This is a genomic window from Micromonospora sp. WMMD736, assembly GCF_049179015.1.
In the GTDB taxonomy this organism is placed as follows: domain Bacteria; phylum Actinomycetota; class Actinomycetes; order Mycobacteriales; family Micromonosporaceae; genus Micromonospora.
In genome coordinates this window covers 1,889,435-2,004,777 of record NZ_JBMHMI010000001.1, presented here as the reverse complement: position 1 = coordinate 2,004,777, position 115,343 = coordinate 1,889,435, and the positions used below count along the sequence as shown (strand labels likewise).

88 protein-coding genes and 2 pseudogenes are annotated in these 115,343 nt (G+C 70.5%); 33 read left to right on the top strand and 57 right to left on the bottom strand.

The window, feature by feature from the left end; genetic code table 11:
- Positions 1-272: 272 nt before the first annotated feature.
- Entirely contained in the window at positions 273-791 is a 519-nt protein-coding gene (locus ACN269_RS08505; RefSeq protein WP_421471916.1) for a hypothetical protein, read from the bottom strand.
- Between the two features lie 15 nt (positions 792-806).
- Positions 807-1,817, bottom strand: a complete 1,011-nt coding sequence (locus tag ACN269_RS08500) for a hypothetical protein (RefSeq protein WP_421471915.1) — start codon at positions 1,815-1,817, stop codon at positions 807-809.
- A 122-nt stretch (positions 1,818-1,939) separates the two neighbouring features.
- Between ACN269_RS08500 and ACN269_RS08495 the strand changes: the two genes are divergently transcribed.
- Both ACN269_RS08495 and ACN269_RS08490 read left to right on the top strand, forming a co-directional pair.
- Positions 1,940-2,596 carry a hypothetical protein gene (locus tag ACN269_RS08495; RefSeq protein WP_421471914.1) on the top strand — a complete coding sequence of 219 codons (657 nt, stop codon included), beginning with the start codon at positions 1,940-1,942 and terminating at the stop codon, positions 2,594-2,596.
- Positions 2,597-2,928: 332 nt separating this feature from the next.
- The gene (locus ACN269_RS08490) at positions 2,929-4,803 is read left to right on the top strand and encodes a S8 family peptidase (protein ID WP_421471913.1); all 1,875 of its coding nucleotides are present in this window, start codon (positions 2,929-2,931) and stop codon (positions 4,801-4,803) included.
- Between the two features lie 59 nt (positions 4,804-4,862).
- On the opposite strand, the gene ACN269_RS08485 is transcribed toward ACN269_RS08490, so the two are convergent.
- The 12 genes from ACN269_RS08485 to ACN269_RS08430 all read right to left on the bottom strand — a co-directional run bounded on the left by ACN269_RS08485 (position 4,863) and on the right by ACN269_RS08430 (position 27,298).
- A complete protein-coding gene (locus ACN269_RS08485; protein ID WP_421471912.1) occupies positions 4,863-6,170 on the bottom strand; it encodes a sulfate adenylyltransferase subunit 1 in 1,308 nt (435 codons plus the stop codon).
- Positions 6,170-7,096, bottom strand: coding sequence for a sulfate adenylyltransferase subunit CysD (cysD, locus tag ACN269_RS08480; RefSeq protein ID WP_421471911.1), 927 nt, complete (start codon positions 7,094-7,096; stop codon positions 6,170-6,172). Before cysD ends, ACN269_RS08485 begins: the two co-directional genes overlap by 1 nt.
- A gap of 7 nt (positions 7,097-7,103) precedes the next feature.
- Entirely contained in the window at positions 7,104-7,967 is an 864-nt protein-coding gene (locus ACN269_RS08475) for a 3'(2'),5'-bisphosphate nucleotidase CysQ (RefSeq protein ID WP_421471910.1), read from the bottom strand.
- A gap of 37 nt (positions 7,968-8,004) precedes the next feature.
- Positions 8,005-8,835, bottom strand: a complete 831-nt coding sequence (locus ACN269_RS08470; RefSeq protein WP_421471909.1) for an ABC transporter permease — start codon at positions 8,833-8,835, stop codon at positions 8,005-8,007.
- Positions 8,832-9,971 carry an ABC transporter ATP-binding protein gene (locus ACN269_RS08465; protein WP_421471908.1) on the bottom strand — a complete coding sequence of 380 codons (1,140 nt, stop codon included), beginning with the start codon at positions 9,969-9,971 and terminating at the stop codon, positions 8,832-8,834. The genes ACN269_RS08470 and ACN269_RS08465 overlap by 4 nt, the downstream gene beginning before the upstream one ends.
- 48 nt (positions 9,972-10,019) lie before the next feature.
- Positions 10,020-10,976 (bottom strand): alpha/beta hydrolase family esterase, encoded by a 957-nt coding sequence (locus ACN269_RS08460; protein WP_421471907.1) that lies wholly within the window; start codon positions 10,974-10,976, stop codon positions 10,020-10,022.
- A 180-nt stretch (positions 10,977-11,156) separates the two neighbouring features.
- Entirely contained in the window at positions 11,157-12,977 is a 1,821-nt protein-coding gene (locus ACN269_RS08455) for a hypothetical protein (RefSeq protein WP_421471906.1), read from the bottom strand.
- 55 nt (positions 12,978-13,032) lie between these two features.
- The gene (locus ACN269_RS08450) at positions 13,033-13,995 is read right to left on the bottom strand and encodes a hypothetical protein (RefSeq protein WP_421471905.1); all 963 of its coding nucleotides are present in this window, start codon (positions 13,993-13,995) and stop codon (positions 13,033-13,035) included.
- A 26-nt stretch (positions 13,996-14,021) separates the two neighbouring features.
- Positions 14,022-14,861 carry an alpha/beta fold hydrolase gene (locus tag ACN269_RS08445; protein WP_421476229.1) on the bottom strand — a complete coding sequence of 280 codons (840 nt, stop codon included), beginning with the start codon at positions 14,859-14,861 and terminating at the stop codon, positions 14,022-14,024.
- A 2-nt stretch (positions 14,862-14,863) separates the two neighbouring features.
- The gene (locus tag ACN269_RS08440; protein ID WP_421471904.1) at positions 14,864-15,175 is read right to left on the bottom strand and encodes an acyl carrier protein; all 312 of its coding nucleotides are present in this window, start codon (positions 15,173-15,175) and stop codon (positions 14,864-14,866) included.
- Positions 15,176-15,213: 38 nt separating this feature from the next.
- The gene (locus ACN269_RS08435) at positions 15,214-20,004 is read right to left on the bottom strand and encodes a beta-ketoacyl synthase N-terminal-like domain-containing protein (RefSeq protein WP_421471903.1); all 4,791 of its coding nucleotides are present in this window, start codon (positions 20,002-20,004) and stop codon (positions 15,214-15,216) included.
- A gap of 55 nt (positions 20,005-20,059) precedes the next feature.
- The gene (locus tag ACN269_RS08430) at positions 20,060-27,298 is read right to left on the bottom strand and encodes an SDR family oxidoreductase (protein WP_421471902.1); all 7,239 of its coding nucleotides are present in this window, start codon (positions 27,296-27,298) and stop codon (positions 20,060-20,062) included.
- Between the two features lie 690 nt (positions 27,299-27,988).
- Between ACN269_RS08430 and ACN269_RS08425 the strand changes: the two genes are divergently transcribed.
- Positions 27,989-28,882 carry a sulfite exporter TauE/SafE family protein gene (locus ACN269_RS08425; RefSeq protein WP_421471901.1) on the top strand — a complete coding sequence of 298 codons (894 nt, stop codon included), beginning with the start codon at positions 27,989-27,991 and terminating at the stop codon, positions 28,880-28,882.
- Positions 28,883-28,976: 94 nt separating this feature from the next.
- Entirely contained in the window at positions 28,977-30,506 is a 1,530-nt protein-coding gene (locus ACN269_RS08420) for a hypothetical protein (protein ID WP_421471900.1), read from the top strand.
- Positions 30,507-30,520: 14 nt separating this feature from the next.
- Here ACN269_RS08420 and ACN269_RS08415 read toward each other — a convergent pair whose 3' ends face one another.
- Positions 30,521-33,331: a BTAD domain-containing putative transcriptional regulator gene (locus tag ACN269_RS08415; RefSeq protein ID WP_421471899.1), complete on the bottom strand. Its 2,811-nt coding sequence runs from the start codon at positions 33,329-33,331 to the stop codon at positions 30,521-30,523.
- A gap of 293 nt (positions 33,332-33,624) precedes the next feature.
- Here ACN269_RS08415 and ACN269_RS08410 point away from each other — a divergent pair, with 293 nt between their 5' ends.
- Both ACN269_RS08410 and ACN269_RS08405 read left to right on the top strand, forming a co-directional pair.
- The gene (locus ACN269_RS08410) at positions 33,625-34,746 is read left to right on the top strand and encodes a HesA/MoeB/ThiF family protein (RefSeq protein ID WP_421471898.1); all 1,122 of its coding nucleotides are present in this window, start codon (positions 33,625-33,627) and stop codon (positions 34,744-34,746) included.
- Entirely contained in the window at positions 34,743-35,918 is a 1,176-nt protein-coding gene (locus ACN269_RS08405) for a hypothetical protein (protein ID WP_421471897.1), read from the top strand. Before ACN269_RS08410 ends, ACN269_RS08405 begins: the two co-directional genes overlap by 4 nt.
- Before the next feature lie 40 nt (positions 35,919-35,958).
- On the opposite strand, the gene ACN269_RS08400 is transcribed toward ACN269_RS08405, so the two are convergent.
- Complete coding sequence (locus ACN269_RS08400) at positions 35,959-38,397, bottom strand: tetratricopeptide repeat protein (protein WP_421471896.1); 2,439 nt, start codon at positions 38,395-38,397, stop codon at positions 35,959-35,961.
- A gap of 240 nt (positions 38,398-38,637) precedes the next feature.
- Here ACN269_RS08400 and ACN269_RS08395 point away from each other — a divergent pair, with 240 nt between their 5' ends.
- Both ACN269_RS08395 and ACN269_RS08390 read left to right on the top strand, forming a co-directional pair.
- Entirely contained in the window at positions 38,638-39,210 is a 573-nt protein-coding gene (locus tag ACN269_RS08395; protein ID WP_421471895.1) for an RNA polymerase sigma factor, read from the top strand.
- Complete coding sequence (locus ACN269_RS08390; RefSeq protein WP_421471894.1) at positions 39,207-40,352, top strand: hypothetical protein; 1,146 nt, start codon at positions 39,207-39,209, stop codon at positions 40,350-40,352. The genes ACN269_RS08395 and ACN269_RS08390 overlap by 4 nt, the downstream gene beginning before the upstream one ends.
- 132 nt (positions 40,353-40,484) lie before the next feature.
- On the opposite strand, the gene ACN269_RS08385 is transcribed toward ACN269_RS08390, so the two are convergent.
- Positions 40,485-41,324 carry an NAD(P)H-binding protein gene (locus tag ACN269_RS08385; RefSeq protein ID WP_421471893.1) on the bottom strand — a complete coding sequence of 280 codons (840 nt, stop codon included), beginning with the start codon at positions 41,322-41,324 and terminating at the stop codon, positions 40,485-40,487.
- A gap of 109 nt (positions 41,325-41,433) precedes the next feature.
- On the opposite strand from ACN269_RS08385, the gene ACN269_RS08380 reads away from it, so the two are divergent.
- Positions 41,434-41,796, top strand: a complete 363-nt coding sequence (locus ACN269_RS08380; protein ID WP_421471892.1) for a winged helix-turn-helix transcriptional regulator — start codon at positions 41,434-41,436, stop codon at positions 41,794-41,796.
- Between the two features lie 34 nt (positions 41,797-41,830).
- Positions 41,831-42,313 (top strand): HalD/BesD family halogenase, encoded by a 483-nt coding sequence (locus tag ACN269_RS08375; protein ID WP_421476228.1) that lies wholly within the window; start codon positions 41,831-41,833, stop codon positions 42,311-42,313.
- Between the two features lie 62 nt (positions 42,314-42,375).
- On the opposite strand, the gene ACN269_RS08370 is transcribed toward ACN269_RS08375, so the two are convergent.
- The gene (locus tag ACN269_RS08370) at positions 42,376-42,984 is read right to left on the bottom strand and encodes a TetR/AcrR family transcriptional regulator (protein WP_421471891.1); all 609 of its coding nucleotides are present in this window, start codon (positions 42,982-42,984) and stop codon (positions 42,376-42,378) included.
- A 113-nt stretch (positions 42,985-43,097) separates the two neighbouring features.
- Between ACN269_RS08370 and ACN269_RS08365 the strand changes: the two genes are divergently transcribed.
- Positions 43,098-43,658: a hypothetical protein gene (locus tag ACN269_RS08365; RefSeq protein ID WP_421471890.1), complete on the top strand. Its 561-nt coding sequence runs from the start codon at positions 43,098-43,100 to the stop codon at positions 43,656-43,658.
- Position 43,659: 1 nt separating this feature from the next.
- Positions 43,660-45,081 (top strand): dihydrolipoyl dehydrogenase family protein, encoded by a 1,422-nt coding sequence (locus ACN269_RS08360; RefSeq protein ID WP_421471889.1) that lies wholly within the window; start codon positions 43,660-43,662, stop codon positions 45,079-45,081.
- Between the two features lie 192 nt (positions 45,082-45,273).
- Here the strand turns inward: ACN269_RS08360 and ACN269_RS08355 are convergent, their stop codons facing one another.
- From ACN269_RS08355 to ACN269_RS08345, 3 genes are all read right to left on the bottom strand, one after another.
- Positions 45,274-46,938, bottom strand: coding sequence for an FAD-binding dehydrogenase (locus ACN269_RS08355; protein WP_421471888.1), 1,665 nt, complete (start codon positions 46,936-46,938; stop codon positions 45,274-45,276).
- Complete coding sequence (locus ACN269_RS08350; RefSeq protein ID WP_421471887.1) at positions 46,935-47,081, bottom strand: hypothetical protein; 147 nt, start codon at positions 47,079-47,081, stop codon at positions 46,935-46,937. The genes ACN269_RS08355 and ACN269_RS08350 overlap by 4 nt, the downstream gene beginning before the upstream one ends.
- A gap of 159 nt (positions 47,082-47,240) precedes the next feature.
- Positions 47,241-47,387: a hypothetical protein gene (locus tag ACN269_RS08345; protein WP_421471886.1), complete on the bottom strand. Its 147-nt coding sequence runs from the start codon at positions 47,385-47,387 to the stop codon at positions 47,241-47,243.
- A 142-nt stretch (positions 47,388-47,529) separates the two neighbouring features.
- Between ACN269_RS08345 and ACN269_RS08340 the strand changes: the two genes are divergently transcribed.
- Complete coding sequence (locus ACN269_RS08340; RefSeq protein WP_421471885.1) at positions 47,530-49,101, top strand: nucleotidyl transferase AbiEii/AbiGii toxin family protein; 1,572 nt, start codon at positions 47,530-47,532, stop codon at positions 49,099-49,101.
- 214 nt (positions 49,102-49,315) lie between these two features.
- Here the strand turns inward: ACN269_RS08340 and zwf are convergent, their stop codons facing one another.
- Complete coding sequence (gene zwf, locus ACN269_RS08335; RefSeq protein WP_421471884.1) at positions 49,316-50,809, bottom strand: glucose-6-phosphate dehydrogenase; 1,494 nt, start codon at positions 50,807-50,809, stop codon at positions 49,316-49,318.
- A 464-nt stretch (positions 50,810-51,273) separates the two neighbouring features.
- On the opposite strand from zwf, the gene ACN269_RS08330 reads away from it, so the two are divergent.
- The gene (locus ACN269_RS08330) at positions 51,274-51,807 is read left to right on the top strand and encodes a flavin reductase family protein (RefSeq protein ID WP_421471883.1); all 534 of its coding nucleotides are present in this window, start codon (positions 51,274-51,276) and stop codon (positions 51,805-51,807) included.
- Between the two features lie 104 nt (positions 51,808-51,911).
- Here the strand turns inward: ACN269_RS08330 and ACN269_RS08325 are convergent, their stop codons facing one another.
- On the bottom strand, positions 51,912-52,868 hold the full coding sequence (locus tag ACN269_RS08325; protein ID WP_421471882.1) for an aldo/keto reductase: 957 nt from the start codon (positions 52,866-52,868) through the stop codon (positions 51,912-51,914).
- 158 nt (positions 52,869-53,026) lie between these two features.
- Between ACN269_RS08325 and ACN269_RS08320 the strand changes: the two genes are divergently transcribed.
- Positions 53,027-53,731, top strand: coding sequence for an HAD family hydrolase (locus ACN269_RS08320; RefSeq protein WP_421471881.1), 705 nt, complete (start codon positions 53,027-53,029; stop codon positions 53,729-53,731).
- A 67-nt stretch (positions 53,732-53,798) separates the two neighbouring features.
- Here ACN269_RS08320 and ACN269_RS08315 read toward each other — a convergent pair whose 3' ends face one another.
- The 9 genes and pseudogenes from ACN269_RS08315 to ACN269_RS08275 all read right to left on the bottom strand — a co-directional run bounded on the left by ACN269_RS08315 (position 53,799) and on the right by ACN269_RS08275 (position 63,551).
- Positions 53,799-55,244 (bottom strand): trehalose-6-phosphate synthase, encoded by a 1,446-nt coding sequence (locus ACN269_RS08315; protein WP_421471880.1) that lies wholly within the window; start codon positions 55,242-55,244, stop codon positions 53,799-53,801.
- A gap of 60 nt (positions 55,245-55,304) precedes the next feature.
- The gene (locus tag ACN269_RS08310; RefSeq protein ID WP_421471879.1) at positions 55,305-56,531 is read right to left on the bottom strand and encodes an MFS transporter; all 1,227 of its coding nucleotides are present in this window, start codon (positions 56,529-56,531) and stop codon (positions 55,305-55,307) included.
- Between the two features lie 101 nt (positions 56,532-56,632).
- Positions 56,633-58,099: a GMC family oxidoreductase gene (locus ACN269_RS08305; RefSeq protein WP_421471878.1), complete on the bottom strand. Its 1,467-nt coding sequence runs from the start codon at positions 58,097-58,099 to the stop codon at positions 56,633-56,635.
- Between the two features lie 73 nt (positions 58,100-58,172).
- The gene (locus ACN269_RS08300; protein ID WP_421471877.1) at positions 58,173-59,282 is read right to left on the bottom strand and encodes a VOC family protein; all 1,110 of its coding nucleotides are present in this window, start codon (positions 59,280-59,282) and stop codon (positions 58,173-58,175) included.
- Positions 59,279-60,193: an SDR family oxidoreductase gene (locus ACN269_RS08295; protein ID WP_421471876.1), complete on the bottom strand. Its 915-nt coding sequence runs from the start codon at positions 60,191-60,193 to the stop codon at positions 59,279-59,281. The genes ACN269_RS08300 and ACN269_RS08295 overlap by 4 nt, the downstream gene beginning before the upstream one ends.
- 8 nt (positions 60,194-60,201) lie before the next feature.
- Positions 60,202-61,254, bottom strand: a complete 1,053-nt coding sequence (locus tag ACN269_RS08290) for an ROK family protein (RefSeq protein ID WP_421471875.1) — start codon at positions 61,252-61,254, stop codon at positions 60,202-60,204.
- On the bottom strand, positions 61,254-62,396 hold the full coding sequence (locus ACN269_RS08285) for a sugar phosphate nucleotidyltransferase (protein ID WP_421471874.1): 1,143 nt from the start codon (positions 62,394-62,396) through the stop codon (positions 61,254-61,256). Before ACN269_RS08285 ends, ACN269_RS08290 begins: the two co-directional genes overlap by 1 nt.
- Positions 62,397-62,405: 9 nt before the next feature.
- Positions 62,406-62,783 (bottom strand): annotated as a pseudogene (locus tag ACN269_RS08280) (3-dehydroquinate synthase family protein); the annotation flags it as partial.
- 12 nt (positions 62,784-62,795) lie between these two features.
- Positions 62,796-63,551 (bottom strand): iron-containing alcohol dehydrogenase, encoded by a 756-nt coding sequence (locus ACN269_RS08275; protein WP_421471873.1) that lies wholly within the window; start codon positions 63,549-63,551, stop codon positions 62,796-62,798.
- A gap of 520 nt (positions 63,552-64,071) precedes the next feature.
- Here ACN269_RS08275 and ACN269_RS08270 point away from each other — a divergent pair.
- The 9 genes from ACN269_RS08270 to ACN269_RS08230 all read left to right on the top strand — a co-directional run bounded on the left by ACN269_RS08270 (position 64,072) and on the right by ACN269_RS08230 (position 71,853).
- Positions 64,072-65,121 (top strand): sensor histidine kinase, encoded by a 1,050-nt coding sequence (locus tag ACN269_RS08270; protein WP_421471872.1) that lies wholly within the window; start codon positions 64,072-64,074, stop codon positions 65,119-65,121.
- Positions 65,122-65,205: 84 nt separating this feature from the next.
- Positions 65,206-65,910: a response regulator gene (locus ACN269_RS08265; RefSeq protein ID WP_421471871.1), complete on the top strand. Its 705-nt coding sequence runs from the start codon at positions 65,206-65,208 to the stop codon at positions 65,908-65,910.
- Positions 65,911-65,945: 35 nt separating this feature from the next.
- Positions 65,946-66,482: an NUDIX domain-containing protein gene (locus ACN269_RS08260; protein WP_421471870.1), complete on the top strand. Its 537-nt coding sequence runs from the start codon at positions 65,946-65,948 to the stop codon at positions 66,480-66,482.
- A 111-nt stretch (positions 66,483-66,593) separates the two neighbouring features.
- Positions 66,594-67,433 (top strand): ABC transporter ATP-binding protein, encoded by an 840-nt coding sequence (locus ACN269_RS08255; protein ID WP_421471869.1) that lies wholly within the window; start codon positions 66,594-66,596, stop codon positions 67,431-67,433.
- Positions 67,430-68,251 (top strand): ABC transporter permease, encoded by an 822-nt coding sequence (locus ACN269_RS08250; RefSeq protein WP_421471868.1) that lies wholly within the window; start codon positions 67,430-67,432, stop codon positions 68,249-68,251. The genes ACN269_RS08255 and ACN269_RS08250 overlap by 4 nt, the downstream gene beginning before the upstream one ends.
- Positions 68,230-69,390: a sensor histidine kinase gene (locus ACN269_RS08245; RefSeq protein WP_421471867.1), complete on the top strand. Its 1,161-nt coding sequence runs from the start codon at positions 68,230-68,232 to the stop codon at positions 69,388-69,390. Before ACN269_RS08250 ends, ACN269_RS08245 begins: the two co-directional genes overlap by 22 nt.
- Complete coding sequence (locus ACN269_RS08240; protein WP_421471866.1) at positions 69,387-70,004, top strand: response regulator; 618 nt, start codon at positions 69,387-69,389, stop codon at positions 70,002-70,004. The genes ACN269_RS08245 and ACN269_RS08240 overlap by 4 nt, the downstream gene beginning before the upstream one ends.
- 61 nt (positions 70,005-70,065) lie before the next feature.
- Positions 70,066-70,266, top strand: a complete 201-nt coding sequence (locus ACN269_RS08235; protein ID WP_421471865.1) for a hypothetical protein — start codon at positions 70,066-70,068, stop codon at positions 70,264-70,266.
- A gap of 195 nt (positions 70,267-70,461) precedes the next feature.
- Positions 70,462-71,853, top strand: coding sequence for a hypothetical protein (locus tag ACN269_RS08230; protein WP_421471864.1), 1,392 nt, complete (start codon positions 70,462-70,464; stop codon positions 71,851-71,853).
- 60 nt (positions 71,854-71,913) lie between these two features.
- On the opposite strand, the gene ACN269_RS08225 is transcribed toward ACN269_RS08230, so the two are convergent.
- From ACN269_RS08225 to ACN269_RS08215, 3 genes are all read right to left on the bottom strand, one after another.
- Positions 71,914-72,285 carry an OsmC family protein gene (locus ACN269_RS08225; RefSeq protein WP_421471863.1) on the bottom strand — a complete coding sequence of 124 codons (372 nt, stop codon included), beginning with the start codon at positions 72,283-72,285 and terminating at the stop codon, positions 71,914-71,916.
- A gap of 54 nt (positions 72,286-72,339) precedes the next feature.
- On the bottom strand, positions 72,340-74,073 hold the full coding sequence (locus ACN269_RS08220) for a HEAT repeat domain-containing protein (RefSeq protein ID WP_421471862.1): 1,734 nt from the start codon (positions 74,071-74,073) through the stop codon (positions 72,340-72,342).
- Positions 74,074-74,231: 158 nt separating this feature from the next.
- Positions 74,232-74,798, bottom strand: coding sequence for a DM13 domain-containing protein (locus tag ACN269_RS08215; protein ID WP_421471861.1), 567 nt, complete (start codon positions 74,796-74,798; stop codon positions 74,232-74,234).
- 174 nt (positions 74,799-74,972) lie between these two features.
- Here ACN269_RS08215 and ACN269_RS08210 point away from each other — a divergent pair, with 174 nt between their 5' ends.
- Positions 74,973-75,641, top strand: a complete 669-nt coding sequence (locus tag ACN269_RS08210; protein WP_421471860.1) for a hypothetical protein — start codon at positions 74,973-74,975, stop codon at positions 75,639-75,641.
- 105 nt (positions 75,642-75,746) lie between these two features.
- Here the strand turns inward: ACN269_RS08210 and ACN269_RS08205 are convergent, their stop codons facing one another.
- The 5 genes from ACN269_RS08205 to ACN269_RS08185 form a co-directional block, all read right to left on the bottom strand.
- Positions 75,747-76,985, bottom strand: coding sequence for an MFS transporter (locus tag ACN269_RS08205; RefSeq protein WP_421471859.1), 1,239 nt, complete (start codon positions 76,983-76,985; stop codon positions 75,747-75,749).
- A 178-nt stretch (positions 76,986-77,163) separates the two neighbouring features.
- Positions 77,164-77,676, bottom strand: coding sequence for a hypothetical protein (locus ACN269_RS08200; protein WP_421471858.1), 513 nt, complete (start codon positions 77,674-77,676; stop codon positions 77,164-77,166).
- 114 nt (positions 77,677-77,790) lie between these two features.
- Positions 77,791-78,303, bottom strand: coding sequence for a hypothetical protein (locus tag ACN269_RS08195; RefSeq protein WP_421471857.1), 513 nt, complete (start codon positions 78,301-78,303; stop codon positions 77,791-77,793).
- Entirely contained in the window at positions 78,293-80,092 is a 1,800-nt protein-coding gene (locus ACN269_RS08190; RefSeq protein ID WP_421471856.1) for a RyR domain-containing protein, read from the bottom strand. The genes ACN269_RS08195 and ACN269_RS08190 overlap by 11 nt, the downstream gene beginning before the upstream one ends.
- Before the next feature lie 78 nt (positions 80,093-80,170).
- Positions 80,171-84,385 carry a HEAT repeat domain-containing protein gene (locus tag ACN269_RS08185; protein WP_421471855.1) on the bottom strand — a complete coding sequence of 1,405 codons (4,215 nt, stop codon included), beginning with the start codon at positions 84,383-84,385 and terminating at the stop codon, positions 80,171-80,173.
- 275 nt (positions 84,386-84,660) lie between these two features.
- Between ACN269_RS08185 and ACN269_RS08180 the strand changes: the two genes are divergently transcribed.
- Positions 84,661-85,617, top strand: coding sequence for an SCO2521 family protein (locus tag ACN269_RS08180; RefSeq protein ID WP_421471854.1), 957 nt, complete (start codon positions 84,661-84,663; stop codon positions 85,615-85,617).
- 7 nt (positions 85,618-85,624) lie between these two features.
- Here ACN269_RS08180 and ACN269_RS08175 read toward each other — a convergent pair whose 3' ends face one another.
- The 5 genes and pseudogenes from ACN269_RS08175 to ACN269_RS08155 all read right to left on the bottom strand — a co-directional run bounded on the left by ACN269_RS08175 (position 85,625) and on the right by ACN269_RS08155 (position 90,838).
- Complete coding sequence (locus tag ACN269_RS08175) at positions 85,625-86,581, bottom strand: SCO2522 family protein (RefSeq protein WP_421476226.1); 957 nt, start codon at positions 86,579-86,581, stop codon at positions 85,625-85,627.
- A 5-nt stretch (positions 86,582-86,586) separates the two neighbouring features.
- On the bottom strand, positions 86,587-87,516 hold the full coding sequence (locus tag ACN269_RS08170) for an SCO2523 family variant P-loop protein (RefSeq protein WP_355047832.1): 930 nt from the start codon (positions 87,514-87,516) through the stop codon (positions 86,587-86,589).
- Positions 87,517-89,358 (bottom strand): SCO2524 family protein, encoded by a 1,842-nt coding sequence (locus ACN269_RS08165; RefSeq protein ID WP_421471853.1) that lies wholly within the window; start codon positions 89,356-89,358, stop codon positions 87,517-87,519.
- 229 nt (positions 89,359-89,587) lie between these two features.
- Entirely contained in the window at positions 89,588-90,379 is a 792-nt protein-coding gene (locus tag ACN269_RS08160) for an SCO2525 family SAM-dependent methyltransferase (RefSeq protein ID WP_421471852.1), read from the bottom strand.
- Between the two features lie 192 nt (positions 90,380-90,571).
- Positions 90,572-90,838, bottom strand: a pseudogene (locus ACN269_RS08155) (aspartyl/asparaginyl beta-hydroxylase domain-containing protein).
- Between the two features lie 158 nt (positions 90,839-90,996).
- Here ACN269_RS08155 and ACN269_RS08150 point away from each other — a divergent pair.
- A complete protein-coding gene (locus ACN269_RS08150; protein WP_421471851.1) occupies positions 90,997-92,028 on the top strand; it encodes a hypothetical protein in 1,032 nt (343 codons plus the stop codon).
- 268 nt (positions 92,029-92,296) lie between these two features.
- Entirely contained in the window at positions 92,297-93,319 is a 1,023-nt protein-coding gene (locus ACN269_RS08145) for a hypothetical protein (protein ID WP_421471850.1), read from the top strand.
- A 45-nt stretch (positions 93,320-93,364) separates the two neighbouring features.
- Here ACN269_RS08145 and ACN269_RS08140 read toward each other — a convergent pair whose 3' ends face one another.
- The 3 genes from ACN269_RS08140 to ACN269_RS08130 all read right to left on the bottom strand — a co-directional run bounded on the left by ACN269_RS08140 (position 93,365) and on the right by ACN269_RS08130 (position 98,429).
- Positions 93,365-94,288, bottom strand: a complete 924-nt coding sequence (locus tag ACN269_RS08140; RefSeq protein ID WP_421471849.1) for an AEC family transporter — start codon at positions 94,286-94,288, stop codon at positions 93,365-93,367.
- Positions 94,289-94,295: 7 nt separating this feature from the next.
- Positions 94,296-97,367: a hypothetical protein gene (locus ACN269_RS08135; RefSeq protein ID WP_421471848.1), complete on the bottom strand. Its 3,072-nt coding sequence runs from the start codon at positions 97,365-97,367 to the stop codon at positions 94,296-94,298.
- A 78-nt stretch (positions 97,368-97,445) separates the two neighbouring features.
- Positions 97,446-98,429, bottom strand: coding sequence for a hypothetical protein (locus tag ACN269_RS08130; protein WP_421471847.1), 984 nt, complete (start codon positions 98,427-98,429; stop codon positions 97,446-97,448).
- Between the two features lie 190 nt (positions 98,430-98,619).
- On the opposite strand from ACN269_RS08130, the gene ACN269_RS08125 reads away from it, so the two are divergent.
- On the top strand, positions 98,620-100,947 hold the full coding sequence (locus ACN269_RS08125) for a CHAT domain-containing protein (protein ID WP_421471846.1): 2,328 nt from the start codon (positions 98,620-98,622) through the stop codon (positions 100,945-100,947).
- Here ACN269_RS08125 and ACN269_RS08120 read toward each other — a convergent pair.
- Positions 100,935-102,449 carry a CATRA conflict system CASPASE/TPR repeat-associated protein gene (locus ACN269_RS08120; RefSeq protein ID WP_421471845.1) on the bottom strand — a complete coding sequence of 505 codons (1,515 nt, stop codon included), beginning with the start codon at positions 102,447-102,449 and terminating at the stop codon, positions 100,935-100,937. The genes ACN269_RS08125 and ACN269_RS08120 overlap by 13 nt on opposite strands.
- Positions 102,446-102,838, bottom strand: coding sequence for a hypothetical protein (locus ACN269_RS08115; protein WP_421471844.1), 393 nt, complete (start codon positions 102,836-102,838; stop codon positions 102,446-102,448). The genes ACN269_RS08120 and ACN269_RS08115 overlap by 4 nt, the downstream gene beginning before the upstream one ends.
- Before the next feature lie 303 nt (positions 102,839-103,141).
- Here ACN269_RS08115 and ACN269_RS08110 point away from each other — a divergent pair, with 303 nt between their 5' ends.
- A complete protein-coding gene (locus ACN269_RS08110; RefSeq protein WP_421471843.1) occupies positions 103,142-104,425 on the top strand; it encodes a hypothetical protein in 1,284 nt (427 codons plus the stop codon).
- Positions 104,426-104,522: 97 nt separating this feature from the next.
- Here ACN269_RS08110 and ACN269_RS08105 read toward each other — a convergent pair whose 3' ends face one another.
- The 7 genes from ACN269_RS08105 to ACN269_RS08075 form a co-directional block, all read right to left on the bottom strand.
- The gene (locus tag ACN269_RS08105; protein ID WP_421471842.1) at positions 104,523-105,740 is read right to left on the bottom strand and encodes an iron-containing alcohol dehydrogenase; all 1,218 of its coding nucleotides are present in this window, start codon (positions 105,738-105,740) and stop codon (positions 104,523-104,525) included.
- A gap of 63 nt (positions 105,741-105,803) precedes the next feature.
- Positions 105,804-107,264, bottom strand: a complete 1,461-nt coding sequence (locus tag ACN269_RS08100) for an NAD-dependent succinate-semialdehyde dehydrogenase (RefSeq protein ID WP_421471841.1) — start codon at positions 107,262-107,264, stop codon at positions 105,804-105,806.
- A 127-nt stretch (positions 107,265-107,391) separates the two neighbouring features.
- On the bottom strand, positions 107,392-108,468 hold the full coding sequence (locus ACN269_RS08095; RefSeq protein WP_421471840.1) for an ABC transporter ATP-binding protein: 1,077 nt from the start codon (positions 108,466-108,468) through the stop codon (positions 107,392-107,394).
- Entirely contained in the window at positions 108,468-109,535 is a 1,068-nt protein-coding gene (locus tag ACN269_RS08090) for an ABC transporter ATP-binding protein (protein WP_421471839.1), read from the bottom strand. The genes ACN269_RS08095 and ACN269_RS08090 overlap by 1 nt, the downstream gene beginning before the upstream one ends.
- Entirely contained in the window at positions 109,535-110,446 is a 912-nt protein-coding gene (locus ACN269_RS08085) for a carbohydrate ABC transporter permease (RefSeq protein ID WP_421471838.1), read from the bottom strand. The genes ACN269_RS08090 and ACN269_RS08085 overlap by 1 nt, the downstream gene beginning before the upstream one ends.
- Positions 110,446-111,393, bottom strand: coding sequence for a carbohydrate ABC transporter permease (locus ACN269_RS08080; protein ID WP_421471837.1), 948 nt, complete (start codon positions 111,391-111,393; stop codon positions 110,446-110,448). Before ACN269_RS08080 ends, ACN269_RS08085 begins: the two co-directional genes overlap by 1 nt.
- Positions 111,390-112,757 carry an extracellular solute-binding protein gene (locus tag ACN269_RS08075; RefSeq protein ID WP_421476224.1) on the bottom strand — a complete coding sequence of 456 codons (1,368 nt, stop codon included), beginning with the start codon at positions 112,755-112,757 and terminating at the stop codon, positions 111,390-111,392. Before ACN269_RS08075 ends, ACN269_RS08080 begins: the two co-directional genes overlap by 4 nt.
- A 109-nt stretch (positions 112,758-112,866) precedes the next feature.
- Here ACN269_RS08075 and ACN269_RS08070 point away from each other — a divergent pair, with 109 nt between their 5' ends.
- The 3 genes from ACN269_RS08070 (at position 112,867) to ACN269_RS08060 (ending at position 115,301) form a co-directional block, all read left to right on the top strand.
- Positions 112,867-113,811: a GntR family transcriptional regulator gene (locus ACN269_RS08070; protein ID WP_421471836.1), complete on the top strand. Its 945-nt coding sequence runs from the start codon at positions 112,867-112,869 to the stop codon at positions 113,809-113,811.
- A gap of 88 nt (positions 113,812-113,899) precedes the next feature.
- Positions 113,900-114,469 (top strand): DJ-1/PfpI family protein, encoded by a 570-nt coding sequence (locus ACN269_RS08065; protein WP_355047859.1) that lies wholly within the window; start codon positions 113,900-113,902, stop codon positions 114,467-114,469.
- Positions 114,470-114,488: 19 nt separating this feature from the next.
- On the top strand, positions 114,489-115,301 hold the full coding sequence (locus ACN269_RS08060; protein ID WP_421471835.1) for an alpha/beta fold hydrolase: 813 nt from the start codon (positions 114,489-114,491) through the stop codon (positions 115,299-115,301).
- Positions 115,302-115,343: the final 42 nt, after the last annotated feature.

Genomic DNA, 115,343 nt, shown 5'->3' with positions numbered 1-115,343 from the left:
GGTCCGGGAAGGAATGGGTGCAATCGGCCGGCTTTGTTCTGCTGATTTTCTTCGCGTTCTTCGCCGCTCCGCACCGGACGAAGTAGTTCAGCACGTTCTCTGACTCATCTGGAGAATGGCAACGCGCGAGTGCCGGCGGTCTCGACCGCCGGCACTCGTCGTCCGGGATGGCTCGTCCGAGGTCGGCTTACCTCGCCTGGCGGTGGGGCCAGGGTCGGGCAATCAACGGGCGGCCCGGCGCATCTCACGGCGGTAAGGAGACCGCACCGGGCTCATCCCACGGGATGTCGGCGGTACTCCGAAGGGAGGTCGCCGAACCCGAGCCCGTTCTCGTCCAGGGCGTTGTAAACGGTCAGCCAGCCGTCCGCGAATCTCAGTCCCACCGTCACGGTGCCGGCCGCCAGGTCGTCGCCGGCCCACTCGAGAAGCGTCACCGCCTCGAGTCGCTGGCCGCGCAGGGCCGCCAACACGTCGTGGACGTCATCGCGCCACCGCAGCTGGAAGCCGTCCGATGTCGGCCATTCCGGCCCTCGGGTCACGTCGATCGAATTCCACGTGATCGACAGGTCGTTGAACTTCTGGTGGTTGACTTCCAGACGTTCTCCGGTGAAGTCGAGCACCACCGGGCAATCAGGGAACCACTCGTCGGGGTCGTCATTCCACACCAGCCAGCTAGATGTCAGTCGGCGACCGACGAGGCTCCGCAGCCGGTGACCGTGACGGGCGGCGATCTCGTCGACCCCGTTGAGCCAAACCGGCTGGTAGCCAGCGATACCGAAGTCGAACAGCACCCGAGGATGATGAGTCTAGAAGGTGTCGATGACAAGTGTGATCCACTGCTCCGGCGGCTCGCCTCTGCGCTCGACGTGCAGTGCGGAGAGCCGGAAGATCAACGTCACGTCCGGCTGGCCCCCTAGGTAGGTGATGAGCAGCTGGCCCGGGGGCGTCGCCTGGAAGGCGGGGTCGCGGAACTTGTCCCTGACGAACCCCAGGTCGAGGCCACGGCTGAGCCCGGCGGCCGCAGTGGTGTCCGCCTGTGGGGACAGCGTGGCCAGGAAGTGGCGGGCGATGTCGAGCCCCAGGGGATTCACACCGTAGGGCTCGCTCAGAGCCCAGCTCTCGCGCAGCGCCAGCGTGGCCCGGACGATCTGGCCCCTGTCGTCGAGGTGGAAGCTGAGCGCGACCGAGTCAGCGAAGTTGCCGGGCTCAACCTCGATCCGGGTCTGGCCGGCGTCATCCTTACCGCGATGCCGCTCCTGCAGGCCAAAGAACGTCCAGAAGTCGGTGGCTGTCAGCTCGGCGTATCGGACCGGGCCGGGTCGGCCGTTGACCCGCTCCCAAGTGCTCGGCAGAACTAGTAGGCCAACCAGCACCGAGGCCAATTCCGTGCTCGTGACGGACCAGAGCTTTCCGGCGGGTTGGGCGTCCACCCCGGCCGCGTTCTGATGCAGGCACAGCAGGGAGTCTCCCGGCCACGGGTCATGGTACTGGTACCTGTCGACGGCCGGGTCGTACCCGACAAGAGTGACCGCGTGCCCGGACCTTCCATCATGGACGAAAGCTAGGCTGCCGAAGCCGTCCAAGGCGACCATCTCGCTCAGCCGCCCCATCATCTCCTGGCGGCTCAGTGTCACCACCGTCGGTATGGTGTCCGCACCGGCCGGCGGGCGCCCATCTACCAGCAGACACACCATTGGTATCGCGAACAGGGTGTAGACGTAGTTCCAGGACTGGCCGATGGTGGCCCCGGCCTCGGAGCCATAGCGCTCGGGGCTCTCCTGTTGAAGCTGCGCTGCTACCTGCTCCAGGGCGACCACCCATCCGGCGCGCTGATCGTTGCCGGACGGTCGCGGGACGGTGACTCGACGCCGACGGCTGATGGCCGGGTCATGTGTCGAGGGGTCCATGCTCTGTACGGTAGCGAGTAGCATCCCGATCGATGAACCAGTCGCCGTACCGCTTGCAGGGCCACGAGATCAGTGTCTGCCCGCACTGCCAGCAGCGGCATCGGTACGCGTTGCAGATCGCGGTGCAAGAAGGCGTGCTGCTGTTTGCCGGTACGCGGACGATCACCGTTCAGCTCAGCTGTCCTCGCACCAATGAACCCTTCGCAGCTGAGGTCATCGTCGGTACCAACGAGGAGTTCGTGCGGATCGCGGACCCCTTCGCCGCGCAGGGCACTCCTGTCGAGCAGCGGCTGCCTGACGGGACAGCGGCCCACGACGCCATGCCGGATCCTGAGTTCGCCGAGTGGGCACGGTCTTCCCGGCAGACCGCGGTGGAGTACTGCCGGGGAATGATGACCGCCGCGTCCGCCGCGATCCCGGTCCACTTCGCGGTCCTGCAATACCTCGGCATCGACCACTCGACGCACCTGCTTCTCCGGCTCGCCGCGATACCGGCCGCGGTGTTCCTGCTCTCGGCGGCCGCTTTCGCGGTTGCCCATCGACCGCGCCTGGTGAGTGTTGCCGCCGGTGAATTCGGGCCGGTCCGGGCGCGGTCGCTGCGCCGTCTCGACCGGCTCATGACCGCCGGCTCGGCGTTGTTCCTGACGGCGACCACTGGGTCGCTCGCTGTCTTTGCCGCGCTGCTCTGACCGTCGGCCCTCGTCGATCATGGAGGTGTTCGCGTGCGGTGATCGCCGCGGCCCGCCAAGCGTGGATCTCCGGTCGGGGCCGGCCAGGCTCCGATCTCCTCTGAAGAATGGCGGAGGTGGCGGCGACGATTCGACAGCACGTCTCGAAATGACCACCAAGCCCGTGATCTGGAATGAATTGCCATATCTTGGCCTCCATCTTGTGAGCGGTATGGAAGACCCGGGATCTGTCTTCTGCCGCCATCATTGAGTAATCTCTTTTCAATCGGCCATCATCGATTCCTCGTCGTGGGCGAGCGGACGAACGAGTGCCGAATCGGAGGGAGGGGAGAATGAGTCTCCCGAGAAGATCAATTGTGGTGGGCGCCGTCGCTCTGCTGGCACTCACCGCCGCCACGCCGGCCACAGCGGCCGAACCGGAAGGCACCATCCGTAGTGCCGGCGGCGCCACGGCCGTCACCGACAGCTACATCGTGGTGTTCAAGGACAGCACGGTGGGTCGGGCACAGGTCGGCGCCACGGCCAGCAGGCTGGCCGGTCAGCACGGCGGAGCGGTCGCTCGGACCTACTCCACGGCCCTGCGCGGCTTCGAGATCACCGCCAGCGCCAAGGCGGCGGCCAGGATCGCCGCGCACCCCGATGTCGCCTACGTCGAGCAGAACCACAGCGTGTCCATCTCCGGAACCCAGCCGAACCCCCCGTCCTGGGGGCTGGACCGCGTCGACCAGCGCAACCTACCGCTCGACAGCTCCTACACGTACCCGAACACCGCGACCAACGTGCACGCGTACATCATCGACACCGGCATGAACTTCGCCCACAACGACTTCGGTGGCCGGGCCACCTCCGGCTACGACGCTGTGGACGGCGGGTCGGCGGACGACTGCAACGGGCACGGCACGCACGTCGCCGGCACCGTCGGCGGCTCGACGTACGGGGTCGCGAAGGGCGTGCAGTTGGTCGGCGTACGGGTGCTGAACTGCTCGGGCAGCGGCACCAACGCCGGTGTGATCGGTGGCATCGACTGGGTCACCGCGAACGCGATCAAGCCGGCGGTGGCGAACATGAGCCTCGGTGGTAGCGCCAACAGCTCGCTCGACACGGCCATCAGCAACTCGATCAACTCCGGCGTGACGTACGCGGTCGCGGCCGGCAACGGCAACGCCCTCGGCGTCCGGCAGAACGCCTGTAACTACTCCCCGGCGCGGGTGGCCTCCGCGATCACCGTGGGTGCGACGCAGAACAACGACGCGGCCGCGAGCTTCTCCAACTTCGGCACCTGCGTCGACATCCTGGCGCCGGGCGTCAACATCACCTCGGCCTGGTACAACGGCAACACCGCGACCAACACGATCAGCGGCACCTCGATGGCCTCACCGCACGTCGCCGGCGCGGCGGCACTGGCGCTGTCGGCGAACCCGTCCTGGAGCCCGCAGCAGGTCCGTGACTACCTGGTCGGCAACTCCACCCCGAACGTGGTGACGAACGTCGGCACCGGCACCCCGAACCAGTTGCTCTACGTGGGCGGCGGTGGCACTCCGCCGGCCGACGACTTCTCCGTCGGAGTGTCGCCGACGGCCGGTTCGACCGCGCCGGGCGGCTCGGTCAGCGCCACCGTGAGCACCGCGACCACCAGCGGCTCGGCGCAGTCGGTGAGCCTATCGGCGAGCGGGCTGCCGAGTGGCGCCACCGCCTCGTTCAGCCCGGCCACGGTGACCTCGGGCGGCTCGTCCACGCTCACCATCGCCACCTCGGCGAGCACGCCTGCTGGCACCTACGCCGTCAGTGTCACCGGTGCCGGCGCTGCGGGTACGCGTAGCGTCACGTACTCGTTGACGGTGACCGGCGCCGGTGGCGGCGGCTGCTCGGGCACCAACGGCACCGATGTGGCGATACCCGACACCAACACGGCGGTGACCAGCGGCATCGTCATCACCGGCTGTAACCGTAATGCCTCCTCGGCGTCCACCGTGGCGGTCGACATCGTGCACACCTTCCGTGGCGACCTGATCATCGATCTGGTGGCACCGGACGGTACGGCCTACCGGTTGAAGAACCAGAGCTTCCTCGACGGTGCCGACAACGTCAACGCCACCTATACCGTCAATCTCTCCACCGAGCCGGCGAACGGCACCTGGCTGCTCCGGGTGCGGGACGTCTTCTCCGGCGACACCGGCTATATCAACGCCTGGACCCTTACCCTCTGACGTGACGAAGGGCCCTTTCCGCTCCGATTTCCGGTTGCGGGAAGGGCCCTTGCCGTCGGTCAATCGGTGTCGACGATCATCCCAGCGGCGATGGTGCGGTTGGTAGTTTCGTCGATCAGGATGAAACCACCGGTGGTGCGGTTACGTCGGTATTCGTCGGCGAGGAGCGGAACGGTCGTACGCATGCGGACGCGGCCGATTTCGTTGAGTCCGAGTTCGGTGGCGGCCTCGTCACGATGCAGCGAGTTCACCTCGAGTCGGTAGTGCAGCTCGCGGATCACGGCCCGCGCGGTACGGGTGGTGTGCTTGACGGCGTACGTCGCACCGGGACGCAGCGGGGTGGCCTCGTCCATCCAGCAGACCATCGCCTCGATGTCCTGCGCGACCGCGGGGCCGTTGTTCGGCCGGCAGATCAGGTCGCCCCGGGAGATGTCGATCTCGTCGGTCAACCGGACCGTGACCGACATCGGCGGATACGCCTCGGCGACCGGTCCGTCCGCGGTCTCGATCCCCGCGATCCGGGAGGTGAGCCCGCAGGGGAGAACCAGAACCTCGTCTCCCGGCTTCAGCACGCCCGAAGCGACCTGGCCGGCGTAACCCCGGTAGTCGGGCACCGTAGCCGACTGCGGACGGATCACGTATTGCACCGGAAACCGGACGTCGACCAGGTTGCGGTCACTGGCGATGTGCACCCGCTCCAGGTGGTGCAGCAGTGACGGGCCCTCGTACCACGGGGTGTGCGCCGAGCGGGTCACGATGTTGTCGCCGTGCAACGCGGAGATCGGGACGACGGCGAGGTCTGGCACGTCCAACTTCGCCGCGAACGCGGTGAACTCCTCCGAGATCCGCTCGAACGCACTCTGCGACCAGTCCACCAGGTCCATCTTGTTCACACACAGCACCAGGTGCGGCACCCGCAGCAGCGAGCAGAGGAACGCGTGCCGCCGGGACTGCTCCACCAGGCCCTTACGGGCGTCGACCAGGATCAACGCCAGGTCGGCGGTGGAGGCACCGGTGACCATGTTCCGGGTGTACTGGATGTGCCCCGGTGTGTCGGCGACGATGAACTTGCGCCGGGGCGTGGCGAAGTACCGGTACGCCACGTCGATCGTGATGCCCTGCTCCCGCTCCGCCCGCAGGCCGTCGGTCAGCAACGCCAGGTTCGTGTACTCGTCGCCCTTGGCGGCGCTGACCGCCTCCACGGCTGCCAACTGGTCCGTGAACAACGACTTGGTGTCGTACAGCAACCGACCGATCAGCGTCGACTTGCCGTCGTCGACGCTGCCCGCCGTCGAGAACCGCAACAGGTCCATCGTCCGGCCCTCGGGCGCTGCACCCTCGACCACCGCGACCCCGGTCGTGCCCATCAGAAGTAGCCTTCCCGCTTGCGGTCTTCCATCGAGGTCTCACTCACCCGGTCGTCACCCCGGGTCGCCCCCCGCTCGGTGATCCGGGTCGCCGCGACCTCCTCGATCACCAGGTCCACCGTGTCCGCCTCGGACCGCACTGCTGCCGTGCAGGAGGCGTCGCCGACGGTTCGGTACCGGACCCGCGCCTTGAACGGCTCCTCCGTGCCGCGGGGCGCGATGAACTCGTTCACCGCGTAGAGCATTCCGTCGCGTTCGATCACCGTACGTTCGTGGGCGTAGTAGATCGACGGCAGCGCCAGCCGTTCCTGGGCGATGTAGTGCCAGACGTCCAGCTCGGTCCAGTTCGACAACGGGAACACCCGGATCGACTCGCCCGGGTGATGCCGACCGTTGTACAACGACCACAGCTCCGGCCGCTGGTTCTTCGGATCCCACTGACCGAAGTCGTCCCGGAAGCTGAACACCCGCTCCTTGGCCCGGGCCTTCTCCTCGTCCCGCCGCGCGCCACCGAACAACGCGTCGAACCGGTACTTCTCCACCGCCGCCAACAACACCGGGGTCTGGATCCGGTTGCGCGTCCCGTCGGCGGGTTCGCGGACCAGACCTGCCTCCAACGCCTCGGGTACGCTCGCCACCACCAGTTGCAGGCCGAGTTCGGCGACCCGCTGGTCCCGGTAGTCCAACACCTCGTCGAAGTTGTGCCCGGTGTCGACGTGCAGCACCGGGAACGGGATCCGGGCTGGCGCGAACGCCTTCTGGGCCAACCGCAGCATCACGATCGAATCCTTGCCGCCGGAGAAGAGCAGGACCGGACGCTCCAGCTCGGCCACCACCTCGCGCATGACGAAGATGCTCTCCGCCTCGATCGCGTCCAGGTGCGACACCCGGTACGCCGCCGCGGGCGTCGTGTCGATTGTCGTCATCGCGGTATCAACCGGCTGCCGTGGCCGGTGCCGGCACGAGGGTCAGGTGGTGCCGCAGCGCGGCGAGGAGTGGGGCGGCCAGCTCCGGCCGGCAGACCACCAGGTCGGGCAGCCGGGGATCGGCCTCGTTGTAGGTCAACGCGGAACCGTCGATGCGGGAAGCGTGCAATCCCGTGGCCGTCGCCACCGCCACCGGCGCCGCCGAGTCCCACTCGTACTGACCACCCGCGTGCACGTACGCGTCGACCTCACCGGTGATCACCGCCGCGATCTTCGCGCCGGCCGACCCCATCGGCACCAACTCGGCGCCGACCTCGTCCGCCAAGGCCGCCAAGAATGCCGGCGGCCGACTCCGACTCGCCGCCAATCGGATGGTCCGACCGCCGACCGTCGGCGGAGGGGCCGGGGGTGTCTCGGTGCCGAGGGTACGGAGCTGGGCCGGCAGGGCGATGGCGCCCGCCACGAGCCGGTGCTCCGTCGGCGCGGTCCGTTGCCAGAGTGCGACGTGCACCGCCCAGTCCGTCCGGCCCGGCTCGGAGAACTCGCGGGTCCCATCCAACGGGTCGACGATCCACACCCGGTCGGCGCCCAGCCGCTCCGGCAGGGGGGTGACCGTACCCGTTGCCCAGGCCTGCCGGGCGTCGTCGTCCTCCTCCGAGAGCACGGCGTCGGCGCCTCTGTGCCGTGCCAGTTCATCGCGCAGCAGTTGGTGCGATGCCCGATCACCCGCGCGCTTCAGCGCTTCCGGGTCGTGGTGACCGTGCGTCGCGCGGACGTGCAACAGCAGTCGGCCGGCCCGATCGGCCAACCAAGCGGCGAACGAGCCGTCCGACGCGGGGGCTGCTGACCTGGGGGGTTCCAGCACGTTCATCGACGAGCACCTCCGATAGACGCGGTGATCGTGCCGTTCACTGGACGGCACGCCGACTGAAACTTCGGACGCTGGTGACCGTGACCATCGCGGCCACTCCGGTCAGGACCAGCAGGCAGACCCAGGCCGGCAGGTGCGCGACGCCGGGCAACATGGCCCCGCGCACGCCCTCGGAGACGTAGGTCATCGGATTGAGGGCGGTGACCGTCTGGAACCACGGCATCGAGGAGAGCCGCGGCCACGGGTAGTGGATGCATCCGGTCCAGATGATCGGGGTCACGACCAGCGAGAACGTGATGTTGATCCGTTGAATGGGCAGGATCATCGCCAACGTCATGCCGATGCCGCCGCCGATCCATCCGCCGAGCAGGATCGTCAACAGGACCATCGGTAGCCGTGCGGGCTGCCACGGTGCCGAGCCGACCATCAGCGCGCCCAGTGGGTAGATGAGGGCTGCGGCGACGAGCCCGCGCAGCATCGCGACCACGAGCTTGCCGACCGCCACCAGGTTCGTCGACAGCGGTGCGAGTAGCCGGTCCTCGATCTCCCGGGTGAAGCCGAACTCCTTGACCAGTGGCAGCGCGACGCTCTGCAGCGCGGTGGTGAGCGCGGCGAGCGCGACGATGCCGGGCAGGAACAGGTCGGCGAAGTTCCGGGCGACGACGCCCTGCCCGCCGAGCACCTTGACGAAGACGAAGAGCATGAACAGCGGGGTGAGGCCGACCTGGACCAGGATGACCCAGAGCTCCTTGGCGGTGACCAGCAGGTCCCGGCGCAGAATGGCCAGGAAGGCCCGGTGGGCGCTGGGCCGCGCGGGTGCCGCCACGGGGCTCGTCGCGGCAACCGGCGGGGTGTCGAGGTCGGTCACCGTGGGTCCCTTCCGGTCAGTCCGATGAAGACGTCTTCGAGATTCGGCTCGGCGATGTGCACATCGGTGAGGGTGGCCGACCGTGTGCTCAGGACGGTCAGTGCCGGCCCGAGCACGGTGGCGGGGTCGGTGGCGAGGTGCAGCCGGATCCGGACGCGCTGACGCCCGCCCGGGTCGGGGGCGAGCGTGGCGACGGCCCGTTCCCGGGCCAGCGCGGTCAACGCGGCGGGCCTGTCCGCGCCGAACCCCGAGCCTCCACCGCCGCCGAGGCCGAGGCCGGAACGGAGTGCGGCGGCCCCGGCGCCGGGCGGCGGCGGGGCGGCGAGCCGTTCACCCTTGCGTACGCCGGAGACCTCGGACAGCGCACTCAGCAGCTCGTCCGGTTCGTCGAGCGCGGCCGGGGTGACCGTCAGGTCGAGGATCGATCGTCCGGCGAGCCCTCTGACCAGGTTGCCCGGCGTGTCCGCGGTGAGCAGCCGACCGTGGTCGACGATGCCGACCCGGTCGACCAGGGCGGCGGCCGCGTTCATCTGGTGGGTGGTCAGTACGACGGTCACACCGCGCCCGCGCATCTCGCGGATCCGGCTCCAGATCAGCCGGCGGGACTGGGGGTCCAGACCGTTCGTGGGCTCGTCGAGGAAGAGCACCGCTGGTTCGTGGATCAGCGCGCGGGCGATCATCAGCCGTTGCACCATGCCGCCCGAGTACGCCTCGATCCGCTTGTCGGCCCGATCCGTCAGGCCGAAACGGTCCAGGAGGGCATCGGCCCGCGCGTTTCGTACGGCGCGGGCGACGCCGTGGTACGCGGCGTGGTACAGCAGGTTCTGTCGTGGCGTCAGCGACCGGTCCAGATTGTTGTGCTGAGGTACGACGGCCAACTGGGCACGGGCCGCAACCGGGTCGCCGACCACGTCGACCCCGTTGACGAGCGCCCGACCCCCGGACGCCCGCAGCCGGGTGGTGAGGATGCCGATGGTGGTCGACTTGCCGGCGCCGTTGGGTCCCAGCAGTCCGAAGATCTCACCGGGGGCCACCGTGAAGGACAGCCCGTCCACGGCTGCGGCCGTGCTCCCGGGATAGCGTTTGACGAGATCGGCGACCTCGACCGCAGCCGGCCTGCCACCACTGTTGGGCATCTGCTGCTCCCTCTCGTGAGCTGCCGGATGACTGGCCGCCGGTGCGGGTCAGCCGCCGGTTCGGGGGTGTGCGTCGAAGAAGTGCCAGATGGTCTCGGTCGCGTTTACCGCGGTCGCGGGTGGATCCAGGCCGAGCAGGCGTTGCGCCTGCGGTCCGGGGCCGGCGGCACCGGGCCACTGGTGGCCGGCGTTGTCGACGGTGACCAACTCGACCGCCCGTCCTCCGGGACAGGTGGCGGCCGAGGTCCTGACCAGGCCCGAGGCGGTCGTCGTCGGCGCCGGGCATCCGTCGGTGGTCCGCCATTGACCGAGCAGGTCGGGGATGGGCGGTCCGTCGATCTTGACCGGGTTCCGTCCGGTCCCGTCGTTGTCCCGTTTGCCCGGACCGCCGCTCAACGGCACTGTCTGGTCCGACGTTCCGTGCACGTGGATCACGGAGATCGGCGCGGGGGACGCGCACGGGCCGAGTTGGGTCGCCGCCACCGGCCCGATCGCGGCGAACAGCGTCGTGTCGCACGCCAGGCGGTATGCGAGCATCCCGCCGTTGGAGATCCCGGTGGCGTAGATCCGGGTGCGGTCCACCGGAAACTGGTCGGCCACGGTGGCCACCAGTTGCTGGATGAAGGCCACGTCGTCCACGCCGTCGCGGGCCGGGGGACCGCAGCAGTCCGGGCTGACCGCCCAGGAGCGGCTCAAGCCGTCCGGGTACGCGACGACGAAGTCCTCCCGGTCGGCTTGGGCGTTCCAGCCGTAGGAGGTCTCCGCCTGGCTGCCGGTGCCGAGCGCGCCGTGCAGCATGAGCACGAGCGGCGCCGGGGTCGACCCGGCGAGGTTGGCCGGCCGGTAGAGGCGGAAGCTGCGCTCCTGCCCGTCGACCACGACGGTGTGCGTCGAGGAGCCGGTGGGCACGGTGGACACCGGCCCGACCTCGTGCTGCTCTGGGTCGTCCCGGAACAGCCCACAGCCGGTCGGCAGGGTGAGCGCTGCGACGAGCGACAGGACCATGAGCAGGTGTCGGCGCCGACTGGACGGCCCTACACGACGTGTCCAACATCTACCAATCTTCATCATAATCGCACCATGGCATATGAATGTTCAGGCTTTGTAAGCATCTGCACTGGTTCGTGTTCGCTGTCGATGGCTCCGCCCGTGCCCGCGACGTGCCGCCCGGGCGGAGCCCACCGGCTAACAGCGCCGCACACTGAGCCGGATCAGTTCCCAGCCGCCCTCGGGAACGTCGTCGTCGGGGTCGGTACGCAGGTTCATCGGATTGGCCATGCCCAGGTAGAGGGTCGACCCGTCGGCGATCATGTTGCGGATCCCGTAGTTCAGGTAGTTGCCGAGCCCACTGTTGTCCACCACCGTGGCCGGTTTGCTGGTCGAGTCGAAGACGAACAGGTCCCCGCCGTAGACCGGTGCCGGCGGCGGGTCGTCGGCCAACACCGAGGCGTCGCCGAACTCGACCGCGGCCGCGCCGGTGACACCCAACAGCCGCGCGGTGTCCTGGCCCAGGTCCTTCGAGATGTAGCTCCAGTCCATGGTGCCCACGTAGAGCTTCCCGTCCGCCACCGCCATCTTCCAGGTGTAGTTGTTGTAGGGGTTGCCCATGCCCGACGGGCCGTACAGCGGGGTGTATCCGGTCGAGGCGGCGGCCCAGAGGCCCGTTCCGTCGTTGCCCTGCGGGTCGTAGGCGGGCAGCTGGGACGCGCCGTACAGCAGATCCACCCGCTGGTGGCGCTCGCCGAAACTCTTACCTCGGAAGATGCTGATCGCCCGCTGTGTGCTGCGTACCGTGGCCCGCAACGCGGCCTCGTTCGCCGGTGGGTAGGTCGCGATGTGCACCGTGGTCGCCTTCATCGGCACGTGCATCGTGCCCCAGTAGAGGTAGCCGTTGTAGGAGGCGAGCCCACCCAGGGCGTAGGTGCGGGCGACGACCGGATCGGGCTCGTACCCGTCGACCGACCAGACCTGGGTCCAGTTGTCGGCGTCGGCCGGCGTGAGGCCGCGTTCCCCCTGCGCCAGCTTCGGGCTCATCCACACCCCGGCGACCCCGGACAGCGGCTCGTCCGTGGTGCCGGGCACGGCCGCTGCCACGGCGTCGTCACCAGAACCCGTCCAGGTCGTCACGAAGATCCGCCCGTCGTGCACGGTGAGATCCGCCGCCTGGGCCGGCAGGTTGGCGACCTCGACGAAACTGAACGGATTGCTCCGGGAACCGGTCCAGCGCAGCACGTGCCCCCGGTTGCCGCCGTTCGCGCCCACCCCGACGCCCGCGTAGAGCGCGCCGTCGGCCACCACGAAGTGGCGGATGTTGCCGTACGCCGGCAGGTTGACCGAGCCGAGGAAGGCGCCGGTGGCGGTGTCGAAGGCGAACAGGTTGATGCTCTCGCCCAGGGCGGGTCCACCCAGGAACGCCACCCCCTGATGGGTGCCCGCGGCCCGGATCCCGGCGGTCGTACTCAGCCGGTTGGCGTCGGTGGTGGAGGCGGCCTTGACCGCCTCGGTCTTCTCCGTCAACCGCCCCGAACGTTTGTCGTACGTGTACAAGCGGGGCGGGCGATGGTCGCCCAGGGTGGCGGGCAGCGTCGGGTTGCGCTTCGCGATCTGGCTCTCACCGTACTCGCACACCCAGTCGTCGTTCAGGTTCGGTGTCGTGTTGCGCAGGTTGCGCCCGCTGGTCAAGCAGTTGACGTTCGCTCCGGTGCCGAACCACAGGCTCTGCGCGGTCTGGGTCATGCCCCACAGGTAGGACTGGTTCACCTTGGGCTGACCGCTGGCGCAGGGCGGACCGGGTGGATAGGCCACACCGACACCCGCGAAGCACTCGTCCGGGGTGCCCTTCCCGATCAGCTTCCGCTCGTACGTCGGCTGATGTCCGGCCGTACCCGGCGCGTCCGTTCCGATCGGGGCAGCGGCGGCTGACACCGGCGCCGCGAGTGCGTACAACAGTCCCAGTACGGCGGCCGCGGCGAGCGGTCGCCGGCCCGACATCCGGAGTGGTTTCACCAATGGTTCCTCTCGTTCGACGGAGTCCTGACGGTCGGTGGGGCACGCTTGCGGGTCAGGCCGCGGCGACCTCGCGGGACCGGGCGGGGTCGACCACCCGCCCGGCGACCCGCCCGGCCCAGTCCTCCCCGTCCTCGAACTCCAGGAACCGGGCCAGCAGACCGAGCTGCCCGATCGGGTCGGCGACCAGGTCCTCGTAGCTCATCCGGTGCAGGTGTCGCGGAGGCAGGTCGGCGAGCGCCTGTTCGGCCTGGCTGGTCAGGAACGCGCTCAGACCGAGGTAGCGGCGCAGGTCCTGGCCCCGATCCCGGAGCAGGTCGGCGGTGAGCCGGTCCGGCAGGTAACGCTCCAGGTCCGCGGGCACCGACTGGCCGGGCTCGATCCGGAACGGATCCAGCCCGCACCGGCCGAGGAACTCGACCCGCAGTTGGATCAGCTGGAACGACGAGTGGCGGCTCATCGAGCGGGCGGTCGCCTCCCGGTCGCGGGTCAGGTACACCACCTTCGCCTCGGGAAATGCCCGCAACAGGTACGGAGCGACGTGGCTGGACCCGCCGGAACGCTCGACCCAGCGCCGCTTGCCGGTCATGACGGTCAGTAGGTCGAGGAACATCCGGTGGTGGTCGCCGACCGACTGCGTCGGGAAGTCCGGCACCCGCTCGGCGAGTTGGTCGAAGAGGCGGTCCGGGTCGGGGGTCAGCTTCGACAGGGTGATGGCGAGGATCCGCGGCAGCTCGGTCATCCGGTCGGCCCACCTCCCGGTCCCGGGATAGCGCACCTCCTTCGGCGGCAACCCGATCCGGAAAAGAGTGGCGAGTTCCGCCTTGGGGCTGCTCAGCACCGCCCAGTACGCGGCCCCGGTCAGGACCTCGGAGCTGCGCGCCCAGGGCGCGACGGACATGAAGAACTCCTGCGCCGAGAGAGTCCCGGGCTCCTCCGCGATCAGGTCCGAGAGCAGCGTCGAGCCGCACCGGCCATTGCTGATGATGATCGACCTGCCGGTGACCGGGGTGTCCATCCGACGACCTCCTGCACGTTGGGTTGTCACGGGGCGGTGGCCACCTCGGCCACCTCGACGGAGCACTCCTCGCGGAGCCAGGCCAGGACGAGCCGACGGACCGCCTCCGGCCGGTCGACCAGGACTGTGTGTTTCTCGCCGGGTAGGACCACGGTCCGCGTCTGCGGTAGCAGCCGGACCACAGCCGGTGCCAGCTCGACGACCGCCGAGTTCGCGCCGTAGAGGCAGAGCACCGGTACGCCGATCGCGCTGATCTGCGCGGAACTGGGCAGGGCACTCGCCGGTAGGTCCCGGGCCAGCGTGGTCGTCACGAGCATCTCGCCGGTGTCCCGGGCCCGCCGGGCCACCCGTGCCCCCCGGCCGGCGACGATCTGCGCCAGTGCCTCCGGCCGGGGCAGGAGGTCGGCGGCGCGGCCCAGCCGGCGCGCGACCCGGGCCATCCACGCCGCGGTCGGCGGCGAGGATTCGATCGCCGCGACGGAGGCGACCCGGTCCGGGTGGCGGGCCGCGTAGGCGAACGCGATCGTGCCACCGAACGAGTTGCCGAGCAGATGCACCGGACCGGTGACGTCGAGTGTGGTCAGCATCGCCGACAGGTCGTCGACGAAGTCGTCGAGGGTGTAGCCGGTGGGCGGGCGTTCGCTGTGGCCGTGCCCCCGCAGGTCGTACATGAGCACCCGTAGCCCGGCGTCGGCGAAGGGCTTGGCCAGGGTGAAATACCAGCTCGCGAGGCTGTCGGAGGCCATGCCGTGGACCATCACGAGGGTGGCGGGCGCCGCACTCCGGCCTGCGCCGACCCCGCCCGACCCGCCGGCCGGTGGTTCGAGGTGTTCGACGTGCACGTCGATCCCGTTGGCCCGGATCATCGTCACGAGTGGACCGCCTCGACGACGGTGGGACTCGGGTCGAGGGAGCGTGCGATGTGCTCGACCAGCTGCCCGACCCGCAGCTCGCCGACGGTCTCCAGGTCGAGGCTGGCGACGAAGTGCGCGAAGTTGACGGTGTTGCCGTACCGGGCCTGCAGCCGGCCGGCGAGGGAGACGACGTCGATGCTCTCCATGCCGAGGTCGTCGCGGAAGGTGGTGTCCATGGTGATCGGTTCGTCGGCGGTGAAGTCGCCGAGGACCGCATCGATGATCCCGGTGAGCTCGGCGAGGATGTCGGCGTGCGAGGCGGCCATGGGAGGTACTCCTTCGAATGGTCGGGAGTGGATGCCGGTCACGGCTGATCGGTCCCGGTCCGCGGACCCCAGGTCCAGGCGACCACGTACCGTCGGTGCGGTAGGTCTTCGGGATTGCCGACCTCGCGGTGCTGAACCGGGTAGCTCCGGTCGTCGACGTGGACGGTCAGCACCGTGTCCGTGGCGCTCGTCACGACGAACCGGCGCGGACGCCCGTCGAGTCCGGTCCCCTCCGCCTTGCCGACGGCCTCCTTGGCGGCCCAGAACCGGGTGAACCATCGCCGCCGGTCCTCGGCGTCGCCGCCGAGCGAGTCCAACAGGGTGGCCTCCCCGTCGGTCAGGGCGAAGCGCAGGGTGCTCTCGGGATGATCGGTGATCTCGGCGACGTCGATGCCGACGCCGGGCGCGTCGGGTGGCGACGCCGACCCGCGGGGTTTCGCGATCGCGACGCCGATCTCCGCGCAGTGCGCCAGCGAGACATCGCACTCGCGCAGGTCACGGCCCGGCCGGCCGTGCACCCGGGGCCGCCCGTCCGGATCGTTGCCGACCGTCAACTCGATGGGGTAGATGTCGCGGTGCCCGTCCTCCCACAACCGGAACCGGACGGCGTCCTTCACCGCGATCCGGCCCAACAGCCACTGCTTGCGGGATCTGGCGGGCTGCCGCTCGTAGTCCTCGTACGCGGCCGAGCCCAGGATGCCGCGGGCGGCCATGCCCTGGGTGACCAGGTCGGTCCAGCAGTCGAAGGCCATCGTCCAGCCCTCGGGTTGGATCAGCGACATCGGATGCCGCTCGGGGAACCGTTCCGCCGGCCGAGCCTGCGGATGGCTGTCGAAGCGCCGGTCCACCGCGCCCTCGATCTGTGCCCACACCCGGTCGTCGACCACCAGTTGGGTGTCCGCGACGAGTTGGGCGTCGTCGATCGAGCGCACCCGGGCGACACACTCGAAGGCCGTGCCGGGTGCCGGCGGGGGACCGAAGTAGCGGATGTGGCGCAGGCCGACGGGCAACGCAACGGTACGGAACGGCTGGGTGGTGATGAGCCAGTTGCCGATCAGCTGTAGCGCGTTGTCCAGCAGGGCGCCCGGCGGCACGGGTGCCGTGACCACCCCTCGCACGTGCATGTCACCGAGGGCGTGTACGGCGGTGATGCCCTGGAACTGGGGGCCGTGGAACATCAGCCGCTCGGCGTACATCTCCTCGGCGCTGATCCGTGGCGGCCGCTCGGTCGCGGGATCGTGTCGCCACACCTCGGGCGGATCCGCCGGATAGTCCGCGGCCAGCTCCACGGTCGACCGGGCGTACGGGCCGAAGGTGACCGACACCAGGCCGTCACCGGTCGGCTTCACCACGATCTCGACGTCCTGACCCGGCTCGGCTATCAGCCAACGGTTGAACCGGGCGTCGCGTACGGCCACCGCCCGCATGCCCGGCATGGCCTGCTCCGCCGCGTCGACCATGTGCTGGACCAGGGTGGTGGCCGGCACCACCGGCCACCGGTCCTCCATCGTCGGCCAGTCCGGTGGCTGGACGAAGAAGCAGTGGTCCCGCAGGTACGGCATGCTGTCGACGGAGACCCGCAACGTGATCCGCCGAACCGTGCCCGGGTCGCCGTTGCCCGCACTGCCGTTGACCGTCGTGCCGGTGCCGACCCCGTTGGCCGGACCGACGCCGTTGCCCCCGTTGCCGGTGCCCCGGCCCCCGGGGGCGGCGGTTCGGGAGGATCCGGTGGACGGGGCGACCAGGGGTCGTCCGACACCCGGGTGTGGCGCTACCGGCGAAGCCGGTCGGGCGGCGGCGTCCAGAACGTTCACCGCGTCCCGGGCCGTGTCCTGCAGCAGCGCGGCGAGTTCCGCGGCGGCGCTGGACCGTCCGGTCAACCTGTGCAGGGCGGCAAGTGCCGCCGCCGGGTTGGTGCCGATACCCGCCGGCTCCGGCTGGCGCCCCGCCCCGACCGCCGACGAGGCGCCGATCGGAACGGCCGCGCCGTGCTGCGGCGGACCTGCCGACAGGTGGCTCGGCGGGGTGCCGCCCGCTGACACGCCGAGCAGACCGGCGGCGTCCGCCCCGAGCCGGACCAGTGGGCCACCGAGATCCAGCGGAATCGACGGACCACGGCGTACGGGTTGCGCGGGTGCCTTCGGCATCGGCGGATCGAGCGCGGTCAGGTTCGGGCTGCCGCCCTCCACCCAGATCGCGGTGGCGACCCGGCGGAGCTGGTTCAGCCCGCTGCGGTGCTTCACGTTGACCGGCATCGCGAGATGCTCACGCCCGCGCAGGTTGTCGCTGATCAGCGAGGCCAGCTGTCCCGCACCGACCTGGAGGAAGACCCGTGTCCCGGCGTCGTACATGGCCGCCACGGTCTGCCGGAACCAGACCGGCTCCATCATGTGTCTGACGAAAAGGGCATTGACCTGCGCCTCGTCGGCGGGGAACGGTGCCGCCAGGGTCGCCGACCAGACCGGTATCCGGGTCGGGTGTACCTCCCACCGGCGCAGCGCCGCGCCGATCGACTGGAGGCCGTCGGCGAACACGGGAGTGTGGAAGGCCGACCGGAACGGCAGCTTCTGACAGAGCACGTTCTCCGTACGCAGGGCCTCCACGAGCCGGTCCACCTGGGGTTCGGGGCCGTTCACCACCGACTGCGCCGGGGCGTTGTCGTGCGAGAGCAGAACCCCCGGAAAGTCACCGAGCATCGGGGTGACCCGATCCGCGCCAGCGCCCACGGCGGCGAAGACGTATCCGGACACCTCGACCGAGTCGGCGTGGAACAGTTCCAGGAACTCGTCCATCGCCGCCGTGCTGATCTGCCCACTGGTCGCCGCGGCGGTCCACTCGCCGATGCTGTGCCCGGCGACCGCGTCCGGTAGCACGCCGATGTGGCGCAGCGCCTTGTCGAGGAGTTTGCCGACCTCGATCAGCCCGGCGCCGTGCCGGCCCAGGTCCGCGGCGGACCACTGCCGGTCCGGCAGTCCGAGGTGCGCGGCGATGTCCGCGGTACGGGGCGCGAACTCCGCCTCCAGGCCGGGGAAGACGAAGGCGAGGCGCCCGGTGCCGGTAGCCAGCAGCGGTGCCGGGCTGAACCAGATGTCCCGGCCGCCCCGCCATGCCTCACCACGGGCCACCGTCCTGCGGGCGACGGCCAGCAGCTTGTCGGTCGGGTCGACGATGCCGAGTCGGCACGCTTCGGCCCCGTTGGCGGGCCGGTTGCTCCGGGCCCGTTCGACGCCGAGGGCCCGCACCTCGTGGTCGTCGCGGGCCAGCAGACCAGCCAACCGGACGGGGTCCGGCGCGGCGAGCCAGAGCACCTGGTCCGGCTCGGTCACCGCAACCGTCGGGCTGGCCGCGCCTCCTCCGATGCTCGCTGCACCTACCGCCGACGGAGCCCCGCCGGTCGGCCGCTTCCGTCCGCCGTTGGGCTCGGGCGTCTGCTCGATGATGACGTGTGCGTTGATGCCGCCGAACCCGAAGGCGTTCACCCCGGCGCGACGCGGCCCGTCGCTCTCCCACGGGCGGGCGGTGGGGATCGGGGCGAACCGGGTCGCGGCCATCTCCGGGCGCGGATCGTCGCAGTGCAGGGTGGGCGGCAGCACGCCCCGGTACACCGCGAGCGTCGCCTTGATCAGGCCGGCGATGCCGGCGGCCGGCATGGTGTGCCCGATCATCGACTTGACCGATCCGATCACCGGGCGTGGCCCGTCGCCCGCATGGGGTCCGAAGACCTCGGCCACCGAGACCAGTTCGGCCGCGTCGCCGGTGGGTGTGCCGGTGCCGTGCGCCTCCAGCAACCCCAGCGCGTCCGGCGCGGTCGGGTCCAGCCCCGCCGCTTCCCAGGCCCGCCGGATGGCCAGCACCTGTCCGGAGGAGGCCGGGTTGAACATGCTCGCCGAGCGGCCGTCGCTGGACATCCCGCTGCCTCGGATGACGGCGTACACCCGATCGCCGTCCCGGACGGCGTCGGACCACCGCTTGAGTACGACCACACCGGTGCCCTCGCCGATGAGCAAGCCGTCGGACTCCCGGTGGAACGGCCGGCTCTCACCGCGCCTGGACAACGCCCGCAACTGGTTGAACACCGACCAGAAGCTGATGTCGTGCACGTGGTGCACACCACCGGCCAGGACGGCGTCCAACCGTCCACTGGTCAGCTCGGTGATCGCCTGGTCGATCGCGATCAGCGACGAGGCGCACGCCGCGTCCAGGGTGTACGCCGGACCGCGGAGGTTGAGCCGGTTGGCCACCCGGGACGCGGCCAGGTTCGGCACCAGGCCGATCGTCCCCTCCGGCTGGTACGGGCCGAGCCGCTCGTCGAACTTCTCGCGGACCAGGTCGAGTCGGCTCTGGTCCAGCTCCGGAATCAGCTCCCGCAGCACCTGGATGACCTGGCTCGACATCCGCACCCGTTGGGCGTAGCGGGCCTGAGCCGGACTGAGGATGCCGCCCCGCCCGAGGATCACACCGACCCGGTCGCCGCCGGGCAGTCGGTCCGCGCCGCCGGCATCGTCGATCGCGGCCGCGGCCACGTTGAGGGCGATGAGCTGGTCCGGCTCGATGTCCGCCACCGAGGCGGGCATGATGCCGAACCGCAGCGGCTCGAAGGTCGCGAACTCGTCGACGAACCCGCCGCGCCGGCAGTACATCCGGTCCGGCCGGTGGGCCTGCTCCGGGTCGTAGAACTCCTCGTCCCACCGGTGCGCCGGCACCTCGGTGATCGCGTCCACCCCGTCGACCAGGTTGCGCCAGTAGCTCTCCAGGTTGCCGGCGCCGGGCATCACGGCCGCCATCCCGACGATCGCGATCGGGTCGCGCCGATCGGTACTCGTGTTCATCTTCGACCTCTCGCTCCACCGTCGATGGGCGTACGGGGTGTAGGGCGCGGGTGCATCACCAGCCGGAGGCGGTGTAGACGACCGAGTTGATCTTCGGATCACCCCAGGCCAACTCGCTGAGCAGGCTGAAGGCACCCGCTTCGGGGTCGATCAGCTCGATACCGCGGCGCGCGTACTCCCGACTCAGCTCGTCGCTGACCATTCCGCCGTGCCCGGCGCCCGGCGCCCACGGGCCCCAGTGCACGGTCAGACAGCGGTTGCCGGTGCTGGCCGCCCAGCGGGCGCCGATCGCGTCGAGGGCGTCGTTCGCCGCGGCGTAGTCGCTCTGACCCCGATTGCCGTACGCCGCAGCGATGCTGCCGAACAGCACCACGAACCGAGGTGGCGAGGCCAACTCGTCCAGCCCGGCCAGTACCGAACGGGCACCCTCGACCTTGGTGCCGAACACCCGGGCGAACGATTGCGGGTCCTTCTGCGCGATCAGCTTGTCCTCGATCACGCCGGCCGCGTACACCACGCCGTCGACCCGGCCGTGCGTCCGCTCGGTGTCCAGCAGTAGACGGCGGATCGCCGACGCGTCCCGCACGTCGAGGGCGTGGTAGCGCACCTCGCTGCCCAGTTCCCGCAGTTCGGCGAGGGTCGTCTCGACCTCGCGGGCGGCCAGGATCGCCTGCGCGGTGTGTTCGATCTGCGCCGGTGACCGCAGCCCTCGGCCGGCGAGCGCGGCACGCAACGACGCCTTGTCCCGGGCCGACACCAGGTCCGGATCCTCCGGCTCGGTCGGTAGTGGTGTGCGGCCGACCAGCTCGATCCGGCAGCGGCTCGCCATGGCCACCGCGCGGGCGAACCATGGCGTGATCCCGCGAGCCCCACCGACCAGCACCACCACCGAATCCCGGTCGAGGCCGATCGCGGCGGCCTCGGAGGCACCGTCACCGGCCGGCCCGGCACCGCTGGTCGCCACCGCACCCAGCGCCACCGGGGTGAGGGAGACAGTCGTCCGCTCGGTCTCGCGCCGCACGACGGCCGGGGTTTCCCCGGGAACCAGCAGCTCGTCGATCAGGTGTCGGGCGACCTGCTGCGGATCGGCGGCAGCGTCGACCTGGACGTACCGGGCCGCGATCTGTGGGTATTCCCGGGAAATGGTCCGGAACAGGCCGGCCAGGCCGTCGGTACGTTCCGTACCGCCGACCGGTCCGACCGCGAGCAGCCAGCGGGGACCGGCCGCGAGCGCCTGCTTGAGGAACGGGAAGATGTCGGGCAGCAGGGCGGCTCCGCCGCCGTCCAGACCGTCCAGCAGGATCAGCCCGTCGAAACCGGCGAGCTGGTCGGCCTGCCGCTCGTCCAGCACACCGGTCTGCCCGGCCGCGCCCTGCTCCTGAAGCAGTTCGGCGAGGTACGGCAGCGTCGGGCTGGCGCCGGTGATGAGGAAACGCGTTCCGGCGAGCACGTCGGCCGGCTGCCCGATCTGCGGGGTGCCGGTGTCCGCGCCGGGGGGTTCCGCGATCACCGTCGCCAGGGGCAGAAGCCGCTTCGGTGTGATCCCGGCCCGACCGGTGGCGCTGACCGGCACGGCGGGGACAGGCGCGGGCGCGATGGCCGGGCTCATGGTGGCCAGCGCCGAGGGCGCTCCCGCGGTCGGCGTGGGTGCGGTGAGAGCGCGTGGCGCGGGCGGCGGTGCCGCCGCGGTCACCCCCTGCGTCTTCTGGTTGAGCCAGTCGACCATGGTGCGTACGGTGCGGGCCTTGACGAGGTCTTCGAGTTCGGCCTCGTCGCCGTCGACGGCGAGGTTGAGTCGTGCGGCGACTTCGCCGGCGACCTCGGCGCGTTTGATGGAGTCGATGCTGAGGTCGGCTTCGAGGTCGAGGTCGAGTTCGATCAGGTCCACCGGGTAGCCGGTGCGTTCGCTGATCACGTCGAGGATCGCGGTCTGGAAGTCGGGACGGGTCAGCACGGCGGTGCCGGTCGCGACGAGAGCGGTGGAGTGCGCCATCCCGTTCGCCGGGCCGAGTACGGAGGTCGCGTGGATCACGGTCGTACCGGCCGACGACCGCATCTTCTGGTTGAGCCAGTCGACCATGGTGCGTACGGTGCGGGCCTTGACGAGGTCTTCGAGTTCGGCTTCGTCGCCGTCGACGGCGAGGTTGAGTCGTGCGGCGACTTCGCCGGCGACCTCGGCGCGTTTGATGGAGTCGATGCTGAGGTCGGCTTCGAGGTCGAGGTCGAGTTCGATCAGGTCCACCGGGTAGCCGGTGCGTTCGCTGATCACGTCGAGGATCGCGGTCTGGAAGTCGGGACCGGACGCGGCGACCGCCACGGCTGCCGCCTCGACCCCGACCGTCGGTGTGGCCGGGGGAGCGGCCACCACCGTCGTCGTCGCGGCGACCGGGGCGACCTCGGTCCCCTGACCCGGCAGCACCATCGGCGGATACGCCTGCGACGGCTGCCACACGAGTCGCCCACCCGCGCCGTCGCCGAAGTACGCGAGCATCACGTCCCGCTGCGAGGCGATCATGTCGCGGCTGGTGCGGAGGAACTCGCTCAGCAACTCGTCGCGGCTGTCCCGGCCACTGAAGGCGGTCCCGTTCGAAGCGGTCATCGACAACTCCTTGATCCGTCGTGGGGGCGTCATTCCGCCGGGCAGGGTGTTTCCGGACTGGTCCCGTACGAGCTGGCCATCCACGGTCCAGAACGGACGCTGGCCCGTGGTGACCGCTTCGAGGTCCGCGGTGTCGCGACCCTGGAACAGCCAACCGGTCCGAACCGGGACGCCGGCACAGGCCAGTTGCGCGATCGTGACGAGGAAGCCGCGCAGCCCCTCGTCGGGTCGGGGCTCGGTGGCGACCGCCAGGTGCGGCCGGTCGCCGAGGATGGCCCGGACCAGTTTGGTGAGGACCTGACCGGGGCCGGCCTCCACGAAGGTCCGAGCGCCGCTGGCGTACATCGCCTCGATCTGTTCGACGAAGCGCACGGGAGCGCCGATCTGCGCGGCGAGTCGTTCCCGTACCCGGTCGGCGTCGCCGTCGTACGGGGCGGCCGTGTGGTTCGACCAGACCTGGATGGCCGGCTCCCGTACCGTGCTGGACGCCAGCGCCTCGGCGAAACGTGTGGTGCCGCCGGCCACCACCGGGCTGTGGAACGCGCACGCGACGGAGAGCTGACGGGCCGACAGCCCGGCCTCGCGTAGCGCCGCCACCGCCGACCCGACCGCGGGAGTCGGCCCGGAGATCACCACCTGCGTCGGCGTGTTCCGGTTCGCCAGCACGACCTCGCCCGCCAGTCCCGATGCGGTGAGTACCTGGCTCACCTGCTCGACGGTGCCGGTGACCGCCGCCATGGTGCCCGGATCGTCCCCGGCGGCGGCGAGGATCGCATCGGCCCGTTGCCGGCTCAGCGCGAGCAGGGTCTCGGGGTCGAACGCGTCGGCGACGCAGAGCGCGACGAGCTCGCCGTAGCTGTGTCCGCCGGTCAGGTCCGGCCGGACGCCCAGCCGACGTAGCAGGTGGTCGACCGCGAGGCCGCCGATGCCCAGGACAGGTTGGGCGACCCGCGTGTCGCGTACCCGGTCCTCCTGCTCGCGCGCCGTCTCCGGGTCGAACGCCGACGGCGGGAAGAGGAGGTCCGCCCACTCGGCGCCGAGGCGCAGATAGTGCCGTAGCTCGGGGAACGCGACGAACAGTTCGGCGAGCGCACCCGGCCGCTGGCTGCCCTGACCGGGGAAGAGGAAGGCCACCTTGCCGGGTTCCGGGTCGTCCGGCGGTTGGACCAGCCCGCGTGCCGGGTCGTGCTCGCCGGCGAGGGCCCGGCCCAACAGCTCGGCGAGTTCGTCCCGGTCGCGAGCGACGACGGCGATCCGGACCGCGCCGGCCCGGTGGTCGGCCTCGTCGGCCAGCGACGCGGCCAGGTCACGCAACGACCACGGTCGGCCCAGCTCGTCGCGGTTCGACAGCATCTCCAGCAGCCGCCGTACCCGCAGCTGTGCCGCGGGCCGATCGGCGCCGCGGAAGCAGAACAGTTCCGCCGGCCAGGACTGCCGGGTGTGCCGCGGCTCCGGGGCGTTCGGGTACGCGCTGAGCACGGTGTGGAAGTTCGTCCCGCCGAACCCGAACGCGCTCACCCCGGCCAGCCGCTCGGCCGCCGGCGCGATCCACGGGCGAACGTCGGTGTAGAACGCGAAAGGACTGCGTGCCGGATTCCACGCCGGGTTGGGGCGGTTCAGGTGGATCGTGGGCGGCCTGACTCCGGTGTAGAGCGCGAGGCTGGCCTTGATCACGCCGGCCAGGCCGGCCGCGCACTTGGTGTGCCCGATCTGCGACTTCACCGAGCCCAGCGTGCAACTACCGGGCTCCGCGCCGGCCTCGTCGAAGAACCGCGTCAGGGTCTCCAGTTCGGTACGGTCGCCCACCACCGTGCCGGTGCCGTGTGCCTCGACCAGACCGACCTGTCGGGGGGAGACCCCGGTCCGGTGGTAGGCCCGGTCGAGGGCACGTCGCTGCCCGCTCGCCCTCGGGGCGGTGAGCCCGAGCGCACGTCCGTCACTGGAGCTTCCGATGCCCTTGATCACGGCGTAGATCCGATCGCCGTCGCGCTCGGCGTCGGCCAACCGCTTCAGGACGACGCACGCCACCCCCTCGCCGAGGGCGATACCGTCGCCGGTGCTGTCGAACGTGCGGCACCGTCCGGTGGGGGAGAGGGCGTGCGCGGAGGTGAACATCAGGTAGTCGTTGATGCCGTTGTGCAGGTCGGCACCGCCGCAGATCATCAGGTCGCTGCTGCCGGCGCTGAGTTCCTTGCAGGCGGCGTCCATCGCGGCGAGCGACGAGGCGCAGGCGGCGTCGATGGTGTAGTTGGGACCGCCGAGGTCGAGACGGTTGGCGATCCGGCCGGCGATGACGTTGGCCAACACGCCGGGGAAGCTGTCCTCCGTGACCGTGGGGAGTTGGTCCTCCAACTCGGCGGGCACCTCCCCGAGGTAGGCCGGGAGCATGGTCCGCAGCGTCTGGGCGTGACCCATGTCGCTGCCGGCCTCGGCCCCGAACACCACCCCGGTCTGACGGTGGTCCGCGTCGGCCGCGTCGTACGGGTATCCGGCGTCGACGAGCGCCCGATGTGCCACCTCGAGCGCGAGCAACTGGGTCGGGTCGATGCTGCTCAGCGCCGCCGGGGGTATCCCGTACCGGATCGCGTCGAACGGGACCGGCTCGATGAACCCACCCCACCGGGAGACGCTGATCCGACCGGCCTGACCCGGGTCCACCTCGGGCGCGTAGTACGTGTCGACGTCCCACCGGTCGGCAGGCACCTCCGTGACCGCATCGGTGCCGCTGAGTACGGTCTGCCAGAAACTGTGCAGGTCGGGGGAGCCGGGCAGGACGCAGGACATGCCGACGATGGCGATGTCCAGCGGCGCGGCCGGCTCGTCCACCGGCGCGGTCGGCGGGACGAGTTCGGCGCGCAGCGCGGCGGTCCGTGCCGCGAGGAAGTCCCGTGCCTCGGTGGTGACCTGCATGTGCAGATCCGCGACCGTGGTCGGCGCGTGGCGCAGCACCGCGACCTGGCCGGCCATGAACATCCCCTCGACGGCCTGCACCGCCTCGTCGACCTCCACCAGGCCGTCGTCCTCCCGGCGTACGCCCTTGCTGGCGATCCGCAGTCGACCGACGTTCAACAGCTCCAGTTGCTCCCAGACCTGGCGGTTCTCCACCCCGGCCGACTCCAGCTCCGCCCGTACGCTGTGGAAGTCGTCCACGAACGGGCTGGGCAGGCAGCGGGTCGCGTGCCCGGGGGCGGTCTCCAGCAGCGACGTGCTGGTGGCGGCGATGGCCGCACGGTGGAACAGGGGCTGGATGGCGCCCTCGGAGACCGCTTCGCGGGTGAAGAGGTAGGCGGTTCCCATCAGCAGCCCGATCTGCGTCCCGCGGCCGGTCAGCGGGGCCGCCATCGCGGCGACCATCGCTGCCGACCGGGCGTCGTGGATGCCGCCCGCGAACAGCAGTTGCAGCCGCTCGGCGTCTTCCGGTGCCTCCGCCAGGAACTCTTCGAGGACCAGCAGCTGCGCTTCCCACAGCGGAAAGCTGGCGCGGGGCCCCACATGCCCGCCGCACTCCGCGCCCTCGAAGACGAACCTGCGCGCGCCCGCCCGCAGGAACTGCCGTAGCAACCCCGGAGACGGTACGTGCAGGAAGGTGGTGATCCCGTCCTGCTCCAACGCCGTGGCCTGGGACGGGCGGCCGCCCGCGATGATCGCGCAGTGGGGTCTGATCTCCCGTATCGCCGCAAGTTGTGCCGCGCGCAGCTCGTCGGGCGCGAAGCCGAGCACCCCGACGCCCCAGGGCCGCTCGCCCAGTCGATCGGCGGTCTCCCGGAGCACCCGGCGGGACTGTTCCGCGCCGGACAGCGCGAGCGCGACGAAGGGCAGCGCGCCGTCGGCGGCAACCGCGGCCGCGAACGGGGCCTCGTCGCTGACCCTGGTCATCGGGCCCTGCACCACCGGTATCCGCACGTTGAGGCCGTCGGCGAGAGCGGCACCCGGCGTCAGGGCGTCCCCGGCCGTCGTGTCGGCGAGCGCGTCGACAAGGGTGGTACGGATTCCGCGTACGGCGGCGGCGGTGTCGGGCCAGCGCCGGGCGAAGACGGCGGCGAGCCAGCCGTCCTGGCCGATCGGCAGCAGCTGTGAGGCGCTGTCGTGCGGACCGCCCCTGCGGATCCCGCGTACCCCGTCGACCAGGACCGTCTCGGACCCGTCCATCCGACGGATCGTGCCTCGGACGTCCGCCGGCAGCTCCGACTCGGGCATGAGGGTGAGTTGGCTGTCCAGGACGACGCCGGCCGCGCCGCCGATGACACAGGCGACGGCGGTGCGGGGACCGATGCCACCGGCGACCCAGATCGGCAGGTCGATGTCGTCGGCAGCGGCCAGTTGCTGGAGCAGGACGAACGAGCTGAGCTCGCTGACTGTGCCGCCACCCTCCATGCCCCGCGCGATGAGCCCGTGCGCCCCGGCGGCGGCGGCGCACCGGGCGTCGTCGAGGCTGGTCACCTCGACCAGCACCCGGTACCTGTCGACCACGTCGGCCAGTGGCCAGGGCGATTCCAGCGGCAGGACCACCAGATCGACCTGACCGTGGCCCGCCCGTTCCACGTCGGCCGGCGTGGCGGTGCAGCCGGCCGGCACGCGTACGCCGATGGGTCCGCTCGACCCGGCGGTGGCCTGGGCCAGGGCGGTGAGTGTCCAGCTGTCGCCGGAGGCGAGGTCCAGGACGCCGTGACCGCCGCCGTGGCGGGCGGCGGTCACTATTCCGGGACTGGGTTCGAGGAGGCTACCGGCGCTGATCACGATTACGAGATCGCGCGTGTTCGGTGCAGGGCTCATCGGACTCCCACTTCATTGGGCGCCGGGTCTCGGACGCGACCGAATGAATCAGATGATCAACCGAGGTTGCCGCCCGAAGCTTATTGTCGCCTATCGATCTCGGGCTCCGATTAAGTTAGGCCAGCTTAGTTACGGCTCAGTTAACTTTCCCTAACTAGGCTCCTGGCCTGCGGTTCTTCCGATCGTCGCGCTGCGGCGCAGGACATCTTCCGTCCGGCACGGCATGACGCCCTGACCTCGGGTGGAGGGTTCGTGGCTCCACTTCGGACGCAAGGCGTGGTGTTAAATATCGACGCACTTTGAATTCGAGAATGTTACCAAGCCATCTTAAGAAGTGACGTCTATCACTATCGTCTTGCAGATCCGGAATGTAAAAGCACTCTTATCTGGTCGGTTTGGTCGGGCCAGAACCATTCCTATCTTCTGAGTATGGAATCGGTTCGGACCGGCCCTCTCCGAATGGGCCGAATGCCGACCGGAAGGGAGGGGAATCAACCCGTAGAACGCCATGTCATCGCGCGGGGCGACCCGATCGCCGTCGTACACCCGCCCGTCCAACCCGGGCGGTCTGCCTCCCACGCCCACCTGCCCCCAACGAACTGGTGGTCCCTCATGCGCAAAATTCTCCTGCTGGCCCTGGTCGGTCTCGGCGCTCAACTGGTCGACGGCAGTCTCGGCATGGCCTACGGCGTGACCTCGACAACCCTGCTGCTCGCCGTCGGCGTCCACGCCGCCGCCGCCTCCGCCACCGTGCACCTCGCCGAGATCGGCACGACCCTCGCCTCGGGCGCCGCCCACTGGCGATTCGGCAACGTCGACGCCAAGGTCGTCGCGCAGATCGGCATTCCGGGTGCGGTCGGCGCCTTCGCTGGCGCGACCTTCCTGTCCCGCCTCTCCACCGACGCGGCGGCACCGATCATGTCGCTGATCCTGCTCACCCTCGGTAGCTACCTCCTCGTCCGCTTCACCGCCTTCGGGTTGGCCAAGGGCAACGTGGGCAAGCCGTTGCGCAAGCGGTTCCTCGGTCCACTGGGCCTGCTCGCCGGCTTCGTCGACGCCACCGGTGGCGGCGGCTGGGGACCCATCGGCACCCCGGCGATCCTGGCTAGCGGCAGGCTCGAACCACGCAAGGTCATCGGATCGATCGACACCAGCGAGTTCCTGGTCGCCATCGCGGCGAGCCTCGGCTTCCTCGTCGGTATCGGTGCGGAGAACATCAACGTCGGCTGGGTTACCGCGCTGCTCATCGGCGGGGTGGTCGCCGCGCCGGTGGCGGCCTGGCTCGTACGCATGGTCCCGCCCCGGGTGCTCGGCTCCGCGGTCGGCGGCGTGATCGTGCTGACCAACGGCCGAACCCTGCTACGCAGTGACTGGTTCGATGCCCCGACCACCGTCCGTTATGGCTGTTACGCGATCATCTGCGCGATCTGGGCGGCCGCCGTGACGTACTCGATCCGTCAACACCAGCGGGAGCAGCGACAAGTCGTCACGATCAGTAACGGCTGACCGGCCTCGATCCACATGACTGAGAGTGCCGGCACCTCTCGGCCCGTCGTCCGAGGGGTGCCGGCAAGACGGCCGTGGGCGTAAGGTGCAGCCGATGATCGATGATGCCTGGTTGGACGGGCGTCCGTCTCCGTCACCCGTGTTGCGAGGGCTGGCCAGCAACCCGGCGACCCCGGTCGCGGTACTGCTGCGGCTGCTCGATTCGTGGCCGGAGCAGGTGTTCGAGGGGCTACGACGCCGCCGTGAGCTGCCGCCGCCGGTGCGGGACGCGATGCTGCACCACCCCTCGCCCAGGATCCGCGGCGCGCTGGCCGCCCATCCGCAGGTCGACCCTCTGGCGCGGACCGAGTTGTTGGCCGACCCGCAGTGGCGGGTGAGGAAGCGCGCGTTCGGCCAGCCCGGCCAGGAGCCGCTGCCTGACGACGTGCTGGTCGGGTTGTTGACCGAGCTTGACGGCCCACCGCCGGACATGCCGTTCGCCCGCGAGGAGTTGATCGGCGAGTTGTTCGAGGCGACCGGCCGTGACCGGCGTCTGCTCCGACTGGCCGCCGCCCATCCCCGACCCGGAGTACGCCGGTTCGCGGCCAGTTCCCTCGATTGGCTGGACGATCTGTCACGCCGGGCGCTGCTGGAGGACGAGGTGTCCGAGGTGCGGGCCGCCGCCGCGACGTCCGTCGCGCGCGGGCAGAAGGTGATGGAGCCCGGCGATCTGCCGGACCAGCACTGCCACGCATTCTGGTACGTGCTGCAGCGTCCACTGTCCCAGGCGCTGATCGATCAGGTGCTCGCCAGCGGTGACCTGGCGGCCCTGACGGTCCTGGGTGGAAACCCGACCATCCCGCCGGACGTGGTCGAAACGCTGCTGCGTCACCCCGACCCGACGGTTCGGCGGGGAGTCACCGGCCGCGCCGACCTGACTGGCGACCAACTCGTCAGGCTCGCCACCGACCCGGCGGTCGAGGTCCGCACCGCGGTGTCCACCCATCCCGGACTCACCGAGCGGCAGCGGGCCGACATCGACATCGACGTCAGTACCGTGCCGGACGACGGACACTACGGCTCTGCGGACGTCCGGTGCCGTTCGCTGCCATATCCCGACAGCACCCGCCCCGAGCTCGCCGACGCGCTACGGTGGGCCCGGTCGGTCAACCCGCTGCTGCGCCGCCGGGCGGCCCGCAACACCGAGTTGCCGGCGGACCTCGTCCGCATCCTCGCCGAGGACTCCGACCTGGGCGTACGGGTCCTGCTCGCCCAACACCACCCAGCCGCGCCGCCCGCGCTGCTGCTTCGCTGCTACCTGGAGTACCGCTGCTGCGGTCGGGACCGGCTGAGCGAGCTACCGCAGTTCCCCACCGATGGGCTGGCCCGCTTCGCCGACGAACCCGACCCCGCGGTGCGGCGGCTCGTCGCTCTCGACCCACACGCCAGCCCCGCACTCGTCGACCGACTCAGCGCCGACCGGGACGCCGATGTACGACGGGCGATGGCGAGCAGCCCACGCCTCTCAGCACCGCGAATCATCGCCCTTCTCGACGATCCCGACCTGGCCGAAGCCGCCGCAGCCAACCCAGCCCTCCCGGTTGACCAGATGCAGCAGATCCTGGACGGGATGACTGAGGGCTGAGCCCGGAGCACGGACTACGCCGAGGAGGGCAGGGCGTCGAGGCGGGCGCGGACCGACTCGCCCCGGACGTGGTCGAGGTCGGTGAAGATGCTCAGGGCCTGCTGCCACGCCGCCCGCGCGGCGTCCGCGTCCCCCGCGGCGAGGTGGGCGTCGCCCAGGTGGGTGAGGATGTCCGGCTCGTGGACGCGGTGGCCGAGTTCGCGGAACAGTCCGAGGGCCTGCTGGTAACAGTCGATGGCCCGGTCGTGCTGGCCGAGGTGGTGCCAGGCGTGGCCGAGGTTGTCCAAGGTGGCGGCCGTATCGCCGCGGTCGCCCACCCGGTGCAGGAGGGCGAGCGCGCGTTCGCAGTAGTCGACACCGGTGGCGTGGTCGCCGAGCAGTGTGTGGTACCAGCCGACAGCGTTGAGCGCGAACGCCTCGCCGCGTTCGTCGCCGGCCGCGCGGCAGAGCCGGACGGCCCGCTGGGCGTGCTCCAGGGCGTTGGGCAAGTCCTCCCGGTGCTCGTGCAGGTAGGCGAAGAGGCGGTGGATGAACGCCAGCCCGGCCGTGTCGTCGCTGCTCAGGCAGAGGTCGAAGGCGTGGTGCAGGTGCTCCTGCGCGTCGTCCAGCCGATGGAACCGCAGGTCGGTGTGGGCGAGGCCGCGGTGGGCGCCGGCACGCGCAGCCGGGATGCCGAGCCGGTCCGCGCACTCCAGCGCGGTCTGCCAGGCCGTGTCGCGGTCGTACCAGTGCCCGCGTCGTTCGAGGTACGTGTCGAGGGCCCAGGCGAGCTGCCAGGCCGCCCGGTCGAGGCCGGACGCGGCGGCGAGGCGCAGCGCGGCGAGCAGGGTGGGCCGCTCGGTGTGGAACCACTCCATCGCCTGCCACCGGTCGGCCAGGTGTTCCGGGTCGTCGGTGGCCGGCGGCGGGCCCAACGGGAGCGCGATGGCGTCCCGGTGCGGGAGGAGGAGCCGGTTCGCGGCGTGCGCCGCGTGCACGTAGTGCTCGACCAGCCGTGACCGCGCGTCCCGGCGCTCGTCGGGGGCGACTTCCTCGGCGGCGTACGCGCGCAGGAGGTCGTGCAGGGCGTACCGGCCGGGTGCCGGTTCGGCGATCAGGTTGGCGCGGACCAGTTCGGGCAGCAGGCGGCGGGTGGGGGCCGGCGGTTGCCCGGCGAGGCTCGCCACGGCGTGCACGCCGACGTCCGGGCCCGGGTGCAGACTCATCAGGTGGAACAGGCGCCGCGCGTCGGCGCTCAGGGCGGCCTCGGACCACGAGAAGACGGCGCGTACCCGGGTGGTGGGATCGCCGGCGTCCAGGGCGTCGAGGCGGTCGTGCACGTCGTCGAGTTCGGCGGCGATCGCGGTCAGCGGGAACGCCGTCTGCTGCGCGCGGGCGCAGACGATGGCGAGCGCGAGCGGCAGCCGCGCGCAGGCGGTGACGATCTGCTGCACGGCGGCCGGCTCGGCGGCCACCCGGTCGGCGCCGAGGCGGCGGGCCAGCAGGAGCCGGGCCTCGTCGGGGTCGAGGACGTCGACGGCGAGCGGGTGGGCGCCGTGCACGGTCACCAGCGGAGCGAGCCGGTCGCGGCTGGTGACCACGGCGGCCGACGTGGGCGTGCCGGGCAGCAGGAGCCGGACCTGGTCGGCGTCACGGGCATTGTCGAGCACGACGAGGATCCGCTTACCGGCCAGCAGGCTGCGGTAACGCGCCGCCTGCACGTCCGGGTCGGCGGGAATCCGCTCGGGCGGTATGCCGAGGGATTCGAGCAGGCCGCGCAGCGCGGTGGCCGGTCGGACCGGCACCCCGCCGGGGTCGAAGCCGCGCAGGTCGGCGTAGAGCTGGCCATCCGGGAACCGGTGGGCCACCTGGTGCGCCCAGTGCACGGCCAGGGTGGTCTTGCCGACCCCGGCGGTGCCGGAGATCACCGCGAGCACGCCGCCGGCCGCCAGCCCGGTGGGCTCGACCAGCAGTTTGTCGAGGCCGGCCAGGGCATCGGTACGCCCCACGAAGCCGCGGACGTCCGTGGGTAGCTCCGCCGGTACGGGGGCCGGCGTACCGGCGGCCGACGCGGCCCGGGGGAGCGGGCAGGCGCCCTGCAACAGCGCCTGGTGGAGCATCTGGAGGTTCGGTTCCGGATCGACGCCGAGCGCGTCGGCCAGCCGGGTCCGCAGTGCCGCGTATTCCCGTAGCGCGTCGGCGGTGCGCCCGAGCGCGTGCTGGGCCCGCATCAGCGCGGCGGTGAGCGACTCCACGAGCGGGTGTTCCGCCGTCAGCTCGGTCAGCACCCCGATGGTGACGGCCGGGTTGTGCGCACCCAGCTCGGCGTCCGCCCACGCCACCACGGCGTCCAGGTGCTCCCGGGTCCAGCTCTCCCGCATCCGGGCGGCCCAGTCCCCGGCGACGCCGGCCAGCGGTACGCCCCGCCGGAGCCCGATCGCCGCGCGCAGGGTGGCCAGCCGATCCCGGTCGTCACCGGTGTCCCTGGCGTGCAGCAGCAACCGCCGGAACCGGTGCAGGTCGACCAGTTCCTCGTCGATCTCCAGCACGTACCCGCCGGAGCGGTGCACGAGCGGCGGCGGGTCGGCGTCACCGGCCGCCTCGCGCAACACCTGCCGGATCCGGGTGACGTGCGCCCGCAGGCTGCCCCGTGCGTCGGCGGGGGCCTGCTCGCCCCACACCCGATCGACCAGCGCGGCCTGTTCGACGACCCGGCCCGCGTCGACCAGCAACGCCGCCAGCACCGACCGCTGTCGCGGCGGCCCCGGGTCGACCGGTCGTGCCCCGGCGAGGACCTGCACGGGGCCGAGCAGCCGGTATCCGACCGGTTCGGCCCGCTCGTTCACCACGAGACCCGCACAGCATCAGCCACCTTCGGCGTCGCAACGATTCCACAACGGAACGACCCATCGTCGGTTGCCATTCTCTTGGTGCGCGACCGAAACGGCACACGGGGGCTGGAGGTGTTCGGTCGCGCCGAGAGGGAAGGAGGCAACCATGAAGATCGTCGTTCGCACCGTGGAGTCGGTGAAGACCACGCAGTGGCCCGATTCCTGATCAAGCCTGGTGGGCGGCCGTCGCTCCCCCAGGCGGCGGCCGCCCACCCCGGTGGAACCATCCTCGGACCCGGAGGTTTGTCATGCGTGTCGGCCTCAAGCCCTGCGAGTGGGAGCGCGTCCGCGACGGTCTGGTCGTCGTCTGCGACCCGAGCCGCTCGGTGCAGCTCGACGATCCGGACGGACAGGTGCAACGCCTGCTCACCGTGCTGTCCGACCAGCCGGGAACGCTCGCCGAGCTACGCGCCGCCCTGGCCGCCGACGGGGTCGAGGTGAGCACCGACGACCTCAGCGGCGCGCTGGACGCGCTCGACGGCCTTCGGTTGCTGCGGGACCTCGACCGGCCGGTCGACCGCGCCCGGGCCGGCCGGGACTTCAGCAACCTCGCCTTCTTCGAGCTGCACGCGACCCTGGAGACCAGCGAGGCCGACCTGCAACAGCGGGTACGCGACGCCCACGTCCTGCAACTGGGCACGGGCGGGCTCGGCTCCAACGTCCTGCAGAACCTGGCTGGTCTCGGCGTCGGCAGGCTCACCCTGGTCGACGCCGACGAGGTGGAGCCGCGCAATCTCGCCCGGCAGTTCCTCTACCGGGAGACCGACCTCGGCGCCACCAAGGTCGATCGTGCCGCCGACTGGGTGCGCGCCTTCCACTCCGGCATCACCGTCGACGCGGTACGCCGCTGGATCGGCAGCCCCGACGACATCGCGGACCTGCTGCCCGGCGTCGACCTGGTGGTCTCCGGCGTCGACCAGGGCGAACGGATCGACAACTGGGTCAACGAGGCGTGCCTGCGCGCCGGGGTGCCCTGGATCCGGGGCGGCATGATCGGCTCTCAGCTCATCTACTTCTCCGTCGATCCGGGCCGCAGTGCCTGCTACGAGTGCCGGGTCCGCGCCTACGGCGACGGTCGGGGCACCCAGGCGTCGGTGCTGGAGCCGACCGCGATGACCGCGCAGCGGCTCAGCGCCCGCATTCCCCGCCTCAACCGGGCCAACGGGCCGTCGGCCGCGCTGGTCGGGTCCCTCGTGGCGTTCGAGGCGCTGCGCTACTTGACCGGGTACGAACCGCCGTACGCGGCGGGCGCCGAGGTGCTGGTGGACCTCTCCGCGGGTTGCCGACCCAAACGCGAGCCGTGGCCGCGCGACCCGGACTGTGCCACGTGCGCCATGGCCGACGCCCACACCGCCGCCACCGCCTCATGACGGACGCGACGGGCACGGTACGGCTGCGCCCACTGACGGTCGTCGAGGAGGGTACGGACGTCCTCGTCGGCGACCCGGAACGGGGCACCTACGTCGCCATGCCCGCGGTGGGTGGCGTCGTCGTCCGGGCGCTGCTGGAGGGGGCCCCGCTCGCCCAGGCCGCCGAGCGGGGCGAGACGTACGCGGGCGAGCCGGTGGACCTGGACGACTTCGTCGCCGTCCTGACCGAGCTGGGGTTCGTCGACACGGACGAGGCACCCGCGCCGGTGCCGACCGCCGCCGTACAGCAACGTTCCTGGACCGCCGGCCCCCCGGCGGCACTGGTCCGGCCGCTCTTCTCCCGGGTGGCCTGGGCGTTCTACACCGCCGCCGCGATCGGGGTGGTGGTGTGCTTCCTGGTACGCCCGGACCTCTGGCCCCGGCCGACCGATCTCCTGCTGACCGGCGATCTCGGCACCAGCCTGCTGATCATGCTGCCGGTCACGTACGCCCTGGTGGCCGTGCACGAGGCGTGGCACTGGCTGGCCGCGCGCGCGCTGGACCTGCGGACCCGCTTCGGCATCGACCGGCGGCTGTTCTTCCTGGTCTTCGAGACCGACCTGTCGCAACTGTGGAGCGTGCCGCGCCGCCAGCGCTACGGCCCGCAGCTCGCCGGCCTGGCCGTCGACCTGCTGCTGCTCGCGGCGCTGCTGGCCGGACAGCTCGTCCTCGGGCCGGTACGCCCTCTCCCGGCGCTGGTCTTCGTCCTGGTGGCCAGCACGCTCTGGCAGTGCATGGTGTTCCTGCGCACCGACCTGTACGCCGTCCTGGTCACCGCGACCGGGTGCCGTGACCTGTGGCGGGTCAAGTCCCTGCTGCTGCGGCGGGCCTTCGGCCGGCTCGACGAACGGCAGCGCGCCGAGCTGGACCGGGCCGACCCGCACGACGTGCGGGTCGGCACCTGGTTCCGCTGGCTCTGGCTGGCCGGGTGCCTGCTCGCCGCCGGCTACTTCGTGCTGTTCTACCTGCCGCTGCTGCGCTACGTCGCCAGCTGGGCGGCCGACGGGTTCGCCGCCGGGGTGGGCAGCGCACGGCTGTGGTGGGGTCTGGCGACGGCCCTGCTGGTGTACGCGCCGATCGTGGCGACGCTGGTGCTGGCCGCCCGGGCGGTGCGCACCCGAGCGGGACGGTGAGCCCGCTGCCGCACGCGCCGCGGAAGCATCTCGGGCTGGTTCAGGAGGCCCGCGCCCTGCTGAGCGTGGCTCCGGCCGTGGCCAGCCAGTAGGGCGAATGGACGTCGGTCCAGATGGCCACCGCCGCCTCGGCACGGCGTCGGGCGAGGTCCGGTCGTCCGGCAGACAACTGAGCCTCGGCCAGGCAGTGCAACGCGGCCGCCTCGCCCCAGCGGTTCGCGGCGGCACGGTAGACCCAGAGGCATTCGGCGAGTACGCGTCGGCCCTCGATCGCCCTGCCCTGTTTGACGAGGACGTCACCGAGCCAGCACCGGGCGTGCGTCGCGCTCAACTGGTCGCCCAGCGACAGGCTGATCCGCTCGGCGGTGCGGTAGTGCCGTTCGGCGGCGGGGTAGTCGCCGCGCAGCCGGGCGACCTGCCCGAGGCAGCGCCACGCCTGCGCCTGCCCTGGCAGATAGCCGATGGCCACGCTGCGCCGCAGGCTCTCGTCGAACACCGTCACCGCTTCGTCGCGGCGACCCTGCTCCATCAGCGTGACACCAAGGCCGGTCGTCGCGTAGATCAGGCAGTTGTCGTTGCCGGCTGCCTCCGCGAGGTGGATGGCCCTGACGAAATGCTCCTCCGCCTCGGCATACCTGCTCTGCAGGCGGTAGAGGTAGGCCAACCCGGCCGACGTGCTGGCGATGCGTGCCTTGTCGGAGGGGTCAAGCATCTCGATCGCCGCGCGGTAGTGGCGCTCCGCTGCCGGGTAGTCGTCCACGATCGTCGACAGCTCACCCAGGTTGCGCCGCAGGCTGGCCCCGACCGGGCCGTCAGCCACCGATTCCGTCGCGCGGCTGTGCAGGTGCAGCCAGTCGTCGAAGTAGCCCGACAGCTGCATGAATGGCGCGAGAGCCACGATCAGACCAGCTGCGGGCAGCGGCACGGACGGCAGCATGTCTTCGGCGAGCGTCTTGAGGAAGCCGTACTCGTCCCGGAACCAGGCAAGCGGGTCGTCCAACACCGCGTCACGTGTCTGGTCGCTGAACGACCAGGGCGGGGCGGCGAACGGCACCTCGTCGAAGTCCGTGTTGATCCGGACGCCGGCGGCGCACGCCAGGCCCAACGCCCCGCCGAGCATCCGCAGCCTCGCCCGCTCCGTCTGAACCGGTGTGAGGATCTGCGCGGCCTTGTCCCGCGCGAACGCGGCGACCAGGTCGTGCATCCGGTAGCGCGGTGCGGCGTTGTCGGTGTAGCGCACGAACAGCAGATGCAACTCCGCCAGGTCGTCGAGGAGCTTCGTCGCGTCGCCCGGCGAGGTGTCCATCAGCGCCGCGAGTGCCCATGGGGCGACGTCCACCGTGTCGAGCTGCGCCAGATAGGACAGCGCCTCCTGCTGGCTCCTGGACAGCGCCGCATATGTCAGCTCGATGCTGGCGCGTACCGCCACATCGCCCACCGTCAGCTCGTCAAGCTTTCGATGCTCGTCGGCGAGGGCTCTGGCCAGAGCGCCCAACGGCATGTCCGGGCGAGCGGCCAGGCGGGCCCCGGCGATCCACACGGCCAGCGGAAGCCGTTCGCAGCGGTTGACGATCTGGAACGCGGAGGATTGATCCCGGGCGACCCGCTCCTCACCGATCATGCGTTTGACCATCTCCAGCGCCTCCGGCTCGCTGAGCAGTCTCAGCGGCACCCGAAAGCCGTCCAGCCCGGGAAGGACGCTCCGGCTGGTGACGATGGTGGCGGTCTTCGGCCCCGAGGCGATGAGAGCCTCAACATCCCGGCCCGCGGCGGCGTTGTCGAGAACGACGAGCACGCTTCGCTGGGCGAGCAGGCTGCGGTAGAGGTTGATGCGCTCTTCGAGCGCGGCGGGCACCGAGTGGCTGCTGACGCCCAGGGCGCGAAGGAAGACACCGAGAACGTGCCATGAGACGCCCGACTGGGGGTGCGGGCCACGCAGATCGGCGAACAGTTGCCCGTCCGGAAAATGCTCAACGGCCAGTTGCGCCAGCCGGACCGCGAGGGTCGTCTTTCCCACGCCGGCCGGGCCGGTGATCACCACCGTACGCCCGCTCTGCCCGTCGGCGCGCAGAATGTGCCCGGCCCGGGTCAGTGCCGCCTTTCGCCCCACGAACGAGGTCGGCCCACTCGGCAGCAGATACGGTGTGACCAGGTCCGTCCTGCTGGGGACGGCACCGTCGACGGTCTCTCCCTCGACCTCCGACTGAGCCAGCTGACGACGCCGACGTACCCATTCGGCCACCTCGTCCGGCGGCAGATCGCACGCCTCCGCGATGGCGACCACGATGTCCAGGGACGGCAGTGTCCGTCGAGCGAGCGCCGACGCCAGGGTGCTCGCGGGCAGGATCCGCCCTTTCTGCCGAGCCAGCCGGGTCAGATCCCGGAAGGAGCGCCCCGACCAGGCTTTCAGCTGGCGGAGCGCTGCCACGTATTCCTCTGTGGTGGCCGCCGCGCGGGGTACCGGCGCTCGATCTGGCACGGTGAGGAGTGTAACTGGCTCGATTCAATATCTGATCTTGTCGAACGCGTTGGGCGGCTGGCCCACAAGGCCCCCGGCGTGTGTCGTCGTCGGGATCAGACGCCGGGCGGGTCGCCAGCTGCCACCTGATCCGCGCCGACAGTCCCGGCAGGACCGCTTGCCCGCGGATCTCGGCGGCTGAACACTTTCCCGCGCCAGCGGCAATGTCGGGTTGGAGCGCGGACTGTGCCGAGGAGGGCCATGGCTTCGGATGCGGATTTGATAGGCCGGTCGCTGGATGGCGATGTCGACGCCTTCGTCGAGGTGGTCGAGCGTCATGAGGTCGCCGTCGGTTCGTACCTCGCTCGCCGGGCGGGGCGGGATGCGGCCGAGGACCTCCTGGGCGAGGTGTGGGTTGCCGCGTTCGAGTCGCGGCGATCGTACGACCGGTCGTACAACGATGCGCGGCCGTGGCTGTACGGGGTGGCATTGAATCGCTTGCGGCGCTATTGGCGGTCCCGGCCGGCCGAGGATCTGGTCGCGGACGTACCCGACGTGGCTGCCGGATGGGATCCGTGGTCGGCGGTGGACCTCGGCGTGGACGCCCGGGCGGTGCTCCGGTCCGCCCTGACGCGGCTCAAGCCTGAGGAGCGGGAGGTCCTGAGGCTCGTCGCCTGGGAGGACCTGACCGCAGCCGACGCCGCGCGGGCACTCGGCATACCGGCCGGCACCGCGCGGCGACTGCTGAGCCAGGCCAGGACGGCATTGCGCGACGCGCCGGGCGTGTCCGCGCTTCTGAAGGACCGCAACAGCGCGAAGGAGAGACACCGATGACCGACGAGCTCGATCTGGTCGGTGCGTTGGGCAGCGCAGAACCGCTACGCCCGGAGGCGTACCAGCGGGCGCGGGCGGTGCTGCGGGCGGCTGTGGCCGACCCCGGGACCGTGCGGCCGCTGGGCGCGATGTCAGCACAGGACACGACTATGGAGGCGACGTCAACCATGGAAACGGCGACAACTACGCGGGACCACGCATCCAGCCCGGCGCCTCAGCGCCGCCGCCGGATCGGTATCGCGGGCCGTTGGGGTATCGGCGCCGGGGTGGGGGTTGCCGCCGCGGCGGCAGTCGTCGCCGTGGTTCTCAACTCGTCGGCCCCCGGGATCACGGAGGCCGGCCGGGAACCGTCGGCCGCCGCCTCGGGCTCGACCGCCGTCGACGAGTCCGTCCAGCGCGCGCCGCTGATGACCCTGGCCGGGTCCATCCAGACGGTCACCCCCTCGGGGGGAGACGCGTGGCTGGTGAAGGCGACGCAGGTCCACGGCACCAAGACCATGCAAGTCGTCTACACGCTGTACACCGACGGTCACGAGATCTATACGGGCAACAGCGTGCGGGACATCAAGCGTGCGATCGCCCGGCACCAGGACCAGATGACGGACGGCGGCTACGCGCCGCTGCTCAGGGCGGCCGTCGCCGCCGCGGACAGCAGCCCGGCCGACGGCCGGAACCGGATGCTCAAGGCAGCTGGGGATCCGCTGGTGGGCCTCGACCCCGCAGCGCAGAAGGCGGTGTGGGACAAGCAGCAGGAGCACGCCCAGGTGATCGTCAAGCAGAAGGGCGGCACCTACAAGCCGAAGCCGTACAGCCCTCAGGCCGTTGAGCGGCACTTCGACAACGCCCTGTGGACGTACAGCACCGAAGCGCTGTCCGCTGGCGACGGCAACACGCGGGTGCGGGCCGGTGTGCTGCGTCTGCTGTCGACCATCTCTGCGGTCAGCGTCGAGAACTCGACCACCCAGGGCAGGGCCACGCTGACGATCACCGCTGGTCCCGAGGTGTTCGGCGGCGAGGGCAGCGAGGTGCTGACCATCGACGCCACGACCGGCATGCTGGTCAGGGACGTATCCACCGTGCCGGGCCTGCCCCGGGCCGTCACGACGTACGAATCCTCCCGCGTGACGAAGGCCGGCCTGTAGGCCGGAAACCTCCACCAACCAGCAGTCCGACAGGCGGGCGTGACGCGGATGCGCCCAGCGTTCGGCAACGGTGCGGGCCGCCCCCGAGCGGCCCGCACCCGGTGACCGCGAGTGCCGCGACGGCACGTGGCGTCAGCGGAAGGCGCCGATGTTGCGCGTGGCCCAGGCGGCGAAGGGGCGTGGTGATCGGCCGAGGATGTCGGCCACGTCGGGGCTGATGCGCTGCTCACGTTCGGTCGGCGCGCCGAGGATCGCCAGCGTGCCCTCGACCACCGGTGGTGGCATGAACCGCAGCATCTGTTCGCGGGCTTCGTCTGGCGTCTGGTCCACGAAGCCGATCGGCTCGCCGAGCGCGGCGGCGAGATCGGCGACCCGTTCGCGCGGCGTACTCAGGGCAGGGCCGGTCAGCTCGTAGGTGCGGCCAGCATGTGCCTGGTCGACCAGGGCGACGGCCGCCACCTCGGCGATGTCGTCCGGGTCGATCGACGGCAGGCCGACGTCGCCGAACGGCGCGGCGACCATGCGGTTGTCCCGGACCGGTTCGGCCCAGGCAAGGGCGTTGGAGGCGAAGCCCCCGGGACGCAGGATCGTCCAGCCGAGGCCGGAGTTGCGGACGAGGTCCTCGGCGGCGCGCAGTGGCGCGTGCGCGGGCGACTCCGGCCGGGTGCCCGCCGCTTGCGAGGACTGCAACACGATGCGCTCCACGCCTGCGGTCGCGGCGACCCGTAGGATCTCGCGCATGTCGAGATGAGCTCCAGCGCCTTCCACGAGCAGGAACAGCGCCTCGGCGCCCGCGAGCGCCGGGCGAAGGCTCTCCGGCTGCTCAAGGTCCGCGCGGTGGTGGCGAACCCCGTCCGGTACGACGAGTGGGCGTCGTCCCCGGGACACCGCCGTCACAGCCTTGCCCGATGCCGCGAGGGTCGACGAGAGCGTGCGGCCGACGTTTCCGGTGGCTCCTACCACGACAAACATGTCTCTGTCTCCAGCTCCGCCGTGTCGTTCGCACGGCTGGATGGAGACGCTAGTAGCGTTGGCATAGTAGGTACCTAGAGGATAGTAATGGGTTTGTGGCGGAGGGCACATGAAGAAGTCGGCAGATCCCGAGCTGGCCTGTCCGGTCGCGCCGGTCGTCGACATCGTGTTCAGTCGATGGGCTACGCCTATCCTGTGGGCTCTGCACGAATGCGGTCGACAGCGCTTTGTGGAGCTTCAGCGTCGGCTGCCCAGCATCACGCCGAAGGTTCTCACGCAGCGGCTGCGGCAACTCGAGCGCGACGGGCTCGTGGCGCGCACCTACCACGCCGAGGTGCCTCCTCGGGTCGAGTACGAGATCACCGAGTTGGGCGGCAGTCTCGGCCCGCTCTTCGCGCACCTGAGCACCTGGGCCGATGCCCACCTGGCAGAGGTGGAGCGAGCGCGGCACTCCTACGACGTCGGACAGTGAGCCCGCAGGGTTTCAGCTGGTGGTAGAACGGGGTGTGGAGATCGGGCAGCTGAGCCAGGCGTTGGATGAGATCTTCGACGGCGCGGTCGTGCACCACGGCTACACCGACTACATGCGCGATTACGAGGTCATCGTCTACGTCACCGCTGACCCACGTACCGGCCAACCGCCCGCCCATCTTCGCTACCTCTTCACCCACTGCGTCGTAGCCGAGGTGCGGACCGCCCTGAGTCCCGACACCTGGCGGCGCTCCCTCGACGGCCGGCTGACCGACCCGGAGGTCGGTCCGGACCTGGACGGTTTCGTGTGGGCAGTGCGCTGGCAGCCGCTCTATCCGGGTGCGACGGTTGTGCCGGAGTCCGAGCGTGCACGGTCGTGGGCCGACAAGGTCGGCATCCCGTTTCACGAGGTCCGCTTCGAGCTGAACGCTCACGCCATCGCTCTCGTCTTCAACGACCTTGAGGTGACGGAAGTGGGGGAGGGCTACGCGCCCTTCACCGTCGCCAAGGACGACTGAGCGCCGGCCGACGCGGGCCCGGACCACGCCGAGCGTGGGCCGCCTCCCCGTACAGGGGCGAACTAGCCTGCGGATTCGGCCGACTGGCGCTCGGCAGTGATCCGGAGAAGTCCTTCGACGCCGCGGAGGAAGGTCTCGGACACCAACGCGGGGTCGAAAAGGCATCCGGCTGCCATGGCACCGTCGCGGAGCATGACGAAGTGGCGCGCGGCGGACTCCGCCGTCTCCTCCTCGACCCGCGCCATCAGCGTGGTGAGTGTGTCCAGGAACCACTGCCGGTGGGCGATGATCTCCTGACGCACGGGATGCGCCGCGTCCGGATACTCCGCCGCCGCGTTCAGGAACGCGCAGCCACGGAACCCCGGGGACTGGATGTGCTCGGCAATGAAGGTGGCAATGGCCAGCAGTGGGGCGACCGGCCGTGGCTCGGTGGTGATGACCGCGTCGACCGCGCCGCGATCCATCTCATGGATCTCCCGCAGGTAGGCGAGGATGAGATCGTCCTTGCTGGGGAAGTGCCGGTAGAAGGTGGCCCGGGTCACCTTCGCCTCGGCGATGATCCGATCTACGCCGACGGAGTGGATGCCCTCCGAGTAGAAGATCCTGGTCGCCGTGGCAAGGAGCCGTTGGCGCGCCTCCGAGGGTCGGGTACCGGGTGCGGTGGGCGTCATCTCACCATCGTAGCGGATAGAACGTTCGGTCTTGACGATGTGGGTTCGGCGTGTCAGTCTGAAGCAAGACAGAACGATCGGTCTACCTAACCCCTCCGCCGAAAGGGTCACCCGTGACCACCATTGCTGCTTCGCCCGGCATCTCCCAGACGGCTTCCGCGCTGCGGCGGCTGTACTTCGTCCGCTTCGCATTCGCCATCGTCTGGGCGGGCCTGACGATCGCCACCGCCAAGGAGATCGGTCCGCTCGCGGTGGCGCTGTTCGTGCTCTACCCGCTGTTCGACGTGGGCGCGGCCAGCTACGACCTCCGTTCGTCCCGGGCCACCGGCTCACCGGCTCTGCTGTACGTGAACATCGCGGTAAGCCTGCTCACGGCGGTCGGCGTGGGTCTCGCCAGCGCGTCCGGCATCCCCGCCGTTCTGCGGGTGTGGGGCGCCTGGGCGATCGTCGCCGGTCTGGTCCAGTTGATCGTCGGTGTCACCCGTCGGAAGATGGGCGGCCAGTGGCCGATGATCATCAGCGGCGGTATCTCGGTGCTGGCTGGTGGGTCCTTCATCGCCGGCGCCGCCGCGGATCACCCCTCATTGACCAACGCTGCCGGCTACGCCATTCCCGGCGCCATCTTCTTCCTCATCGCGGCCATCCGCCTCGGCCGTACCGCGAAGGACAACTGACATGACAATTTTCGAGTACGACGTCGTCGTTATCGGTGCCGGCCCGGTCGGGGAGAACGTTGCCGATCGGGTCGTGCGGGGCGGGCTGACCGCCGCGATCGTCGAGCGGGAGTTGGTCGGCGGTGAATGCTCGTACTGGGCCTGCATGCCGACCAAGGCGTTGCTGCGCAGCGCGTCCGCGTTGCGTGCGGTTCGCCAACTGCCGGGCGCGCGGGAGGCGGTGACGGGGGACCTGGACGCGGCGGCGGTCCTGGGCCGGCGGGACTCCTTCGCGTCCCATTGGCAGGACGACGGTCAGGTTGCCTGGCTGGCGTCGGCGGGCATCGCGCTGCACCGGGGTCAGGGGCGGATCAGCTCCGCCCGCGTCGTCGACGTGACCGGCGTCGACGGTGTCACGACGACGCTGACCGCGCGGCACGCCGTGGTGGTCGCGACCGGCAGCAGTGCCCTGGTGCCGGACATCCCGGGGCTGCGCGAGTCGTCGCCATGGTCCAGCCGCGAGGCCGCTTCGGCCAGTTCGGTTCCCGGTCGGCTCGCCATCATCGGTGGTGGCGTCGTGGCAGCCGAGATGGCGACAGCCTTCACCGCCCTGGGGTCTGCGGTGACGGTACTGGCCCGCGACGGCCTGTTGCCGTCGGCGGAGCCGTTCGCCGGTGAGTTGGTCACCGAGTCGTTGCGCGAGGCCGGTGTGTCCGTACGCCTCGGCGCGGAGGCCGTCGCCGTCGACCGCGACGGCAGCGGAGCCGTTCAGGTCGAGACCGCCTCCGGCGAGCGGATCGAAGCTGACGAGGTGCTGGTGGCGGTCGGTCGCACGCCCAACACTCAGGACATCGGCCTCGACCGGGTCGGGCTGGCGCCGGGTGCCTGGCTGGCGGTCGACGACACCCTGCGCGTCGTCGGCGGCGGCGAGTGGCTCTATGCGGCGGGCGACGTGAACCGGCGGGTGCTGCTCACCCATCAGGGCAAGTACCAGGCGCGGGCGGTGGGCGACGTGATCGTGGCCCGGGCGAAGGGTGAAGAGGTCGAGGACGGCCGGTGGGGTCGGCACGTGGCGACGGCCGACGAGCGTGCGGTGCCGCAGGTGGTCTTCACCGACCCGGAGATCGCGTCGGTGGGCCTGACCGCGGCCGCGGCCGAGGCCGCCGGGCTGCGGATCCGGGTCGTGGACTACGACCTGGGGGCCGTCGCCGGAGCTTCGCTGCACGCCGATGGCTACCGGGGACACGCCCGGATGGTCGTCGACGAGGACCGCAAGGTGATCGTCGGCTGCACGCTCGCCGGCCCGGACGTCGCCGAACTGATCCACGCCGCGACCATCGCCATCGTCGGCGAGGTCCCGTTGGACCGGCTGTGGCACGCGGTTCCGGCCTACCCGACCGTCAGCGAGGTGTGGCTGCGGCTGTTGGAGACCTACGGCCGCTGAACTCCGGTCAACCGTCCGTTCCACCGTGAGGAGAGTCCCGTGCCTACCAAGTTCAGACGTCTTCGGCACTCTCGCGGCGGCGCAGGTCACGTTCCGGGGGGCTGTTCTCGGACATCGAGCAGGCGTAGGCATTGCCAGCTCCCCGGGCGTGGGCAGAGACGACGCCTACGCCCGGGGCTGCTCACGCGCCGGTCATCCGACGAGGGTGGCGACGGCGCGGCCGGCCTGACGGCCGGAGAAGAGACAGCCGCCCAGGAAGGTGCCCTCCAGCGCGCGGTAGCCGTGCATGCCGCCACCACCGAATCCGCTGGCCTCGCCAGCGGCGTAGAGCCCGGGCACCGGCTGGCCGGCGCCGTCCAGCACCCGACCGTCGAGGTCGGTGTGCAGGCCGCCCAGGGTCTTGCGGGTGAGCACATGCAGACGTACGGCGATCAGCGGCCCGGCTTTCGGGTCGAGGAACCGGTGCGGTGCGGCGGTCCGCAGGAGCCGGTCGCCCCGGTAGTTCCGGAAGTTGCGGATGGCGGCGATCTGCATGTCCTTGGTGAAGCTGTTGGCCAGCTCCCGGTCCCGTGCCTCGATCGTGCGCTGGATGTCGAGCGGGTCCAGCAGCGGCTCGTCGGTGAGCGCGTTCATGCCCTTCACCAGCTCGTCCAGCCGGTTGGCCACGACGAAATCGGCGCCCTGCCGCTTGAATGCCTCCACCGGTGCCGGTGCGCCGGCACGCAGGCGGCCGAGTACCTGTTTGACGCTCCGACCGGTCAGGTCCGGGTTCTGCTCGGAGCCGGAGAGCGCGAACTCCTTCTCGATGACCTTCTGGGTGAGGATGAACCAGCTGTGGTCGTGGCCGGTCGTGCGCAGGTGGGCGAGCGTGCCGAGGGTGTCGAATCCGGGATAGAGCGGCACCGGCAGCCGTCGTCCGCGCGCGTCGAGCCAGACGGAGGACGGCCCGGGCAGGATCCGGATGCCGTGCGCGTCCCAGACCGGGTTCCAGTTCTGGATGCCCTCGACGTAGTGCCACATCCGGTCGGGGTTGATCACGGCGCCGCCGGCGTCCTGCGTGATGGTCAGCATGCGGCCGTCCACGTGGGCGGGCACGCCGCTGATCATGTGGGTGGGCGGCGTACCGAGCCGTGCCGGCCAGTTACGGCGGACCAGGTCGTGGTTGCCGCCGATGCCGCCGGAGGTGACGATGACGGCCTGCGCGGTGTAGGCGAAGTCGCCGATCTCCTCCCGCGAGCTGGCGGTGCCGCGGGCGACCTCGCTGGGCTCCAAGACCCGGCCGGTGGCACCCACCACCGCGCCGTCACTGATGGTCAGTGCGTCGACCCGGTGCCGGAAGGCGAACCGGACGAGGCCGCGTCCGGCAGCCTCCCGCACGATCGCGATGAAGGGTTCGAGCAGGCCCGGTCCGGTACCCCAGGTGATGTGGAACCGGGGCACCGAGTTGCCGTGGCCGGTGGCGTCGTAACCTCCGCGTTCGGCCCAGCCGACGATCGGGAACAGCTTGACGCCGAGACGCCGCAGCCACGCGCGTTTCTCGCCGGCGGCGAAATCGACGTACGCCTCGGCCCAGCGCCGTGGCCACGCGTCCTCCGGGCGGTCGAACCCGGCGCTGCCCTGCCAGTCCTGCCAGGCGAGTTCGCTCGAGTCGCGGATGCCCATCCGGCGCTGTTCGGGCGAATCGACCAGGAACAGCCCGCCGAACGACCAGAACGCCTGGCCGCCGAGGCTCTGCTCGGGCTCCTGGTCGAGCAGCAGGACGGATCGACCGGCGGTGACGAGTTCGGCGGTGGCCACCAGTCCGGCGAGGCCCGCGCCGATCACCATCACGTCCGCGTCCGCTGTCCTGGTGGTCATGCCGGCTCCTTCGGTTCGCTGAGCGGGTGGGCCGGCCGGCCATCGAGGGCGGCGACGAGTTCCTTGGCGCCCTCCATTCCCGCGGCCAGCCGGGCCTCGGCAGTCTGCCCGGCCGGGTGCGAGAAGACAGTGATGGGGGCCACGTCGCGCGGGATGCTGTCGGCGGGCGCGGTCGGTCGTCGACGAGGCCGACTCTGACAACTGGCCTTCGAGGGCCCGGCTCGTCCTGGTGGGCGAGGCGCTGGAGCCAGTCCTGCAGGAGTGCGGTCTCGACGGGGCGGAGCGGGACGACGCGCGCGGGTTCAGTACGGCTGGCCGCACACCTTCCAGGCGTCATCCTCCTTCACCAACGTGAACAGGTGCCGGTCGGTGAAGCCGCTGTCCAGGGTCAGGGCCATGCTCACCGTCGCGGACGTGCGCGGTTGGGGCATCTGGTACGGGTGGGTCATGGGTACGGACGGTAGGGGATGCGAGAAATCCTCGACGCCCGATGCCCGACTTCGTCGTCCCGTTCGCCGCCGCGCGGAAGCTGCTCCAAACTGCGCGGGAATCGCGTTTCCCGTCTTGGTGGCCGCGCCATAGACTCCGCCGGTGCTTGAGGTGTCGGGGGATTTCGAGATCCACATTACGGCCTACGCCCATCACGCCGAGAAGCTGTCAGCGTTCGCTGCCCGACACGACGTGAAGTTCGTCCATATCGTGCTCGATCGTGGCGCGCACGTCTCCCAACCGATGCTCACCCTGACCGGCCGAGGCACCCTGACCGACCAGCTCGACGCGGTCCGGCAGTGGCGGCGCGAACTGCGCGGGGCAGGGATCCACCCGTGCCGTTCGAAGATCGAGGCGGCGCCGTGGTGCGTCGGCGTACCGCAGTCGGACGAGCAGGCGGCGGTCGAGCCCAGCGGCCGATACTTCGAGCACCACGTCAAACTGCTGCTTCCCAGTACGGCGGTGGCGGATCTGATGGCTCTCACCGACCTGGTCGCCCCGCACGGGGCACGGCTGTCCCGTAACGCTCGCCGGGAGCTGGTGGACGGCGCGCAGGAACGGTTCGTCAACCAGCGATGTCACGGCGTCGGGCTCGCCACGGCCGGGCGGCAGCTGGACCAGCTCGTCGCGACCCTCCGGGCCGCCGGCCACGAGCCCACAGCGGTGGAACAGGAGTACGTCGTCTTCGACAGCGACCTGCACCACGACCACGGTTGGCTGGAGTCCCCCACGCCGAGGGCGGGCGGTTGGGCGCGCGAGCGTGAGAACACAATGAGGTCCGCGCCGGCCGGCTCGCCGGACTACCCGCCGACCTACCGGCCGCTACCCGTCAACCCAGGGGTGCGTCAGAAGGCGGCGTTCGACCCTGCTCTGCGGCAGTACCCGAACGCCTACCACGCCGGAGAGCCCGACTTCGTCGTGGCGGCCACCGGCCAGCTGTGGACCGCCGCCCGGCGTACCGCCATGAATCACGTCCTGGCGGCTATCGCCACGACAACCTGGCGTCAGCACCTGGTCCTGCGTGGCAGCGTCACCATGGCGACCTGGGTCGGCGACGCCGCCCGCGAGCCGGGCGACCTCGACTTCGTCGTCACACCGCACACCATCGCCAGCGACGGCACCGAGGCTCGCACGCTGCTTGACGACATCAAGACCGCCGTGCGAACCGCACCCGGTGCCGGCCTGCAACCAGACCTGATCACCGAGGCCGCCATCTGGACGTATGAACGAGCTGACGGACGCCGCCTCGTGATCCCGTTCAGCACGCCGGAGGCACCGGACGGCCACGTACAGGTCGACGTCGTCTTCGGTGAAGAGCTTCCCCTCCCACCCGAGGCGCTGACACTGCCTGGCGTCGACGAGCCGGTGCTGGCCGCGCCCGCCTCGCTGGCGCTGGCGTGGAAGCTGCTGTGGCTGGCCACCGACATGTACCCGCAAGGCAAGGACCTGTACGACGCGGTCCTACTCGCCGAACACACCACCGTCGACCGAGCCCTCGTCCGCCAGCTCATGCGTCCCGAACTCGGCGCGGAAGCCGGTGACTTCAGTGCCGAAACCGTCCTGTCCTGGGTGGTCGACTGGGTCAACTTCACCGACGGGTGTCCCGGCATCACCGGCACCGCCGAGCAATGGACCAGGCGGCTTGCGCTGGCCCTCGATCGCGCCTGGGCCTGACAACCGTGCCAGACGCGGAGCGTCCAGCGGCGGCAGGGCATCCGCATCGGCGGCCACGCCAACCGACCGGCCGGCGGGCCGACCACCCGGAGGCAGCCGGCCCGCCCGCCCCGACCACCCTGTGGGCCGGCCACGTCGCTGCCGCTCGTCCTCGGCCGGCCGCGGGTGTTCCGGCGCGCTGGAACCGACGGATCCGTCCATCCGCTCGGCAGGGTCACGCGGAGTTGCGCCACTTGCGGCCGTGTCGGCCGATCAGTCGGTCGGCGTCGGTCGGGCCCCAGGAGGCGGCCTCGTAGGTGGGGATCGGCGACTCGTCCTTCGCCCAGTTGTCGATGATCGGGTCGACGATCCGCCAGCACTGCTGCACCTCGTCGCTGCGGATGAACAGCGACGCGTCACCGATCAGCGCGTCCAGGAGCAGACGCTCGTACGCCTCCGGGGATTCCTCGAGGAACGTCTGGTCGTACGAGAATTCCATGGTGGCGGTGCGGACCCGGAAGGAGTGCCCCGGCACTTTGGCACCGAAGCGCAGCGAGATGCCCTCGTTCGGCTGGATCCGGAGGATCAGCGCGTCAGCATCGAGGCCGGTGAGCTGATCGGTCGGGATCGGCAGGTGCGGCGGCCGCTGGAACTGCAGTGCCACCTCGGTGAGCCGGGCGGGCAGGCGCTTGCCGGTGCGTACGTAGAACGGCACCCCGGCCCAGCGCCAGTTGTCCACGTTGAGCCGCATCGCGGCGTAGGTCTCGGTCCGCGACAGAGGGTCGACGCCGGCCTCCTCGCGGTAACCGGCCATCAGCTCCTCGCGGGTGCCGCCCCGGGTGTACTGTCCCCGGACCGCGGCCTCGGCGATGTCCCGGTCGGTGGGGAGGCGAATCGCCTGCAGCAGCTTGACCTTCTCGTTGCGCAGGCCCTCGGCCTCGAATGAGGCCGGCGGCTCCATCAGCGCCAGCGCGAGAACCTGGAGCACGTGGTTCTGCACGATGTCCCGCATCGCGCCGGCGTCCTCGTAGAAACCGCCACGGCTGCCGACGCCGAGGGTCTCGGCGACGGTGATCTGCACGTGGTCGACCCAGGAACGATCCCAGATGGGCTGGAAGATCGAGTTTGCGAAGCGCAGCGCCAGCACGTTCTGGACGGTGTCCTTGCCCAGGTAATGATCGATACGGAAGACCTGGTGCTCGTCGAAGGCGCTGTGCACGACGCCATCGAGTTCGCGGGCCGTGACCAGGTCCCGCCCGTACGGCTTCTCGATGACCAGGCGGGAGAATGAGCCTTCGCGTGCGTGGTTGAGCCCGACTCGGGCCAGTCCGTTGATCACCGGCTCGAAGGCCCCGGCCGGGGTGGACAGGTAGAAGAGCCGGTTGCCGGAGGTGCCCCGCTGTGCGTCGAGCTCGTCGAGGGTCTCCACGAGCCGCTTGTAGGTCTCCGGGTCGTCGTAGCCGCCCGCCACGTACCGCACGCCGCCCTGGAGTTGGCGTGTGCCGGCGAGGGCGTGTTCGCCGAGGGCGCTCTCGGCGAACTGCTCGTCGGTCATCGGGGTACGCGCGACACCGACGAGCGCGAACTGGTCGGGGAGTCGCTCGTGCCGAGCCAGGCTCTCCACCGCGGGCAGCAGCTTGCGCCGGGTCAGGTCACCGGAGGCGCCGAAGATCACCAGCGTGGCCGGCGGGGCGCTCCGCTCCTGGATGAGCTGGGCTGCGTGGTCCATGGTCTGCGTTCCTCCGGGCACAAGGGGTGTGGGGTCGAGGGATGCCGTGCTGTCATGCCGGGACTCGTGCGGCTGTGGCGGTAGTTTCCGGCGGCCACCCGGCGTGGCCCGTTGGTTGCGGACCTTGAGCGTCGCATGCCGACTGACGGGTAGGCGACCCGACGTCGCCGGTCGTCGGGCATCGGTGGGCCCACGTCCACTCACCGTCCGTCGCCAAGATGCGCACCCAGAGACTTGAAATCCTACCTAGTTGGTAGGAAAATCGACCCATGCTGCTCGTACGGCTGTTCACCTCCCGCCGGGTCGTCGACCTGATGCGGATCGCCGCGCAGCTCTGTCGCGTGGCGATCCTCCCGGCCTGAGCAAGCGATTCCCTCTCCGCCGGTTGTCGTCCCGCCGGCTCGCGTCCGGCATTTCCGCACCCGTTCCCAGCGCTCCGCGCCACACTCCTCGGGAGGAACGCCATGACCTCGTCCACCGACGACCCGACCGACGCCGACGCCGACGCGCTGCGCGGGTTGCTGCGCCACCAGGCCAGCAGCGTCACGGTGGTCACCGCCCCCGGTGCGCCGCCCGTGGGCTTCACCGCGACGTCGTTCACGTCGGTTTCGCTGACGCCACCGATCGTCTCGTTCTGCCTGAACCTCGGCTCGTCCACGTGGCCGACGCTGGCGCGGGCCCGGCACGTGGCGGTGCACCTGCTCGCACACGGCCAGCACGAGTTGGCCCAGAGATTCGCCACGAGCGGCATCGACCGCTTCGCCGCACCGACCCGCTGGCAGCCCGGGCCGAACGAGCTGCCGATCCTCGACGACACCCTGGCCTGGCTGGTGTGTCGCGTCGTCGACCGGGTTGTCGTCGGCGATCACGTGGTCGTGCTGGCCGAGCCGGAACTGCTCCGGCACGCCGACGTCGGCACTCCGTTGCTCTACCACCGGGGTCGCTACGCGGGCCTCGCGGATGCTCCGGACGGCGCGGCCCGTCGCGCCGCCGCCTGACTGTCGGGCCGGCGTCCTGCGCCGGTCGTCCTCGACAGGGTCGGGTCGTCTGTCCGAGCGTGGTGGTCACACCCGACGACGATGGCGCAACGGAACGGCAACCGCTATGGCAGCGCTGTGCCACGGGCGCTCAGCCACAGTTCGTACCACTCCTCGTGGGTCAGTTCGGGTGCCCGGCTCGCCGCATCGTGGCAGGCGCGGATGCGGTCGGGACGTGCGGTGCCGATCACGGGAGTGACCCCTGCCGGATGTCGCCGGATCCACCACAACAGGATCGTCTCGGGCGTGGTGCCCTTGCGCTCGGCGAGGGCGGCGACGTGCTCGGCCGTGGTGCGCTCCGTCGGTGTCTCCTGGGCGCCGGTGAAGCGCCCCCGGCACAGGGATCCCCAGGCCTGTAGGCCGATCCCGTTCGCACGGCAGTACTCCACGGTGCCGAGTGGGAAGCCGGTCGCCGCGGACTCCGGGGTGTTCACCAGGACGCCGGCCTCGACCCAGGCCCGCTGGGCGAGGCTCATCTCGAGTTGGTTGGCCACGAGTGGGCGATCGAGACGTGCCTGCAGCTGCGCGATCTGTGCGGCGGCCATGTTGGAGACGCCGAAGTCCCGTACCAGGCCCTGGCGGTGCAGGGAGGTCAGTGCCTCGGCGGTGTCGTCCGGATCTGCCAGCGGGTCCGGGCGGTGCAGCAGCAGCACGTCGATGACGTCGGTGCGCAGGCGGGCGAGGCTCTCCTCGACGCTGCGGACGATCTGTGTCCCGCGCAGGTCGTACCGGCCCGGCCCGGAGTCGTCGGCCAGCCGGATCCCACACTTGGTCTGGAGCAGGATGCGCGACCGCAGTTCCGGCGCGCGCGCGAGGACCTCCCCGAAGACCGCCTCGGACTTGCCGTACCGGTAGATGTCCGCGTGGTCGAACCCGGTGATGCCGATGTCCAGTGCGGCCGTGATCGCCGCTTCGGCGGCGTCGATGTCCCGCGCGCCGTAGGGCTGCGTGTCCCAGTCCCCACCGAGCCCCATGCAGCCGTAGAGCAGCCGGTGGCGGCGAACGTCGTCGGTCGCACTCATCGATCGGCCCGTACGCTTCGGGAAGCCGCCGGGGCGAGCTGGCGGCTCGTTACTCGTACCTGGAGCACCGTGGGAGCCTCCGTTCGATCGGTGCGGGCCGGACGGTCGGGAGACCGCCGAGCAGGTTCTTCCCGGTCATTTTTGGGCACAACAACGTCGTGGTGCAGACGCGAGCGGTCGATGCGGTCCTGTTCGATTTCTCCGGAACGTTGTTCGACGATTCCGCCGTCCTGACCGTCGCGGCGGTGCGCGAGGCGGCAGGCGCGCGGGGCGCGGCGTTGGACGACGGGCTGGCGGCCAGGCTCATCGAGGCCGCCCTCGCGGTCGCCGACTCTCCCGCGGGTCTCACCCGCCGCGAGGGGTGCGACCGGTCGATGCGGCGGCACCGCGCCGTCTGGTCGGAGCTCTTCACGGAGGCGGCCGTCCGTTCGCTGCCCGGGCGACCACCCGGGGCGTTGGCCGACGCGTTGTACGCCTGCCTGACCGATCCGCTGTGCTGGGAGCCCTATCCGGACACCGCGCCGGTGCTCACCGCCCTGCACCGAGCCGGGGTGGCGCTGGGCGTGGTGAGCAACATCGGCTGGGACATCCGCCCCACGTTCGAGGCGGTCGGCATCGCCGGCCTGCTGCACGGCGTCCTGCTGTCCTGCGAGCACGGCATGGTCAAACCCGAGCCGGAGTTGTTCGAGGCCGCGTGCGCGGAGCTGGACGTACCCGCCGGCCGTACCCTGTTCGTCGGCGACGACCCGGTCCGGGACGGCGCGGCCAGCGTGGTGGGGATGCCGGTCTACCTGCTGCCGCGCGACCGCGCGGTGTCGCGGCCCCGGGGCTTGGGCAACGTGCTCGCCCTGGCCGGCTGCTGAGCGACACGGCCGCACGGGTGTGCCGTCGCCACGCGCGGCCCGACCCTGGTCGGCCGTCCTCGACCTCTCAGCCATGGCGGTCCCGGTGGTCCTCGGCCAGGCCGTCGAGCTGCTGGCGCACCCACTGCTCCACGGTCCACGGGGCGGCCACCTCCCGCCTGCGCCGGGCGGCCTCGGCCCGTTCCTCGGCCGGCGCGGTGAGGCCCGCGCGGATCATGTCGGCCTGTTCCACCAGGTCGAACGGGTTCACCGTGCGGCTCACCGGTGCGAGGAGCTCTGCGGCGCCACACATCTCGGACAGCACCAGATCGGCGTCGCGGGTGTTGACCAGCGCCGCCTCGAACGCGCTCAGGTTCTGCCCGTCGACCGTCGAATTGAACACGAGCAGGTCCGCGCGCTGAAAGCAGCCGATGCTGTGGTCGATGTCGCCGTCGCAGTGCACGCGTACGCGATCTCCGCCGAGTTCACGGTTGGCCTCCTTTGCCGCCTCCTCGACCCGACGTGTGTAGTCACTGTTGGCGGCCACGTAGAGGCGGCTGGGGTTCATCCGGACGAGCATCTTGGCAGTGTCGAGCCTCTCGTCGGAGCGCACCGCGCGCAGGAAGGCGCGTACGGCCCGTTCGGCGTTCTTCGCCGGATCGGTGCGGCCGGCGTGCACCACGAGCGGGTCGTCCCCGACCCACTCCGTGACGCCCTCCGGCAGCCGGGGCCGGCGTCCGCGCAGGGTGAGCGGGCTGTAGCCGAGCGGCATGGCACGCACCCGGCACCGGTTGCCCCGCCACCGCACCACCCCGGCGTCCCGGTCGACCTTCGCGTCCGGCAGCAGGTCGGCGACGCAGTCGAGGAAGTTGCGCACCCACCGGCTGGTGAAGAACCCGATCGTGGTGGCCGCCAGCATGCTCTCGATCAACCCGGTGCGCACGTGCGCGGGCAGCACCCGCCAGTAGTCCGGTGTGGGCCACGGGATGTGCACGAAGAGCAGCACCGGTGCGTCCGGCCGCCGCTCGCGCAACAGCGCCGGAACACCGAGAAGTTGGTAGTCGTGCACCAGGTACACCGGGTCGGCGACGCCGTCGGAGGCGTCCAGCAGCGCGGTCGAGAAGTCCGCGTTGAATGCGGCGAAGTGGTCCATCGCCGTGTAGGTCCGGTCGGTGAAGGTGGGGGTGGTCCAGCGGTCCCAGCCGTAGTTGTTGGCCGCCCAGAGCAGCTCGGCGGTGACGAAGTCCTGCACGACGGCGAACGTCTCGCGGTCGTGGCGCAGCAGCCGGATGGTGACACCGCCGCCGGACGGTAGCTGAACTTCCAGCCCGTCCGGGTGCTCGGCGGCCACCTGACGGTCGCCCTCGGTGTCGGCGCTGGCGATCCAGGACACGCCGAGTACGCCGGCCTGGTCGGCCACCACCTTGCCGGTGCCGCCGGGGGCCAACGTGGGGTGCAGCTCGCCGGTGTCGGGGTCGGGCGCGAAGCTCACCGCGGCCCGTTTACTGGCCAGGAACAGGTGGCCATGACTCATGTCGATTCCTCCCGTGCCGTTTGGACGGATGCTGGCGGAAAGGGACGCGCGGTCGTGCTCCTATCCGCGACTGTCGGTGTGTGCGTAGTCCCGAGGGGGTTCGGTCTGCGGGCGCCGGCCGCGGTCCTCGCGGCGGCGGGCGGCGGCCGAGGCGAGTGCGGCGGGCGCCATGAGCATCGCGACGACCCCGATGAACCCGACGGCGACCGACAGGTTCGTCAGCTCCGCCACCCCGCCGATCATGGGGGGACCGATGAGGAAACCTGAGTAGGCGATGGTGGTCACGAACGCGATCTCCCGCTCGCCGCCGGTGCCGTCGCTGCGCCGGCCGACGGCGCCGGCCAACTCGATGGCCACCGGGAAGGCGAACGCGACGCCGGCACCGGCGAGTACGTAACCGCCGTAGGTGAGCGCGGCCACCGGGACGATGGCCGCCATCAGCAGGCCCGCCCCGGCGAGCAGGGAGCCGGCTACCAGGACCCGGATGGCGCCGAAGCGGCGTTCGATCCGTTCGCCGAAGAGCCGGACCACGCCCATGGCGAGGCAGAAGACGGAGTACATGACCGCTCCGGCCGCCTCGGACATGCCCCGCTCCCGGACCGCGAACAACGCCGACCAGTCGCCGTTGGACCCCTCGACGACGGCGGAGATGAACGCGACGCTGCCCAGCAGCCACAGCACCGGGCGGCGCAGCATGCTCCGGTCGAGCCCGCCGCGCTGCTCGGGGGCATCGGTGGCCGGCTCCTCGATTGGCACGAACCGGATCACGGCAGCGGCGATGGCCAGCGACGCGAGCGTGACCAGGGTGAAGTACCCGAGCAGGTCCACGCGGTGCCCCGCGGCGACCGCGGCGGCCAGCGAGCCACCCAGCGCGCCGAAGCTGAAGCCGGCGTGGAAGACCGGCATGAGAGGTCGGTCCGTGCGGCGGATGACGGTCACCGCGGCGACGTTCATGGACACGTCGAACACGCCGAAGGCCGCGCCGAGCAGAACCAGGACGAGGCCGAGTTGCACCGGTGAGGTCACGAGCGCGAGGACCGGCAGTAGGCCCGCCGCCGCGACGGCCGAGACACCGATCATGACCCGGGCGCCGAAGCGGGCGCACAACCGGCCCGCGACGGAGGCCGCCGCCGCCAACCCGACGCTCGCGCCGAGCAGGACGAGACCGAGCACCCCCGGGCTGGCACCGATCTGTTCGGCGAGGCTCGGCATACGCGGCGCCCACGAGCCGGCGATGATCCCGTTGAGCAGGAAGACGACGAATACCGGAACTATCCTCGTACGCACCTGGTCATCTCCTCTCCGCCGGACGGTCGACGCCGTCGTCGCGACGCCCGTCCCGCCGGCTCCGCCTCGGCCTCGGCCTCAGGTCGATCCCGTCCCCGCCCTCACCCGATGGACTCCGCGAGGCGAGCGGCGAGCGCGACAGTGGTCAGGTGGGTGTTGGCCCGTGGGATCACCGGCACCAGCGAGGCGTCCCCGACGTACACGTTGGACAGCCCGTGCACGCGCCCATCGGCATCCGCCACCGCCGCGGGATCACTGTCCGGCCCCATCGCGCAGGTGCCGACAGGATGCCAGTACCCACCGGGCGTCTCGGCAATCGCCGCACGTTGCGCGGGCGACCACGGGGTCAGCGTGGCCATCCCGCTCACCGGGGTGGTCTCGGCGAGCTTGTGGGCCACGTCGACCCCGTCCAGGGCCACCTGGCGGTCGTAGCCATCGGGGTCGGAGAAGTAGGCGTGGTCGATCAGTGGCTCGGCCAGCGGATCCAGCGACCGTGCCCGCACGTGACCCCGGGACCGGGGCGAGAGCACGAACACGTACAGCGCCACCGCCAGCGGGCCGGTGTAGCGGCCCCGCTCGTCCTCACCCGCCCCGGCGGTCGGCACGATGTGCAGGTCCCAGTAGTCGTCGGCGGCCAGGCCGGAGCGGGCCTTGAGCACCGTCTGCGCCATGTACACGTCTTGGTCGGACAGCACCATCGCGCCGGTCGGAACGAGCGGGATGTGGACCTTCGAGTGGTCGATGAGGTTCGCGCCCACGCCCGGCATCGCCGACACGACCGGTGCGCCCAGCTCGCGCAGCACCTCCTCTGGACCGATCCCGCTGCGCATCAGCAGCGGCGGGTTGCCGTAGGCGCCCGAGGCCAGCACCACCGTGTCCGCCTCGACCGTCTCGGTCCGCCCATCCCGGATGATCTCCACTCCGGTGGCGCGGTCACCGGTCATCAGCAGCCTGACGGCCAGCGAATCGCCCTCGATCCGCAGGTTGGGCCGGTCGCGGGCGGGGTCGAGATAGGCGAACGCGGCGTTCCAGCGGAGGTGGCCGATCGCGTTCAGCGGCACCCAGCCGACACCCTCCTTGGCGTCGACGCTGTTGACGTCGTCCAACGGCGGCAGCCCGAGCTGCCGGGCCCCCGCCTCCACCGCCCGGTGCCACAGCCCCCGGTCGGACTCCGCCACCCCGCGTACCCGCAGCTGGCGAAGGGCGTCATCGAGGTACGGGGCGAACCCGGCGTAGTCCCACGCGTCGTGGGAGTAGGCACCCCAGGCGTCGTAGTCGGTCGGCGCTCCGACGGTGGTCCAGCAAGCGTTGCTCACCGACGACCCGCCGATGACCCGGGCCCGCGAGTGGTACGGCGGCGCGTCCGGCGCCCAGTCGTGGCTGCGCGCGGGAGACCGGCAGTCCAGCAGCTCGGCCGGCCACCGCCCGGCCTGGTACGGCCCGTAGTCCGGTCCCGCTTCGAGCAGCAGCACCGAGCGTCGTTCGTCTTCGCTCAGCCGGGCGGCCAACACGCACCCGGCGGCACCTCCGCCGACGACGACAACATCGGCTCGCAGGTTCTCTGGCATCGTCTCTTCCCTTCCTTCGGATTCGATCTGCGCGCGTTCAGCCGGTCCGCACGATCGGGGAGACAGGCTCCGGTCACCGGGTCGTCCAGCGCAGGCCCGTAGACGCTCGCCGCCGCGCCGCCGTTCCGCGTTCGTACGGAAGGTGCCCGTCCGGCATGTGGACGACTTCGAGGTACGGCCCGGTGGGAGTTCGCACGTAGACCCACCGGTCACCGGCGATCGGCCCGTCCGGGATGGTCTCGGGAGCGCCCAGCACCGTCACGCCCGGCTGCCGGCGCAGGTACGCGACGGCGGCGTCGACGTCGTCGACGTACAGCGCGAGGTGCCGGCCCCCCACGTCGCTGTTGCGCGGCGGGCGACACGCGGCTCCCGGCACGTCGAAGTGGTACAGGTCGACGTTGTCGGTGGGGCCGAGCCGGAGGGCGGCGTGGGTCACGGTGCCGTGCGCCGGCACGCCGAGCGACGCGGCGAGGCTTCCGTGCTCCAGCCGGGCCGAAGGGGCGCAGTAGAGCAGTTCGGCGCCGAGCACCGCGGTGAAGAAGCGGGTCGCCTCGGGCAGGTCCGCGACGGTGTACGCCAGGTGGTCGACGTTGTGCAGGCCGGGCACGACGGCGGCGGCGGGCGAACCGTCGTCCCGGTTGGTCCACGACGGGCAGGGACCGAATCGTCCGCTGCCCGTCCGCGCCTCGGCGGGCACGGAACGGACCTCGAACGACAGGCCCCAGGAAGTGGTCAACCGGATCCAGCGGGTACCGGCCCGCGGGGAGTCGGGCGGTTCGGTGTACGCCGGGCCGACCGGGCGTACGTCCGGCCGGCGCAGCAGGTGCGCCGACGCCTCGTCCACGTCGTCGACATACAGCCCGAGGTGGTGGCTGCCCACCTCGTGCGGACGTGGTGGGACGGTCACCTGGTCGGGCGCCTGGTACTCGAAGAGCTCCACGTTGGTGACCGGCCCGAGCCGGACCAACGCGATCCGGGCGCTGGCGCGCGGGTGCACGTCGAGGTGGACGGCCATCCAGTCGTCGCGGTGGGACAGCGGCGGCAGCGCGTACACCAGCTCTCCGCCGAGCCCGGCCACCAGGAGGTCCACCGCCGCGTCGACGTCGCTGACCGTCATGCCGACGTGGTCGACCCGACGGGCGGTCGGCACGCCCGGAGTGTGGTCGGAACGGGTCGCTGTCATGCCGGCAGCCCTTCCACGATCGGGGCGGTGCCGAGCAGGTGGGTCGTGCCGGCGTCGACTCCGCGGATGGTGAGGTGCGCCGTCGCGGGGTGGTGCGGCAGCAGGTGACTGGTGAGACAGCTGTTCTCCGGCCGCGAGGCGTACCTGCTGTCGGCTCGCGGCACCGGTGTCACCAGGTCGTCGGGCACTCCGAGCCGCCGGGCGATGGAGGTGGCCCACTCGGCGCGGCTGATCCGCTCGGGCCCACCGAGATGCAGGAGTTCCGGTGCCGGAGCGGACGCGACCGCCGCCGTCACCCGGGCCACGTCGTCGACCAGGACGGGCGTGACCCACTGGTCGACCGGCGCGGCGACGGGTTCACCGCGTCGCAGACGGTCCGTGCAGGCGGCGAAGAAGTTCAACCACTTGGCGCCGGGGGACTCCTGCCCGTACACCAGGCTGACCCGCAGGATCGTGGCGGACGGCTGCTCGCGGACCACCCGCTCGGCGGCCAGCTTCGCCTGCCCGTACGCGTTGGCGGGGCGAGTCGGGCTGTCCTCGTCGTAGCGGTGGGACGTGCCGTCGAACACGTTGTCCGTGGAGATCATCACGAGCCGACGTCCCGCCGCGGCAACCGACATGTTCCGCGCTCCCGCGACGTGGATGTCCCGCGCCCGCGTCGGGTGGGCCTCGCACCAGGTGACGTCGGACGGGCCGTGGACCAGCACCACCGACTCGGCGTGCGCCTGGCGGACGGCCACCGCGCAGGCGGCTGGGTCGCTCACGTCGAGCTGTAGCCACGGCAGCGGGTCGTCGCCGACCACCGGGGACACCGGGTGTCGCGAGGCGACCACGGCACCGTGGCCCTCGGCGATCAGGTGAGCGGCCAGGGCGCGGCCGACGAAACCACTGCCTACGATGAGTACCCGCATGACCGCTCCTACCTCTCCCCGACGGTGGACAACTGGACGTCAGCCAGGTTTCGTGAGGCCAGGCGTCCCATGCCGATCAGGCCGTGGTCGTCGTCCGGGGCGCCGAGACGCACCATCCGCTCCACCTCCCCGGCGTCGAGTCCGAAGCAGCCGACCGCGCGGAGCTGCCCGGTCAGGTGCGTGACGATCGGCTCACCGACGGCGACCGCGAACCCGCCGATCACGACGTACCGGCGAATTCCGATCGCGGTGTAGACGCACGAGATCGCCAACGCCAGGTACCGCAGGGCCTCGCACAGCACGTCGGTGGCGAAGGCGTCCTCCTCGCGCACGGCCTCGGCCAGCGCCTCGCAGGTCATGGCCTCCGGATCGGCCGACGGTCGGGCCAGCGCCGACCCGGCGAAGCGGTCCGGGTGCTCGTCCGCCGCGCGGCGGGCGGCGGCCAGCAGGCCCCGACCCGAGGCGACCGCGCCGAGGTGGCCGCGACCTCCGCAGTCGCACGGCAGCGCGTCCGGCCGCGGGTCGACCAGCCAGTGCCCGAGTTCTCCGCCGTAACCGAGCGGATGCACCAGGACGTCGCCGTCGCGGAAGACCTTGTTGCCGATGCCCGAGCTGATCGTGACGACGCAGAACCCCTCGGTCTCCGTCGCGGCGTAGCGCCACGCCGCGGCGGTCATGTCGTTGGCGACCACCACGGTTCGGCCGAGCCGCCGGGTGAGGATCTCCCCTACGTTGAGCGGTTCCCCGCCGCCACCCCAGATGGTGGGCGCGGCGAGCACCATGCCCCGTTCGTCCACCGGGCCGGCGAACGACACGCCGACGACGCGTGCCTCCGGGCACGTGCTCAGGTAGTCGGCGAGCCGGTCGCCGAGCTGCGCCAGCACCCGGGACTGAAGCCGCTCCGACGGCTCCTGCGGGTACCTGCCCAGCCCGTCGACGGCATGCCGGGTGACGTCGTCCAGACGGCCGGTCGCGGCGTCCCACCGGCCGATGCGCAACGTGGTGCCGCCGATGTCGGCGACCACCACGGTCGCGCCGTCCGATCCGTTCCAGTCGGCCATCACGCACCACCCGTCGGCGCCGCCAGGCCCGGGGCGGCCAGGGCCATCGACTCCGACGCCGGGTCCACGACCGAGCCGTCTCCCAGGACGACGGCCGAGTCCACGACGGCGCCCGCCGGCACGCGCGCTCCGGGCAGCAGTACGGAGTTCCGTACCCGTGCGTTCCGGCCGATCCGCACGTCGGGAAACGCCACGCTGCCCTCCAACCGACCCTGGTTGCGCAGGTCCGCCCGGACGACGCTGCCGCGGACGCCACCCGCATCGGTGATGATCCGGCAGGCGAGTTCCGGCCGCAGGGTGCGGGGCAACTCGGTCAGACGCATCGTCGGCCGGGGCTCCAAGAGCCGCAGGTGCGCCCGGTGGTAGCGGTCGACGGTGCCGATGTCCTCCCAGTACCCGTGGACGGGGTACCCGCGGATGCGCTCACCGCCGGCGAGCATGGCGGGAATGACGTCCCGGCTGATGTCGTGCCCCCAGTCGGTGCCGTCCAGCCGTTCGAGGTAGCGATGCAGGATGGTCGCGTCGAAGAGGCAGAACGCCGCGAACACGAGGTCGCTCGTCGGGTCCGCGGGCTTCTCCTCGAACGATGTGAGGTTGCCGGCGTCGTCGAAGGACACCATGCCGAACAGGTGCACGTACCGGCGCTCGATGCGTTGGTACGCGAGTGTCAGCGCGGCGCCGGAACTCCGGTGCGCAGCCACCATCGGCGCGTAGTCGAAGCGGTACACGTGGTCGGCGTGCAGGACCAGTACCTCCTCGGTCGCACCGCCGAAGATGTAGCGCGCCTTGGACATCAGCGCGTCGGCGGTGCCCCGCTCGGCCGGCCAGGTGCGCTCGGGAAGGTGCGGCGGCAGTTCGCCGACGCCCGCGTCCCGATACGCCCCGTCGTACGGTCCGAAGTGCAACCGGAAAGTGTCGCCCAGGTTCCAGCTCACATGCAGGGAGTCCATGAGCTGCCGCTCCTCGAACTGGGACAGGAGGAGCACCTCCCGCAGGCCGGAGGAGCGGGCATTGAGCAGACTGAAGTCGATGAGTCGGCTGGTACCGCCGAAGGGGATCAGGGGCTTCGGCGTCTCGGCGCCGACCCGGCCCATCCGCCGCCCTTCGCCGCCGGCCAGCACGACCGCGCGCACCCTGTTCATGTCGTCACCTCACGTCCTCGCCGTCGCGTACCGTCGCGGTCCGTCAGCTGCCCAGGTGAGCCGCTCCAGGTCGGCACACGCGCGGGTCAGCTCCGCCGCCGTCACGTCGTCGACGAAGTGCGCGGCGCCCACGCCGACGGGCAGCGGGAGGAGTTGCCGGCCGTCGCGGTGTCGCACCGTGTCCTCAAGCGCGTGTCGCAGCAGCTCCGGCGTGCAGACCGGATGCCACCGGGGGAGACCCACGTCACCCATGACCTGCCAGATGTGGCGAGCCTCGGTGGGACTCACCATGCCGCGGTGCAGGGCCAGCACGGTGGTGAGAGCCATGTCGACGCAGACCGCCTCGCCGTGCAGCAGTTCGGGAAGGGCCCGCATCTCGATCGTCGGCGAGAACGAGTGTCAGTAGTCGACGAGCCGCTTCAGGTCCTGCTCCCAGAGGTTGGGCTGCAACTCCTCCAACATCCCGTGGATCGCCCGCCGCATGACCTCCGACGCGACCGCACCGGACCGGCTCTCGCCGGAGGTGCCCCACCGGTCCCGGATGAGTTGCCGGCCGTGCCGGGCCAGCAGGTCGAACAGCATCTCGTCCTTGATCAGGCCGATCTTCAGGATCTCCGCGAGCCCGTTGCGGAGGTGCTTCTCGCTGAGTGTGGACAGGAACGACGGGTCGACCAGGGTCACCGTCGCCGGGTGGTAGGAGCCCAGTCGGTTCTTGTGCTGGTCGAAGTTGACGCCGGTCTTCACTCCGATGCCCGCGTCGACCATCCCGATCAGGGTGGTCGGCACCTTCACGTACGGCGTGGACCGCCGGTACAGGCCGGCCGCGAGTCCGACGATGTCGGTCAACACGCCGCCTCCGATGGCGATCACCGGCTCCCGCCGTCGGGCGATGCCGAACGCGTCCATCGCCCGGACGACCTGGAGCGCCGTGTCGAGGGATTTGTTCGCCTCGTGGGCGTCGACGACGCACACGGCATACTCGACCTGCCGTACCGCGAAGTAGTTCTGCAACGCGTGGGCGTGCAGGCGATATACCTGGCGATCCACGACCACGAGCCGCCGCGCCGCCGCATTCTGCCCGGTGGCCCCCGCACAGATCAGGGCGTCATTTCCCGGGTCGAGCAGGCGCTGCGTGACGCGCACCTCGTAGCTCACCGTCTGACTCGTTTTGACCTGCCAACCCGGCCGCTGCGATTTCGTGCTGAATAAGCCGTCCCGCGTGCCGGGTATTGGCTGCCCCGAACAATTCTTCTCGGCGATGACTCTGCCCTCCGTTCCGAAACGGAACGCCCGTCCAGGCATGAGAACCGTTTCGTCCACGCGGACCGCGTGCCGGTGACAATGGTGGGGCGCGCCCTGCGGCGGCACCACCTTGTCGACGCGTCCACAAATCCGAAAATCACTCCGACCTCCCGAAGCTAGCGAGGCCGTCGCGGCGGGCACAAGGGGGTCCAACGTGATATCTGGTCGCTCACGAAATAAACATCGGTCCGATTGATCGACCGGATTGTGTCGTACAACTTTCGATACCGGAGACCGTACTTCTGGTCGACGATGGCATCCTCCCGGCCGCTTACTGATCCACGCCGTCCGGTCCGTGCGGACGTGTCGGCCCTGGGATAGACTCATTCAGCGAGATCATTTTGTGGGATCAGGGCACTGACGGGGAGTGTCAATGGCCGGTCGGGTGGATGACGGGTCGCCTGCAAGCCGGCTCGAATCGCGACGGCGGCAGGTGCTGGCGGAGTTCGAGCGGCGGTTGGACTGCCAGCACCGGACGGTTGCCCAGCGGCGCGACACGCGGCACGCCGTCCTCGCCTGCGCCACCGACGCGCTCGACAACATGATCGCGGCGGTACGTGACGACGGTGCCGTGTCCTGGCAGCCGGACGGGTCGTGCGACGACAGCCGGGTCGAGGGTCTCCGCAGCCATCCGGCGGACGTCGTGTACGCCCTCACCGACTTCCTCGGCATCGCGGCGACAACCGCCGCCGAGTGCGTGACCGACTCTCCGCACCGACTGGTGTCCGGCATGCGGGCCCTCACCGGGACGGTGTCCTGCCACGTCGCCAGGACGACGTCGTCCGCCCGGCACCATCGCGCCGACGAGCTGCGCGAGGCGCGGCGGGAGGAGCGGCGGCGTTTCGCCCGCACCCTGCACGACCGGCTCGGCGCGGACATCAACGTGGCGCACCGTCACCTTGAGCTGTACGAGGTCCTCCAGGCCAGGGAACCGGCCCGGGCGCACCACCGGGTGGTCTCGGCGCGGCAGTCGCTCGCCACGGTCATGACCCAGATCCGGCAGCTCGCCGCAGGCCTGCGGGTCGACGAGACGTTCGACGGCCTGGAGCGGGGCCTGCGTGAGTTCCTGGCCGCTATCGGCACCGACGCCGTCGACACCCGACTGGTGCTGACCGGCGACGAGGAGCACCTTCCGCTCCCGACGAGAGCCGAGGTCTACCTCGTGATCCGTGAGGCGGTCCGCAATGCGCTGGTCCACAGCAGGGGCAGCTCGGTCTCCATCGCGATCGACATCCGACCCGGTCGGCTTCACACGGTCGTCCGCGACGACGGGGTCGGATTGGGCCGAGACGTTTCGGCGGCGCGGGGCACGGGCATGGCGTCGATGCGGGAGCGAGTGATGCTGCTCGATGGCTCGATCCACATCGACAGCTCCACTGGCTGCGGCACGACGGTCGAGATCCTGGTGCCCCACGAGCATTGACCGGCCCGAGACGGGCGACCGCCGCGTCGCGGCGATCGCCGCTTCCCAGCATGGTTCGTCAGGTAGCACGCAGGGGAGTGGTCCATGGAACTGAGAACGCCGCCCGTTCCGAACGGAGAATTGAACAACATTCGGATCGCGCTGGTGGACGACCACGCATTGTTCCGCGAGGGCGTGTCCGAGATCCTGCAATTGGAGAAGGACATCGAGGTGGTGGCCGAGGCCGGCGACAGCACCGCCGCCATCGCCGCGATCGGCGAGACCAGGCCCGATATCGTACTGCTCGACGTGGAGATTCCCGGTGACGACGTCGGCGTGACGGTGCGGCGTATTCGTGCGGCCTCACCCGAGACGAAGACGATAATCCTCAGCATGCACGACAGCGGGGTGCTCGTGCAGCGACTGCTCGGCCTCGGCGTGCACGGCTATCTGCACAAGAGTGTGAGCCGACTGGGGCTCCTCGCCGCGATCCGCGACAGCCAGGTGAACGATTCGCACATCGTGGTGTCGGTTTCACCGCACAGCCTCGTGCCGAGCCGGGAGGGAATCGTCGCCCTCTCCGAACGTGAGCGCGAGGTGCTGCACCTCGTGGCGCGCGCGATGAGCAACGCGCAGATCGCCAACCGGCTCGGGCTGACCGAGGCGACCGTGAAGCGGCACCTGCGGAACATCTTCGCGAAGCTCTCGGCAGTCTCCCGGCTGGACGCGGTCAACAAGGCGGTCGCCGCGGCGCTGATCGACCCGGCTCTGCCCGTGAAGGGGCCTTCGGCAGCCCGACGACCGGCTTGATCGACCCCACTTCCGACTTCTGCGACCATCGTCCGATGGAACAGGTGAGCAGCCAGGTCGTCTACCACAACCCATGGATGACGGTTCGCGAGGACGTGATCCGCCACCCGGACGGCAGCCCCGGCCTCTACGGAGTGGTCGAGAAACCGGACTTCGCCCTGGTACTGCCGCGGTGGAGCCGCGGGTTCTGGCTGGTGGAGCAGTACCGCTACCCGATCGGACGCCACGCCTGGGAGTTCCCCCAGGGCGGTTGGAGCGCCGGGAGTGGCGGTGACCAGCTCTCGCTGGCCCGCCAGGAACTTGCCGAGGAGACCGGCCTGCACGCAAGCGAGATGCGTCACCTCGGGCACCTGTTCGCCGCGTACGGCTTCTCGAACCAGGGCTTCGACATCTACCTGGCGACCGGGTTGACCGAGGGCGAGCCCGATCGCGAGGTCAGCGAGCAGGGGATGCGCCACAAGGCGTTCACCGACGGGGAGGTCGCGCAGTTGATACTCGCGAAACAGCTCGTCGACGCGCCGTCCCTGGCCGCGCTGACGCTCTACCATCTGACGTCCACCGTGGCCGGCTGAGACGGGGTGGTCGTCAGCGACCGGGTCACGCCTGTCCACCGATCGATGGACAGCGGGTGACGGTCGAGCGGTCGTTCCGCAGCAAGGGTCGTGACCGGCATCGTCGACGGTATGACAGCCATTGAGGTCATCGGCCTCCGCAAGGCCTATCAGGGACACGAGGTGGTGTGCGGGCTCGACCTCACGGTCGCCCGAGGCGAGGCCGTCGCACTGCTCGGCCCCAACGGAGCGGGCAAGACCACCACGGTCGAGATACTTGAGGGACACCGCCGCCGCGACGCCGGCCAGGTCCGTGTTCTCGGCGAGGACCCGGGCACCGCGGGCCGGACCTGGCGGGCGCGGATCGGGGTCGTCCTGCAGAACGCCGACGACGCGGCCGACCTCACGGTCCGCGAGATGGTACGGCACATCGCCGGGCTGTATTCCGACCCGCGGCCGGCCGACGAGGTGATCGAGCTGGTCGGTCTCGGCCAGCAGCGCGACAGCAGGATCCGTACGCTCTCCGGCGGGCAGCGTCGCCGCGTCGACGTGGCGCTCGGCATCGTGGGACGCCCGGATCTGCTCTTCCTCGACGAGCCCACGCCCGGTCTCGACCCGCAGGCGCGTCGGCAGGTCTGGGAGCTGATGCGTTCGCTCGCCGCGGAGGGCACCACGATCCTGCTCACCACCCACAATCTCGAAGAGGCCGAGGTTCTGGCCGACCGGCTCGCGGTGCTCGCGGGCGGTCGCATCGTCGCCGAGGGCACTCCCACCACGCTCGGCGGTCGCGGCACGCTCGGCGCGGCGACGGTGAGCTGGCGGGAGAACGGCGCGCGGCGCGTGGAGCAGGTGACCGATCCGACCGATCTGGTGCGCCGGCTGGTGGCCGAGGACGCCGACCTGCGCAGCCTCACGGTCACCCGTCCGTCCCTCGAAGACGTCTACCTGACCCTGGTCGGAGCGGGCAGATGACCGCCGCGCCGCTGGCGGCCACCCTGCCGTCCACCCTGGCGAGCGGCCTGAGCCGGGGCCGCGTCGAACTGCTCATGTTTCTGCGCGACCGCACCGCCGTGGTGTTCACCTTCGCGTTTCCGGCCATGATTCTGCTGCTGTTCGGAACCATCTTCGACGGCGGCGACGACCGCGGCGGCGTCAGCGCGAGCCAGGTCTATTCCGCCAGCATGATCGCGTACGGCGTGTTGTCGACCGCGTTCGTGACGATGGGCTCGGGGCTGGCGGTGGACCGCGAGGACGGCACGCTCAAGCGTCTGCGTGGCACGCCGATCCCGGCCGCCGCGTACCTGATCGGCAAGCTCGTGCTGGTCCTCGTGCTCAGCATCGCCGAGGTGGTCGTGTTGGTCGGCGTGGGTTCGCTCGTCTTCGGCACACCATTGCCCGACGCGGCGCACTGGGTCACGTTCGGCTGGCTCTTCCTGCTGTCGACCGCGTCCTGCGGGCTACTCGGTGTGGCGGTCAGCGCGATGGTCACGCACGCGCGCACGGCGGGCACGATCCTCAACGTGCCGGTGGTCGCGCTGCAATTCATCTCCGGCGTCTTCATCCACCCCATCACGCAACTGCCGCACTGGCTGATCGTGGTGGCCTCGGTCTTTCCCGTGAAATGGATGAGTCAGGGCTTCCGCTACGTCTTCCTCCCGGACAGCATGAGGGAACTGGAGGCCAACGGCCGGTGGGAACTTGGCCGCACGGCGTTGGTGCTCGGCGCCTGGACTGTGATCGGATTGGTGCTATGCCTGGTGACCTTCCGGTGGAACCAGAAAGATCGCTGAGGCAGCGCGAGGCGCACGCCGGTTACCTGTTCTGGTGGGACGCCTACTTCGGCCTGGTCGCGGCGGCGGTGGCCGCCGCGACCGTCGTGATCGACGACCATCTGCTGTGGCGCCGCTGGCTGGCAGTCGGTGCGATCGCCGCGATGGCTCTGCTGCACCTGACGGTCGGTCGGCGGCAGATCCGGCGCGACGCCGACGACGGCGCGGGCCTGGCGGTCCTGCTGACGTACCTCCTGTTCTACGTCGTCGCGGTGGCGGCCGCGCCCTTCGCGACCTGGCTGCTGTTCGCGGTCGTCCCGCTCATCTTCCAGCTCGTGGACGTGCGCGTGGGGATCGTGCTGGCGATCCTCGCGAACCTGGTCACCCCGGCGGTCAACCTCGTCGAGGAGCCGCGCGAGGTGCCCACCGATCTGCTGATCGCGGTCATCACGGGGTCGGCGAGCATCTGGGTCAGCTTCTGGACGATGCGCGTGATCCGGCAGAACGTGGAGCGCGGCATGCTCATCGACGAGCTGGAGGCGAGCCGTGCCGAGGTGGCCCGCCTCTCGCACGACGCCGGGATCTCCGCCGAGCGGGCCCGTCTCGCCAGCGAGATCCACGACACGCTCGCGCAGGGCTTCACGAGCATCGTCACGCTGCTACAGGCGTATGACCCGGAGCTGCGCGACGAGCGTCTGGCGTTGGCGGTCCGTACCGCGAAGGAGAACCTGGCCGAGGCGCGGGCCCTGGTGGCGGCGCTCTCACCCGCGGCGCTCGCGTCGGGGTCGCTGCCCGACGCCGTCCGCCGTCAGGCCGCCTACTGCGGTCGGGAAGCCGGGGTGATCGCCACCGTCCGGGTGATCGGCACGCCACGGGAGTTGCCCACACCGGTCGAGGTGGTCCTGCTGCGGGCCGCCCAGGAGGCGCTGACCAACGTACGCCGGCACGCGCACGCCACCGAGGCGCAGGTCGTGCTGGCGTACGACGACCGGGGCGTACGCCTGATCGTGCGGGACGACGGACGGGGGTTCGCGTCCGACCGCGTCGACGGGTTCGGGCTCGCCGGGATGCGCTCGCGCGCCGAGCAGGTCAAGGGCGTTCTCACCGTCCACGGCGGACCTGCCGGCGGCACGATCGTCGAGCTGGAGGTGCCCGCGTGATCCGCATCGTGCTCGTCGACGACCATCCCGTCGTACGGATGGGGTTGCGCGGCATGCTCGACGCCGAGGCGGACCTGACGGTGGTCGGCGAGGCGTCGTCGGGGCCGGAGGGCGTGCGGCTCGCTGCCGAGCAGCATCCCGACATCGTGCTCATGGACCTGCGCATGCCCGAGGGTGACGGAGTCGAGGCGACCGGGCGCATCCGCGCGCGCGTGCCGGGCGTCCGGGTGGTGGTGCTCACGACGTACGAATCGGACCGGGACATCCTGCGGGCGATCGAGGCCGGTGCCAGCGGCTATCTCCTCAAGGACGCCACACCGGCGGAGCTGGCGGAGGCGGTCCGGGCAGCGGCCCGGGGCGAGACGGTACTCGCGCCGAGCGTCGCCTCCACCCTCGTGCGGCAGGTGCGGCATCCCGCGCCGCCGGCCCTCTCCGCCCGCGAGACCGAGGTTCTGCGCCTGGTCGCGCGAGGGTTCACGAACGCCGACATCGGGCGGGAGCTCTATATCAGCGAGGCCACCGTGAAGACCTACCTGCTACGCGTCTTCGGCAAGCTCGACGTGGCCGACCGCACGGCCGCCGTCACCACGGCGCTACACCATGGCCTGATCTGACTTTACGGGTACGCCCTAGTCCTCCCAGCAGAACTCGAACGTGCCGGCCTCGATGCGGTCGATGAGCTGGCCGACATCGTCGGCCTGCCGGACCGCGCTGTCCCAGCTGCTGGTGATTGATCGCGATGCCGGGATGGTCGTCGGTGGCTTCGGACTGGCCGGTGGGCCGCCACAGGGCGATCGTGTCGGAATCGTGAATCGTCTGCTCCTCGCCAATTGTTCGGGACTGTTCGGAACAGAACTACCGGCCTCGTCGCCTTGAGGTTGATATCGCAGCAGAGCTAGCTTCAGCCTTCGTCGATGCGTGGTGTGCGACGCGAACGACATTTCGCGCCACGGGGTGCCGCTATCAGTCAGCAGGCCGAAACCCGACGACACGCCTCGACAGCAACCTAGCCAAGGGGGGATTTGCATGCTCGGCAGAAGACGTTGGTCTGGGCGCGGTCACCGTCTGGGGTTGGCCTCCCTGCTCGTGGGTGTGTTGGTGCTGGTGTCGTCCGGGCAGCCGGTCTATGCCGCCAACCTCGGCAGCGAGCCGACCCTGCCCTACGCGCAGCCGACCGACACCAGCCTGCCCAGAGCGGGCTGCGACACGACCGCCACCGACCCGAAGAGTCCGCCGGCCAACAGTCCGGCGGCGGTTCAGGTCATCTATGCGTGGAACAACTCCACCGGGAACCAGTATGCGACGAACGTCGAGCACGCCGCCCGCGTCATGGACCGCGTCGACTGGCTGCTCGACCAGGCCAGCAACTACGACCAGCACCTCAAGGTGAGCTGCCGGTCGACGACCACCGGCACCTACAACCAGTACGCGCAGGCGATGGTGACGCCGGAGAAGATCGACACCACGAACACCGACTTCTGGTCGATCGCGAACGAGCTTTCGGCCAAGGGGTACGACGACAGCAACCGCTGGTACGTGGTCCTCACGGAGTTCCCCGCCCCATCCAACTCGGCGTACTGGTGTCCGACCAGTGGAGGTAGCAGCTGTGTCTCCATCGTGGAGGCCTGGGACAGTGGGGTCGTCGGGCACGAGGTGGCCCACCTGCTCGGCGCCGGTCATGCCTACATGAGCGAGCACGTCTGGCAGGACTCCAACGGTAACTGGCAGGCCGAGCAGTACTGCCCGGACATCATGATGTGCGCTGGCGACTGGTGGTCCTTCGACCTGGGCTACCGCCAGAACTACGACCCGAGTGAGACCAGTGCCCGTTTCTATGTGGACAACTACCCGTCGACGACGACGAACAACGCGGCGGTCCACCCGCTGCTCACCCCACCCGTGTGCTGCGATGTCGGTGCCAACAACGACCTGCTGACCGCGCAGGAACGGACCATCGAGGCGCAGGCGCCGGGCACCCCGAACCCCACCGGGTTCACCACCTCCGGTTCCGGGGCGGCCATCTCGGTGACACCGCAGGGCCCGTATGCCGGCATTTCCGCCCGCTACTTCGACAACCGTCGTTCGTTGCAGTTCGTCAGCTCACCGCAGTCGGCCGAGAAGTCGGTCATCGTGAGCCGTAAGCCATCGGTGACGCCAGGACACAACTACAAGTTCTTCGTCCGGCTACGCGCCGACTCCGGCACCGCCGCGCTCCGTATGCGGTGGTACAACTCCGCGGGCGCGCTACTGTCCACGTCTCCCGGCAGCCCGTTCAGCCTGACGTCGAACTGGTGGGAATGGTCGTACGAGGCGGTTGCACCGTCGAACGCGGCCAGCGTGCAGATCTCGGTGGTGGCACCGGCCGGTGCCTCGCAACCGGCGAGCCTGACCATGCACGTGGACACGCTGCAACTGACCGACTGTAGCGCCAACCAGAACTCGCTGTGCCGCCCCACCACCTGATCACCTGGCTGATCCGACCCTTCCTCGCGTCGCCCGAGCGCGACGTGGGGAAGGGTCGGATCAGCCTCTTCGTACCGTGGCCCCGGCTCGAATCGCCCGCGGAATCTCGGCGACGTCGTCGACACGATCCAGCAGCACGGCAAGGTCGTCGCCGGACGCGGGTGAACTCACCTCGACCTGGTAGGTGATGCCGCTCGACATCCACGTCTGCGTGTCGAAACCACCCTCGGCCGATACCCGTACCCCGTCGATCCGGATGCCGAGTTCACCCGCCTCCCGATATACGTCGTTCAGGACGCAGCCAGCCGCAGCGAGGTGCAACAGGTGCGCCCCGGTGAAGTCCGCCTCGACCGTAACGCCCTCGGGCGTCCAGCGATGAGGAAAACGGACCGCGCCATCATCATCCGATCTGAACGAGCCGGCACCGACCACGACCGCGAAGTGCTCCACCGGTTGCTCCTGTCCGCCTTGCCGGAACCGACCGGCTCATTGTTGCCCGCTACCAGCAGCACCACCAGCCGCGACATTCGCCTCTGCCGCTGACAAGGGGCCGTGGCGAGGTTCATCGAGCCGCTCGGCCGCCGGGGCATCACCATCAGGGGGAGGACGCACCGACCGCTTTCGCATCACCTGAACGGGCAGTGACGGGTTCGCCGCTGCGGCCTCGGCCAGCTCGGCGTCATCGAGCAGCTCGATGATTCGGTCCGTCGGTAGTTGAGGGCAGGCCGCCATCATGTGGCGTACCCCGGCCTCGGGGTCGTGGGTGAGTCGGTCGACGAGCGCCGGATCTGCCCGCGGGTCGCGGGCGGCGAGTCGTCGGACCGCCGGATCCGGGTCGTCGGCGAACCGGGCCAGCCCTGCCGTCGGGAAGTTCGGCAGGGTCAGCAGTCGAGCGCGGCTGCACTGGCAGCGCTCGTACTCGCGGTACACCCGCAACAACAGGTCGGGTGGCGCGGCCGGATGGTGGTGGGCGAGGAGAGCGCGTACGCGGGCATCGGAATCGTCGCAGAGCGCGGCGACGACGTCGGCGGGCAGTCGCGGATCCACCGCGGCCCGTCGGCGCAGCAGCGGGTTGACCGACGCGGCGAGGCGGACCGATTCCGCCATTGATGGTAGGGGCGGAGGCGGCAACGCCGACCAGTTGTGCCAGGGCGGGTCCGTCCGACGGTCCCACGGTGCCGTGGTCACGTCGATGTCGATCGCCGCACGGTCCATCTCGCTGAGCGCGGGATGCAGGGAGACGGCGGTGCGTACGGAGACGTCCGGATCAGCGGCGAGCCGCGCCAGCTGCGGGCGGGTGAGGTCGTCGCGCTGGGCGAGACCGCTCCGGACGGCTGCCGAGGGGTGGTCGAACAACGCCTCGACCAACTCCGGCGGCAGGTGCGGGTTGGTCGCCATCGCGTCGACGCCCTGCCTGCCGTCCCGACCGGCGAGCACGTGCTCGACCAGCGTGGGCGAGAGCCGCAGGTTGCTCAGCGTGTCCCGGTACGCGTACCCGTTGCCGGGCAGATCCGCAGGCTCCTGCACGCGTTCCCGCTCGGCGAGGAAGTGGGCGGCCGCCGTCCGTACCTCCGGCACGTCGTCGTGCAGCAGGGCTTCGCGCAGCTGCGCGCGGGACGTCTCGTGCACGCTGCCGAGCAGGCGGATCGCGGCGGCACGCACGAGGGGTTCCGGGTGGGTGGCGATGACAGGCACCGCACGCCGGTCGCGAATCCCGACCTCGAACGCCTCGCCGCGTAGCTCCTCTGGCCTCATGATGCCCTGCCGGAAGTATTGGACGAGCCGGTCCAGCGACCGCAGGAAGGCGTGAGCTGGCAACGCCAGGTCCGGATCCTCACGGACGAGTTCGAAGACGCGACGCTCCGGGTCGTCCAGGAGACGGAGTCGGATCTCCGGGTCGACGTGGGGGTTGGCCGCGAGCGCGCCGCGTACTCGGGCTGCGGGGTGCCGGACCGCCGCCGCGACGACGGCGGGCGGTAGGTCGGCCCGTCGCCGGAATGCCGCCGGAACGGCCTCGGCGTGGTTGTCGAGCAGGCGCAGGAGTACGTCGGTCGGTGCCGCTGGGTTACCCGCCAGACCCCGTGCCACCGGGTCTCCGGTCGGGCGCTCCAACCAGAGGTCGCCGCGCATGTAGACCACCCGGGGGGTACCAGGATGGGCGTCGCTCGTGGCGGAATCGGCGGACGGCCGGAGTGTCGTCCAACAGCTGTCGTTGATCACGACGAGTGAGGGTATAGCCGCGAAAGCGCCGCTCAACAGGGCTTTTCACCCGACTGGCAACAGCCCGGGCCCGATATATGCTGGGCATGGCATCACTTCTCGGACGCCTGTCCGGCGCCGTGATCTCATCGATCCGACCCAGCAACAGGAGCGTCGGGTTACGACGAGACGGGGGCAAGTTCCGCAGCGCCGAACGAGACGGCGAATCGCTTGCACCAGATGCTCACGCTGCGGAATGCCGCCGGGTCGACTCTGGCAGCCAGCCGGTACACCTGATCGCCGTGGTTGCCTTTGAGCTTGCCCAGTTCCGCGTACCGGCCGTCGTCGAACACCCGCCAGCCGGCGGTGCCGGTGCGAACCCGCTGATCGGACAACCACACCCGCAGGTCGGGGCCGTCGCTGGTGTCCAGCCCGTCGATCTCCAGCTGGTGACTGCCGTCCGGGTTGCGGACCATCCGGACCGTGCCACTGGTGTCGTGCTCGTGTGTGACGAAGGTGCCCTCTGCGAGAACAATCGGCGCGGCCGGGACGTCCGCGGCTGCGGACGCAGACGCGGTTGCGGACGCGGATCGAGACGGCTGCGGGACGGTGGAAAGGGGCTCCGCCACGACCGTGTCGGTAAACAACCGCCACGGCTGGAACCAGTAGAGCGCTCCTGCGGCACCGATGCCGAGCACGGCAACGACGATCCAGGCGACAGGAGCGCGGAGAAGGCGGCGAGTCACGGTTCAAGTCAAGCCGCAGGACCTCATCGTGGCCAGGCGGGGCCGGATTACCGATTGCTTACGGCGCCTGGCCGGCGCTCCGTGCGTCGCGGGCGCAGAACCACGCCGGTATCGACTGGCATCGGTTGGCAAGGCTAGGCTGCGTCCACGCCTTTATCGACGCAGGGAGATGTTGTGTCGCGCCGTACCGGTAGGCCCTCCTATCAACTGTCCGCGCCTGACACGCGCCGACGCCGGATGGCACGTACCGCTGTCGTCGTCGCGACGGTCGGGCTCGCGGCCGCCCTGGTGGGTGGCGCCGCCGGTTATACGGTCGGTCGACCGGGCGGCGTCGACTCTACCGTCGCTGATCTGCGCGAGGCTGAGGCGAAGCGCGACAGTCAGCAGATCGTCGAGCTGACGGCAACGGCCCGGCGCCTCAGTGGGGAGATCTCGCCCATTCTCGCCGCCCTGGGCGCGCAGGCCCCAGCCGGTGGGCAGGCAGGTCCCGAACAGGCCCGCCAGTGGCGACAGACCATGCAACGGGCGACGGACCTCTTCGCCAATCCTCCCTCGGGCACCACCGCGACCAACGTCGCGCGTGGCGGACTGCGCGGCGCGGTGGAGCAGGCGTCCCTGGCGGTCGAGTCGTATCTGCTCGCCGTCACCGGGCCGCCCACCCAACGGGCGGCTCTGACGGATCTGGCGAAACGGCAGGCAGCCCAAGCGGCGGACGCCTGGTCCGTCGCTGCCACCCAGCTCGATCAGCTGAACATCGATGCCGGCGAAGGCCATCAACATGTCTACCTGGAGAGCGGGGGTGCCATCACCCCGGACGGCGCGGAAGAGGGCTCCGGCGGGTAGGGCACCCGCAGGCTGACCGGATCTTCCCGAGCGGGCCGGTGCCGGCACCGCGGAGGGGTGGTCGCCCTCGGCCGGACGGGTGCTACCACCGACGCTGGTGTGCCGTCACTGGTTTTCGGTGTCCGTCCGACGTCGACGTGGTGCGCGGAGGACCGCGGTGCCCAGGAGCCCGCCCAGTGCGTGGCAGAGGCTCACCCCGCCCAGCAGGACGACCACGCCCGCGCCGGCCATCCCGCCGGCCAACGCGGATCCGACGGCGCCGGACGCGCTCTTCAGCCCGGCGCCGACGGTGAAAACCTGGGTGTGCAGCTCGGGCGGTGCCTCACGGTCACGCACCACCAACAGGGAACAGAACATCAGGCCGTTGATCAGGCCGCCGATCGCGAAGGCGGGCAGGTAGACGGCTGGGGTGGTGTGGAACGCGGCGGCTGCGGCGAACGGGACGGCAGTCGCGAGCAGACACACGAGGATGGCGTTCTCGGGCAGCCACGAGCGCAGCGGAAAGTACACGTACAGCAGCGATCCGGCCAGCGCGCCCACCGCGATGAGGGAGAGGATGACGCCGGTCAGCGAGGTGCTGTGGATCCGCTGTGCCATCAGCGCGGCGGTCACCGGCAGTGCCCCAGCGCCCAACTGCCCGAGGCAGCTGCCCAGCGTGACCGAGCCGAGGGCGGGCCGCTTGACGATGACCTTGGCGGCGCCGAGGAAGTCGGCCCCGCGCAGGTGATACGTCTCCGAGTGTTCGCGTCGGGCCAACGGCAGCGACCACAGCAGCAACGAGGCGGCGGCGGCCGAGCCCGCGAGGCAGAACACCGCGATCCGGCTGCCGAACGCACCGGCCAGCAGCGCCGCGGCCGACGGTCCGACGATGCCCGCCAGGCCGTAGAGGGTCGAATCGATGCCGTACGCGCTGCGCAGGCGCCCGGGAACGAGCTCGTTGAGCAGACTGGTGAGCCCGCCGCTGAGCAACGGGCCCACGCAACCGGCAGCCAGCGCGGCGGCAACGGCCACCCATCGGGGAGACGAGCCGGTGGCCACCGCGGTCAGTGCGAGCGCAGTGGCGTACACCAGGAGGGCACCACTGTAGAACGCCTTGCGCCGGAGGGTCGCGTCGGCCACCGCGCCGACCAACGGTGCCGCGACCACGTGCGGGACCATGATCGCGGCGACCAGTAGGCCGCCGAACCCGGCGCTCCCGGTCGTCTCGACGGCGAGCAGGACGAGCCCCACGCGGGCACCCTCGTCGGCCATCCGGGCGAGCGAGGCGAGCACCGAATACCGGATCAGATTCCCCCGCTCGCCACCGGCGTCGCGCTGATGCGCGCTGGCTTCGGTGGACGTCATCTCTCCTTGGGCCACCGTCGCTCCTCCCGCTGCGCCATCTGCGGGGACTTACCCCCAACTGCCGATCCGACGCACGGTCCCACCGCAGCGCGCCGCGGCGGATCGCGCAGGCCGCGTGACATGCGAATCGGCGGTGACCGTCCGAGTGGAGGTCACCGCCGATCGCGCGGTCGAACGGTCAGGCGGCGGAGCAGGCGGTGTCGAATTCCTTGATGGCCGCCTCCAGAGCCTTCTTGCTGGGCTTGGCGTCGGCGGACTTGTTGTACGCGTCGCTCAGGCTCATCATCTCGTCCTGGATCTTCTCCGAGGCGGCGGTGACCGCGTCATTGGCACCGATCGCGTGCGCCAGGATCGCGACCGAGCCCGCGGCCCATTGGGCACTGACCGCGAAGTGACCGGCTGGCGGGCCGATCTTCTCGGCCTTGGCGATCTTGGTGGCGTTGTCGGTGATGTCCTTCTTGATGTCGGCGCAGGCCTTCACCGTGGCCGCGTCGTTGGCCGGGGCGCTGGTCGCGACGGTGGCCGCGCTGCTGGTCGGGGCGGCGCTGGAGGCTGCCGGGGTTGGCGCGGTCGCAGTGCTATCGGATTTGGGCTGCGGATCGCAGCCGGACGCCGCGAGCGCCGCCGCGACGGCCAGGCCCGTCAGGACGAGTCGAACTCGGTTCATCGATGTTTCCCCCATGATCTTCATTTCGGCGCACGCTACCAGCCGCAGTCGATCGGGTGGGACCGGTTATCGGGCCGACGAGGACCGAAACTCCGCGTTGTCCGACGTCGAGTGGGAAGCGCTGGCCGATCCGGCCCGTCAATCGTCGATGGACGTTCGACGGGCACCGGCGGGCCAGAGGATCGTGGTCGGGACGCCATGGCGCCGCGCCCAGGCGACGGTCCGGTCCGTCGACGCCGCGTGCAGGCCAGGTTTGCCGTCCCAGACCGCCACGAGTCGCTGCACCCGTCGGACCAACTCCCGGTTGGCGACCAGGTACGCGTCGGTGTCCGAGCGGTCGAATCCGGTGTGGACGACCGCCACCGCGCGGTCGAGCAGCTCGTCGAAGGCCAGCCGATTCTCCGGCCTGATGACCGCTGCCCGGTAGTCGAGAGCTGGCAGGATCACCTCGTAGGTGCCGCCCAGGTCGAGGATCGTGCGCGCGAAGACCTGGTCCGCGCCGGCGGCCAGGCAGGTCACGCCGTGTACGGGCCGGTCGCTGATCCGGCCCAGCTCGACGCGGAGCGCGGCGGCGACGAGCAGTTCGGTGTCGCGGGTCAGGTTGATGTGCCCGGTCACGCCGACGCGGACCGGGCCGAGGTCAGGCGACATCCGTCGGGCCTGTTCGCTGCGCGGGCACCGGGGGTGCCAGCCGGATCAGCTCGAACCCGCTGTCGGACAGCACATCGGGCAGTGCCCGGATCCCCTCGCGATTCTGCTCCCGCACGTCGGGCGGCAGCTCCTCCCACGGCCGGAGGGCGGGATGTCGCCGCTGGACGTCGTCACGCGGGTCGCCGAACGTCCAGCCATCCCCGCGCCGCTCCCGGCACCAACGCTCGTGCTCCAGGCGGGCGAGTTCCTCGATCCGGTCGTCGATGGCCTGCCCGGCGGCCGAGGCGTCACCGGTGCCACCGTGCCGGGGCGCCACGACGCAACCGAGGTCCAACAGCTTGGCGGCGATGTCCTGGACGTGGGCCCGGTTGGCCCGGCGCAACGACTCGGGTAGTCGTGACCAGTCCACCATCGCCGGGGCGTCGCCGAGTCGTACTCCGGCGCGCTGCTGCGCCTGGACGTACCGTTCGTGGATCAGCCGGGCCAGCCGCTCGGTGAGATCCTCGGCGATCAGTCGGGCGTCGCAGGCGTGGGCGAGCACCGGATAGAGGCGGAGCTTGCCGTGCACCTCGTCGAGCAGGTCGTGCCGCGAGTCGCCGTGGAAGGCCGCGGCGAGCGCCGCCTGTCGGTAGACCGGCACGAACACGGCACTCTCGGCGCCCTGCCACAGGGCGGGCGTGTCCAGCACGAACTGTAGGCCGTTGATCTCGTCCGGCGCGCACACGTAGATGCGGTCGTAGCGGTCGCGGCCGAGACCGACGACGCCGTCGAGATCCAGGTCGTACGCGGTCAACTGACAGACGGCGGCCAGGAACGGGTAACGCGAGGACGCCAGCGCGAGCTCGGTACCGGCATCGGGTGCCACGACGTCCACCCGCAGGGGTGGCACGGCGTGGCCCCCGGGGGTGTCGGCGTGAAAGGCGCGCCAGTGCCGGGCGGTCTCCACCAGGAGAGCCCGGCGGAAGGTGCCGGTGCCCGCGATGAGGACCCTGGTTGGTTGGCCTTTCGCGCTCGGCAGCGGGTGGTGCCGGTGCAGTGCGCGCGCGGCGACGTCGTCGACGTGGAAGTAGTCCAGCCGCAGCCGGCTGGACCCGGCGGCGCCGAGGCGTCGGGCCTGTAGGGACAGACACATCTCCGAGTCGTGGACCAGGACGTAGACCCGCGGTGGTTGCCGTCGGTCCTGGATGAGCCGGTTGGCGGTGTTGGCGATCGCGTGGTTGCGGTCGTCGTCCTCGCTGCAGGCGTAGATGGTGTGGGCTCGGGGCAGGCCGGCGCCGCGCAACACCTCTGGGCTGGTCGGGTCGCCCACCACACCGAGGTATCGGCGTCGCCGGTACTCCAGCGGCCCGAACGGTTCGGAGCGCACCACCACCACACGTTCACCGTCGGCGAAGAGCCGGTCGGCGAGCATGTGGGCGAACTGGGAGTCGCCGCAGACCAGGACGTGACCACGTGCCCGCCGGGCGCGCAGACGGCGACTCTCGGCGGCCAGCAGCAGCCGGCTGGCCTCGGCCACGGCGAGGAGCGTGAACAGCGGGGCGGCGAACCGGGCGATCTGGAGCTGCCACGGGTAGGGGCCGGCGTTCTGGAAGGGTTCGGCGCCGAAGACGAAGAGTTGCAGGTCGTAGTAGAGCACGTCGTACGGATCGTGGGCGACGTCCGGGCGGGCGTCGAGCAGGCGCTCGAAGCCGACATAGCCGAGGACGAGAGCGGCCAGCCCGATCAAGCCGAAAAGGACGCGCAGACTCCAGCCGGTCGGGCGGGACGAGCCGGCGACCCGATCCGTCATGGGCTCATGGTATTTGACGAGGTCGATCGGACTGTCGCTCGACGCGCACGTGGTTGTTCGCCGAGGGTTCCGGTTCGATTACGGAAAGTCGTCGGGTCGGGTGTCGGGCAGTGTGGCGAGCAGTTGCCCGGCCAGCCGCCGCACCGCGCCGTCGTCCTCCTGATGCGCGAGCCGCACGAGCACCTCTCGGGTACGGGTGTCACCGTCGTAGTGACGGGTCAACGCGAGCAGCGCGGTCCTGCGGATCTCCCAGTCGTCGTCGTCGGCGAGCCGCAGCAACAGGTTCCGTACCCCTGTGCGGCCGGCCAGGCTGGCACCCAGCTGTTCCACGGCCCGGCGGCGAACCTCCAGGGCCGGGTCGTCGCGGACCAGCCCGACCAGAAGCACCTGGACCTCCGGGTCGGTGCCGAAGTGCTCGCCGAGCGCGGCGGCGATGCGGGCGCGGATGGCCGGGTCCTGGTCCGACAGGCGGCGCATGAGCCGCAGCGTCACCGCCATCGACGCCGAGCCCTGCTTGGTCAGACAGCGTACGGCCGCATCGAACACGGTCGGATCGGTATCGGACTCGACGCATTCCAGCAGCACGTCGGTCACCAGTTCCGGGCTCCCGTACGCACAGAGGGTCTGCACGGCGGCCAGCCGGATGCCGACGTAGCTGTCTCGGCGGGCCCGCCGGCACAGTGTCTCGATGAGGCCCGGGGCGTCGCCGTGGCGGGTGAGCGCCTGGGCGGCGGCGCACAGTACGTTCGGGTCGGGGTCCCGACTGACCTGCTCGGCAAGGCACTCCCGCACCTCGAGGTCCGGTGGGTCGGCGAGCCGGGCCAGGCTACGGGTGACCCGTAGCCGGACGATCGGGTCCCGCTCCTGGGAGGCGCGGCTGATGAGCAGATCCCGGGTCGCGTGGCCGAACAGCGGTCGGCCGGTGAGCAGGTCGACCGCGGCGAGCCGGACGCTCGCGGTCGGATCGCGTCGAGCGCTCTCCAGCAGCAGTTCCCCGGTGCGGTGGTCGGGGTATGCCTCGGCCAGCGCGCGCACCGCGGCGAGGCGTACCGTCGCGTCCTCGTCGACGTGAGCCGAGCGGGCCACCACGGTCCACCCGGTGTCGTCGGCGCGGTCCCGGTCGATCAGAGCGGTGACCGCGGCGGCCCGTACGGAGGACTCCTCGTCCTGCTCGATCTGGTCGATCAGCCGGGCCCTGCAGCGCCCCTGGGGGTCCGGTACGAGCGCCAACCGCTGTACGGCGACCGCGCGGACCCGGGCGGACGGGTCCGAGCAGGCCAACTTCAGCAACAGCTCGGTGTCCTCCGGGCTGGGTCGCTCCGGCAGCAGCTCGGTGAGCATGCAGCGTCGGACCTCGTCCGGGGAGTCGCCGGTGATCCGCCGCAACGCCGTGGTCCGTGCGGTCTCGGCGTGCTCCGGCAGTGCCAGCAGACGCTTCAGCACGCACTGCACCACACCGGGGTCGGTGTCGGTGGCCAGCAGTCGCTGCATCGTCTCGGGTGCGTCCGGCAGGTCGGCGCAGCGCGTGGTGAGTACTCCCGCGGCGGCCCGCCGCACCGCGACGGCGGTGTCCCCGGTGGCCGTGGCCAACACCTGACGGGCGTCGGCGGAGAGGTCGGACCGGGTGCCGAGGGACTGCACGGCCAGCGCCCGCACCGCGAGGTCGGGAGAGGCGGCGAGGTCGCACAGCACGTCCACGAATTCGGGGCCGGCGCCGAGGTGGGCGACCAGTGCGCGTACGGCCGACTGCCGCACCGCGGTGGAGACCTCGGTCCGCGCCTGGGCGAGCAGGATGTCCCGGCATCGGCCACTGTTGCCGCCGGTGGCCTCGATGCGGCCGGCGGCCTCGGCCAGCCCGGCGACCAGGGTGAGGCGGGCCTGCCGCTCGCGGCCCTGCCCCAGTTCCCGGACGAGCAGGTCCTCCATCTGCTCCTCGGCGGTGGAGAGCACCGCCGCGATCCGGGTGGCGAAGGGGGAGCCGGAACGCCAACTGGTCCGCACCCCACGGCGGCGGTACCAGTGCAGGAAGACCTCCCGGCCGGGCCAACTCGGGCCGAGCGTCCGGATCGAGGACAGCAGCTCCTGCTCAGTGAGATCCACCAGGTTCGGGTCGTCGGCGGAGATGCCGTGCTCGATGAGGCGGACGACCTGACGCAGCACGGCGTCGCCCGCGCCGGCCAGTTCGGCGGGCTGCGGCGCCTCGGCCACGCACTGCGCCGCCAGCACCAGGTTCCACGGCGGCCCGGTCAGGTTCAACGGCGGCCAGGGTGCGGTGGCCTCGGTGGCGAGCAGGGTGACCAGTTCGTTGGCGATCCGGGCGGGCAGCGCGCTGGCGACCAGCCGAAGCACCTCCCGCCACGACGGGTCGGCCCAGTGCTCGCGAAACAGCGAACGCAGATGGTCGAGGCCCCAGGCGGCCGGGTCGCGCTCGCACCTGTCCACGATCTCTTCGGCGCAGAAGAATTCCAGGAACGCGCGGTGCACGAACCCGAACAGTCGCAGGCCGTAACGCTCCAGGATGAAGCTTCGCTGCCGCAATTTGTCGATCATCGAGTAGGCCATGGCGAGCGCCCGCTCATTCTCAAAACCGTAGAACTCGACGAGGTTGTCCCGGAAAATGCGTGCCAATTCGTCGGAATCGATGTAATTCCCGGCGGGGCCGGACTCGCGGAACTGCATCCAGTACGCCAGGTGACGCAGCAGCCGACGCTTCGCCTGTAGGTCGAGCGACGGCACGTCGCCGTGGCTCTCGCGCAGTTGCTTGGTCACGTCCCATTCGGAGATGAGGACGTCGGTCACGTGCGCGTAGAGCCGGCGTCGGTTGCGTGGCAGCGGATGCCCCCGGCCGACGATCGCCATGAGCATCAGCAGCAGGGGGTTACCGGCGATCTCGCGCATCGCTCGGGAACTGCTGACCACGTCGAGGATCTGCCGGCGCTGCCGCTCCGCCTCCGTGGCCGACGTGGGCATCACATAGCGGTACCAGTTGTCGAGGAACCTCGCGATCTGCTCGTCGTCGAGATCCTCCAGGGTGAAGTGGTCGAAGCCCGCATTGGCGAAGGTGTGCCGTTGGTAGCCGGCTGCCCGCGACGTGACCACGGTCAGCACCCCCGGGTATTCGTTGGCGAACGTGGCGATCTGCGCGGCCACCTCTTCGCGCTGCGCCGGGTCGAACACCTCGTCCAGGCCGTCGAACAGGAACAGCGCCTGACCGCCCTGGCGCAGGTACGCCTCCAGCACGTCCTGGTCGACACCGGCCAGCCCCTGCTGGTGGCGGTGGCCGACGTAGTCGAGCAAGCCGTCGCACCGGCCGTCCCCGTGATGGGTGGCGTAGGAGCGCAGCTCGATCAGGACGGGTAGGTACCGGTCCAGCGCACTCAGTCGAGGCTCCACGCAGACCCCGGCCAGCGTCAGCGCCAGGTACCGCGCGGCCGCAGACTTGCCGGAGCCGGGATCGCCCAGCAGCACCATCGTGCGCCGCCCCGGGTCGGACACCACGTCGAACAACGACAGCTCGTCCTTGGCCGCGTACTCCTCCCAGAGCCGCTCCACCTCCTCGGGGTTGACCACCCCGGGCAGCCCGCCGATGTCGCCGCCCGGCGTCGATCCGGCCCACCGCCACCACGCCAGCGGCATCTCCGGCCGCGCGTCCTCGTGGACGCGCGGCTCCACGAAGACGTTGGGGAGCCCGACGGTGAGGTAGCCGATGGTGGGGCGCGGTGAGACCGCGTCCACCGAGACGGCCTGGTAGCGCAGCGACAACTGCTTGTAGTACTGGTTGCGCACGACCGTCGGCAGGTGGGTGTCCGGGTCGGCCGGCTCGCGGGCCGGGGACCTGCCACTGCGTACGTCGGCCAGTGCGGCGGTCACCTTGGCGGTGAGGTCGTCCACGCCGGAGAAGAAGGCGCACAGGTGCCGCTCCTTGAGCTCACGGCGCAACGCGACGATCTGCTGCCAGTCGGCGTCCCGGTCGATCATGTCGACCGGCCAGGGTGTGTCCTCCGCGAGCAGGAAGACCAGGCAGGGCTTCCCCGCCGCGAGCGCCTCCCGGTACTCCAATTCGGTGATGGAGGACTCCTGGCCGGGCGGCCGGAACCCGTACCGCCAGGCGAACAGCCCCACGTAGAGGTCGCACCGGCGCACGTCGGCGAGGCAGCGTTCCAGCGGCGGCCGGATGTCGGCGCCGTACGCCTCCATCGCCACGTCGTCGATCTCCAGTCGGCGAGCTACGGCGTGCACGGCAGCGCGGTATTCCAGCAAGTCCTTTTGGGTGGCCGAAATGTAGACCTTCATGAACGGCAAACTCCAGGGGGTGGCTGGCGACCGCATCATCGAAAATATCAGTCGTTGTCACGTCCGTCCGACCCGCGAACACTCCGAACGCCGGCCGTACATGGGAATCCCGCCGACCCAGTGCCTATGATGGCCATCAACGGAAACGGGTCCGGGCGAGTCGAATCGCGTACTTGAGAAGTTTGTCGGTGCCGGTCGCGAGGAGTGTGCGTCAATCAGCACGAGCCGCGTAGGCGGGACGAGCGCGGTTCGGCGGCAGCGTTGCGGAGGAAGCCATGCTCACGGTCGGTGAGGTGCACACCAGTCTTCTGCAGCACAGCACGGCGTTGGCCCAGGAGCAGAGCGCCGACGTGCTCAGCCTGATCGAGGGCGAGGCCGTGCTGACCTCCCGGCGTCCATCGCTGTACGCGGTGTCACCCGATGTCCGCACCGGCGTCGACTGCTGGCTTCCGAGCGCCAGGAAGCGCCAGTTGCGGGGGGTGGGAGCCGTCCTCACCCGGGCCATCATCACCGGCGGCCGGATCGTGCAGGCCTCCTCGGTCATCCACGTCGTCGCCGGTGAACGTCGCCGACCGTGGTCGCACTACCTGGCCAACCCGGGTGTCCTCGAGACGGTCGGCAAGCTGGACGTCGCCGACCTGAGCGGGGGCTTCCTGCACGGCGACAACGCCGACGTGCTGAACCTGGAGGCGATCACCGGCAGGGTGCTCGACGGTGTGCAGATGTCCGACCTGCTGGACCGGCGCCCGCCCCTGCGCACCGCCCGCACACGGCTGCGCTGGACCGCGCAGACCGACGAGCGTCCGAACCGGGACGTCTCGGCGGTGGTCACCGTGGACTCACCCACCCTGCGTACGGTCGAACTCGTGCTCGCCCCGCAGGACGTGCCGGCGGCCGTGGCGGGGCTCTGCGAAGACCTCGCGTTGCACGACTGGCTGCTGACCATCCTGTCCTCGCTGGTGGAGTCCGCGGTCACCCGATCGGCCTCCGGGCAGGAGCACATCGAGCGGCTGCGTCCGGTGCTGGAGCACCTGCTGCACCTGTGGCTGCCGGGCGCCCGGGTGCACCCGCGACTGCGGCCGATCTGGGACCAGTTGGAGCAGGTACCCGGCTTCAGCCGACAGTGGAACTCGTCGGTCAACTGGATCCGGGACCAGATCAGCGTGAGCAACATGGCTCTGCTTCGCGACCTGGCCGGCCGGCTGGCCGTCGACGAGCCGTGCGGGCGCTGAGCAGGCCTCAGTCGCTGATGAAGACGTAGCTCAGCCGGTCGACCAGCTCACTGGGTAGCTGCAGGCCCTCGCCGCCAGCCCGTTTGGCGACCTGCTGCGCGACCGCCGGGGGCACCGCCACCTGGCCGAGGATGGTCCGTACGGCCAGCTCCACCGGCAGGTACTCGGTGCTCATGAGGGTCAGCGTGCGATACGCGCAGAACGGCGCGGCCGCCGGGTTGAGCTGGACGATCGCCGGCAGTTGGTCCCAGTCCGTCGGCAGCTCGCCGGCGAGTTGGCGCGGTTGCGTCATCGTCTCGCCCCGATGCCGCAGCACGCCGAGTCGGGTCATCTGCCAGACCGAGGCGAGCAGGGCGCAGGCCCACACCCGGGCGTCCGGCTCGTCGGACCAGAGCTCGATGTCGACGAAGATGGAGTGCCGGGGGTCGCCGGACTGCAACGGCGGCGACCACGGACGGGGCAGGGTCATCGCCGGCGCGTCGACGTGGCCGGGGGACCGCTTGCCGTTGGACAGCCAGCCCGACTCGCTCAATGGTGGCCGACTTCCGGTGGTGCCCCGAGGTGGTTCCACCACCAGTGTGTCGACCACCAACCGGGCCAACTCGGCCCCGTCGTGCCGGGCGAAACTGGACTCCCGGGCCACGTAGTCCAAGGTCAGGCCGTGCTCCGCCGCGGCGCTCTGCACCTGCGGAATCACCTCGCGGGGGGTGCCGAAGCGGTGGAAGTAGTCGTCCAACATGAAGCAGGTGCTGATCCGCGGCTCCCGGGATGCGGGCAGCCCACGGCGGGCCAGCGCCGGGATCGCGGCCGACCAGTCCGCGATCCGCTCGAACTTGCGTCTCAGCTCCTCACACCCGTCGCCGAAGTCCTCCGCGTAGAAGTGCCCCAGCTCCACGGACAGATGCGAGTACGCCACGCTCTCTGTACGACGCACCGCAGCTGCCTCCTGGAACCTGACATCCATGCCGATCACGCGGTGTCCCATGCCGTCTCGTCGAAAAGCTTCTCGGTCAGGTCAACGAAGGCGTCCACCGTCTTGACGTTGGCAATTTTGGATTGCACGTCGTGGTCGGAGATCAGCTGCTCCCGCCACTGCAACAGAGGATCCAGCGGCACCACGCCGAGCAGTGTCGTACGTCCGACACCCCGTCGTCGGGCCAGCTCCGACAGCTCCGCGTCGCACTTGCGCAGGAAGGCCTGCTGGGCGAGGCCGAGATGGCCGACTTCGGGGCCACGTGAGTCGATCACCGCCGTCCGGATGAAGCGCAGCGACTCCCGTAGCCTCTCCGGCTCGTGGCCGTACTCCTTGCCCATGGCCACGATCCCGCCCGCCTCGAAGGCCAGGTCCGCCGCCGCGGTGACGTGCTGGGGAGTCCACCGGTGGAAGACCAGCCAGCGTACGGCGACCTTGCGCAGGGTCGAGGTCGCGGTGGCGGCCAGCGCGATCTGACTGGCGTACGACCGGCCGGCGCTGAGGTCGACCAGGGTCAGGTCGAACTCCTCCTCCAACCGGAGGAAGAGTTCGGCGCAGCGCTTGGCGATGTCGTTGGTGAAACCGAACTCGCTGCCGTTGCGTTGCCCCGGCAGGAGCACCAGCGGACCGGAGCCGATGGGCCGCTGACGCAGGCTGGCGCGCTCGGAGGTACCCCACACGTCCAACTGCTCCGGAGACGGGATCTCCCCGCGCAGGTACCGGTGCAGGCCGCCGCCGTTGGGCCCGGCGCCCTCCACACCGTTGACCGCCTGCGGAATCTGGAACGTGATGCCGGCCGTCGGCGAGCCGAAGTCGTAATCCAGGTAGCAGGTGGGGTGACCGGACAACGCGCTGCGGTAGGCGATGTTCGCCGCGGTCACCGACCGGCCGGTGCCGCCCTTGTGCGACGTGACGAAGACCAGCATTCAGATCCCCTCGCTGGCCTTCTGCTGCCCGGTGGCGACGTCGTTGAGCAGCAGCAGAAGCGTGTTCACCAGCGCGGCTGCCGTGCCGGGACGCTCGTCTACCAGCAGCTGCGCCCGGCCGAGACTGGCGCGGATGCTGCGCATGCTGCGCTGCATCGACTCACCGTCGAAGGTGCCGCGCATCAACTCCCGGTCGAACAGGTACTCGGCCTCGTCGATCAGATCCTGTGCGTAGTCGGCCAGCCGGCCGGCCCGTGGGAACGGCCGCTCCCACAGCAGCTGACCGGAGGTGACCAGCGCCTGCGCCACCCGCACGGTCAGATACCAGGAGGGTGCGTTCGGCTTCGGCGCCAGGCCGGGGAAGGCGCCACTGGCATGGTCCCACAGCCCCTGGTGCCGGCCGTCCGGGATGCGCCGCAGCAGCAGGTGATCCCACACCTCGTCGGCCAGCTCGAGTAGTTCACTGCGCTGACGGGCGTTGCTCAGCAGACCGGCGACGGCGGCCGCCCGCTGTAGCAGCACCACGGAGAACTCGTTCACGTTCCACGTCATGATCGGTTTCGACGTGTCGTCGTTCAGGGTCACCTGCTTGCCCGGCGCGTGCACGAACAGCGCCGGCTCGCCGGGTGACGCCCGCCGGGTGATCCGCGCGCGCTGCGCCAGCTCCACCAGTACCGAGGCGATCCGCCCGAGCTCCTCGTCACCGCCGCGCCCGACGGCGAGCAGACCCTTCACGGCGAGCGACGTCGTCTGGAGCGTGTAGTAGTCGGTCCGGTCACCATCGGTCGTCCGCCAGGGAATGTCCTCGATGGGCCACCGTCGTCGGTTGCCGAAGGTCGCCACCGTCGCCCAGTACGTCCGGGTGAGCTCCCAGCGAAGTTGCAGCGCCCGGGACAGCCGCTGCTGCTCCTCGTTGAGCAACCCGAGTAGCCGGGTGCGTTCGGAGTTCAGGTCCTCGATGGCGTCCATGGCGATCACGGTGAAGTAGAGGTAGGGGGCGTTCTCCGCGGAGCCCGCACGCTGTCGGCCGATCGGCTCGGTGGTCGGGACCTCCTCGGTCCCGGAGATGAGCCCCCACGACCAGCCGCACTCGAACAGCATCTCGCTGTTGTCCAGGTCCTCCGTCACCCGACCCGAACCGATGACCACGCTACGCAGGCTCGCCATGGTGTCCCGCAACTGCTCGCGCAGCGCGGCCACCAGCTCGCGGCGCGGTAACTCGTCCTGGTTGACCATGTCGCACAGGCGAATGCCGTACTCGTCGGTGGAGGTGAAGACGAAGGTGCTGAAGCTGCGGAGCAGGCCGACCATCGCCGCGGTGAGGCGCGCGCTCGCCATGGCCTCCAGTTCGTCCAGTTGCGCCAACAGGTCACGCCGTTGGGTGGACCCCCGGTAGACCTTGACGAAACCGATCGTCGCCAACGTGAGCGTGACCGACACCGCGAACGAGTCGACGATGTCCTGGGAACGCTGCTCCTCGGTGAGCTCCGGACCACCCTCCAGGGGGGTGAGGTAACTGCCGCCGCCGAAGATCGGAGTGCCGGCGTCGTCGGTGTACCGCCGGAAATAGTCGATCATCACGCTGACCAGCCGGCGGGGAATCTCGATCGCACCGCCGAGCGGGCCGAGCGCCGCGATCACCTCTTCGTCGGCGCGGTCCGGGTCGTCCAGAGACAGCACGGGGACCTTGGCCGCGGGAAGCAGCAGGGTCAGCAGTTGCTCCGCGTCGCTGATCGAGTTGGTACCACTTCGGCCGCCCCAGTGCCATTCACCGTTCGCCCAGCAACTGCGAACCGTCGCCCGCCAGATGTCGAGGATCTCCTGCCGCGGCTGCATCCGCATGATCCACCGCCGTCTGTTGTAGTCGTCGACTTGAAACCGCTGACATAGCCGTGCCCGCGCGATGATCCACGGTGCCGTACAACGTCATGGTAGCGGGCCAGTCGAGTGGCACTTGAAGGCTTCGATGGCCGCGTGTCGGCAATCCGGCTCATCGGGCGCGGTCGAATGCCGCGTCGCCACGCCGCGCCGACAGCACGAGGTCGGCGCATTCCGCCGGTACGCATGGGCGCTATCCGCGGGTCCGGCCGGTGGCCAGCAGCATGCCCACATATCCGTCCCGCAGCGGCGGCTTGGGCCGTACCTCGTGGACGTCCAGGTCGTCCGCGCCCGCCGCGATGGTGGCCACCACCTCGGCGCGTTGCAGTGCCACCGCCGGGAACCGCCGCCGACCGACGCTGTAGCCGAGTGATCCGAGCATGACCGTGACGGCGAAGGGCGACCTGGGCCGCAGCGCGTCCAGGAAGCGAGCGATCGCGTGCTCGGCCTCGGCCTGGTCGGCCGAGATGGAGCAGGCCACGAAGAACATCGTCCCGGCGTTCCAGGCGTGCCTCGGCAGGGTGAAGACGCTGGCCCGCACCACCCGGCCCACCTGCGCCAGGCGCTCGCGCGGGTCCGCCAGTGCCGCGTACGCCGGGTGTTCCGCGCAGACCTGCCAGTACGGGTCCCAGAGTTCGTCGTAGCTGTCGACCTGCGTGCGCAGCCAGTTCACGTTGGCTGTCGACCATTCGCACAGGTCGACGGCCTTCGCGAACGGCAGAAGCGACAGCGCCGGGTACAGATTTGCCCCCGACCCCACGTCGACGCACTGCGCGTCGGAGAGCTTCGCCTCGGCGAAGAAATCTCGGATGCGGCAGAGGATCTCCCGATCGTCAGGCCGCAGATCGGCGTAGTTGTGCCGGACATATGCCTGCGGGTCGAAGCTGTCCCACTCGACGTCGGAATTGATCTGCCTCGGCGACTGAATCGGCGAGCGTGGCGTCGACTCGCCGGAACCGCCCCCAGTCGCCGGGGTCAACGCCATGGACGGACCTCCATCGGTTCGGCGGATCACATTGGTCGCTGATGCGACGCCCAGCGCACTGCCCATTATGTATCGATGATGGTGGGGGCTTACAAGGGTAGGAACCCCATCGCGCACCGGAGATGTCCCCGACAGTCGCTGTGGCCCCGGGCCGGGGCCTCGCCGCAGGGGTGCGGATAGTCAGCTTCGGTATCACCGGTGCTCTGCGACCTCGGGAGCGAGTTCGTCGAGTTGATCCGTGGACTGGCCCGGAGGCAGGAGGTCGAGCAACAGCACGGTGCGGGAATCGTCGGTAGGGCTCCCTGCTTCGTGCTTGACCGCGTCGTCGAACATGAGGATGCAGCCCTCGTGTCAGCGTCGGTTCTGGTTGCCCATCCTCAGTGCGTAGTCACCGTCGGGTACGACCAGGCCGAGGTGGGCCCGGTACACGGTGGTCACCCGGCCTTCGTGGGGCTTCACCCTGATGCCGTCTCCGCGATCCGCTCCTGTAGTTGACAGGCATGCTACTTTCACCTTCCGCGAAGCGGAGTCTACGGAAGCACCGAGACAACCAGCGCGGCCCCGGATCTTTCTTCATCTACCCCGCGTGCCCTCATGCGCGTTCGGGAGGAGTCGTCGTGCCTAGAAAAGTGATCGCCTTTGTACCCCAACACACCACCACCAAGTCGCGTGTCATGGCGATTGTGGACAAAGGCAACGGCAACGAACTGGATGCCATCGCGACCGTCGATTGGCCGCACCACGCCGTCGCCATCTGCAACCTGTTGAACTCCCCCCAGCGGGGAAAGGAAGCTCTTTCCGGCCTCTGGCTCAGCCTGCCCGCAAGCGTTCGAGCCGGGCTCGAACAGGCAGCACGACAGCGTGTCGACGACACCGACGAACGGGATTTCCTCGCCACCTGGTTCGTGACCGAACTCGACGTCCCCGAACTGCCGGTGGACGGTAGCGAGATCGACTGGATGCGACTGTTCCCCGTCGCGCAGTGCCCCACCGATGGGTGCGACTACTGCGACGGCTGTCCGGCGCACGCGGAACGCCGGAACGATGACGCCGGTCGCAACCAGTGCGCCCCCGGCGGATCGTGTCGGTGTGTGACGGCGAGTCTGGACGAGGAGGACGACCCGTGCCCATGTGGGGTCTGGGACGTCGGCCCCCGCTGGGCGGCCGCGCTCTACCAGTCGCTGAGCGGCACGGCGGAGGTCCTTGTCGACCAGGCGGAGGGCCTCATGTGGGGGTACGAAGGCCCCGCGGTCGGGTTTCCCCGCTCGTTGATCGCGCAGCCGCCGCAATTCTTCGCTCGGCTCGCGCAGACCTGCATCGACCTGTGTGCTCTGCTGGCCAGGGGAGTGACGCCGGTGCCGCACACCATAGCGGAGCTGCTCATGCTCGACGAGGCCGCGCGCTCTCACCTCGCCGGTCACATGACGGGCTCCGGACTAGACGTCGAGAGCATGAAGCAGGAGTTCGCCCACCTTCCCGAAGGGCATGGCGACTTCGAGTTGGACGCCCTGTGGATGTTCCAGTTGACGGACTCCGACTGGGACAAGATCGCCGAGTCCGAGACGATCTACGAGCCGTACACCATGGACCGCATCTTCGACACGCTTCCGGAGGCCGCGGAGTGGCCCCGGAAAGCGGACGGCAGGTGAGCAAGGCTGGTCCGCGACGGGAACCGCCTCGCCGTGCGCCTCGCCGGCCGACTGGGCGGGCCGATCCGCGTCGACGTCACGGGCGAGTGGGCCGAAGTGGAGCTGGTGGTGCTCACCGCCTGTTTCGCACTGATGAGTCGACGGCGGCGGCGTTCCCTGATCAACCCCGACCCGGTCCCCTGCACAGCTACCGGCAGAGCACTTCCGGTGGCGACGTCGGCGTGCTTTGGTGTGAGCACATCACCACCGCGCGTCACTGGAGGCAGAGATGACCCGGGTTGCTGGTAAAGGTTTCCTGGCCGGTCTGACCGCTGGCGTCCTCGTCGCGACGCTGGGCCTGCCCGGCGTCGCCACGGCCGGCCCGCAGGCGCGAACCGGGTCAGCCTGCACGCTCCGACCACTGCCCCTGCCCGCGAACCTGAATGGCGACGCTCGGGTGGTCGACCCGACCGGTCGATTCATCGCCGGTATCGGCTACCGAGTCGATGGGGACAATCGGCAGCCGTTGCTGCTGCTCTGGGCCACCCGGCCCGGGGTGTTCAACCAACCCCGTCTCACCGTCGTCGAATTCCAGACGGAGCCGCAGGTCCACAGCATCAATCGGTACGGCGTCGTCATCGGCACCGCCTATGTCGGTGACGTCTACCGCCCCTGGCGCTACGTCCAGGGGAGGCTGGAGTGGCTACCCGTCCCACCAGTGGTCGCCAACGTCGGGGCGCGGAGTATCAACGCGCGCGGCGACATCGTCGGCGCCGGCGCCGTCGAGCAGACCGAGACGGCTCTGCCGCTGTTCTGGCCCGCCGACCGACCGGGCACGGTCGAGGCGATCGACGCCCCGTCCAACTCTGGCACGGTGGAGATCTTCGACGACGGCACCATCGTCGGCGGCACCGCCGTGTTCGGCTGGGTACGCCGTCCCGACGGGAGGACCGACCGACTCACCGTCCCCGGTGCCCGGTGGGCGTGGGTCCACGCGGCTCGCGGGAACTGGGCGATCGGCCGCTTCGGCACCGGCAGCGAGGACGAGGACAGCACCGGGGTCCGCTGGGATCTGCGCACCGGCGTGGCCACCGCCGTGCACCCGGCGCTGGGCTTGCCGAACGACGTCAACAGTCAGGGCGCGGTGCTCGGCACCCGAGCCGTCGACCACGGCGACCGGCTCGTCACCCTGCCCGGCGCCATCCCGGGCGTCCAAATCGCCATCGGCTGGGAAATCGCCGACGACGGCCTCGTCGTCGGTAGCACGAACAGCGCCGCCCGACTGCTCCCGGTGCGGTGGACCGACTGTTGACATGGTCGCCGCCACGACCTGCGCACCGGGCGGGCTGGGATGGACCTATCCGAGCAGGGTCGCCGCCGCGACCAGGGTGCCCAGCGACAGCGTCGTGGTCACGACCACCGCCCGGTTGGCCACCGTCTCGCCGACGCCGTACTCCTGGCCGAAGATGAACGTGTTCTGCGCTGTCGGCAGGCCCGCGCACACCACCACGGCGAGCAACTGCGGTCCCGACAGGTGCAGAGCCAGCCCGACCGCGTACGCGATGGCCGGCTGTGCGACGAGCTTCAGCGCGGCGATCACGGCCAGTTCGGCCGGGCCGGTCGGTTCCGCCCGCGAGGGCGCCGTGCGGTGCAGCGACGCGCCGAGCGCGACCAGAGCGGCCGGAACCGCGGCGGCCGCCAGCAGGGCGAGCGACGCGTCGGCCGCCGACGGCAGGCGCACGCCGGCCGCCGAGCACACCACACCGAGCAGCGATGCCAGGATCACCGGGTTGCGTACCGGTAGGGAGGCGATCCGGCGGACCCGTACCCGCCCGGCCGGGTCGCGGTGCCGGTCCAGGGCGATCAGGACCACGGGCGTCACCACCAGCACCTGTAGCAGTACCACCTCCGCCAGGAACGACACGTTGCCGAGCACCTGCGTCGCGATCGGGATGCCGAGGTTCGCCGAGTTCACGTACCCGGCGGCCATGCCCCAGATCGGCCGTTCGGCGGGTGCGCGACCGAACAGCCGACTCGCGGCGACCCAGCCGAATCCGACGACTGCGACGGTGCTCACTCCAAAGGCGAGCAGCCAGCGGCCGGCGAACCCGGAGAGCGGCATTCGGGACAGGGCCAGGAAGAGGGCCGACGGCATCGCCAGGTGGAACACGAACCGGCCGAGCACCGATGCCACCGCCTCGCCGAGCAGGCCCCAACGACAGGCCACGTAGCCGAGCGCGGTGAGGACCCAGATCGGTACGAACGCCGACACCACACTCATCCGAGGGTCACCCGCGGCGGAGTGACAGGAGCAGACCGGCGGCGGCCAGGGCGATCCCGGCAGCGGCGGTGTACGCCGGGAGTTGGGTGGGGACGCCGAGGTAGACGGTGATGCCGAGGATGCGGGACAGGCCCCAGGGCAGCAGCGCGAGCTGGTCGTTCCACACCGTCAACGCGCGTTCCAGGCCCACCGCCGAGACCAGGGCGGACAGTGCGCCCAGGGGTACGCCCACGGCGGTGAGGGTCATCCCGACGGCGCTGCGGCGGCGCAGGCCGTACCGGTCCCGCAGGACCACGGCGACGACCACGAACAGCCAGCAGAACGCCGCGAACGCGACGGTGACGTACGCCGCGCGCAGGCCCGGCGCGGTCCAGAAGGCGAACCAGTACCCGCCGGGCCCGCGTACGGCGAGTGCCGCGAGCAGCAGCGCGCTGCGCAGCAGCGCGACGCTGCCGAGCGCGGCCCACAGGTGGAACGGATCCCGGCGGCCGACGACGAGGCGTACGACGAGGGCGAACAGCGCCCACCCGCCGAGGGTGACCAGCAGGTGTGCCGGCGCGGCGAACCACGTGGACACGAGCCGGCTCGCCACCAGGGCCACGGCCGGGAGCAGCCACACCAACACGCGATCCGCCCGCGCCGGTGGCGTCGGCAGCGCGGCGACCCGCCACGGCCGGAGCACGCCGAGCAGCAACCCGCGCGCGGCGGCCGCGCCGAAACCGCGACCGCGCAGGCCGAGCAGCAGCACCAGCAGGATCGACGCGAGCAGCGCCCGCGCCGTCCAGGCCATCGCCGGGTCCCGGTCGGCCCGCCGCGCCCCGATGTCGGCGGCGGTGAAGTTGTACGCCGGCAGGTCCAGGTCGGCGCCGTAGCGCTGCCGGTGCGCGTCGCGCGCATCCTGGTATGCCGCCGCTGCCCGCCGCCAGTCGTGGCGGGCGGCCGGTGCGCCCGTCTCCAGCCACTGCGCGTGCCGCAGCACCATGGTCCGGTACGCGCCGAGCGTCTCGAACAGGTCGACCTGGTAGTCGAGCGTCGCGGTGAAGCGCCCGCGCAGCTCGGCGTCCCGCCAGGTCGCCGGGTCGGTCGCGGCCACCAGGTCGCGCATGCGTCGGGCCAGCACGACGGCCTGCGTACCCTCGTCGATCGCCTCCTCGACGCGGCCGCCGGTCACCGCGTAGATGCTGTCCAGTGCCGCGGAGTCGCCGGTCGGGATGTCCCACTCGAAGATCCACATCATGGGCGGCGGTTCCAGCCCGAGCGCCCGTACCGACTCGTCGGCGTACGGACCGATGTAGAGGCCCTTGGTGACCGCCTGGCGGGACAACGCCATCGCCTGCCCGATCGCGGCGACGGTGCCCGGGTCGCCGGAGAACGTGCGGTACGCCCAGTCCGCCGTCACCTGCGCCGGGTCGGCCTGCGGGTCCCAGGCCAGGCGGCCGACGGCGTACGTGTTGAGGTCGTAGAGCTGCCAGAACCCGGCGCGCAGGTACAGCGACATGGGCCCGGCGCGCAGCGGCCCGCCGTCCTGCGTCCAGTTCCAGACACCCTCGACGTTCGGGTTGGCGGCGAGGAACGCGCGCAGCGCCTGGCGGTGCAACGGACCGAGGTCGTTGGGCAGCGAGCCGAACGCCTCGAACTCGCGCCGGGCCTGGAACTCCACGATGCGGCGGTGCGCGCCGCCCAGCAGGGTGGTGTTCAGCGGCAGGTGGCTGTAGAAGTCGCCCAGGGTGTACTTGGTGGACACGATCAGGTGCGGGTCGTCGAGCCCGCCGAGGACCCGCGCGTACGACGTCGGGTTGGTGTGCAGGTCGCCGACCGCGCCGACGCCCACCGTCCAGGTCCGGAAGATGATCTCTTTACCGGCCGGGCCCGCCGTGTCCAGCAGCGCCCGTAGCATCGCGCGAACCGACGCCTCCGTCGTGACCGCGAGCCGGGACGAGTAGTCCCAGCCGGTTCCGGCGTACACCTCGCCGCCCTCGCCGATGCGGACCATCAGGCCGTCGACGAAGGGCATGCTCTCGAACAGCTCGGCCAGACCGGCCTGGTAGACCGCCCACAGCCGGGGGTCGGCCACGTCGAGGCCGCCGACGGTCCGGGTCAGGTACGCCTCCAGCGGGGGCGACACCGCGAGCATGTCGGTCAGCAGGAAGACCTTCATGCCCATGTCCTCGGCGTACCGGAAGACGGGCCCGAACGCCGCGACCATCGCCCGGGCCCGGTCGACGTGCGGGTCGCCGGGCGGGTAGACCGCGCGTCCGTCGCCGACCTTCGCGAACGTGACGTACTCCAGGAAGCCGGGCACGACGATCCCGTTGTATCCCTGCGCCACCGAGTGGTCGACGAGCTGACGAAACTGCGCGTCGATGCGGGCCACCGCGTCGGCGTCCACCCACGGCGCGCGGGACAGCACCGCCGAGGCGACCACGTCGGTGTTCAGGCCGTAGTCGTCCCCGGCGGCGAAGGCGACCGGGTCGGGCTCGCGGCCCACCGAACCGGCGTCGGTCAGCCGCAGGCCGAGCCGGGGGGCGACCACCCGGGCGGTGTCCGCCGCGGGCAGCACCTCGGCGCCGGAGCGGATCCGGTCGGCCAGGCGGTACATCCCGGCTGCCACGCCCGCGACGTCACCGCCCTGGACGGCCAACTCGGTGCCGCGCACGTCGAACCGGTACGACTCCGGCGTCTCACTGAGCGCGGCCAGCACGCCCGCCCGCAGCGTGCGGACCACCGACAGGTCGGGGGGTGCACCGTCCGCGTTGTCGGTGCCCGGCGCGGCGGTCGCGGACCGCACGGGGGCGAGCACCGGCCGGGGCAGGCCACGGAACACGACCGCGTCGGCGACGGCGGTCGCGGCCTTGGTGAGCCGGGGATCGTCGGGTACGACGAGGGACGCCAACGGTGGGACCGGCGCGGGCGTCCGCGCGGGCGCCGCGACGGACTCCTCGGCGGGCACGGCGGCGGGGGAGTGGCTCAGCCCCAGCGTGTCGCCGACCGCCCAGGCCGTCGCCGCGCCGAGGGCCACCACGACCGCCGCGGCCACGAGCAGTGGGTACGGCCTGCGAGCCTGGGCAACGTGAGCCACGCTCGCATGGTAGTGGTCGCACCCGCCTTCGTCCCCGGAGTGGGTTCCGTCGCGGCGGTGACGTCCATCCGTGGGTCGTCAGACCTCGACGTCGGACATCCGCTCCGCGTCCGCGACCCGGTCGAGCAGGCGCTGCAACGAATGAATCGCCGAGCGGGTCTCCTGCAGCAGTTCTCCCGGGTCGCCGGGACCACTCGGCCAGTGTGCGAACGAGCGGCGGTCGAACCCGACGGTCTCGATCCCGCACCGCAGCTCCACACCCAGCGTCGTGATCGCGTCGACGTGCTGGAACGGCACGTACAGGTCGGTGGTCACCAGCAGCACGGTTTCCGCCGCGGTCGGCCGCCGCACCAGATCGGCCCAGCCGTGCAGGGTGTCGGCCGTGTTCGCGCGCTGCCCGGGACGCCGGGAAGGGGCAGCTACGACGTACACGGTCCGGTCGGCGCACGGATAGCTGCGGACCCACCAGTCGTTGCCGTCGGCGGTGGTGCCTGCCCGCTCCTCGGTAGGGCCGGTCGCGGCGAACGCCTCCCGTAGGCCCCGCTGCATGGCGTCGCCCTCGGTCAGGTCGGCGGCCGAACCCGGATCCACGGACTCGCCGGCCGGCGGCAGCACCCGCAGGCTGCCGAGACCGACGACCGTCTCGGTGGAAACCCCGGTCTCCAGCAGGTGCGCGGCGTACCGCGATCGGGCCCTGCCGGTGATCCGACCACCGCCCAGAACGAGAACATGGTCGTAGTGCGACCGCTGCGGACGCTGCCGATCGGCCAGCCCGAGCGCTCCGGTCGTGTCCATGATCAGGCCGTCGATATCGTCGGTGTAGTCGCGGTAGCGCGCGTTGAACCGCTCGCCACCCGCACGGGAATCCCAGACGGCCGAAAAACCCTCCAGATAGGCCAGTTGGTCCGTGAGGGGACCGTCGGGAACCTCGCCACCGAAGGCCTTGACGAGCGCGGCGAGTGCCGGCGACTCGACCCACTCACGGATCTGGTCGGACATCATGCCCGACGGGAGACCGCCGGCCGGCCAGTTCGGCAGCGGAACCACAGGAAACGACGTCATCGCCTGCCCGTTTCCTCTCCTGGCCGTCATCGATCGCGCACGATCCGGTCCTGCGCGACACGCTACCCGATCGCGCGGGAGCACCGGTACACATGAGCCCGGCGACCGTACGCGAGCGGGCGGCGATAGCCCGTGTCGGGTATCCGTCATCCCGCACGCGGCAATACCGTGCGCGATATTGGATACTCCCGTGACCGTCCTTCCTGGTGCGGTTCTCCGGGCCGTCCGCCGCGACGATCTTCTGCAGCTGGCGAGTGAGGCGGACGTCGCCGTCGGAATCGTGCGCCAGCGCGAACACCTGCTGCGTGACGAGGAGCGGGAAGCCGGGGTGTTCTCCGTCGCCCTGTCGCACTACCTTGCCGAGACCCGGTCTCCGGAATGGGCGATCCGCTCGCAGGCCTGCTCCTACGCCGCCAGCCTGCTCAGCTTCTGCCGGCACATCGCCGAACCCCTGGGTGGCGACGACGAACCGGCCGAGTTGTTCGCCCGCGCCGCCGCCGAGTTGAAGAGCGACGTCCCGTGGGAGGCGGCCCTCGACCACGATCTGGCGCTGAGCGTGTTCAACACCTATCGGCGGGCCCGGCACCTGCGGATGAACGGCGAATACGAAACGGCGCTCGAATTGGTCTCGGTGCCGTTGAACAGCCTCTTCAACACCGGTGCGGAGCCGCATTGGGGCCTCTACATGTACGAGTACGCCATGTGCCTTCTGCTGTCCGGCCGGGCGGCGGACGTACCCGCTCTGCTCGACGGCAAGTGCGCCGAGTGGGAGGCCGAGGGGCAGCCCGAATGCGTCACACGCCATCGACTCGACTTCGCGATCGCCCTGGCGCACTGGGCGCTCGGCGAGCACGAGCAGGCCCGGCAGCGATTCGCCGATGCTCGTGACGGCTTCCGCACGGTGACCCGGGCCCGGATGTCGGCTGGCGGTCGCGACTACACCCGGATCCGGCTCAACGTGGAGTCCGTCGAGATCTACCACCTGTCGCTTGTGCAGAGCCTCGCCGAGTGCAGCGCCGTGACCGCGGCCAGCGAGGTGGAGGCCGCCGAGGCCCGCGATCTCGGCTGCCTGGCCCTGGAGATCACCGAACGAATCCGGGGCAGGTGGCGGGTCATCGCGCGCTCACAGACGCCGCTGTCCACGGTGTTTCGGCGGATCTTCGGCGACATCGCGCTGCTGGCCAGCGACCTTCCCGGCGGGGCTGGTGCCGAGCTGGGCCTACAGGCCGCCCTGTCGGCCAAACAGACCGGATTCGCGGCCCGGATCCGGCAGCAGAGCCTGCTGATGAGCCCGCAGCTGCGTAGCCTGCTGGAGGAGGTCGCCGAGATCGAGGACCCCCCGGTGGAGAGCCTGGCCGCGACCACCGGCGAATCAACCGAGGAGCGCCTGCGGCGGGTCAACGGCTGGATCGCGCAGACCACCTCGACGATGCTGGCCGAGACGGTCCTGCCCGAGCCGGCAGCGATCGCCGAGATCCGGGAGCGGGTCGGCGACCGGTGGGCCGTGGACTACGTCGCCCTGCCGAACACCCTGAGCGAACAGCGCGACGACTGGTTTCGTTCGGTCCTCCCACCGGTCGGCGGCCCCGCCGAATTCGAGCGGTTCCGACCGGGACCGGCGTTCCACGCGTTCTTCACCGGCGCGACAGATCAGCCAGCCGGCGGGCCGGGCGAGCCGTGGGTGGACCGGCTGCCGGAGATGACCGCCCAGGACGGTCCGGACTGGCGGACACTGGCGCAGGAACTGCTACCCGACACGATCACCCGGACGCTGCTCGCAGCGACGGAACCGGCACCGGTGGAACTGCTGATCTCCGCGCACGCGGAGCTCAGTCTCCTGCCCTGGGCCGCCCTGTGCATCGACGACCTCGGTACCCGACTCGTCGAACGCGCCGTCCTCACCCAGTGTCCCGTGCTGACCTGTCTGGACTCCACCGCGCCGCCCACGGTCGAGTCCCCAGCCCTGGTGTGCCTGGCACCCGACCTGCGCTTCCTGGCAGCCGAGCGGACCGCCTGGCACCTGGGACCGGCCTCGTCCGTTCTGCAGCGGTGCGACTGGCCGGACGGACGTGCCACCACCGTCGACGCCGACCTGGTCTCGGTGCTGCGCGACCGGGCCTTCGACGGCGGGCTGCTGCACATCGCGTGCCACGGCGACGGCACCGGACTGGAACAGCGCCTGTTCCTGCCGCCGCGGCCGTTGCCGGCGGCGCAGGCACTGAGCCTGGAGTGGCCGCCCTCGGTGCTGATGGCCTCCTGCCGGGTCGGTCGGCTGCACAATCCTGACGACGCTGAGCCGCTGAGCCTGGTGATGGCGATCCTGACCGGCGGCGCCCGATGCGTGGTGGCCGCGATCGACGAGATCAGCGACGCCTGGGCGAGCCGGAACACGGCGAACATGATCAACGCGATCCGGCGCCGTCCGACCCGGCTCGACCTGGAGCTGCGCGACCTTCAACTGGCGTCGCTGCACAGCTCGCGTCTTGACTGGGCGCTGCTCAGCGCCTACGTCCGCTGATCCCGGCGCCGCGCCCACAGCAGGGCGGCGCCGCCCACGGCGGCCATGCCGGCACCGACGCAGGCGATCACGCCCCAGGCGTCCAGGAAACGGCCACGGATCAGGTACGAGACGAGTTGCGCTCCGAACCACGAGACGCCACCGGCCGCGGCCACCATCGCGACACCGTCGAACACCTTGAGCGGCAGATCCCCGGGGGCGTTGCGGGACAGCCGGAACAACACGTTCGGGAGGGCCAGCGCCAGACCGCCCAGCATCACGATCAGGGGCAGGTGTAAGCCGGCGGGGATGCCCCGCAGGTCGGGTTCCAGCGCCTGGATCGCGGCCAGGATCATCAGGATCGCCCCGATCAGCGACGCCTGGACGACCCCGATCCGCTGCTCGTACAGGCTCAGGCCGCGCTGCACCACGATCGCCGTCGAGGCGGCCACCCGGTCGGCGTTACCGGTGGAATCCTGCGCCAACCGGACGTCGTGCGCCACCCGCTCACGGATCTGCTCCGCCATCGTCAGGTCGCCCGCGACCGGACCGGCGCCCTCGGCGCGGACCGGGACGTTGGCCCGTATGTTCGTCTCAGCCGCGGTGACGTCGTGCCCGATCCGCTGCAGCCGGGACACCTTCTCGGCCAGGCCGCCGGAGCGGATCCGGATGTCGTGAAGCTTCGCCTCGGCCGTCGTCAGCTGCGGCGACAGAGCCGTCACCGTGCCGTGCATCGCGAACAGGTCGGTCGCCGCCCGATCGGTCGCCGACCTGAGACCGTCCAGCTCCGGCGCCAGGATGCGATGGGCGCGATCCAGATACCGCAGTTTCGCCGCGTCGAGCAGGTACTTGCTGAGCAGACCCACCTCGTTCTCACCGGGGCTCCAGGAGAAGGTGTCCAGGGCGCGCTCACTGTCCTGATGGGCCAGCAGGACCAACCGCCGGACCCGGTCGGTCGTCGCCGGAAGCTCCCACAGCATGAAGTCCTGCCGGGTCCGACTCCACTGCTGCGACCAGTCGTAGTCGAGTTCGTCGGGAAGCCCGTCGGCGACCAGACGGGCCAGCTCGGGTAGCTCGTCCTCGGAGGGTGCGCGGTCGAGGAGAGCCTGATACACGCGGGCGCCACCGAGGTCGTACTCGTCGCCGAGGCGGTGGCCCAGCGACCGGGACGAGTCGGGCAACCGATCGGCGAACTCTCGTTCCAGCTCCGTCCAGGACCGCTCGGTGGAGTTCGGGGCGAGGATCGTGGAGATGCAGAGGTCGTCGCCGGTGCTCCAGAGCGCGGCCTCGTGGAGTGGGGGAGGCCAGTCCGCGCCGGTCCGTGGCCGTTGAGCCCACTGCAGGACGTTCGTCTCGCCGCGCCGCGCGTCGTCCGGCAGCGCCGGACGTTCCGCCGTGCCGGCCAGTGCCATCTCCAGTCCGGTCCAGATCGCCGCCCAGCGGGTCACCGCCTCGTCCGGGACCGCCCGGCCCGATATCCGCCGGAAGTCGTGCACCAGCAGCGCCGGTCGGATGAGTGTCACGCGCGGTCCGCCTCCCTGCCGTCCGGCCGGTCTTCGGCGGTACGCAGCGCCGTGTCGGTCTTCGCCCGCAGGGCCGCCACCAAATCGCTCACCTCGGCACCACCCGGCACGGCCATCTGCGGGACGGAACGGGCGGTCGGGTCGCGGCGGCTGCCGAGACCGCTTATCGGTACCCGCATACCGTCCTCGAACTCGATCAGGAGATCAAGAGCGTCGCTGATCCCGTTGGCGTCCGCGCGGCCGTAGGCGGCGTCGAGATCGGCCAATGCCGACTTCACCGCGACCCACTTCTCCGGGGTGAGCCTCCATCGGTCGACTCTCGGCAGCAGATCACTCAAGGCGGCCAGGTCGATCAGGAGGTGGTCGTTCGGCGAGGCTGGTGTCGTCATGTCGCATCCTCGTGGTCGTATCCGAATACGCGCCCGGGCACGGATGGGCCCAAGGCTAGCCATCCGTGTCCACAGATCGAGCCAGCGCAATTCGATCGGAAACCCGACAGTGGCGGTCCGGGCGGGGACGCCGAATGCGAATGGGCGACTACGCTGGTTGATCTGCCATTACCTGTCATCCGTACCGGTGCGGGAGGTCGGATCCTCATGATGAGCGCCGAACGAATCCGCGAGCTCTGCCGCCTGATTCGCGAAAAGAAGGCCAAAGTTACCGATGACCTCCTTTCGGAGATCGAAGATGATGTGACCGAATATCGCACCTATCTGACCGGTCAGCAGACTCGGACACCGCCGGAGAAGATCGCGGAAGTGCTTCCGCTGATGGGCTGGCTGCTGCTGGAGGTCTCCCTCGCCCGGTTGTGGAACGTGCCGGCGGACTGGGAGAACCTGCCGGCCGAGAAGCGGCCGGAGGTGGACCATGCGGTGGAGCAGATCCAGCGGACCACCAACGTCGCACGCCGGCTACCGTGGCCGCACTACGCGGTGCGCGCCCTGGGCGCCATCCGCTGCGCGGCGCTGGTCGCGTCCAAGCGGGACACCGAGACCGGGTACGACGACGCGTGGATCCTGCACCAGGAGGCCCGCCTCAAGCACCAGAGCTTCGCCGACACCCACGGCTCGGCCGGTGCCGACCGCTACCTCCGCGACCTCGACGAGATGCTGCTGCAACTCGCGCTCGCCGAGACCGGCACCAGCTGCCGCACCGCCGAACGCGTCGTCGGACGGTGGATCGAGGGTAAGGAACAGGATCGCGACCGGCCCTGGACCGAGGCCGACGGGCCACGGTGGACGAGCCAGATGTTCCGCCGTCTGTCCGACGCCGCCGACCTCGGCGACCGGGCGCTACGGGCCGCGGAGGAGGTCGAAGAGCGGTGGGGCTTCACCCATCACGTGGACGAGGAACGATTGGCCCTGCCGACGAGCTACCGCCTTCCGGCGATCATGACCGGTCGCGCTCTGCTGCTGATGTACACCCTGAGTCCCGCGATGGAACACCTCGGCCTGTTCCCCACCGGCGGCGCCACGACCTGGTCCGAGGCCCGGCAGTCCTACCTGGAGCGTTTCCGGACGGTGTACGGCTACATCGAGCGCGAGGCCAGGCGGGAGAACGGCGACCACTGGCAGCTGTTGCTGGAGCACGAGCGGTCGGTCGTGCAGCTGCGGCTGCACCTGGCTCTGATCGCGCCTGGGACGACCCTGTCCTCCGGACTTCGCTTCGATCCCTGCGTCGAGCTCGAGGTCCTCGACAGTGCGGCGGTCGAAGCGCTCTCCGGATGGCTCGCGACCCCCAGCACGGCACGCGGCCAGATCCGCGGCGACGCGAACCTGATCGGCTGCGGCACCAAACCGGACTTCATCGCCTCGGTCGAGCAGTTGCGACGGGAGGCCGGCGCCGAGACCGACTACCGGAGCTGGCGGCGCCGCTGGCAGATCCTCGACCGGTACCGCGACGAGAAGGGACGCGCCGACCGGGTCGAACGCGCCTTCCAGGAGGCCGACAGCGCCTTCCAGAAGCCGTTGATCTGACCATGTCGAACGACTGCGACCTGTCCGCCCCGACGTGACTCGACCGAGCACGGCGTGCTCGGTCGGACGATGATTCGGGGCGGCTCGCCGCTCGGAATCAGGACAGTCGTGTCCGGTCTCCGGTCCACGCCGCTTCGAGGATCGCGGTCAGGCTGGCGGTGTCGGTCGGGCCCGGGTGGTTCTGGATCAGCCGGGTGACGCCACTGGCCATCTCCGCGAAACGTGGCAGGTCGGCGCGGGCCACGCCGATGTCCGCCAGGGTGCGTGGGATGCGGATGTCGGCGAGGAGCCCGTCGAGCCAGGTGAGGAACGCCTCCGCGGCCTCGGCGTCGGAGGCGTCGGTCACCTCGAGCCCGCAGACGCCGGCCAGGATGGCCAGCCGGTCTTCGATGGCGTCCCGGGCCGCGTCCAGCGCATAGGGTAGGAGCAGGCCGACGCCCAGGCCGTGCGGGGTGTGCGTGGCCGCGCCGATGGGGTACTGGAGGGCGTGCGGGGCCGCGTTGCCCGCGTGGGAGAAGGCGAGTCCGGCGAGCATCGACCCGTACGACATGTCCGCCCGCGCGTCCGTGTCGCCGCCGTCCCGGACCGCACGGCGCAGGCTCCGGGCGATCCGCTCCGCGGCCAGGAGCGCGTAGTGGTCGGTGATCGGGTTGCGGCCGAGGAACACCTGCTCCACCGGGTCGCGCGGACCGTGGGGCCGAGGTCGCGCGGTGTAGCTCTCCACGGCGTGGCAGAACGCGTCGATGCCGGAGTGGGCGGTGACGGTGGGCGGGCAGGTGTAGGTGAGTTCGGGGTCCACGATGGCGAAGTCGGGGACGATGTGGACGCTGGAGACCCCCACCTTCAGCTCGCGGTCCGGGTCGGTCAGTACCGAGACGGGGGTGAGCTCGGAGCCGGTGCCGGACGTCGTGGGGACCGCGACGAGAGGGAGCGTCGGACCCGGCACCTTCGACTCGCCGTAGAAGTCGCGCGGCGTCCCCCCGTGGCGTCGGATGACGCCGACGATCTTGGCGAGGTCGATCACCGTGCCACCGCCGATGGCGAGGATCACGTCGGCGTCCACCTCGTCGGCGACCGAGACGGCCACGGCGACGTCGGCGAGCGGCACGTCCGACGTCGCGTCCGAGAACACCTCGACGACGTCGACCCTCTCCCGCACGGCGGCCACGATCTCGGCGACGGCCGGCTGGCCCAGGAGAACCTTGTCGGTCACCACCAGGACCCGTGAGCCACTCTCGGCCACCACTCGTGGGATGTTCTGCGCGACCCCTTCGCCCACGATCAGCTGGCGTGGTCCGCGGACGGTCTCAAGCATGTCGGTGCCTCTTTCGAACGTCGGCGGCGAGGTGCGGGGCGCAAGCTCGGGACGGCAGGCCGGTCACGGCAGGTCGATCGCCGCGTAGGTGAGGTCGAGGTACTCGAGGATGCCCTCGTGCGACCCCTCCTTGCCGATGCCGGACTGCTTCACGCCCCCGAACGGAGCTGACGGGTCCGAGATCAGACCACGGTTGATACCGACCATCCCCGTCTCCAGCCCCTCGGTGAACCTCAGCGCCCGCTGGAGGTCCCGGGTGAAGACGTACCCGACCAGGCCGTGTTCGGTGTCGTTGGCCTTCGCCAGCACCTCGTCGTCGGACGTGAACGAGATGATCGGCGCCACCGGACCGAAGATCTCCGCCTTCAGCATCCGCGCGTCGTCGGGAACGTCGACGACGACGGTGGGCGGGTAGAAGTAGCCCGGCCCGTCCGGACGCTTGCCGCCCACCAACACCCGGGCGCCCCGGTCCACCGCGTCGGCGACGAGCTCGTCGATCGCGGTGACCGAGACGTCGTCGATCAACGCCCCGACGTCCACACCGTCGTCCAGGCCATGGCCCATCGACAGCGCGCCCATCCGCTCGACGAAGCGCGCCGTGAACTCCTCGCGCACCGGCTCCTCGACGTAGATCCGGTTGGCCGCGATGCAGGACTCCCCGATGTTGCGCATCTTGGCCACCATGGCGCCGTCGACGGCGACGTCCAGGTCGGCGTCCGCGCACACGATCAGGGCCGCGTTGCCGCCCAGCTCCATCGAGGTACGCAGCACGTTCTCCGCAGCCTGGCGCAGCAGCACGCGGCCGACCTCGGTCGACCCGGTGAACGACAGCTTGCGGGTCCGGTTGTCGGCCAGCAGCGCCGAGACCACCGCGCCGGAACGCTTGGTGGTCACCACGTTGACGACGCCCGGCGGTACGCCCACCTCCTCCATGAGGCGGGCCAGGTAGAGCATGGTGAGTGGCGTCTGCGCGGCGGGTTTGGTGATCGTCGTACAGCCCGCGGCGAGCGCCGGAGCGATCTTGCGTGCACCCATGGCCAACGGGAAGTTCCAGGGCGTCACGAAGACGCACGGTCCGACCGGCTTCGGCACGGTGAGGACGCGGTATCCGCCCGCGGGGGCGACGCTGTAGCGTCCCTCGACGCGTACCGCCTCCTCGGCGAACCAGCGGAAGAACTCCGCGCCGTAGGCCACCTCCGCCCGAGCCTCGACGAGCGGCTTGCCCATCTCGAGCGTGATCAGCCGGGCGACCTCCTCGGACCGCTCGACAAGTGCCCGGTAGGTCGCGGTCAACAACTCCGACCGTTTCCGTGGCGGCGTCGCCGCCCACCCTGGCATCGCCGTGCTCGCCGCCTCCAGGGCGGCGAGCCCGTCGACGACGTCGGCGTCGGCCACTTCGGCGATGGTCGTGCCGGTGGCGGGGTCCTCGACGGCGAAGGTGCCTCCGCTCGCGGCGTCGCGCCAGGCGTCGCCGATCCGGAGCCGCCGGTGCTCGGCAGCCAGGACGGTCATCGGGTCACTCATTGCGTCGCCTCCTGTGATCTTCGTGGTGCTGTGCGGAGTGCCCCAGCGATCGCGCCGTGCGCGTCGACGGACGGGTCACCCGCCCTCGTCGGGGCAGGGCGGAGGTGCCTCGGTCGGCCCGGCGCGGTTACCGCCCCGCCTCGGACAGCGACAGCCCGGTGTCCGCGTCGAACAGGTGCGCCCGGTCCAGGTCGACCGTGACCGACAGCCGTTCACCCGGCGTACCGGTGATGGTGGGTCGTGCCTTGACCTTGAGGATCTCGGTCCCCACCCGGACGTCGACCACCGTGCGGTCACCGAGCGGCTCGAGCCCGTAGAGCTCCCCCGACAACGACGCGTCCCCGCGCTGCTCGACGGACAGGTCCTCCGCGCGTACGCCCAACAGCAGCGCACGACCGTCCTCGGCGGTGGTCCAGCGGGGGCGCGGCAGCGTCCAGCCGTCCGTGCCGACCAGACGATCCCCCTCGGCGCGGCAGGCGAGCAGGCTGATCGGCGGGCTACCGACGAACCCGGCCACCCACTGGTTGGCGGGACGCTCGTACACCTCGGTCGGCGTCCCGACCTGTTGTACCTTGCCCTCCTTGAGGACGGCGACCTGGTCGGCCATGGACAGGGCCTCGACCTGGTCGTTCGTCACGTAGACGAAGGTCGCGCCGAGGCTCCGGTGGATGCGGGTCAGCTCGGTGCGCATCTCGACGCGGAGCTTGAGGTCGAGGTTCGTCAGCGGCTCGTCCATGAGGAACGCCCGGGGGCTGCGGACCAGCGCCCGAGCGAGCGCGACCCGCTGCATCTCGCCGCCCGACAACTGCGCGGGACGACGCTGCAACAGACGTTCGATGTGCAGCAGCTTCGACATCTGCTCGACGGCCGCGGCGATCTCGCTGGACGATCGGCGGCGTGCCCGCAGCGGTGAGGCGATGTTCTCGTACGCGGTGTGTCGCGGATAGAGGGCGTAGTTCTGGAAGACCATGGCCAGGTCGCGTTCGGCCGGCGCGTCACCGGTCGCGTCCCGTCCGTCCAGGTGCACCGACCCCGCGTCGAGCTTCTCCAGGCCGGCGATCGCCCGCAGGGTCGTCGTCTTACCCGCCCCGGAGGGACCGAGCACGACGAAGAACGAGCCGTCGGGCACGTCGAGCGTCACCCCGTCCAGGGCCTGGACCTTGCCGAAGGACTTGCGCAGCCCGTGCGCTGCCACGGTTCCCATCAGGCCACCAGCTCTTCCGTGCGCACGTCGTAGACCGCCGGGGTTCCGCCGGTGTGCCGCAGCCCGACCTTCGCGTCGGCGGCGAAACGAATGGTCGGTGGCATCCGAACCCGTACGTCGCGCTCGCCGCCGTGGTCGACCACGTAGATGATCTCGTCGCCCAGCCACTCCGCCGACACCACGCGGGCCGGGATGGTGCCCTCCGTCCCGGGCGCGGTGACTTCCAGCGCCTCCGGCCGGACACCGGCGACCAGGGGACGGTCGCGCGGCAGGTCCGACGGAGGCGGGAGAACGAGTCCGCCCTGACCGTGCAGCATGCCGTCGGCCACCTCCACGTCGATCAGGTTCATCGGCGGGGAGCCGATGAACGCGGCGCAGAAGAGACTCGCCGGGCGGTCGTAGACCTCCAGCGGTGTGCCGATCTGCTCCACGCGGCCCTTGTTGAGGATGGCGATCCGGTGGCCGAGTGACATCGCCTCGACCTGGTCGTGGGTGACGTAGACCATCGTCGCCCCCAGTTCCCCCTGTAGGTGCTTGATCTCCGTGCGCATGTCGGCTCTCAGCTCCGCGTCCAGGTTGGTGAGAGGTTCGTCCATGAGGAACGCACGTGGTCGTCGCACCAGGGCGCGCGCGAGCGCGACGCGCTGCTGTTCCCCGCCGGACAGTTGGCGCGGTCGCCGGTCCAGGAGCGGACCGAGCCGCATCAGCCGCGCGGCCTCCTCGACCCGCGCGTGCACCTCCTGCTTGGGCAGTCCCTCGGCCCGCAGGGGGAACGCCAGGTTGTCGCGGGTTCGCAGATGCGGGTAGAGGGCGTAGAACTGGAACACCATGGCGATGTCGCGCTCGGCGGGCGGCAGGTCGTTGACCAGCGTGTCACCGATGCGGATGTCGCCGGACGTCTGCCGCTCCAGGCCGGCGATGGCCCGCAGCGTGGTCGTCTTGCCGCAGCCCGAGGGGCCGAGCATCACGAACAGCTCGCCGTGGCCGATGGACAGGTCCACCTGTTCGACCGCGACCGTGCCATCCGGGTAGCGCTTGTGCAGCGCGATTACCTCGATGCCCGCCATCAGCGTCGCACCGCCCCGAGCGTCACGCCGGCGATGAGGTGCTTGCGCACCAGGTAGGCGAAGATGAGCACCGGTAGGGCGAACACCACGGAGGCGGCTGCCACGAGACCCCAGTCGGTGGTGGTGCCGCCGATCAGGCCGGCGATGGCGGGTGGGGCGGTGCGGACGCTGTCGCTGGAGGTGAGGAAGATGGCGAACACGAACTCGTTCCACGAGAAGATGAGCGCGAAGACCGCCGTCGCGGCGATGCCGGGCAGGAGCTGCGGAAGGGTGTACCGCCAGAACGCCTGGAGCCGGGTGTAGCCGTCGAGCATGGCGGCGTCCTCGTACTCCGCGGGCACCTCGTCGACGAACCCCTTCATCATCCAGATCGTGAACGGCACGTTGAACGCGGCGTAGATCAGGATCAGGCCGATCTTGTTGTCGATGAGTCCGACCTGGCGGTACATGAGGAAGATCGGGATCACCACCACCACGGGCGGCATGAAGCGGGTGGACAGGATGAAGAACAGTTGGTCCTTCTTGGCCTTCACGGCGAAGCGTGAATAGGCCCAGGCCGCCGGAACTCCCAGCACGGTGGCCAGCACCGTGGAGGCGCCGGCGACCACGAAGGAGTTGAGGAAGCTGACGGACACCGGCGTACGGCCGTCGCCCTGAGCGACGAACACGTCCTTGTAATGCTGCAGCGTGACGGCGAAGTCGAAGAACTTGGCCGGGATGGCGTACACGTCCCGGTTCTCCTTGATCGACGTCTCGACCATCCACAGCACCGGAAAGAGCATCACGGCGGCCAGCACGGTCAGCAGCACGACCTCCACCGCGGAGCGGCCCCGACCGCCGGAGCGGCGCGCGGGAGGTGTGTGGTCCTCGGCCGGACCGGTGGACACGGCCTCGTCGACGGAGACGGCCATCAGTCCTCCTTGAGCTTGTTCAGATAACGCAGGTAGAGCTGCGTGAGGACGATGACGACGAGGACCATGAGGATTCCGTACGCCGACGCGGTCCCGGTGTTGAAGCCCAGGAACGCGACCTTGTAGATGTGGAACGACAGCGTCTCGGTGGAGACCCCCGGCCCTCCGTTGGTGAGGATGTAGACGAGGTCGAACAGCCGGAACGCCTCGATGGCCCGGAACATCACGGCGATGAGCAGCAGCGGCCACACCAGCGGAAGGGTGATCGTGCGGAACTTGAACCACTCGGACGCCCGGTCGATCGAGGCGGCCTCGTAGAGGTACTTGGGTACGGCGCTGAGGCCCGCGAGCGCGATGAGCATGATGAACGGCGTCCACTGCCAGGTGTCGACCACGATCAGGGAGATCAGGGCCGTCCGCTGCCGGGTGAGCCACTCGACCTGCCCCAGGCCGACCGAGCCGAGCATGCTGTTGACGACGCCGAACTGCGCGTCGAGCATGAAGCGCCAGAACAACCCGACCACGACCGGCGACAGCATCATCGGGACCAGGAACAGGGTGGTCAGCGCTCCCCGCCCGCGTGTGCGCCGGGAGATCAGGTAGGCGATGCCGAAACCGAGCGCGGTCTGCAGGGAGACCGCGCCGATCACGTAGATCACCGTCGTCACGGCCCGCGTGTGGACCTGCGCCGAGGTCAGGATGGCGGTGTAGTTCCCGAACCCGACGAACTCGGCGGGACCGCCGCGGGTGGCCGAGTAGTCGGTGAAGGACAGGTACAGCGACCACAGCAGCGGAAACACCGACATGGCGAGCAACAGCAGGAGCGCGGGGGAGATGAAGGCCACGGCCAGCCCACGGTCGCTCAGCCGGCGGGACCGACCCGGTGCAGGTGGCGTCGCGGACGCCACCTGCCCGGGGTGGTCGGTCGTCGAAGGGGCGTCGCTCACAGCCCGCCGCCGCCCTTGCGGTTACTCGAGTCGAGCACGCTCTGCTGCTCCTTGGCGATGTCGTCGAGCGCGTCCTTCGGCTTCTTGGCGCCGTTGAGGGCCGCGTTCACGTTGGTGTTCTCGATGTCCACCAGGCGCGCGTACTCGGGCACGTTCCACATGTCCCGCATCCGCGGGACCGAGTCGGCGTACACCTTGTTGAACGGCCCGGCGTTGAGGAACTCGGGTGACTGGATCGCGTCCGTGCGCGAGGGCACGCCACCGGCGGCGGCCCACTTCTTCTGGACGTCAGCCCGCTCGAACCACTTCATGAAGTTGAGGGCTTCCGCCTGGTTCGCCGCGCCGGAGTAGGCCGACACGTGCATTCCCATCCCGCCGAGCGGGACCAGGTTCGTCTTCTGGGTCGGCAGGGTGGCGAAGCCCAGCTTGTCGAGGATCTGCTCCCGCGTGGTGCCGAGCGTCGACTGCTTGGGGTCGAGCAGGCCGCCGCTCGCCGCGATCCAGTTGAACGCGATGCACGCCTTGCCCTGGGCGACCGCCGCGTTCACCTCGTCGATGAACCAGTTGCCGGAGCCCTTGGCGGTCAGCGGCTTCATCTTGTTGACCAGGACGTCCATCGCCTCCTGGCCCGCCGCGTCGTTGAGGACGCCCTGGATCTTGCGTGCCTTCGGGTCCCAGAGGTTGCCGCCGTAGACGCCGTTGACCGTGTTGTAGGTGACGGCCGCGGCGTCGGAGCCGTTGGCCTGGTGGAAGGCCAGTCCGCTCACGCCGGGGTTGTCCGCCTGGCACTTCGCGGCGGCCGAGATCATCTCGTCCCAGGTCTGCGGCGGCTTGTCGCCGATCAGGTCCTTGCGGTAGATCATCGTCCAGGTGTCGCCGAGCAGCGGCAGTCCGTACAGGCTGGCGTTCTCGTCGCGCTTGCCGGTCTCCGCCTGGGGGAACTGGCCGTAGGCCGCCAGGAGGTACGGGTCGTAGGCCTGCACCTCGATGTTGTTCTTGACGAAGTCCGTGAGGTCGAGGATGTTGCCGTTCGTCACGGCCTCGCCGATGTGCTGCGAGTCCAGGATGGCGATGTCGAAGTCGGTCTTGCGCGCGGCGAACTGGGTGAACATCGCGTCGTGCCAGTTCGCGTTCGGCACGGTGTTGACCTTGATGGTGGCGTTCGGCCGCTCCTTCTTGTACTCCGCGTTCGCGAAGGCTTCCAGAGCTTGGGCGGGCGGCCAGTCGAACCAGATGAAGCTGAGGGTCAGCGGATCCTTGCTGAGCTCCGGGACGGCGGCCGGTGCCTTGGGGGCGCTCACCTTCGCGTCGTCGTCCTTGTCGCCGCCGCCGCACGCCGCCAGGGTCGTGGCCACCAGTAGCATGGCCGCCGTTGCCAGTCGTACCTTTCGGTCGGGAGCGGGCATTCGTCCTATTCGCTGCTGATCGCGCATGTTATGCCTGCCTTCTGGGTGGGGACTTCTAGGCCTCGCTATGTCGTTCGCCGAGCGGTTGCTGGGTTGTGTGGCGTGGCGTCGGGCCGTCGTGGGGCCGACGTCAAAGCTGCGCCGGGAGGTGGAGGATGAAGATCATCCGCCGTATTTCCTATACGATCTGGTGGGGGCGTCAGCATGCCGCAGCGCTGTGACTGATGTCAACAGGTCGCAAAGGCGCAAGAAGGGACCTCACGTCACGATGGACGACGAAGCGATGATCGCGCGGGGCCGCAAGGCCGTGACGGGAGGAACGCCGGTGGGAAGATCGGGCGGCCGGCTCGCCGACGAGGTGTACGACACGCTGCTCGGACAGCTGATGTCGCTACGGATCGAGCCCGGCTCCCGCGTCACGATCGACGTGCTGGCGCGAGAGCTGGGCGTGTCCCAGACGCCGATCCGCGACGCCCTGAACCGCATGGAGGCCGAAGGGCTGGTGGTGCGGGTGCCCCACGCCGGCTACCGCATTCCTCCCCAGATAACCCGGCACCGGTTCGAGGACATGCTGGAGGTCCGCCTGCTGCTCGAGCCCGCGGCGGCGCGCAGGTCCGCCGAACGCGCCTCGGTCGAACAGGTGGCCGGACTGCGCCGGATGCTGGAGGAGATGGCGGAGCTGGAAGGGGGCACGGGTCCCGCGGCCTACGGCGCCTTCGGGCTCCGCGACGCCGCGTTCCACGACCTGGTCGCCCTGAGCGCGGAGAACCAGGTGATCCGGGAGGCGCTCGCCCGCCTGCACAGCCACGTGCACCTCTTCCGGCTGCACCACGACGCCCAGGTCACCCACCTGGCCATGGCCGAGCACGAGGACGTCGTGGCCGCGATCGCCGCGCGTGACCCCGACGCCGCCGCCTACGCGATGCGTCGGCACATCCTGCGTTCCGGCGACCGTTTCCGACGATTGTTCGACGAGGTCAAGGACGCGGACCCGATGGCGGTAGAGGCTTGACGGGCGGGCTGGGTCGAGGAATGCTATCGCCACCGGATCGGATCGGATTGGATCTCCACCACCCGCCACCAGACGCGAGGAGAAGCAGGTGCCCAGAGCGCTGCTCCTGACCGGCGACGCCGCCGAGGAACTCGACACCATGTATCCCTACTACCGCGTGCAGGAGGGCGGCTGGGACGTCGACGTCTCGTCACGGACGCTGCGTGACGTGCAGTTGGTCATCCACGAGTTCGACCCCAACTCCGACGCCTACGTGGAGAAGAACGGGCGCAAGCTGCCGGTCGACGTGCCCTGGGCCGAGGTCGACGTAGAGCGCTACGACGCCCTCATCATCCCCGGCGGCCGCGCCCCCGAGTGGATCCGGGTCGACGCCGACGTCCGGCGCATCACCGAGCACTTCTTCGCGCGCAACCTTCCCATCGCCCTGGTGTGCCACGGCGCGCAGGTGCCGGCGGTGTACGGGCTCCTGAAGGGTCGCAAGACGGCGTGCTTCCCGCCCATCACCGGTGACATGGAGAACGCGGGCGCGACCGTCATCGACGCGCCCGACGTCGTGGACGGCAACCTCGTCTCCTGCCGGGGATGGCCCGACATGCCGCAGTTCGGTCGGGCGATGATGGAGGTCTTCTCGAAGTCCGTCAGCTCCGCATCGGCGTGAGCGCACCTGGCCTGCCCCGGTGACAGCACTTCGGACCGTCACGGTCGACGGCTCACCCGTCCACGTTCTGGACAGCGGGGCCGGGCCGGCGGTGTTGCTGCTGCACGGCTCCGGACCCGGCACCACCGGGTCCGGAGCCTGGGCGTCGACGGCGCAGACGCTGGGCACGTCCTGGCGCCTGGTGGCTCCGGACCAGGCGGGGTTCGGCCGTACGCCCGTGCCGGCCGGCTCGCGGGGCGGACTTCGGCTCTGGACCGAGCAGGCCGCGGGTCTGATGGATGCTCTCGGCATCGGGTCCTATGCCGTGGTGGGTCACTCCATGGGCGGCGCCGTGGCGCTGGCACTGGCGGCGGCACGCCCCCAGCGGGTGACCCGTGTCGTGGCGGTCTCGACGATGGGCGCTCCCGGGGCGCCGCTGTCCGCCGATCTCGACGCCGTCTGGGCCGCCCCCGCCGGTTCGCTCGGGGCACGGGACATGCTGAGCCGCCTCCTGCTCGACCAGGCTCTCGTGACCGACGCGGCCGTCGAGGCCCGTGCGGCGGCGATGCGCGACGGTGCCTGCGCGTACGAGTCGTTGTTCCCCGCACCGAGGGCACGATGGGTCGACGACCTCACCCTCACCGCGCAGACGCTGGCGACGATCCGCGCGCCCGTGCTGCTCGTACACGGTGCCCAGGACCGCGTCACCCCGCTCGAGGCAGCCACCCGACCCCTGCTCGAACACCTGGCCGACGTCCGTCTGCACGTGTTCGGCCGATGCGGACACGTGCCGGCGATCGAGCACCCGCGCGAGTTCGGGCAGCTGCTGTCGGGCTTCCTCCGCGCCGACTGAGGCACCGTCCGCCCGTCAGCGCACCGCACGGAGCTCCATGGC

Excerpts from the sequence above, each read along its gene's own strand:
- ACN269_RS08440 (WP_421471904.1), bottom strand. The coding sequence starts at position 15,175 with ATGGCCGCCTCGCACGCCGACATCCTCGCCGAGCTCACCGGGATCATC.
- ACN269_RS08360 (WP_421471889.1), top strand. The coding sequence starts at position 43,660 with ATGACAATTTTCGAGTACGACGTCGTCGTTATCGGTGCCGGCCCGGTC.
- ACN269_RS08140 (WP_421471849.1), bottom strand. The coding sequence starts at position 94,288 with ATGAGTGTGGTGTCGGCGTTCGTACCGATCTGGGTCCTCACCGCGCTC.
- ACN269_RS08450 (WP_421471905.1), bottom strand. The coding sequence starts at position 13,995 with ATGGACACCCCGGTCACCGGCAGGTCGATCATCATCAGCAATGGCCGG.
- ACN269_RS08145 (WP_421471850.1), top strand. The coding sequence starts at position 92,297 with ATGACCCGGGTTGCTGGTAAAGGTTTCCTGGCCGGTCTGACCGCTGGC.
- ACN269_RS08170 (WP_355047832.1), bottom strand. The coding sequence starts at position 87,516 with ATGCTGGTCTTCGTCACGTCGCACAAGGGCGGCACCGGCCGGTCGGTG.
- ACN269_RS08315 (WP_421471880.1), bottom strand. The coding sequence starts at position 55,244 with ATGAGTCATGGCCACCTGTTCCTGGCCAGTAAACGGGCCGCGGTGAGC.
- ACN269_RS08160 (WP_421471852.1), bottom strand. The coding sequence starts at position 90,379 with ATGGCGTTGACCCCGGCGACTGGGGGCGGTTCCGGCGAGTCGACGCCA.
- ACN269_RS08465 (WP_421471908.1), bottom strand. The coding sequence starts at position 9,971 with ATGCCCAACAGTGGTGGCAGGCCGGCTGCGGTCGAGGTCGCCGATCTC.
- ACN269_RS08095 (WP_421471840.1), bottom strand. The coding sequence starts at position 108,468 with ATGGGAACCGTGGCAGCGCACGGGCTGCGCAAGTCCTTCGGCAAGGTC.
- ACN269_RS08185 (WP_421471855.1), bottom strand. The coding sequence starts at position 84,385 with ATGAAGGTCTACATTTCGGCCACCCAAAAGGACTTGCTGGAATACCGC.
- ACN269_RS08420 (WP_421471900.1), top strand. The coding sequence starts at position 28,977 with ATGATCGATGATGCCTGGTTGGACGGGCGTCCGTCTCCGTCACCCGTG.
- ACN269_RS08070 (WP_421471836.1), top strand. The coding sequence starts at position 112,867 with ATGTCGTTCGCCGAGCGGTTGCTGGGTTGTGTGGCGTGGCGTCGGGCC.
- ACN269_RS08325 (WP_421471882.1), bottom strand. The coding sequence starts at position 52,868 with ATGAGTGCGACCGACGACGTTCGCCGCCACCGGCTGCTCTACGGCTGC.
- ACN269_RS08195 (WP_421471857.1), bottom strand. The coding sequence starts at position 78,303 with ATGTCGCCTGACCTCGGCCCGGTCCGCGTCGGCGTGACCGGGCACATC.
- ACN269_RS08405 (WP_421471897.1), top strand. The coding sequence starts at position 34,743 with ATGACGGACGCGACGGGCACGGTACGGCTGCGCCCACTGACGGTCGTC.
- ACN269_RS08105 (WP_421471842.1), bottom strand. The coding sequence starts at position 105,740 with ATGCTTGAGACCGTCCGCGGACCACGCCAGCTGATCGTGGGCGAAGGG.
- ACN269_RS08300 (WP_421471877.1), bottom strand. The coding sequence starts at position 59,282 with ATGACAGCGACCCGTTCCGACCACACTCCGGGCGTGCCGACCGCCCGT.
- ACN269_RS08075 (WP_421476224.1), bottom strand. The coding sequence starts at position 112,757 with ATGCTACTGGTGGCCACGACCCTGGCGGCGTGCGGCGGCGGCGACAAG.
- ACN269_RS08390 (WP_421471894.1), top strand. The coding sequence starts at position 39,207 with ATGACCGACGAGCTCGATCTGGTCGGTGCGTTGGGCAGCGCAGAACCG.
- ACN269_RS08285 (WP_421471874.1), bottom strand. The coding sequence starts at position 62,396 with ATGAACAGGGTGCGCGCGGTCGTGCTGGCCGGCGGCGAAGGGCGGCGG.
- ACN269_RS08085 (WP_421471838.1), bottom strand. The coding sequence starts at position 110,446 with ATGGCCGTCTCCGTCGACGAGGCCGTGTCCACCGGTCCGGCCGAGGAC.
- ACN269_RS08180 (WP_421471854.1), top strand. The coding sequence starts at position 84,661 with ATGCTCACGGTCGGTGAGGTGCACACCAGTCTTCTGCAGCACAGCACG.
- ACN269_RS08305 (WP_421471878.1), bottom strand. The coding sequence starts at position 58,099 with ATGCCAGAGAACCTGCGAGCCGATGTTGTCGTCGTCGGCGGAGGTGCC.
- ACN269_RS08495 (WP_421471914.1), top strand. The coding sequence starts at position 1,940 with ATGAACCAGTCGCCGTACCGCTTGCAGGGCCACGAGATCAGTGTCTGC.
- ACN269_RS08345 (WP_421471886.1), bottom strand. The coding sequence starts at position 47,387 with ATGACCCACCCGTACCAGATGCCCCAACCGCGCACGTCCGCGACGGTG.
- ACN269_RS08200 (WP_421471858.1), bottom strand. The coding sequence starts at position 77,676 with ATGAAGATCATGGGGGAAACATCGATGAACCGAGTTCGACTCGTCCTG.
- ACN269_RS08290 (WP_421471875.1), bottom strand. The coding sequence starts at position 61,254 with ATGGCCGACTGGAACGGATCGGACGGCGCGACCGTGGTGGTCGCCGAC.
- ACN269_RS08190 (WP_421471856.1), bottom strand. The coding sequence starts at position 80,092 with ATGACGGATCGGGTCGCCGGCTCGTCCCGCCCGACCGGCTGGAGTCTG.
- ACN269_RS08425 (WP_421471901.1), top strand. The coding sequence starts at position 27,989 with ATGCGCAAAATTCTCCTGCTGGCCCTGGTCGGTCTCGGCGCTCAACTG.
- ACN269_RS08270 (WP_421471872.1), top strand. The coding sequence starts at position 64,072 with ATGGCCGGTCGGGTGGATGACGGGTCGCCTGCAAGCCGGCTCGAATCG.
- ACN269_RS08175 (WP_421476226.1), bottom strand. The coding sequence starts at position 86,581 with ATGGATGTCAGGTTCCAGGAGGCAGCTGCGGTGCGTCGTACAGAGAGC.
- ACN269_RS08295 (WP_421471876.1), bottom strand. The coding sequence starts at position 60,193 with ATGCGGGTACTCATCGTAGGCAGTGGTTTCGTCGGCCGCGCCCTGGCC.
- ACN269_RS08395 (WP_421471895.1), top strand. The coding sequence starts at position 38,638 with ATGGCTTCGGATGCGGATTTGATAGGCCGGTCGCTGGATGGCGATGTC.
- ACN269_RS08260 (WP_421471870.1), top strand. The coding sequence starts at position 65,946 with ATGGAACAGGTGAGCAGCCAGGTCGTCTACCACAACCCATGGATGACG.
- ACN269_RS08255 (WP_421471869.1), top strand. The coding sequence starts at position 66,594 with ATGACAGCCATTGAGGTCATCGGCCTCCGCAAGGCCTATCAGGGACAC.
- ACN269_RS08205 (WP_421471859.1), bottom strand. The coding sequence starts at position 76,985 with ATGACGTCCACCGAAGCCAGCGCGCATCAGCGCGACGCCGGTGGCGAG.
- ACN269_RS08490 (WP_421471913.1), top strand. The coding sequence starts at position 2,929 with ATGAGTCTCCCGAGAAGATCAATTGTGGTGGGCGCCGTCGCTCTGCTG.
- ACN269_RS08475 (WP_421471910.1), bottom strand. The coding sequence starts at position 7,967 with ATGAACGTGCTGGAACCCCCCAGGTCAGCAGCCCCCGCGTCGGACGGC.
- ACN269_RS08130 (WP_421471847.1), bottom strand. The coding sequence starts at position 98,429 with ATGACGTCGTTTCCTGTGGTTCCGCTGCCGAACTGGCCGGCCGGCGGT.
- ACN269_RS08485 (WP_421471912.1), bottom strand. The coding sequence starts at position 6,170 with ATGGGCACGACCGGGGTCGCGGTGGTCGAGGGTGCAGCGCCCGAGGGC.
- ACN269_RS08165 (WP_421471853.1), bottom strand. The coding sequence starts at position 89,358 with ATGCGGATGCAGCCGCGGCAGGAGATCCTCGACATCTGGCGGGCGACG.
- ACN269_RS08250 (WP_421471868.1), top strand. The coding sequence starts at position 67,430 with ATGACCGCCGCGCCGCTGGCGGCCACCCTGCCGTCCACCCTGGCGAGC.
- ACN269_RS08115 (WP_421471844.1), bottom strand. The coding sequence starts at position 102,838 with ATGACGACACCAGCCTCGCCGAACGACCACCTCCTGATCGACCTGGCC.
- ACN269_RS08235 (WP_421471865.1), top strand. The coding sequence starts at position 70,066 with ATGAGCTGGCCGACATCGTCGGCCTGCCGGACCGCGCTGTCCCAGCTG.
- cysD (WP_421471911.1), bottom strand. The coding sequence starts at position 7,096 with ATGACGACAATCGACACGACGCCCGCGGCGGCGTACCGGGTGTCGCAC.
- ACN269_RS08265 (WP_421471871.1), top strand. The coding sequence starts at position 65,206 with ATGGAACTGAGAACGCCGCCCGTTCCGAACGGAGAATTGAACAACATT.
- zwf (WP_421471884.1), bottom strand. The coding sequence starts at position 50,809 with ATGGACCACGCAGCCCAGCTCATCCAGGAGCGGAGCGCCCCGCCGGCC.
- ACN269_RS08435 (WP_421471903.1), bottom strand. The coding sequence starts at position 20,004 with ATGAACACGAGTACCGATCGGCGCGACCCGATCGCGATCGTCGGGATG.
- ACN269_RS08355 (WP_421471888.1), bottom strand. The coding sequence starts at position 46,938 with ATGACCACCAGGACAGCGGACGCGGACGTGATGGTGATCGGCGCGGGC.
- ACN269_RS08380 (WP_421471892.1), top strand. The coding sequence starts at position 41,434 with ATGAAGAAGTCGGCAGATCCCGAGCTGGCCTGTCCGGTCGCGCCGGTC.
- ACN269_RS08100 (WP_421471841.1), bottom strand. The coding sequence starts at position 107,264 with ATGAGTGACCCGATGACCGTCCTGGCTGCCGAGCACCGGCGGCTCCGG.
- ACN269_RS08460 (WP_421471907.1), bottom strand. The coding sequence starts at position 10,976 with ATGGTCCTGTCGCTCGTCGCAGCGCTCACCCTGCCGACCGGCTGTGGG.
- ACN269_RS08410 (WP_421471898.1), top strand. The coding sequence starts at position 33,625 with ATGCGTGTCGGCCTCAAGCCCTGCGAGTGGGAGCGCGTCCGCGACGGT.
- ACN269_RS08385 (WP_421471893.1), bottom strand. The coding sequence starts at position 41,324 with ATGTTTGTCGTGGTAGGAGCCACCGGAAACGTCGGCCGCACGCTCTCG.
- ACN269_RS08330 (WP_421471883.1), top strand. The coding sequence starts at position 51,274 with ATGACCTCGTCCACCGACGACCCGACCGACGCCGACGCCGACGCGCTG.
- ACN269_RS08090 (WP_421471839.1), bottom strand. The coding sequence starts at position 109,535 with ATGGCGGGCATCGAGGTAATCGCGCTGCACAAGCGCTACCCGGATGGC.
- ACN269_RS08370 (WP_421471891.1), bottom strand. The coding sequence starts at position 42,984 with ATGACGCCCACCGCACCCGGTACCCGACCCTCGGAGGCGCGCCAACGG.
- ACN269_RS08445 (WP_421476229.1), bottom strand. The coding sequence starts at position 14,861 with ATGATCCGGGCCAACGGGATCGACGTGCACGTCGAACACCTCGAACCA.